The sequence below is a fragment of the Achromobacter sp. MYb9 genome, from assembly GCF_002975275.1.
In the GTDB taxonomy this organism is placed as follows: domain Bacteria; phylum Pseudomonadota; class Gammaproteobacteria; order Burkholderiales; family Burkholderiaceae_B; genus Achromobacter.
Map to the genome: position 1 here is coordinate 110,352 of NZ_PCOQ01000010.1, position 95,176 is coordinate 205,527.

General features: G+C 63.4%; 72 protein-coding genes and 1 pseudogene (1 of these 73 running past the window's edge). 40 read left to right on the forward strand and 33 right to left on the reverse strand.

What is annotated here, in order from left to right:
- Window positions 1-560 carry the 3' end of an amidohydrolase family protein gene (locus tag CQ050_RS16455; protein ID WP_105557896.1) on the forward strand. The gene continues 823 nt to the left of window position 1, outside the view, so 560 of the gene's 1,383 nt are visible here — the last part of the coding sequence; its start codon lies beyond the left edge, outside the window; it ends in the stop codon at window positions 558-560.
- A gap of 39 nt (window positions 561-599) precedes the next feature.
- On the opposite strand, the gene CQ050_RS16460 is transcribed toward CQ050_RS16455, so the two are convergent.
- The 5 genes from CQ050_RS16460 to CQ050_RS16480 all read right to left on the reverse strand — a co-directional run bounded on the left by CQ050_RS16460 (window position 600) and on the right by CQ050_RS16480 (window position 6,226).
- On the reverse strand, window positions 600-1,541 hold the full coding sequence (locus tag CQ050_RS16460; RefSeq protein ID WP_199196845.1) for a tripartite tricarboxylate transporter substrate binding protein: 942 nt from the start codon (window positions 1,539-1,541) through the stop codon (window positions 600-602).
- 128 nt (window positions 1,542-1,669) lie between these two features.
- Window positions 1,670-2,521, reverse strand: coding sequence for an enoyl-CoA hydratase-related protein (locus CQ050_RS16465; protein WP_105557898.1), 852 nt, complete (start codon window positions 2,519-2,521; stop codon window positions 1,670-1,672).
- A gap of 15 nt (window positions 2,522-2,536) precedes the next feature.
- Entirely contained in the window at window positions 2,537-3,754 is a 1,218-nt protein-coding gene (locus tag CQ050_RS16470) for a CaiB/BaiF CoA-transferase family protein (RefSeq protein WP_105557899.1), read from the reverse strand.
- A gap of 148 nt (window positions 3,755-3,902) precedes the next feature.
- On the reverse strand, window positions 3,903-4,787 hold the full coding sequence (locus tag CQ050_RS16475; RefSeq protein ID WP_105557900.1) for a LysR substrate-binding domain-containing protein: 885 nt from the start codon (window positions 4,785-4,787) through the stop codon (window positions 3,903-3,905).
- A gap of 59 nt (window positions 4,788-4,846) precedes the next feature.
- Window positions 4,847-6,226, reverse strand: a complete 1,380-nt coding sequence (locus CQ050_RS16480) for an NAD-dependent succinate-semialdehyde dehydrogenase (protein ID WP_105557901.1) — start codon at window positions 6,224-6,226, stop codon at window positions 4,847-4,849.
- A 253-nt stretch (window positions 6,227-6,479) separates the two neighbouring features.
- Between CQ050_RS16480 and CQ050_RS16485 the strand changes: the two genes are divergently transcribed.
- Together CQ050_RS16485 and CQ050_RS16490 are read left to right on the forward strand one after the other, a co-directional pair.
- Window positions 6,480-7,388 carry an AraC family transcriptional regulator gene (locus CQ050_RS16485; protein ID WP_105557902.1) on the forward strand — a complete coding sequence of 303 codons (909 nt, stop codon included), beginning with the start codon at window positions 6,480-6,482 and terminating at the stop codon, window positions 7,386-7,388.
- A 110-nt stretch (window positions 7,389-7,498) separates the two neighbouring features.
- Window positions 7,499-7,606: pseudogene (locus CQ050_RS16490) on the forward strand (MerR family transcriptional regulator); the annotation flags it as partial.
- 153 nt (window positions 7,607-7,759) lie between these two features.
- On the opposite strand, the gene CQ050_RS16495 reads toward CQ050_RS16490, so the two are convergent.
- The gene (locus tag CQ050_RS16495; protein ID WP_105557903.1) at window positions 7,760-9,007 is read right to left on the reverse strand and encodes an MFS transporter; all 1,248 of its coding nucleotides are present in this window, start codon (window positions 9,005-9,007) and stop codon (window positions 7,760-7,762) included.
- 57 nt (window positions 9,008-9,064) lie between these two features.
- Between CQ050_RS16495 and CQ050_RS16500 the strand changes: the two genes are divergently transcribed.
- Window positions 9,065-10,057, forward strand: a complete 993-nt coding sequence (locus CQ050_RS16500) for an AraC family transcriptional regulator (RefSeq protein ID WP_105557904.1) — start codon at window positions 9,065-9,067, stop codon at window positions 10,055-10,057.
- A 199-nt stretch (window positions 10,058-10,256) separates the two neighbouring features.
- Here CQ050_RS16500 and phnX read toward each other — a convergent pair whose 3' ends face one another.
- Genes phnX through phnD form a run of 5 tightly spaced genes read right to left on the reverse strand, consistent with a single transcriptional unit; the run spans window position 10,257 to window position 14,790 of the window.
- Complete coding sequence (gene phnX / locus CQ050_RS16505; protein WP_105557905.1) at window positions 10,257-11,096, reverse strand: phosphonoacetaldehyde hydrolase; 840 nt, start codon at window positions 11,094-11,096, stop codon at window positions 10,257-10,259.
- A 59-nt stretch (window positions 11,097-11,155) separates the two neighbouring features.
- Window positions 11,156-12,247, reverse strand: a complete 1,092-nt coding sequence (psrA, locus tag CQ050_RS16510; protein WP_105557906.1) for an iron-containing alcohol dehydrogenase PsrA — start codon at window positions 12,245-12,247, stop codon at window positions 11,156-11,158.
- Window positions 12,248-12,273: 26 nt separating this feature from the next.
- Entirely contained in the window at window positions 12,274-13,092 is an 819-nt protein-coding gene (phnE, locus tag CQ050_RS16515) for a phosphonate ABC transporter, permease protein PhnE (RefSeq protein ID WP_105557907.1), read from the reverse strand.
- A 1-nt stretch (window position 13,093) separates the two neighbouring features.
- The gene (phnC, locus tag CQ050_RS16520) at window positions 13,094-13,903 is read right to left on the reverse strand and encodes a phosphonate ABC transporter ATP-binding protein (protein ID WP_105557908.1); all 810 of its coding nucleotides are present in this window, start codon (window positions 13,901-13,903) and stop codon (window positions 13,094-13,096) included.
- Window positions 13,900-14,790, reverse strand: coding sequence for a phosphonate ABC transporter substrate-binding protein (gene phnD, locus CQ050_RS16525; RefSeq protein WP_105557968.1), 891 nt, complete (start codon window positions 14,788-14,790; stop codon window positions 13,900-13,902). Before phnD ends, phnC begins: the two co-directional genes overlap by 4 nt.
- A 113-nt stretch (window positions 14,791-14,903) precedes the next feature.
- Between phnD and CQ050_RS16530 the strand changes: the two genes are divergently transcribed.
- Window positions 14,904-15,785: a LysR substrate-binding domain-containing protein gene (locus tag CQ050_RS16530; RefSeq protein WP_105557909.1), complete on the forward strand. Its 882-nt coding sequence runs from the start codon at window positions 14,904-14,906 to the stop codon at window positions 15,783-15,785.
- Between the two features lie 23 nt (window positions 15,786-15,808).
- Here the strand turns inward: CQ050_RS16530 and CQ050_RS16535 are convergent, their stop codons facing one another.
- The 5 genes from CQ050_RS16535 to CQ050_RS16555 form a co-directional block, all read right to left on the reverse strand.
- Window positions 15,809-16,735 carry an alpha/beta hydrolase gene (locus tag CQ050_RS16535; RefSeq protein WP_105557910.1) on the reverse strand — a complete coding sequence of 309 codons (927 nt, stop codon included), beginning with the start codon at window positions 16,733-16,735 and terminating at the stop codon, window positions 15,809-15,811.
- A gap of 146 nt (window positions 16,736-16,881) precedes the next feature.
- Window positions 16,882-17,736, reverse strand: coding sequence for a YihY/virulence factor BrkB family protein (locus CQ050_RS16540; RefSeq protein ID WP_105557911.1), 855 nt, complete (start codon window positions 17,734-17,736; stop codon window positions 16,882-16,884).
- 178 nt (window positions 17,737-17,914) lie between these two features.
- A complete protein-coding gene (locus CQ050_RS16545) occupies window positions 17,915-18,514 on the reverse strand; it encodes a YSC84-related protein (RefSeq protein WP_105557912.1) in 600 nt (199 codons plus the stop codon).
- A 106-nt stretch (window positions 18,515-18,620) separates the two neighbouring features.
- Window positions 18,621-19,784: a formylglycine-generating enzyme family protein gene (locus CQ050_RS16550; protein ID WP_105557913.1), complete on the reverse strand. Its 1,164-nt coding sequence runs from the start codon at window positions 19,782-19,784 to the stop codon at window positions 18,621-18,623.
- A 124-nt stretch (window positions 19,785-19,908) separates the two neighbouring features.
- Entirely contained in the window at window positions 19,909-21,570 is a 1,662-nt protein-coding gene (locus CQ050_RS16555; protein WP_105557914.1) for an arylsulfatase, read from the reverse strand.
- A gap of 634 nt (window positions 21,571-22,204) precedes the next feature.
- On the opposite strand from CQ050_RS16555, the gene CQ050_RS16560 reads away from it, so the two are divergent.
- Window positions 22,205-22,981, forward strand: coding sequence for a hypothetical protein (locus CQ050_RS16560; RefSeq protein WP_105557915.1), 777 nt, complete (start codon window positions 22,205-22,207; stop codon window positions 22,979-22,981).
- 54 nt (window positions 22,982-23,035) lie between these two features.
- Entirely contained in the window at window positions 23,036-24,457 is a 1,422-nt protein-coding gene (locus CQ050_RS16565; RefSeq protein ID WP_105557916.1) for a DUF1254 domain-containing protein, read from the forward strand.
- 29 nt (window positions 24,458-24,486) lie between these two features.
- Here the strand turns inward: CQ050_RS16565 and cysS are convergent, their stop codons facing one another.
- A complete protein-coding gene (cysS, locus tag CQ050_RS16570; RefSeq protein WP_105557917.1) occupies window positions 24,487-25,884 on the reverse strand; it encodes a cysteine--tRNA ligase in 1,398 nt (465 codons plus the stop codon).
- A 487-nt stretch (window positions 25,885-26,371) separates the two neighbouring features.
- Between cysS and CQ050_RS16575 the strand changes: the two genes are divergently transcribed.
- Window positions 26,372-26,626 (forward strand): hypothetical protein, encoded by a 255-nt coding sequence (locus CQ050_RS16575; protein WP_105557918.1) that lies wholly within the window; start codon window positions 26,372-26,374, stop codon window positions 26,624-26,626.
- Window positions 26,627-26,907: 281 nt separating this feature from the next.
- Here CQ050_RS16575 and CQ050_RS16580 read toward each other — a convergent pair whose 3' ends face one another.
- From CQ050_RS16580 to CQ050_RS16595, 5 genes are all read right to left on the reverse strand, one after another.
- Window positions 26,908-27,795: a DUF2950 family protein gene (locus tag CQ050_RS16580; protein WP_233214107.1), complete on the reverse strand. Its 888-nt coding sequence runs from the start codon at window positions 27,793-27,795 to the stop codon at window positions 26,908-26,910.
- A 5-nt stretch (window positions 27,796-27,800) separates the two neighbouring features.
- The gene (locus tag CQ050_RS16585) at window positions 27,801-29,183 is read right to left on the reverse strand and encodes a DUF3300 domain-containing protein (RefSeq protein ID WP_105557919.1); all 1,383 of its coding nucleotides are present in this window, start codon (window positions 29,181-29,183) and stop codon (window positions 27,801-27,803) included.
- 302 nt (window positions 29,184-29,485) lie between these two features.
- Window positions 29,486-29,818, reverse strand: a complete 333-nt coding sequence (locus CQ050_RS16590; RefSeq protein ID WP_233214108.1) for a hypothetical protein — start codon at window positions 29,816-29,818, stop codon at window positions 29,486-29,488.
- 8 nt (window positions 29,819-29,826) lie between these two features.
- Window positions 29,827-30,126 carry a hypothetical protein gene (locus tag CQ050_RS30730; RefSeq protein ID WP_146121039.1) on the reverse strand — a complete coding sequence of 100 codons (300 nt, stop codon included), beginning with the start codon at window positions 30,124-30,126 and terminating at the stop codon, window positions 29,827-29,829.
- A gap of 165 nt (window positions 30,127-30,291) precedes the next feature.
- Window positions 30,292-31,230, reverse strand: coding sequence for an AraC family transcriptional regulator (locus tag CQ050_RS16595; RefSeq protein WP_233214116.1), 939 nt, complete (start codon window positions 31,228-31,230; stop codon window positions 30,292-30,294).
- Between the two features lie 245 nt (window positions 31,231-31,475).
- Here CQ050_RS16595 and CQ050_RS30845 point away from each other — a divergent pair, with 245 nt between their 5' ends.
- The 3 genes from CQ050_RS30845 (at window position 31,476) to CQ050_RS16605 (ending at window position 35,257) form a co-directional block, all read left to right on the forward strand.
- A complete protein-coding gene (locus tag CQ050_RS30845) occupies window positions 31,476-31,637 on the forward strand; it encodes a hypothetical protein (RefSeq protein ID WP_158266053.1) in 162 nt (53 codons plus the stop codon).
- 265 nt (window positions 31,638-31,902) lie between these two features.
- The gene (locus CQ050_RS16600; protein ID WP_199196839.1) at window positions 31,903-32,886 is read left to right on the forward strand and encodes a formylglycine-generating enzyme family protein; all 984 of its coding nucleotides are present in this window, start codon (window positions 31,903-31,905) and stop codon (window positions 32,884-32,886) included.
- Window positions 32,807-35,257, forward strand: coding sequence for an arylsulfatase (locus CQ050_RS16605; RefSeq protein WP_199196840.1), 2,451 nt, complete (start codon window positions 32,807-32,809; stop codon window positions 35,255-35,257). The genes CQ050_RS16600 and CQ050_RS16605 overlap by 80 nt, the downstream gene beginning before the upstream one ends.
- Window positions 35,258-35,491: 234 nt before the next feature.
- Here the strand turns inward: CQ050_RS16605 and CQ050_RS16610 are convergent, their stop codons facing one another.
- On the reverse strand, window positions 35,492-35,908 hold the full coding sequence (locus CQ050_RS16610; protein ID WP_105557921.1) for a VOC family protein: 417 nt from the start codon (window positions 35,906-35,908) through the stop codon (window positions 35,492-35,494).
- 211 nt (window positions 35,909-36,119) lie between these two features.
- On the reverse strand, window positions 36,120-44,864 hold the full coding sequence (locus tag CQ050_RS16615) for a GH36-type glycosyl hydrolase domain-containing protein (protein WP_105557922.1): 8,745 nt from the start codon (window positions 44,862-44,864) through the stop codon (window positions 36,120-36,122).
- Window positions 44,865-44,996: 132 nt separating this feature from the next.
- On the opposite strand from CQ050_RS16615, the gene pgi reads away from it, so the two are divergent.
- The 4 genes from pgi to CQ050_RS16635 all read left to right on the forward strand — a co-directional run bounded on the left by pgi (window position 44,997) and on the right by CQ050_RS16635 (window position 48,841).
- The gene (pgi, locus tag CQ050_RS16620) at window positions 44,997-46,673 is read left to right on the forward strand and encodes a glucose-6-phosphate isomerase (RefSeq protein ID WP_199196841.1); all 1,677 of its coding nucleotides are present in this window, start codon (window positions 44,997-44,999) and stop codon (window positions 46,671-46,673) included.
- Between the two features lie 83 nt (window positions 46,674-46,756).
- A complete protein-coding gene (locus CQ050_RS16625; RefSeq protein ID WP_105557924.1) occupies window positions 46,757-47,080 on the forward strand; it encodes a hypothetical protein in 324 nt (107 codons plus the stop codon).
- Window positions 47,081-47,375: 295 nt separating this feature from the next.
- Window positions 47,376-48,104: a Crp/Fnr family transcriptional regulator gene (locus tag CQ050_RS16630; protein ID WP_105557973.1), complete on the forward strand. Its 729-nt coding sequence runs from the start codon at window positions 47,376-47,378 to the stop codon at window positions 48,102-48,104.
- A gap of 20 nt (window positions 48,105-48,124) precedes the next feature.
- Window positions 48,125-48,841, forward strand: a complete 717-nt coding sequence (locus CQ050_RS16635; RefSeq protein WP_233214109.1) for a Crp/Fnr family transcriptional regulator — start codon at window positions 48,125-48,127, stop codon at window positions 48,839-48,841.
- Window positions 48,842-48,982: 141 nt separating this feature from the next.
- Here CQ050_RS16635 and CQ050_RS16640 read toward each other — a convergent pair whose 3' ends face one another.
- Window positions 48,983-49,225: a hypothetical protein gene (locus tag CQ050_RS16640; protein WP_105557926.1), complete on the reverse strand. Its 243-nt coding sequence runs from the start codon at window positions 49,223-49,225 to the stop codon at window positions 48,983-48,985.
- A 918-nt stretch (window positions 49,226-50,143) separates the two neighbouring features.
- Here CQ050_RS16640 and CQ050_RS16645 point away from each other — a divergent pair.
- From CQ050_RS16645 to CQ050_RS16665, 5 genes are all read left to right on the forward strand, one after another.
- Window positions 50,144-51,754 (forward strand): bifunctional aspartate transaminase/aspartate 4-decarboxylase, encoded by a 1,611-nt coding sequence (locus CQ050_RS16645; protein ID WP_105557927.1) that lies wholly within the window; start codon window positions 50,144-50,146, stop codon window positions 51,752-51,754.
- A gap of 58 nt (window positions 51,755-51,812) precedes the next feature.
- On the forward strand, window positions 51,813-53,501 hold the full coding sequence (gene aspT, locus CQ050_RS16650) for an aspartate-alanine antiporter (RefSeq protein WP_105557928.1): 1,689 nt from the start codon (window positions 51,813-51,815) through the stop codon (window positions 53,499-53,501).
- 29 nt (window positions 53,502-53,530) lie between these two features.
- Window positions 53,531-56,359 carry a beta-eliminating lyase-related protein gene (locus tag CQ050_RS16655; protein WP_233214110.1) on the forward strand — a complete coding sequence of 943 codons (2,829 nt, stop codon included), beginning with the start codon at window positions 53,531-53,533 and terminating at the stop codon, window positions 56,357-56,359.
- 86 nt (window positions 56,360-56,445) lie between these two features.
- On the forward strand, window positions 56,446-56,913 hold the full coding sequence (locus tag CQ050_RS16660) for a hypothetical protein (RefSeq protein ID WP_199196842.1): 468 nt from the start codon (window positions 56,446-56,448) through the stop codon (window positions 56,911-56,913).
- Between the two features lie 363 nt (window positions 56,914-57,276).
- Complete coding sequence (locus CQ050_RS16665; RefSeq protein ID WP_105557930.1) at window positions 57,277-58,713, forward strand: transporter substrate-binding domain-containing protein; 1,437 nt, start codon at window positions 57,277-57,279, stop codon at window positions 58,711-58,713.
- Window positions 58,714-58,799: 86 nt separating this feature from the next.
- Here CQ050_RS16665 and CQ050_RS16670 read toward each other — a convergent pair whose 3' ends face one another.
- Window positions 58,800-59,069, reverse strand: a complete 270-nt coding sequence (locus CQ050_RS16670) for a hypothetical protein (RefSeq protein ID WP_199196843.1) — start codon at window positions 59,067-59,069, stop codon at window positions 58,800-58,802.
- 368 nt (window positions 59,070-59,437) lie between these two features.
- Here CQ050_RS16670 and CQ050_RS16675 point away from each other — a divergent pair, with 368 nt between their 5' ends.
- The 5 genes from CQ050_RS16675 to CQ050_RS16695 all read left to right on the forward strand — a co-directional run bounded on the left by CQ050_RS16675 (window position 59,438) and on the right by CQ050_RS16695 (window position 62,890).
- Complete coding sequence (locus CQ050_RS16675) at window positions 59,438-60,400, forward strand: tripartite tricarboxylate transporter substrate binding protein (RefSeq protein WP_105557931.1); 963 nt, start codon at window positions 59,438-59,440, stop codon at window positions 60,398-60,400.
- Between the two features lie 4 nt (window positions 60,401-60,404).
- Window positions 60,405-61,046, forward strand: coding sequence for a glutathione S-transferase family protein (locus CQ050_RS16680; RefSeq protein ID WP_105557932.1), 642 nt, complete (start codon window positions 60,405-60,407; stop codon window positions 61,044-61,046).
- A gap of 10 nt (window positions 61,047-61,056) precedes the next feature.
- On the forward strand, window positions 61,057-61,839 hold the full coding sequence (locus tag CQ050_RS16685; RefSeq protein WP_105557933.1) for an aldolase: 783 nt from the start codon (window positions 61,057-61,059) through the stop codon (window positions 61,837-61,839).
- A gap of 86 nt (window positions 61,840-61,925) precedes the next feature.
- Window positions 61,926-62,480: a helix-turn-helix domain-containing protein gene (locus CQ050_RS16690; protein WP_105557934.1), complete on the forward strand. Its 555-nt coding sequence runs from the start codon at window positions 61,926-61,928 to the stop codon at window positions 62,478-62,480.
- 44 nt (window positions 62,481-62,524) lie between these two features.
- A complete protein-coding gene (locus tag CQ050_RS16695) occupies window positions 62,525-62,890 on the forward strand; it encodes a cupin domain-containing protein (protein WP_105557935.1) in 366 nt (121 codons plus the stop codon).
- Between the two features lie 28 nt (window positions 62,891-62,918).
- Here CQ050_RS16695 and CQ050_RS16700 read toward each other — a convergent pair whose 3' ends face one another.
- Window positions 62,919-63,287, reverse strand: coding sequence for a hypothetical protein (locus tag CQ050_RS16700; protein WP_105557936.1), 369 nt, complete (start codon window positions 63,285-63,287; stop codon window positions 62,919-62,921).
- 228 nt (window positions 63,288-63,515) lie between these two features.
- On the opposite strand from CQ050_RS16700, the gene CQ050_RS16705 reads away from it, so the two are divergent.
- The 15 genes from CQ050_RS16705 to pdxK all read left to right on the forward strand — a co-directional run bounded on the left by CQ050_RS16705 (window position 63,516) and on the right by pdxK (window position 89,578).
- Window positions 63,516-64,190, forward strand: a complete 675-nt coding sequence (locus CQ050_RS16705) for an STN domain-containing protein (protein WP_105557937.1) — start codon at window positions 63,516-63,518, stop codon at window positions 64,188-64,190.
- The gene (locus CQ050_RS16710) at window positions 64,180-64,749 is read left to right on the forward strand and encodes an RNA polymerase sigma factor (protein WP_105557938.1); all 570 of its coding nucleotides are present in this window, start codon (window positions 64,180-64,182) and stop codon (window positions 64,747-64,749) included. The genes CQ050_RS16705 and CQ050_RS16710 overlap by 11 nt, the downstream gene beginning before the upstream one ends.
- Window positions 64,740-65,708, forward strand: coding sequence for a FecR domain-containing protein (locus CQ050_RS16715; RefSeq protein WP_105557939.1), 969 nt, complete (start codon window positions 64,740-64,742; stop codon window positions 65,706-65,708). Before CQ050_RS16710 ends, CQ050_RS16715 begins: the two co-directional genes overlap by 10 nt.
- A 111-nt stretch (window positions 65,709-65,819) precedes the next feature.
- Window positions 65,820-78,494: a filamentous haemagglutinin family protein gene (locus CQ050_RS16720; protein ID WP_105557940.1), complete on the forward strand. Its 12,675-nt coding sequence runs from the start codon at window positions 65,820-65,822 to the stop codon at window positions 78,492-78,494.
- A 329-nt stretch (window positions 78,495-78,823) separates the two neighbouring features.
- On the forward strand, window positions 78,824-80,473 hold the full coding sequence (locus CQ050_RS16725) for a ShlB/FhaC/HecB family hemolysin secretion/activation protein (protein ID WP_105557941.1): 1,650 nt from the start codon (window positions 78,824-78,826) through the stop codon (window positions 80,471-80,473).
- Window positions 80,474-80,511: 38 nt separating this feature from the next.
- Window positions 80,512-82,434 carry a DUF2341 domain-containing protein gene (locus tag CQ050_RS16730; RefSeq protein ID WP_105557942.1) on the forward strand — a complete coding sequence of 641 codons (1,923 nt, stop codon included), beginning with the start codon at window positions 80,512-80,514 and terminating at the stop codon, window positions 82,432-82,434.
- Window positions 82,435-82,443: 9 nt separating this feature from the next.
- The gene (locus CQ050_RS16735) at window positions 82,444-82,863 is read left to right on the forward strand and encodes a biopolymer transporter ExbD (protein WP_006222018.1); all 420 of its coding nucleotides are present in this window, start codon (window positions 82,444-82,446) and stop codon (window positions 82,861-82,863) included.
- A gap of 16 nt (window positions 82,864-82,879) precedes the next feature.
- On the forward strand, window positions 82,880-83,593 hold the full coding sequence (locus CQ050_RS16740) for a TonB C-terminal domain-containing protein (protein WP_105557943.1): 714 nt from the start codon (window positions 82,880-82,882) through the stop codon (window positions 83,591-83,593).
- A gap of 36 nt (window positions 83,594-83,629) precedes the next feature.
- Window positions 83,630-85,324, forward strand: coding sequence for a putative porin (locus tag CQ050_RS16745; protein WP_105557944.1), 1,695 nt, complete (start codon window positions 83,630-83,632; stop codon window positions 85,322-85,324).
- Window positions 85,325-85,328: 4 nt separating this feature from the next.
- Complete coding sequence (locus tag CQ050_RS16750; protein WP_105557945.1) at window positions 85,329-86,027, forward strand: DNA repair protein; 699 nt, start codon at window positions 85,329-85,331, stop codon at window positions 86,025-86,027.
- A 42-nt stretch (window positions 86,028-86,069) separates the two neighbouring features.
- Window positions 86,070-86,597 (forward strand): YbjN domain-containing protein, encoded by a 528-nt coding sequence (locus tag CQ050_RS16755; RefSeq protein WP_105557946.1) that lies wholly within the window; start codon window positions 86,070-86,072, stop codon window positions 86,595-86,597.
- Window positions 86,598-86,669: 72 nt separating this feature from the next.
- On the forward strand, window positions 86,670-87,728 hold the full coding sequence (locus CQ050_RS16760; protein WP_105557947.1) for a peptidylprolyl isomerase: 1,059 nt from the start codon (window positions 86,670-86,672) through the stop codon (window positions 87,726-87,728).
- A gap of 37 nt (window positions 87,729-87,765) precedes the next feature.
- On the forward strand, window positions 87,766-88,161 hold the full coding sequence (locus CQ050_RS16765; protein WP_233214112.1) for an MbcA/ParS/Xre antitoxin family protein: 396 nt from the start codon (window positions 87,766-87,768) through the stop codon (window positions 88,159-88,161).
- Window positions 88,158-88,655: an RES family NAD+ phosphorylase gene (locus tag CQ050_RS16770; protein ID WP_105557949.1), complete on the forward strand. Its 498-nt coding sequence runs from the start codon at window positions 88,158-88,160 to the stop codon at window positions 88,653-88,655. The genes CQ050_RS16765 and CQ050_RS16770 overlap by 4 nt, the downstream gene beginning before the upstream one ends.
- Window positions 88,656-88,714: 59 nt before the next feature.
- Window positions 88,715-89,578, forward strand: coding sequence for a pyridoxine/pyridoxal/pyridoxamine kinase (pdxK, locus tag CQ050_RS16775; RefSeq protein WP_105557950.1), 864 nt, complete (start codon window positions 88,715-88,717; stop codon window positions 89,576-89,578).
- A gap of 75 nt (window positions 89,579-89,653) precedes the next feature.
- On the opposite strand, the gene cynS is transcribed toward pdxK, so the two are convergent.
- The 6 genes from cynS to CQ050_RS16805 all read right to left on the reverse strand — a co-directional run bounded on the left by cynS (window position 89,654) and on the right by CQ050_RS16805 (window position 94,994).
- Window positions 89,654-90,097, reverse strand: coding sequence for a cyanase (cynS, locus tag CQ050_RS16780; protein ID WP_105557975.1), 444 nt, complete (start codon window positions 90,095-90,097; stop codon window positions 89,654-89,656).
- Between the two features lie 11 nt (window positions 90,098-90,108).
- A complete protein-coding gene (locus tag CQ050_RS16785; RefSeq protein WP_105557951.1) occupies window positions 90,109-90,903 on the reverse strand; it encodes an ABC transporter ATP-binding protein in 795 nt (264 codons plus the stop codon).
- 4 nt (window positions 90,904-90,907) lie between these two features.
- Window positions 90,908-91,750 carry a nitrate ABC transporter permease gene (ntrB, locus tag CQ050_RS16790; protein WP_105557952.1) on the reverse strand — a complete coding sequence of 281 codons (843 nt, stop codon included), beginning with the start codon at window positions 91,748-91,750 and terminating at the stop codon, window positions 90,908-90,910.
- Window positions 91,750-93,096, reverse strand: a complete 1,347-nt coding sequence (locus CQ050_RS16795; protein WP_105557953.1) for a CmpA/NrtA family ABC transporter substrate-binding protein — start codon at window positions 93,094-93,096, stop codon at window positions 91,750-91,752. The genes ntrB and CQ050_RS16795 overlap by 1 nt, the downstream gene beginning before the upstream one ends.
- A 135-nt stretch (window positions 93,097-93,231) precedes the next feature.
- Window positions 93,232-93,870, reverse strand: a complete 639-nt coding sequence (locus CQ050_RS16800; RefSeq protein ID WP_105557954.1) for a response regulator transcription factor — start codon at window positions 93,868-93,870, stop codon at window positions 93,232-93,234.
- An 8-nt stretch (window positions 93,871-93,878) separates the two neighbouring features.
- On the reverse strand, window positions 93,879-94,994 hold the full coding sequence (locus tag CQ050_RS16805) for a PAS domain-containing sensor histidine kinase (RefSeq protein ID WP_105557955.1): 1,116 nt from the start codon (window positions 94,992-94,994) through the stop codon (window positions 93,879-93,881).
- Between the last annotated feature and the right edge of the window lie 182 nt (window positions 94,995-95,176).

Genomic DNA, 95,176 nt, shown 5'->3' on the forward strand with positions numbered 1-95,176 from the left:
TGGTCAACACCCTTTACAACGCCTCCGAATATGGAGTAACCGAAGCCATCGCGACCAAGATGGGCTACAAGCGCGAACTGGAGGCTGCGGCCGAGACGCTTGCCAAGATGCACAAGCGCGGTATTCGCATCCTGCCCGGGGGCGATTACGGTTTTGCCTGGATGCCGCATGGCACCAACGCACGAGACCTTGAATACTTCGTCAAATATATCGGCATGACACCCAAGGAAGCCCTGCTGGCCGCCACGCGGTTGGGGGGCGAATTGATGATGCGGCCTGACGAACTTGGCCAACTCAAGGAAGGGTTTCTGGCCGACCTGATCATGGTCGACGGCGATCCATTGCAGAACTTGGCGGTGCTGCAGGACCCGGCCAAGATTCTGATGGTGATGAAGGATGGCGAAATCTATAAGAATTCGCGCACGCTGTTGCCACCGCGCGGCGTGATTCGCTCTGTCTATGGCGGCAATCCGCTCGTCGAGGTCGGAGCCCGGCGAGCGCAACCCGTGGATCCGATGAACTCGAAGCAGATCGAAGCCCAAGGCCGGAACACGGCCTGACATTCCCTTCCGCCCAGCGGCCGGCGTCACGTGTGCACGTCATTCGGGTTCGATTCCGGCCGCCTTGATGACACTGCCCCACTTCTGAGTCTCGGCAGCCTGAAACTGATTAAGCTCGGCAGACGTCGTCGTCCACGCCTGGGTTGCCGAATTCCGAAAGAATGCCTGCGCGCCGTCGCTGGCGACCGCCTTGATCAATAACTGTCTCATCTCCGCGACTATTGGCGCGGCCGTGCCGGCCGGTACGTAGGCGGCGAACCAGTAACCCATGTCATAGCCTTTAATGCCGGCCTCGTCGAGGGTAGGTAAATTCGGCAGTTGAATCAGGCGTTCTTGGGTTGACGCGCCAAGTGGGCGCAGTTTGCCTGCTTCGATCTGCGACAAACCCGTCACGGTGTCGATCACCATCATGTCGATGTGACCGCCCAGCAGATCGTTAAGCGCATTGGGATTGCTGTTGTAGCCGACCCAGACGATATCGGTACCGGTCAGTTGCTTGAACATTTCACCTGCCATGCGGCTGGACGAATTTCCGCTGCCGAAGCTCAGTTTTCCCGGCGCTTGCTTGGCCGCGCGAATAAGGTCATCTGCGGTGCGGTAGGGCGAGTCCGCCTTCACCACTAGAATCTGGCCGCCGCGTCCCAATCCCGTCAGTGGCGTGAAATCCGCTACCGGGTCGTAGGGGAGTTTCTTGAAAAGATGCGGATTGGCGGCTTGCGTCGTGTTGGTGGTGATCAAGACCGTGTAGCCGTCGGGGGCGGCTCGGGCAACGTGCTGCGCGGCGATCATGCCGCTCGCGCCAGGCCGGTTCTCGACGACGACGGCTTGCCCCGTTTGCTGTGTGAGCGACGCTGACAATGCGCGTGCCAACAAATCGGTTGCGCTGCCAGCGCCGAACGGCACGACAAACGTCACGGGTTTTGCAGGGTAGCCAGCGGCATGCGCCGATACGGCCCAGGTAAGGCCCACCACGGCCAACATCGACGCCGCCACGCGGATGATATAGGCAGTAATGCGGATTCTCATGTTCGTCTCCTGTTATTAGTCTGTTCCGGCATCAACGGCCAGCAGGCTTCGTGTGCCAGCCCTGGGGGGCGCGGTCAACGCGCTCAAGCGGGCTGCGAGGAAAGATCGCGTCGGGCGCGCTGTGCAAGAAACTCGCGCACGATGGCCTTGTGTTCATCGCCGCAAAGCAAAATCGCTTGCATGGCGGCAGCGTTCTCCAGCGCCATCGGCAAGGTCGACTCGGCGGCATCCAATACCAGGCGCTTTGCCATGCGCAAGGCTTGGGGCGGATTCGACGCAATGCGCCGGGCCAAGGCGGCGCTGGTTTCGTCCAAGGCCTGCGGCGCCACAACGCGGGATACCATGCCCAGTTGCAACGCCGTCGACGCGTCGACGAATTCGCTGGTCAGCGTCAACTCCAACGCCTTTGCCGTCCCCACGATCCGAGTCAGGAACCAGGCGCCGCCTATGCCGGATACCAGGCCTAGCCGCAGGAAGCTCTCGGCAAACGTCGCGCGTTCGCTGGCCACGCGCAGGTCGCACATGAGCGCCAAGTCGCAGCCGGCTCCGACTGCCGACCCATTGACCGCCGCAATGGACGGCATCTGCAATGCTTGCAATGCATGGGTGACTCGATGCAGCGTCGATTTCAGCCGGGCGTGGATTTGGGTGGCGGAGCCTTGCATCAGGTCGGCTCCTTGCTCCATGTCTTTCACATTGCCGCCCGTGCAGAAGTGCTTGCCTGTGGCACGCAGCAAGACGCAATGAACGTTTGACAGCGTATTGGCCTGCTCCAGGGCCTCGGCAAGCGCCTCGGCCATGCGCACCGACATGGCGTTGCCCGTGTCCGGGTCATTGAGGCTCAATGTAAGGACGCCGTGGGTAATGTCTTGCTGGATCAATAACTCGGGCGGGGCGGAGGCGGCCGATCCGGCGATGGATGCATGGGATGTCATCGGTGTTTCCTTGGCTCATGTGGAAAATGGATCGGGCTTGCCCAGTACGCCGCTCGCGAACATGGTGTCGATCTCGGCTGTGTCATAGCCGCATTCATTCAGGATCTGGCGGCTGTGCTGGCCCAGCGTTGGCGCGGCCGTGATGGGGCCGTGCGCGGTAGCGGCGTGAGCAGGCCCCGGCGCAAAGCCCGGCATGCGCACTTTTCCGGCGATTGGATGGTCGACCCAACTGTCGATGCCGCTTTCCGCGTACGCTTGCGATCGGACGACATCGTGGTAGTCCGCTACCGGTGCACACAGGATGTCCAGCTCGGCAAGCCGATTCACCCACACGTCGGTGGCTCGTTGACGAAACAACGGAGTCAGTTCCCGGCGCAGCGCGTCGCGGTGCGCGACACGGCATTCGTTAGTGCAAAAACGCGGATCATGTTCCAGTTCCCCAGCACCCAATACGGCGCACAAGGCTTGCCAGCGCTTGGGGTGGTAGGCAGCCACCATGATCCATCCATCAAGGGTCTGGTAGGCCTCGTTGGGGGCGGCGTAGGGGGCGGCGCTGCCCGCCTTGGCGGGGGCGGTGTCCGAGGCAAAGTACGACGCGTAACCGATCTGCTGCAGCATCAGCGTTGCGTTGTACAGGCTGATGTCAAGGTGTTCGCCCTGGCCGCTGCGTTGCGCCGCGTGGTATGCGGCCAGAATGGCAATCGTAGCCATATAGGCCGTGGCCATGTCGGCGACCGGAGTAGCGACTTTTACCGGCTCGCCGTCCGCGACGCCCAAGGTGCTCATCAAGCCGCTGGCGGCCTGGATGATGCCGTCTACACCGGGCCGGCCACGCAGCGGGCCAGTTTGTCCGTATGCGGAAATTGAGCAAAACACCAATCTGCGGTTGCTGGCGGCCAGCGTGTCGTAGTCCAGACCAAACGCCTGCATCACCCCTGGACGGTAGTTTTCAACCACCACGTCCGCACGGTCGATCAAGCGACGCGCGACTTCGCGGCCGCTGTCGCATTTCAGATCCAGCGCCATGCCGCGCTTGTTGCGATTCACGCTCAAGTACACGGCGCTTTCGCCCGCGATCCAGGGCGGGCCGATCTGCCGCCCAAGTTCCCCGCCGGGAGGTTCGATTTTGATAACGTCCGCGCCCATGTCCGCCAGCATCATGGTGCAGACAGGTCCCGCGAGTACGTGCGAGAAATCCACCACCCGCAGGCCTCGCAAGCTACGTTTGAACATGTCCTGTCTCCTGCACGATACGGCCTGATGGGTGACCGTGATCTCTTGTCATGCAGGCAGAATAGGTAGCGGTGCCAGACCCGGCAAACGACTTTATCGATCGGATGCTTTGACTTTTTGTAAAAGGGTCAGCGCAGGCGCGCGCGGATCAAACGGCGACGAGTGTGGACAGCCAATCGCGGAATAGACGCAACGCCCTGGATTGCGGCTTGCCCGTCGGCCAGGCAAAGTAATACGTGAAATCCTCATGATCCAGTATGCGATCCAGCGGCGCCACCAAGGTTCCGTCCGCCAGTTCTTTCTCGATTAGCGCCTTTTGGCCAATGGCGACGCCATGCCCTTCGATGGCTGCCTGGTAGGCAAGCAACGAGGTTTCGTACTTCATGCCATGCGCGGGGTTGACGTTGCGCAAGCCTGCCGCGCGCAGCCATAGCATCCAATCGTCGGGTCGCGCCATCGAATGCAGCAAGGTTTGCGTCGCCAGTTGTTCCTTGTGCGTCAGCCGCAGCGTGGGAGCCGCCACGGGCACCAACTCGTTGCGCACCAGCTGTAGCGTGCGCATTCCCGGCCAGCGGCCATCGCCCAGCTGTATGCCGGCGTCGATGTCTTCGCGCTGGAAATCCAGCGGCGCGAACGACGTCATGACTTGAACGTCGATGTCTTTATGCTTCTGATGAAAGCTCGCCAGTCGCGGAATGAGCCAGCGCACGGCAAAGGTGGCGGGCGACCTGATGCGCAAGGTGTCGCGGCCCAGGCCGTTGCCGGACACTGCCAGCGTGGCCTCGCGCAGGGCCGCGAACAGCGGTATCAAGTCCGACAGGTAGCGTGCGCCTGCAGGCGTCAACTCCAGACCCCCGCGCACGCGCAAAAATAGCGGCGTGCCCAGATAGTTTTCCAGCGCGCGCACCTGCCTGCTGACCGCCGCAGGTGTCACGCACAATTCATCGGCTGCTTTGGAAATGCTCAGCAGGCGTCCGGTGGCTTCGAACGCGCGGGCGGGATTCAGTGGCGGAAGTAAGTCGCGGCGGGCCATGGCAATGAGAGTCGTACGCTGACGCGACGCCACTATAGCGCCGAACCCGCCTTGCAGGTCTAGTATTCCAGGCCGCCCATCAGCACGTACTTGACCTCGACGTACTCTTCGATGCCGTAGTAGCTGCCCTCGCGACCGTAGCCTGACTGCTTGACGCCACCGAACGGCACGGAGGCGGTACCGACCGACCCGGAGTTCAGGATCACCATGCCTGCCTCGATATCGCGAGACAAGCGGAACGCCCGGCCAACATCGCGCGTGTAGGCGTACGCGACCAGACCATATTCGGTGTTGTTGGCCCTGTTTACGACCTCGCGCTCGTCGGAGAAGCGGTAGAAAGGAAACACGGGCCCGAAGATCTCGGTATGGGCGATTGGCATCTCGTCATTGAGACCAGCCAGTATGGTGGGCTCATAAAACAGTCCGCCCTTGGTGTGTGGATTCCCTCCAAGCAATACCGTGGCGCCACGCCGCTTAGTGTCTTCGATCAGTTGCATGACCTTGTCCAGGCCTGCCCGGTTGATGAGTGGCCCCACGACGAATTCTTCCTGCAGGCCTTGATCCACCCGAATTTTGGATACCTTTTCCACGACGGCGGCGACAAAGCGGTCATAAATGCCGTCTTGTACGTAGATACGGTTGGGCGAAATGCAGACTTGACCGGAATTTCGCAGCTTGGCTGCCACCAGACCCGCGACGGCCTGATCAAGATTCGCGTCATCGAAAACAATGAAGGGGGCGTTGCCGCCCAATTCCAGCGTCATCTTTTTCAGCGAGCGTCCGCTGGCTGCGGCCAGCAGTTTTCCCACGGCGGTCGATCCCGTAAACGAGATCTTGCGAATGCGATCATCGCCGGTGAAGCGCTCACCGATCTGTTGTGGATTGCCCGTCACCATCTCGAATACGCCCTCCGGAATGCCGGCTTTGCGGGCGTACTCCAGCAGCTTGTAGGCCGTCAGCGGCGTCTCTTCGGAGGGCTTGATGATCATGGTGCACCCTGCCGCCAGGGCCGTTGCCACTTTGCGCGTGACCATCATGAACGGGAAGTTCCAGGGGGTGATGGCGGCCGTGGGGCCGGCGGGCTCTTTCACGACCATGATGGCAGCGTTATCCGCGTGAGACGGAATCGTGTCGCCGTACACCCGCTTTGCTTCTTCGGCATACCACTCGATGAAACCCAGACCGTAGTCGATTTCACCCAAGGCTTCGGCCAGGCATTTGCCATTTTCCTTGACCATGATTTCGGCGAAGGCCTGCTTGTCTTCTCTGACGATCTCGAACCATCGGCGGAGTAGGTCGCCGCGGTCTTTGGCCAGTTTGCGCGACCAGGCGGGAAAGGCTGCGCACGTCCTATCTATAGCCGCCTGGACCTGCACGGCATCCATTTCAGGCGCTTGTCCGACGATAGTCCCGTCGGCGGGATTCAATACGTTGATCATGATGTTCGCAGCACTCCAATTGATTTCCACACACCGCGTCGTCTGACACGCGGCTCAAATAAGAGATTGAATAATAGATAAAACAAGATCGGTCTTTCTACGGTAATTCATCTATTATGATTGCCTAATCCTATGATTATCGATAGCTAAGGGCGCGTGGAGTGGTAAGCTGCGCAGCGTTTCTTAAGGAGGTTTCGCCATGGCTCGGCCAAGTGACGATGCGGCACACGACACACGCGCGTTGGTAAGGCGCATGGTGTCAATGCTGGAGCGCTTGGCTCCAAGCGAGGGATACAACCTGACCCGTCTGCCCGACGTCAGATTTCTGCGATCGAACCGCCCGTTAACTGCCGTGCCGGTCCTCTACGACCCCGGCATCGTCATCGTTTGCCAGGGCAGGAAGCGTGGATACTTCGGTGATCAGGTTTACTTGTACGACGATCAGCACTATCTGGCGGTTTCAGTTCCCGTGCCATTCACGATGGAAACAGACGCCAGCGCAGAAAAGCCGCTACTGGCCATATACATGCACCTGGACTTCAAGCTGGCTGCCGATCTCATGCTGCAGATCGACCAGCATGGCGGCATGGAGCCCGCTCAACCGAGGGGCTTGATATCCACGCCGATGGACCGCCGATTGTGCGAGTCTCTGGTTCGTTTCCTGGAAGCCATGAGCCAGCCGCTAGAGGCCGGCACATTGGGGCCGACGCTGGTTCGGGAAATCTATTTCCATGTACTGACGGGAGAACAGGGCGCGTCGATACGGGCGGCGCTAGCCATGCACGGGCAGTTTGGCAAGATCGCGCGCGCGCTGCGTCGCATCCATGCGTCGTTTGACGCAGATTTCAGCGTCGAGCAATTGGCACGCGAAGCGGGGATGAGCGTGCCGACTTTCCATATGCACTTCAAAGCGATAACCGAGACGTCTCCCATGCAGTACGTGAAGTCGATACGCCTGCATCAGGCGCGCTTGCATATGGTGCGCAACGGCATGACGGCCGCGGCCGCCAGCGTGGAAGTGGGCTATGACAGTCCCTCGCAGTTCAGCCGAGAATTCAAACGCCTTTTCGGACGCAGCCCGGTTGAAGAAGTCAGACGGATGAAAGCGGAGTTCGCCATTCCCCCCGCACATACCCCCTCGGTCTTTGTGTCTTCACATTGAATCGTTGAGCCCGAGCATTCAAAGCACCTGCCGGCCTCCTCCTGTCGCCCTACGATTTATCTTCCATCGTCTCTCCTTGTGTCGCTATGTGTTGGGCGGCCGGCATCGCCAAGTTCCGGCAGGCACTGATGACCGAGCCCGAATTGACCGCCGGCACATGGGCGGACGACGCGACGCTGGCGTTCATGCGGCAGGCGATGGGGGCACTGGCGAAGTAGCCAGCCCCGTGCAATGTGAGCAACGCGGCGCGGAAAGTAAGGGTGTTTCCAAGCCGAAGGAGCCAAGCCTAACGTCGCAGCAGTAAGCCATGGGGTCATCCGAAAACGACACGACGTGCATTGGGCAAGGAGGGGCCTTTTCTGGCAACAGGGTCACAGATGAATTGCGGAGGGTGCGGCTGCACCGATCGAAGGCGAGGGTACTTTTACGCGCATCCAGATGAAGAGGCCGGCAAGCAGCATGAGACCCCCTCCTGCAACGAAAACGCCTTCAATGCCTCTCAGGCTGAACATTGCACCGCCTGCTGCTGCGCCTATGGCGATTGAGGACTGCACCGACGCTACGACCATCCCGCCCGCGCTTTCGGCTTGGTCCGGCACGGCGCGCGCGACCCAGTTTGACCATGCAACGGGAACGCCTCCGAACGCAAGGCCCCATGCTGCGATCAGCGTTGCCTGACCCGGTATGGACGCAGGAAAAAGTGCCATCGCCAAAGCACTCCCACCGACGAGGGCCGGCATTAGAGCCAAGGTGACATATAAGCTACGCTGCATCAGCCAACCTGCGAGCATGGTGCCTACGAAATTCGCAATGCCGAAGCCAAGTAGCATCAGCGCCAGGCCGTTCGTTCCAACGCCGACAGTGCTTTCCAGGAACGGCCGGATATAGGTAAAGAGAGCGAAATGGCCTGTATGCGCCAGAATGCAGCCAAACATTCCAAGGGCAATTCCGGGCCGCAAGAGAACGTCCAAAATCGTTCTGAGCCGGGCGGGCCGACGCGGCGCCATGCGCGGTAACGTGAACCATTGGAACGCCAGGGTTAATACACCCACTGCCGCAGCTGCGACAAAGGCGCTGCGCCATCCAAATTGGCCGCCAAGATAGCTTCCTAACGGCACGGCGACCACTGTCCCCACGGCAATGCCGCTAAAGATGATGGATAACGCGCGTGGCAGGAGGGCCGCCGGTACCAATCGCATGGCGACAGCTGCCGCCATGCTCCAGAACCCTCCTAAGGCGATCCCGAGCAGGACGCGCATCAAGAGCAGCACCCACATGTCCGACGACGCCGCGACCAGCAGGTTGGACACAATCATTAAAGTGGAAAAGCCCAGTAGAACCGTACGCCGATCGAGGCTGCGGGTAAGACCGGGCACGAGCAAGCCTGCGAAAAGCGCCACCACCGCAGTGACCGTCACTGCCTGCCCCGCCATTGCTTCTGATACGCGTAGAGCTTCCGCCATGGGCGTCAGGAGACTTGCCGGCAAGTACTCCGCGGTCAATAGGCCGAATACACCCATCGCCAGCGAGAACACTGCTGTCCATGCCGCTGACACCGGCTCAATGTCCACCGGGCTGGCTGAACCTTCGGGGGTGGAAAGATCAACAAAACTACGCATTGCACTCATCCAAGAAAATCAGTGAGTGCAGTCTAGGACTTGTGATCGGGATGATCTATGATGTTTCGTACTGAATCTTTGATAGAAAATCCGATGTCGTTGCCGCACGATTACGCTCTTCCTCCGCACTTGATCAGTGAGTTGCTTACCGGAATGCGTCTGCGCGGGGTGCAGTACCGGCGTGTGCAGACCGGCCCTAGTTTTGGACTGAGCTTTGAAGCGAAGGCTGGCCACGGTTTTTTCTACTACTTGGCTGTGGGCTCGGCCGTCCTACGCACCGTGGAGGGCGGCTTGCACAAATTGAGTGCCGGCAACGCGGTGTTTCTGCCTCATGGGCAAGCCCATCAATGGCTTTCCGCCGAGGACGCAGACTTGCAGGATATCGATACGCTTGAAGCCGCCTTGATCGGCAATTCCGTGACCGAAGTGGATACCTGTCCAAGTACCAGCATCGTACCCAGCGCAATCTTCTTTTACGGTTGCATGGAATTCGACCTTGGCGGCATGCGGGCTCTGGGGCAACTGATGCCGGATGTCATGTGCGTGGATGCCGACAGCGACCGCTTTCCTGGCATGGTCCCAATTCTGGGCGCGATGAAAGGCGAAATCTGTTCCAGACGCGTGGGGTTTGCGGACATTCTGGCCCGCTTAGCTGAAGTGGTCGCCGCGATGATTGTTCGGGGATGGGTCGAGTGCGGTTGCGACAATGCCTCCGGCCTGGCCGCAGCGCTGCGGGATCCACGGCTTGCTCGCGCCATCCTTGCCTTGCACCGCCAACCAGCCCGCGATTGGAAATTGGCTGAGTTGGCGGGCGAGTGCCATATTTCTCGCTCTGTTTTTGCCGAGCGATTTCATGCCACGGTGGGAATGCCACCTTTGCGCTACGCCAACGAGTTGAAGATGCGTCTTGCCAGGCAATGGCTGACGCACGACAGGCTGCCGATCGACACGGTAGCTGAGCGCTTGGGCTATACGTCGCAAGCAGCATTCAGCCGTGCTTTCAAGCGTGTTACCGGCCTTCCCCCAGGCTCTAGCCGAGATGCGCGTTGAGTTTCCACATAGAGGCGACGTATTCTCAAGGGATCGATCCAGTTGAAGGAATTATCGGCCCAGCCTTTGTTGATGCGCGAACCCGACTCCACGACGCAAGGCGCTGGAAGAGGCGCACTGACGCAGGCGAAATGTCGTGGACAAAAAAAGGCGCCGACGGGAAGTCATCCCGCCGGCGCCTTTCGATTCTGGCCGTGACTCAGGGCGTTTCGCCGCGCGCCAGACGTTGCCTGATCTGTTCAATGACGGCGGGCAGGTCCGCCACGCTGTCGATGGCGTAGTGTGCGCCGGCCTGTGTCAGGCGGCGGGCGGCATGCGCCACGCGAGCCTGCACCTGGACGGGGTCTGCGGCGGCAAGGTCGGCTTGCGAGTATCCGACCTCGTTGCCGGACAGCGTCAAGCCCACGCACCACATCCCGGCGTTGCGCCCTTCCTCGATGCCCGGCGTGGTGTCGTCCACCTTGATGCAACGGCGCACGTCTTGCGCGCCCAACGCTAGCACGTTGGCCAGCGCCATGAAGGGGCCGGGCCGGCCACCCGCGGGCAGTTCGTCTCCGGCGACTACCCAGTCCGGCGCGATGCCATCGGCCGCGGCGTGCGGCAGCAGCACGTCCAGCACCTGGCGCGGATAGCCAGAGCATGACCCGATCTTGATGCCTTGTTCGCGCAGGGTCTGCAACGTCAGCACCGCGCCCGGAATCGGCTGCGAGTACGCGGCCACTTTTTCGATCTGCATCGGCATGAAACGCTGATAGATCGCGTCGATGTCTTCGTCCGTTGACGCGCGACCGAACGTCTGGGTCCATTGCGCCTGGATGGACGGGTCGGCAAGCAGCGTGCGGATGTGATCGCGCTTGGACAAGCCCATGGGGCCGCGCGCCTGCTCCAGCGTGATGTGTACGCCGAAGGTCGCAAAGGCGTCGACAAAGATCTGGGTGGGCGCCAGCGAGCCGAAGTCCACCAGCGTGCCGGCCCAGTCAAAAATCACCGCTTCGATCGCGGGCAGCGGTTCGCCCTGGGGCGTGGAAACCTGATTCATGTTCAACAACCTGAGAAGGGAAGAAGTGCCGAAGTCGGCAAAGGGAGAGTCGGCGCGGCTCATTGCGCGCCGACAAAATTGCGGCCGCGCGGTCCCAGCAGTGCATCGGCCACGCGCTTGTCCCACTGGTCCGGCGCGACGCCATAGGCGGCGGGGTCCGTGCTGACGCCCAGGTCTTCAAGGAATGCCGTCAACACCTGGGTGGCATGGTCGGCGTCGCGCGCGTCGAATACGGACAGCAGCAGGGCGTCCAGTTCCGCATCTTTGCCAAATGCCATCCGCATGACACGCGGCAGGCTGAACGAGCAGGCAATGCCATGCGCGATGCCATGATCCAGCGTCAGTCCGTAGGACAACGAATGCGCCAGCGCGGTCTTGGTGTTGGAAAACGCCAGGCCGGCCAGCGTGGCGGCCACGGCAACGCGTGAACGCAGCGCCTTGTTGGACAGATCTTGCATCAGCAGCGGCAAGGCCGCCAGCACCTGCCGCGCGGCCGACACGGCCAGGCTGGCCGAGACGGGATTGCGATGGACGTTCCATAGCGATTCCAGCGCATGCGACAGCGCGTCCAGGCCGCTTGCAAGCGTGGCGCCATACGGCAGGCTGAGCATCAGCGTGGGGTCGATCAAGGCCGCTTCGGGCCAGGTCCAGGGCAGATGCAAGGAGTACTTGCGGTTCTTCTGCTGGTCCCACAGCGTGGCCCACGGGGTGACTTCGCTGCCGGTGCCGGCCGTGGTCGGCAGCGCGATCAAGGCGCGCGCGCGGTCCGGCGGGCGGGTCATCGCCGCGCTGCCGGACAGGCAGGCCAGCAGCTCATCGAAGGTGCCCGACGGCGTGCGCGCCAGCATGGCCTTGGCGCAGTCAATCACGCTGCCCCCGCCCAGCGCGATGATGCATTCCACCTCGGGGTGCTCGCGCCACAGGCGCTCGTACATCGGCGCCAGCCAGGCGACGTCCGGATTGGGGGGCACATCGGTCTCGATCGCCACCAGCTGTTGGCCCAGCATGGCCTGGATCCGGTCGCACAAGCCCAGCGCGCGCGCTTCGGGAAATGCAATCAGGATCGCGCGCCGCGAACCCAGCCGCTGGGGTAGGCGCTCAAGCGCGCCGTCGCCCGCGTCGATGCCGACGGGATTATGAAAGTGCCACATGTCAGTCTCTGAAAAATGATGGGGATTCAGCCACGCCCGTTCTCGCGGATCGCAACCCGCAGGCGATTGGAAATCAGGTCGGCTACGATCACCATGACGGTGATGACAACGATGCAGGTCGCCGTTTCCTGATACTTGAACAGCTTCAGGCTGCTGACCAGTTCAAAGCCCAATCCGCCGGCGCCCACCATGCCAAGCACGGTGGCGGAACGCAGGTTGACTTCAAAGCGGTACAGAATCACCGCGATCCATGCCGTGATCACTTGCGGCAGCACGCCAAACACGATCACCTGCAACGGCCGCGCGCCGGTGGAACGCAGCGCTTGCAGCGGACCTTCGTCGATTTCCTCGATGCTCTCGGCAAAGAACTTGCCCAGCATCCCGACGCCATGCACGGCCAGCGCGAGCACGCCGGGGAAGGGGCCCAGCCCCACCGCCGCGACGAAGACCAGCGCCAATATCAATTCGTTGATACTGCGGATCACGTTCAGCATCTGGCGCGTGGCGCGATACAACCACGGGTTGACGTGCAGGTTGCGCGCGGCCAGGAACGACACGGGCAGGGCGCCCAGCACACCCAGCAAGGTGCCCCAGATGGCGATTTGCACCGTTTCGATGGCCGGCGCCGTCAGTGAATTCAGGATGCGCCAGTCGGGGGGAAAGGTCCGGCTCAGGAAGTCGGCAATTTGCGGAATGCCGGCAGCCAGCTCGGCGGCGCTCAGTTGCGCGCCTTGGGCGCTCCATTGCAGCGCCGCCATCGTCAGCGCCAACGCCGCCATGACCCATGCCCAGCCCTTCACGCTGGTGGGCAAGGGCGCGACCCACAGGTATTTCTTGTCGTCCATCTCAGGCTCCTTTATGCGCGGCTTGCAGCGTTTCGGCGGAAAACGGCGCGTCGCCGCCGGCATGGGGCGCGCCGCCGACGGGCTCGGCACCGGGGTAGATGCGGGCAAGGTCGGCTTCCTGCATGGCGCCGGGCAGGCCGTCGTACACCACGCGACCGTGCGCCAGCCCCACGATGCGGTCGGCAAATTCCCTGGCGTAATCGACCTGGTGCAGGTTGCAGACGACGGTGATGCCAAGCTCACGCGTGGCGCAGTGCAGATAGCGCATGACCAGCCGCGCCGTCTTCGGGTCCAGGCTGGCGACGGGTTCGTCGGCCAGAATCACGCGCGGCCGTTGTGCCAGCGCTCGCGCAATGCCGACGCGCTGGCGCTGGCCGCCCGACAGGGAATCCGTGCGGGCTTGCGCCTTGTGCGCCAGGTCCACGCGCGCCAGGCATTCCTGCGCCAGCGCGACGTCGGCGCGGCTGAACAATTGCAGCACCGAAGTCAGCACCGGCACGGCGCCCAGCCGCCCGGTCAGCACATTGCGCAATACCGACAGGCGCGGCACCACGTCATGGTGCTGGAAGATCATGGCCACCTGGCGCCGCAGCGCACGGGTGTCACGGTCGGCCATGGCGTTGATACCCGCCACGGTCATCTCGCCCGCGTCCGCCTGGACCAGGCGGTTCATGCAGCGCAACAGCGTCGACTTGCCCGCGCCGGACTGCCCCAGAATCACCAGGAATTCGCCGGCGTCCGCTTGCAGATCCACGCCGCGCAGCACGTCGTTGGCGCCGTAGCGCTTGGTCAGGCCGCGCAGCGTGATCATTTCATGCTCCGCAGGTCCAGCTTGAGCACCTTGGCGGTGTCGCGCACCACGTTGTAGGCGGCGTCGGTGGTCGGCTGGAATCCGTTGAGCATGCCTTGGTCGCCCCACGGCACGTCCTTGATGTTGGCAAGCGCGCGCGCCACCTTTTCCTTGACGGCGGGGTCCAGGTCCTTGCGCCAGACCATGGGCGATTCCGGGATGTCGCTGGACGTCCACACGACGCTCAACTCATCCTGGCGCAGCTGGCCCTTCGCGATGGCACTGGCGTAGATGCGGTCGGCGACGGCGGCGGCGTCAACTTTTTTATTGGCCACGGCCAACAGGCTGGCATCATGCGAGCCCGAGAACACCACGCGCGAGAACAGCTTGGCGGGGTCATAACCGGCTTGCTCAAGCCCGGACTTGGGGAGCAGGTGGCCCGATGCCGAGCTGGGGTCGACAAACGCAAAGGTGTGGCCCTTCAGGCCTTCCACGCTATTGATGCCGCTGTCCTTTCGCACCACGATCAGGCTTTTATAGGCGCTTTTGCCGGACTTCTTGGTCACGGCGACCGAGAACGCCTCGACATCGGCGACGGACGCCGCCAGCACGTACGAGAACGGTCCCAGATACGCAACGTCCAGCTTCTTGGCGCGCAGGGCTTCGATGATGCCGTTGTAGTCGGTTGCCACGAACGGCTTCACTTTCATGCCGGTCTGTTGCTGCAACTGCTCGATCACCTGTTTGCTGGATTCGATCATCGCCTGCGAATCCTCGGCGGGGATCAGCCCGATAGTGAGAGTGTCTTGCGCCGCGTGGGCGGCCGTGGCAGTCAAGACGCAAAGGGTGATCGCCGCGGCGGCGGCGGTGAATGAGCGGCGGGCGGTAAAGCGAAGGGGGGCTTTCATGGCAAGCATCCTGGCGTGGTGGAAGGGAATGCCAGGAAGCTTAGGGATGTCACATGTCCTTCATATTATCGATTTAGCATCCGTTTCATCACTCATCCATAGATGGAATCTATATGTCGGTTGCCCGCCTGCGCGCTTTTCTGGCCGTCGCGCGTCACGGAAGTTTCAGCGCGGGGGCCCGCGCGCTGGGCTTGGCGCAACCTACCTTGACCACGCAGATCCAGGCACTGGAAAAGCAGCATGGCGTGGAACTGTTCCATCGCCGTGGACGCGGCGCGCAACTGACGCAGGTCGGGCTGGCGCTGCTGCCGGTGGCCCAGCAATTGGGCGCCTTGGAGTTGGACGCCTTCAACCTGCTGCATGACGCGGGCAAGCTCAATACCGGCAAACTGCGTATTGGCGCGGTGGGCCCGTTTCATGTCATTGAAATGGTGGACGCCTACCACCGTCTTTACCCGGGCGTGGACATGTCGATACGAGTGGGCAATTCCGCCGAGGTTCTCGCGGACCTCACGAACTACGTGACCGACATTGCGGTGCTGGCTGGCGCGCGCGACGAACCTGGCCTGAGTGCCGAGCATTACGCCAGTCATGCCGTCATCTTGTTTGCGCCCGTGTCCCATCCTCTGGCGCGGTTCGACAGCGTGCCGCTGTCAGCCCTGCAGGATGCGCCCTTGTTGCAACGGGAAGCCGGATCGACCACACGCGCCGCCCTGGAGGCTGTCCTGGAGCAAGCCAATGTGCGGCCACGCCCCGTCATGGAAGTCGGCAGCCGCGAAGCGCTGCGCGAGGCCGTGGCGCGGGGGCTGGGCCTGGGCACGGTGTCGGAGGCCGAGTTCATCCCGGATGCGCGGTTTCGCCTGATACGCATTCACGGCGACCCGGTACGCACGGAAACCTATCTCTATTGCCTGAAAGAACGCCGGGATAGCCGCTTGCTTTCGTCTTTTTTTGACCAGGCCCTGGCTCTGCGGGACGCACCGCACCCACGATGAAGGGCCGCCCTTTACGTGATGGATCAGCGCGCCGGCAGCAGATATTTCATCGCCTGCATGAAGCCTCGTGGTGCGACGGTAAGATGATCCTCGTCGTTCAAGACCACTGACTTCAGTTTCAAGCTTGGGTACTTCCTGCTTTGCAGCGCCGCTTCCAACGCCCGGTTGTCGGCAACCATGTCCACCGTCTGGTTATAGCGTCGATCACCCTTGCGCAAGGCTTCATAGGCGCCGACATAAAGATAGACGTTCGCACTCAGATCCTGATGTTGCTTGGCATAGCTCGCTTCGAGCTTCAAGGCATGTCGCTTGTCGTACCAGAGAGACGGACTGCCCAGGATATAGCTGCTGAACAGGCCAGGTTCGGTGAAAAGGATTTGCGCCCCAAGCAATGCGCCGTAGGAGTGCCCCAGAAATATTGTTTTGGCAGGGGCCGTCCGGTAGTGAGCGTTGATGAAGGGCTTTACCTGATCGCGCAGATACTTTTGATAGGCCTGCGCCTGACCATGGATGGCATTGGGTGGTGCAGTACTTGGGCCGTTCGGTGTCGGCGTGTAATCACGCTGGCGGCTGATCCCGCCATTCTCGCCTTTTCCATAGGACAGGCCGACCAGAATGAACTCTTCGACCTGGGGACCTTCAACATTCAGGCGGCGCGCCAGCTGGCGGATGATCGGGAAAGCGTAGTCGGCGTCGGTCGCATACAAAACGGGGTAGCGCCGCTGTGGCTGCGTGCCATAGGAGGGCGGCAATGCGACGAAGACCTGGTAGCCGCGTTTGGAAATGGGATCGGGCACGTCCCATACCTCGCTATCGGGTATCTCGTAGGGGTGTCCGTTTCCAGACTGCATCCTTGGCGGCGTTGGGGCCTGAGCGTACGTCGCAGCGCTAAAAGCGCCGAAGCTGATAATAAGGGCGACCAACAGGGCATTTGGAAAACGTCGATGCATGCGGATTCTTTGGATATACGCCCCGCCTTCAGCACATGGGAATGACGCAGCCCATGATGAGTGGCGTGTTTGCGCAGCAGTAGGGCCGCATATCCTAGCTGATTCGATCTTCGCGCGCCCGCCGACCCGCCTGCGAACTTGAATCTTTAATTGCGTTCTCGGCGGGATCCATGCGCTTCGGCATAAACGCGGGTAAATTCTGCGCCCAGCAGAAACACCTGGGCCGCGTAATAAACCCAGATCAGCACGATCACCAGCGACCCCGCCGCCGCGTACGACGAGGCGACGGACGCCTTGGCCATGTACAGGCCGATCAAGAATTTCCCGATTTCGAACATAACGGCGGTGACGAACGCCCCGGTCCAAACGTCTCGCCACGCGACTGAGACTTGGGGCATAAATCGGTAGATCATCCCAAAAAGCAGGGTGAGTATGCCCAGGGTAATTGCCTCGTTGACCAGTTGCAGAAGTATCCCCCAGCCCGGGATGCCACCGCCCAGCCAACTGCCCAATGCGGCCAGCACCGTGCTGACGACAAGCGAGACGAGCAATAAAAACGCCAATGTCAAAATCAGGCCAAAGGAAAGCAGGCGCGCGCGGATCAGGGCCCAAATGCCAGACTGCTTCTTGGCGTTCACCTTCCAGATGCGGTCCAGCGCGCTTTGTAGTTCCGAAAATACTGTCGTCGCCCCGACCATCAGCACCACGACGCTGATGACCGTGGCTGCGATGCCCTGCGCGGGTTCTTGCGCACCCAATACGACACTTTCCACCGCTTTGCCACCCTCTGCGCCGACCAAGGCGCTGACTTGCTCCAACAACTGCCCCTGCGCGGCTTCGTGGCCCCAAAAGAACCCCGCGATACCGATCACGATAATAAGAAGTGGCGCCAGCGAGAAAACCGTGTAGAACGCGATGGCGGCGCCCATGCTGGGTGCATAGTCGTCCAGCCAGTTCGTCACCGTTTGCTTAACTAACGCATAGAAGCCTTTGATAGCCATTTCCACACTCTCAGAGCATGCAGAGATGTAGCAAGTGGCGTGCCACCCCTGTATCAAGCGCCGCCTGGCGGGAATGCCAGCGCATCTGTGGTGTCAGTCTGACACCATTGTTCCATTCATCGCGTTAAAGAAGAACGCCGCGAGAATCACCCGCAGCGTTCTTCACAACTGGAGCAATTCACGGGGCCAGCTTCGATATCTTTGTGCCCTCCAGCGACACACCCGCCATGAGGCCTCCGTTGTTCATCACAAAGCCGACGATTGGCTTCTGCGCCGTGTCCGTGTCAATGCGCCCATTCGCGCCGACATTGACGACGGCAACGGTGGCGTCCGCGCCGACCGTCCAGCCGCTACTTTTACGGAACTTGCTCAGCGATTCGTCTGTCATGAACAGCAAAACCATTGCTTTCGACTGTGCACCGGCCTGGAAGCCGATGGAGCCTGCCGTGGTGCTGTAATAGCCGGCCTCCGTGCCACCCACACGCAGAACGCCGTTGCCGTGCTCGGCGCCGACAATGAAGCTGCCGCTGAGCACATCGGGAAAGACGAGCACGCCTCTGGCGCGTGCCACCAGCTCCTTGGACTGGGGAGACGCTTGATAAAGCCTGCTAAGTGTTGCGTCGGCAGCGCTATTCAGCGATTGGCGCGTTTCGGAAGTGGTCGATGTGGAAGATTTGGAAGCGGTAGTGGTCGTGCAGCCCGAAAATTGCAAGACTGCGGCACAGCTCAGCGCGGTTGCGATACTGACACGACGCAAGAAAGGCACAGTACTAAACATGGAATTCTCCTATTTGTTGTCTTCTGCAATGACTTAAACGACCATTGCCCTCCCCATATAAGGCAAACGTTGGTAAACATGGCGCCGACTCGGCCGCGAGATGGATTCATCGGCTAGCGACGCCATTCCTGGTTTGCCGGGCAAGCTTCCACTGCTCTGGTGCCATCACCGTGCGAAAGCCCAGATGAGACATGGCGTTCATGGGGTCGTTACCCCGGCGGGCACTGGTGCGATAACTGATGCAGTAGGTGTCACTGCACAGGAATGACCCCCCACGCGTTACGCGCTTAGGTGCGCCGCCGGGTACCTGGCCGTCGTCGGGATCGAAGCTGTCGGCTGGCCCCGCCGGATCTGCCGCAGGCCGGCGGTACTGTTCCTGTATCTTGAAGGCGTCGGCGCGATACCAGTCGGATGTCCACTGCCAGACGTTGCCCGCCATGTCGTACAGCCCGTAGCCGTTGGGCGAGAAGCTGCCCACCGGCATGGTGCCGATCTGCACCATTTCGTCCTTGACGACCGGGAAGGGCTGGTTTTGCCGGGCATCCCAGATGTTGGCCATCGTCTTGCCCTGCGGCAACAATTCCTCGCCCCAGGCATAGGTGGCTTGCTCGAGGCCGCCGCGCGCCGCCATTTCCCATTCCGCTTCGGTGGGCAGGCGTTTGCCGGCCCATTTCGCGTAGGCCTTCGCGTCCTCATACGAGACCTGCACGACGGGATGGTCGTCCTTGCCGGTGAGCGAGCTGTCCGGCCCTTGCGGATGCCGCCAGCTTGCACCCGCCACATAGCGCCACCAGCGTGAGTAATCGCGCAGCGACACCTCGGACTCCGTGCCGACGAACACCATCGCGCCCGGCACCAGCAGGCTGTCGTCAGGGCGCGGCGTGCCGGGCGGCAACTGCACCTTCAGATCTTCCCATTTCGGCTTTTGCTCGGCCGTCGTGACGTAGCCCGTGGCTTCAACGAAGCGGCGGAACTGCGCGTTCGTCACATCGTTCACGTCCATCCAGAAGCCGCTGACGGATACTTTGTGCGCTGGCATTTCATTGGGTTGCGCAAGCTTGTGGCTGCTGCCCATCAGGAATTCGCGCGCCGGTACCCAGGCCATGCCCGCGGGTCCGTTCTTGCCGTCGCCCAGCACCACCTTTACCGGCTGCGGCTGCCCGTCGTCGCTCAGAAGCACGTAGGTGGTGCCTGCGGCGACTCCGAGCGCGATCCCGACCAGCACCAATGCGGTGGCCAGACGTGACTTACGTTGTCCATGTTTTGCCATCGCGGTCACCGATATCAAACAGAAAAAAAAGATCTGACAGACTGGCGTTTGGCAGAGCTGGCTGCTTGCGTGGAAGGATCGGATGGCCTGCGGCCGACCCGGTCCACGCAATGAAAACGCCGCCCTAGTTCCCCGAAGGCATTGGCAGAGCGAAGCCTTCCTTGGCCAAGCCGTCCCGTATGTGCTGGAAGCGTTCGTACTGCGACAAGGTGATCGGCCCGTCATAGACCTCGCTTTGCGCCTTGCGAGGGGGGTACTTCACATACGTCTTCATGAGGTCGGCGGCGGCTGCGTTCATCGACACTATCGTCCAGGTTCGTTCCGTGACGTTGCTCATGAAGATGTCGTAGCGCTCCTGTGGGTCCGCCCACAAGTCAAAGACCTGCGGAACGGCCGCGACATAGGACTCCGCACCCTTCCAGCCCAGGTTGGTGTCGACGGCCAGTCCGCCCGTCTTCACGCCGTTGTCGCCCCTCAGATTGAACACGGCCTTGTAATTGCCCACGCGAATGGCCCCCGGCGACAACTCGTTTTCCGTGAAATAGAACCACGACTTGCGTTCAGATTTGCCAGTGCCGAACAGCACCGGCGACATGTCGTAGCTATCGAACACAATGGGTTTGTCCGCGCGATCATTAACGGGCAGTTTGATGCCCGCCATTGATGCGAAGGTCGCCATCAGGTCAAGCCCACCCAAGATGTTGTGGTCCGTCGAGGCGGGCGCAATCTTGCCCGGCATCCAAGCGATGGCGGGAACGCGATTGCCGCCTTCTCGAACCGTGCCCTTGGTGCCGCGGAAGGGGGTGTAGCCCGCATCGGGGTAGACGTCCTGCCAAGCGCCATTGTCCGTCGTGTAGAAGACCAGCGTGTTCTTGTCCAGCCCTAACTCCCGAACCTTATCCATGATCCGCCCAATTCTCGCATCCAGCTCTACGACCGAATCTGCATACTTGCTCTTGGACATCGACTTACCCTTGTAATCAGGGTCCGGCATATTTGGCTGGTGGACCTTCATGAAGTTAATGTTCATGAAGAACGGCTGCTCGGATTTAGCGTTGCGGTCCAGGTACTCGAGCGAGGCCTTTTCGACGTAGCGGTCGAAGAAGGGGATACCGACCACGCCTTCCTTGCCGTTCACGACGGGCGTATCGACGTACTGACCATTGATCTTGAATTCCTCTCGCGCGGTTTCGCCCGCGTTACCCGACAGGGCACCGCGTGTCACCTTCTGGAACATCGCGCGCAGTTCAGGATCCATATCCGGGAACCAGGTTGGATCCGCATAGGTATAGGCGTTGAGATGGTACAAGCCGGCGTATTTCATCTCGTCGTAGCCTTGGGCATTTGGCAGCGAGTAGTCCGCTTCGCCCAGGTGCCATTTTCCGCTGAAAAAGGTCTTGTAGCCGCCCGTTTTCAGGACTGACGCCAACGTCCATTCTTCCTTGGGCAAGCCACCGCCTTGTCCTTGGAACGCCACCGTCGTCATGCCGCTGCGATTGGGGATGCGGCCGGTTTGCATGGCAGCCCGCCCTGGCGTGCAGCTGGGTTGGGCATAGAACGAGAAGAAGGTCATCCCCTCTTTGGCAAGCCGGTCGATATTGGGAGTGGGCATTCCGCGCCCCACACCGCCGCCGTAGGGGCCGAGGTCTCCGTATCCTGTGTCGTCCGACACGATCAGAATGATGTTTGGCTTGCGCGGTTCCTGCGCTATCGAGGCAGTAGAGAAAACCGCGGCGGCGACAAAAAGGGCCGCTGCGCCCGACGAAAATATTCGTTTGGTCGTCATCTTCAACGCTCCGCTGAAAGATAAATAAATCGACCGCACGAAGCTTTAAACCGCGCGGCGCTCAGGCATACGGGTTCACTTTGGCATACGTACTGGAGTTCAAGGGCAAGCATTTTCTCGCCCTTGAGCGGATGTATTTTCACCTTCTTTAAAGAGCTGTCAATCGGTATATACCGCTGAAGACGCGGACACGGTGAGTCGCCTGAGCAGGCCGGACCGGGATAATCGCACTACCCTTCGGACCATCGGTTGAATTCGATGCTGGCGCAGAAAATTGCCATACGTTTTTACCCGCGCATGAGCGAAAAAAAACTGAAGTGATACCGTTAAATTCGAAGTAATCTAACCGCGAGAATTAGCCGCACTGTCCCGGCAGGCGTCGCCCCAGAACCACTATGTTGGCAGGAAAAAGAAGCGGGCAGGACGCTAATCAGTTTTGGTTGCGCTGTGCCCAACCGTTTCCTATATCCCGTAGCCAGTGGCTGCTTCGAGCCTCGCTGCCGACGAATACGCCGCCGGTCAATGGTCACAATGAGACGGGTATTGGAGCTCTGAACATTTTCACCGCATACCTGATCGATTCCCGAAATCCACCGGTTAGATGACTGGCTCGTGCGCGGGCCGAGGCGGGGCGATGATAAAGCACATAATTGGATGTCTGGCAGGCGGCCTCTTCTACGCCGGACCCGGTTTCGCCGCCGACCAGGTTGCTACGTCTGGGCCCGACGTACGGCATTCAAGCGAATGGGAGTTTTCAGTCACGCCCTATGTCTGGGCGCCGGCGCTTTCTGGAAAGGTGTCTCACCGACGTTTGCCGGTCATCGATGTAGACACGAGCTTTGATCAGATCTTGGATAACCTGGATTTCGCGGCGATGCTGAGCGGCGACGCACGTAAGGGCCGGTACAGCTTTTTCGGCGATCTGATTTATGCAAAGGTCGGCGCCCAGGGCGACACGCCCCGTGAGGTCGTGGCGACCAGTGCGGACGTCCACAGCAAGACATTCACCGGTCTACTGGGCGCGGGGTATTCGGTCCTTGATCAGTCACCTCACAGCCTTGACGTCGTGGCGGGTTTGCGCGTTTGGTCCGTAGACACCGACATCACGCTGAAGGGCGCACGCGTGGATGGCAGGAAAAGCAGCGATGGCGCCACATGGGTGGATGCCGTGGCAGGTGTGCGGGGACGCTACGTTTTCACTACAAAGCTGTATGCGGCGGGATGGGGGCTGGTAGGCGCGGGCGGCGCGAATGCGGACTGGGATGTTGGAATCGGCATTGGATACAACATCAGCAAGAGCTTCTCGGCGACTGTTGGCTACCGAGCCTTGGGCGTGGATTACAGTGCCGGCGGCTTTAAGTTCGATGCTGTGCTTCACGGCCCAATGGCTGGCTTGACTATCCGTTTTTAAAGGTCAGTGCTGAGCCGATCCACCTATTAAATTTAATAAATGGAATAGAGCTTCATGGACACCAAACTACCGAAAGCACTTTGTCACGCGATGCTGGTGATTGCGTCCTTCACATCGTCCTATGCCTGCGCGGAAATCAGCCCCTCCGAAACGCGGACAATCGCAGAGGAAGGGTACATCTACGGTCTTCCTATTGTGATGAACTACGCGATCATGTACGAGTACGCCGTAGACAAGAACTCGAGCCAGTACAAGGCACCGTTCAACCAGATTCGGAGCTTGCACCATGTCGCCAACTACAAGGACACGGCCATCATCTCGCCAAACAGCGACACGCCGTATTCCATGATGTTCATGGACGTGCGCAGCGAGCCGATCGTGTTATCGGTACCCGCGGTGACAAAGCCTCGGTACTACACGGTTCAGCTTATTGACGGCAACACCTACAATTTCGGCTACATCGGAAGCCGTTCCACCGGGGACGACGCTGGCGATTACATGATCGCTGGCCCCAATTGGAAGGGCGCCACTCCACCAGGTGTCAGGAAGGTTTTTCATTCCGCAACGCAGCTTCCGTTCGCGGTTTTTCGGACCCAACTGTTCAACCCGGCCGACATGCCCAACGTCGTCGCTATTCAATCGGGCTATAAAGCACAGCCACTTTCCACCTATCTCAAGCAGCCGGCACCTCCTGCCGCGCCCGCGATCGATTTTCCAAAAATCAACAACGATCTGGCAAAGACCGACTTTTTCACGTACCTGGATTTCGCCTTGCAATTGAGCCCGGCCGCGCCGGACGAAGTGGAAATCCGTGCGAAGCTTGCTCGCCTGGGCATTGGCGCAGACAAGAAGTTCAGCTTCGAGGAGCTGTCCGCTGATCAAAAGAGCGCCGTCGTTCAAGGCATGCAGGATGGGCACGCCAAGGTCGAAAATGCGATCAAGAATCTAGGCACGAAAGTCAACGGCTGGAACATCGTGGGGGCCGGCGGCGACAGTGCCTTCTACCACGGAGACTGGCTCAAGCGGGCCGCAGTGGCGCAGGCGGGCATATATGCCAACGATGCTGAGGAAGCCACGTACCCGCTGACCACGACCTTGCCCGATGGCGAACTGCTTGACGGTAGTAAACACAACTACACCATCACCTTTCGCGACGGACAGCTGCCGCCGGTCAATGCTTTCTGGTCGGTGACCATGTACGACGGCAAGACGCAGTTGCTGATCGAGAATTCGATTGGTCGCTACCTCATTAACTCGCCGATGCTCTCGAACATGACGAGAAACGCGGATGGCTCGCTGACGCTGTACCTTCAGAAAACGTCCCCCGGCGCGGACAAGGAGAATAACTGGCTGCCGGCACCGAACGATCTCATGTACTTGGTAATGCGCCTCTACTGGCCGACGACCGAGGCGCCTTCCATCCTGCCTCCCGGGAAAGGCACTTGGAGTCCCCCGCAGATTGTCAAGGTGATGTAACCCACCAAGAACGATTGCCCCGGGCGGCCTCAAAAGGCTGCGGGGGGCATGGCGATTTCTGTCAGGCGTTGCCCGTCGTTGCCATCCTCGACTCTCCAGCCTCGGGTGTTTAACATCTTTCGTATCTCATCGGCTTTTGCCCAGTTCTTTGCCTCTCGGGCTTGAGCGCGTTCACCGAGCAGCACCCGGATACTTTCCGGAATGTCAGACGCAACTGGGTTCCAATCTCGCAACCCAAGGCCCAGTACAAAATCAAAGCTGTCCACAGTCGCTTTCAAGGTCGCAGGTAGGAGGTCGCTCTTGACGAGTTCCCATAGCACGGCCAATGCCCTCGGCAGATTCAGGTCATCATTCAATTCGGCGTTGAAGCGCGCGGCGAAATCTGGATCGATGCGGCCACCGTCCGGCCAACCGGAATAGAGATGCCGCAGCCGGTTCAAGGCTGTCTGCGCTGCACCTAGAGACGCCCAACTGAAATGCAGCTTGCTCCGGTAATGAGCTGTCATGCACAGGTAACGGTAGGCAAGCGGATCGATGTTCCGACTGCGCAGCGTCTGCAGGCGAACAAAATCCCCACTCGACTTCGACATCTTGCTGTCGGCATTGAGTGTTAGAAAATGTCCGTGTATCCAGAAGTTCGCAAGACGAGTGCCGTGGGCCGCTTGTGTTTGCGCAATTTCGTTGCTGTGATGCACGGCGATATGGTCTTCTCCGCCACAGTGGATGTCGAACCAGATGCCGAGGTGTTTCGCCGACATGGCCGAGCACTCAATATGCCAGCCCGGAAATCCACGCCCCCATGGGCTATCCCATTCCATCTGCCGTACTACGCCCTGCGGACTGAACTTCCATAGCGCAAAATCCGTGATGTTCTGTTTAGCGCCAAGTGCTACGCGCTTGCCCGCCTGCAGGCCGGCACGGTCGAGCCGGGCCAGAAAGCCGTAGTCGTCCTGTTTGCTTGTGTCGAAATAGAGACCGTCGTTGGTCTTATACACGTAGCCGGACCGGTCCAACTCGCCGATAAACGCGATCTGTTCGGCGATGTGATCGGTTGCGCGGCACCATACCGTCGGCTCCAGCAAGTTGAGGGCATGCCAATCCGCGACGAAGGCCTCGGTGTAGCGCTGAGCAATGGCATATGCGGACTGCCCGGTCCGTCTGCTACCTTTTTCCATCTTGTCTTCGCCTTCGTCGGCATCCGAAGTCAGATGACCGACGTCGGTGATATTAACGACGTGACGGACCTCATACCCGTTGCGAATGAGTACCCGGCGCAGAATGTCTTCAAACACATACGTTCTTAGATTGCCAATATGCGCATGGTCGTAGACGGTGGGTCCGCAGCAATACATGCCGACGTGGCCAGCGTGGATTGGCGTGAACGAGCGCACGGTTCGCGACCAGGTGTCGTACAACGCAAGTGGCATCAACTCTCTCCGTGCCGAAGGGCGCAGGTAAAAACAAAAAAGCCGCCGGTTTTGCAACGGGCGGCCAGAGGCGATTGATTCGACGTATAGCTAATGGCTAGACGCAGTTTCCCCTCGGCACGTTCTGACAACATGCACGGACCAGCGAAAAGAGGGATTTGACGCGAGTAGTCATGCCTCCAATCCTAGCGGCTTTTGGTTGCGCAGGTCAATGCTGGCAAATGACCGGTTTCCGCGATGTCTTTCGAAGGACCGTTCGTGGCCGACTGTAGCCGGCTGTCGGGCCATTGAGACGTGCCCGAAGCAGCCGGGCGCTAGATCCAAAAGAGGGCATTCGAGTAAAGTCCTTTTTTTCCCGCCAGCATCAGCGAACTGTCATGCCTAAGACATCGCCCCGAACCAGGTTCCTCGTGACGTTTACCAACGCAGTGAGCACATGACGGGCCGTCCGGATGCCCCGAGCCGCCGACGGCCGTGCATACAGTCGATGGTGGCCCTCGCCGTCGCGGCCTTGATCGGCTGGGGTTGCTTTGTGGGAGCGGCCGAAGTGGTGGAAAGCCTGCACTCCGGGGTGCTCAACAACCGCAAAGGACCTGACATCCTTGCAGCCGAGCAGCCCCTCCTTTACTGGGCCCTGATCGGCTTCTACACGGCGGCAACCCTGACCGCCGCCGGCTTGGCGCTTTTGGTGCTGGCCATTGCCATGCGCGGTCTGATTGGTGCAAGAGGCTCTGATCGATGAATGACCGTCATCAATTGGAAACGCTTCCGCCGAAGTGTGCGATGGTGAGATGGCCAATCACGCGGACGCAATTGGCTAAATTCTCCGGCTTGGCCGACTGACCGCTCCTGCCCGGGAGCCGTCTACTATCAGCGACGGCTATCCGAACCCGTGGATAACCGCAGTGGGACAAATGGTGGACAGGCTCCGCCTGACCACGCGCTTGTCCACAGGGCATGCCCACCGGCTACCCGGGTTTCACCCTCATACCCACCGAGGGCGCGTCCGCAACAATGGGAAAGTCACTGCGCGCCTGCGGATTGCGGGCTAGCGTCAATCCAGTTGTCGAACGACGCATCGGAGCCCTGGAGCTGGGCCGCGCGACTCGCGGTGCCAGTACCCAGGTCCGCCTCGTGCACCGAGCCCTGGGCGCCAATGACGAAGCTAGCGATCCCGCTCTGGCCGTAGCGGGCGGGCCAGGCTACGATCCAGTAGCTACGAGGGGAGGGCAGCACCTTGTAGCGATAGCCGTAATACGCGTCCGCCGCCGGCACGTCCGGGCCCATGGCCAGCGCGTCGGGGCCGAAGGCCTGCAACGGGTAGCCGCGCAATTCGGGCCAGTACAGGCCGTCGGTGGTGCCGGGCTGGCTGACCAGCCGGTCGGCGTAGCGGCCCTGGCCCGCGCCGTTCTGGTAGCGGGTCTGCGCGGCCTGCAGCGCGCGCAGGGTATCAATGGCCTTCAGTTCGTTGCGGCCAATAGCGCGGCGCCGGATTTCCGCCTTGCCTGCCGCTGGGTCGAAGCGCCACCCTTGCGCCACCCGCACGATCGGCACCGGCATGGTCCAGCCTGAATCGCCCACGCCAAGCCACGCGGCCCGGTCACCGTCGGCCACGATCTCGTGCTTCTGGGCCCAGGCGGCCAGGAACAGATAGATCTCTTCCTGCGCGACGCCGCCTGGCACGATCTGCCGGTAATTAGGCCCTAGCACCTTGGCTACGGCTTCGCGGTCGCTCGTGGCCAGGGCTTGGCCGAACGCGTCGGCAGCTGCCTGCTGCGTGGGGTACACCTGCTGCGCCGCTGCTGGCGCCGCCAGGGCTGCCAGCGCCAGCATTGCGGCGGCGCCGGCCAGCTGGACGCAGCGGCTGGAGTATTGTGCGAGTGCATTCATCATGGAGACTCTGTTGTTCATGGGACCTACCTCCGGCCGCCGAAATGGTCGCCGCTAGTGAGATGTCCACCGTCTCCTGTTCGCCCGCCGCGCCCCGTGTGACCACCCTCGCCACCGCGCGGCGCGGACGCCGCACGTTCGCCGCGCTGTGCCTGCTCGCGCATGTGGTCGCCGTTGCCGGCGTCACGCAGCGCGTTGTGGTCGTTGTTGGCGCGCGAGCGGTCGCGCGCCGCCGCTGCATCCGCGTGCTGGCGCTGGGCCGCCGCCTCGCGGTCCGCCGAGGTGGTACGACGGTCCGTCGAAGGGGGCCTGCGGTCTGTCGCAGGGGTGTGGCGGTCGGTTGATGGTTCAGGACGGCCGCTCGGAGTGCGGTTGCCGTCGCCGCCCTGTCCAAGGTGGCTGCCGCCGCGCGGCTCCACATGGCCTGTGAGGGGCTGGCCAGTGCGACCCTGAAACGATTGCGCGGCGCGGTCTCGCGCCGCATCGCGCGAACCGGGCACGAGCGGCGGGCGGCCCTGGCTCCGGTTCTGCAGCCCGGCTTGGCGCTGGCCGTCGAATCTTTGGCGGCTGGCCGAGTCGGCGTAGGGTGCATTGCCGCGATTAGCGGGGTTGTGGTGCCAGGCCGCGTGGTTGCTGTTGACGCTGGCGGCGCTGATGCGCTGGTTCACGTTGATATTGTTGTAACGGTTGACGTTGATGTTCACGTCATGGTGGCCCCAGTTGAAGCCGCCCCATACAGAATCCACCGCCGCCACGCCTAAGCCGAAGCCGATGCCGGCCACCAACGACGTGGCGAAGACGGAACCCGGCGGCGGCGGATAGTAGGCGGGGGGCTGGGCGGGATAGGGCCACGTGCCGTACACCACGGTCGGGTTGTAGCTGGGCACGTAGATCACCTGCGGATCGGCCGGCTCGATCACTACCACGGTCTTGCCGCCGCCCGTATCGCTGGACGTGACCTTCTGCTGCGGGGTGCTCTTCAGGTTGCCGGCCTGGCGCGCCTGCGCCCGCAGCCGCTGCACCGAATCCATGACGGTGTCGGGCTGTGCCAAGAAGGCATCGCCCACGGATTTCACCCAGGCAGGCTGGCGGCCCATCAGGTCCATGACCGACGGGAACGCGACCAGGGACTTGACGCTGGGATCCCAGGATTCGGGTTCAACCGCTTTGACGGCCGCGTCGCCCGATAGGTCGGTATGTGTCGCGGACCACTGGGCCGCCACCGCGATATCGTCAGGGTAGGTGGCCCCCATGAGGACCTGGGACAGGAGGGAATCGGGATAGAGCGCCACCGGCGCTAGCAGCTGGTCTAGCTGCCCTTCGTCGAGCTTCGCCTGCGCTATGGCGGGCAGGCAGACGGTCAACGCCAGACATAGGCAGCCGAAGAACCACACTTGCAGTCGACGCATTTCCCGCTCTCCGTGGTCGTAACGTAACAGCCACAAACGGAGGGGTGAACCACCGGATATTGCGGCGACATAATATTTATTCGCGAAATCACGCACAGACGTGCCGATTTCGGGACAGGTATGTGCAAGAAACTTCTGAGCGTGATGGACGGTGTGGAGGTCCACATGGACTTAAGTGATGCCGTCAGCCAGATTGCCAGGCGCACAACCTTTTCAGAAAATGGCTTTGCCCAACGCATCGACGTGCAGGAAATCGTGGGCGAATTTACACCGTGCCGCCTAGGAAGGAGTTGAAAGAACTTTCATGTGAGACAAGCCAGCGAAAAAATGAGACATTGGGCCTCCAGCGCGGTGACGTCTTCGCTTGCCGATAGCAGCCCCGACACCGCATGGAAGCCGCAGAGGTAGTCTTTGAGCAGGCTCGTCATCGGCTTGCGAGCATCCAGCACCAGGCCGTGAATATCGTGGGCGCCCAGTATCTTGCCGATGCTGGCGCGGGGAATCGCCATGACCAGGCGCTCACCGGCATCCACTTGGCATTGGTAAGGGCGAGCAAGGTCAATGAAGCAGATTTCCCCCGGCCCCGCCACGACATCACGCTTGTCAAAATCACCGTGTATGGAACCTGCGACCACAACATGGACTAGAAAATGATCCAGCCCGCTGCGAGCAATCGTGGCGAGGTCGCGCTTGTAGTGCGGCCGCCAACTGCCGTTAAGAATCTCTTCGTCCGGCTGATAAAGCCTGATGGTGGTGTTTCAACCGGCACGATGGGCATGAAGCTTCCGTCGGCCACGATCCTTGCCGTGTAGAGGTCTGCCTCAGCCCGAACAAAGTTGTCGACGCCGACGATGGTTGGAGTATCCGGGGAGGTCTGCGCGTTTGCCGTTCCAAGAATTGCGATCGTCAGCGCGGCGATGCCTGAGGTCGATGGATATGACATGATCGTCCTTCAACCATATTGATTTGATACCACCACAGGAGGTGTTGCCGAGCTGGAATGTACAAGAACGTCTTGCGGCGGGTTTGCCATTTGATGCCAATAATGCAGGGCAGGAGCACGCCGATACGATGACGGTATTGATCGCCACCGCGGCAACTCAGCGGGTCATGCGCCATTGCGTAGCGTGGCCCGGAAACGCGAGGGAGCCAGCCCCGTCCAGCGTTTGAAGGCACGCGTGAAATGTGCCACATCGCTATAGCCAACCATATATGCGATGTCGGTGGCGGAATATTTGTCTGTCCCAATGAGGCGAAGCGCCTCGCTCCGACGAGTCTCGTCGAGCAGGCCCTGGAAATCGACGCCGGTGCGTATGAGGCGTCTCTGTATGGTACGCGGCGACATTCCTAGTTCTTTCGCGATTAAAACTAGCTTGGCTGTTTTGTGATCGGATATGTGGGCGATGAGCAGGCCGGCCGTGTCAATTGTTGACTGCAATGCCGCTGTGACCGTCGAAATATCGTCCTTCATTGCGCACAATGGACGGTCCAGCAGATCGCGGTCAAATTCAACCATGTCGTACTTTGCTCCCGTCACAATGTTGGGACCCAGAAAGGCCTCGAGCGCGTCGTCTCCCCTTGCGCTCCGTGCGGTCAAATGCACTCGTATGGCTGACGAGTCTTTTGCCATGAGCGGTATTTTTCGGAGTACGGCCAAACTTCCAAGAACGAACTGCAGGGGGTTCTCATCGAGTTGTCCGGAGAAACTATGAACCAGTTTTATGCTCCGGCTTTCCGTGACGAGACGCATCCTGCCGCCCTGGTGAAGCATTTTTGCGTGGGTGACGGCCATCGCGCAGGCCTGCGCGATATTTTCCGAGCGTACGACCAGACTTCCCCACGTGCCGAGCGAACGCAGATCCGTCAAATGTCCTACGTGGGCACCGCCAAACGGGTCTTGCGCGATGGCGGCCATTTCGTTCGCAATGCGAAAGCACGTGGCTCGGGGGAGCCAGATGTCAGGAGTCTGAAATATGTTGGGAGCAATCCCGAACCGTTGGAAGAATTCAAGGACAGACACGCCTCGACTTGCCAGGTAGGGCGCCATGTATAGAAGACTACGAAGCTTGATGCGGGGCCGACGGGGTGATATCGAATCAGACACGGGAATGTCCACGCGATGAACTCCGGTCCGGCCCAGGTATGTGGGAGGTTCTTGAGGCCATGGCTAGGTTAGCGAGTAATCAGTTTTTCGAAAACTCCAGGCCGGGAAATGATGCAGTAAATCGGCCGGAAGCGTGCAGCCGCCGAATCTACCTTGTGGCTTGTGCGAACCAGCTCGGAACTATCGGTATGAGACAACTGGCCGTGGATAATGAGACTTTTCCGGCGGACCATGGACGGCAATTTGTGGATTATTCAAACACCTTTGGGCTGATGTCGCCGTTTTCGAAAGCAATCAAGCGCATTGCATTTGGCATCGAATGGCAAGACACCGTTAACTCATTCTCCTAACCTAGCCTCGCCCTAGCGGCGAAGGGAAGTCACGGAGCAGATTGGGCCTCTCTTATTTTTGGGCTTGGACGCAGAGCGAAGACTGCCCGCATCCAGTCCAATGGTCACGAGTCCCACGGCTGCCGCGTCGGTGTTGAATGACGATGTCGTCGCGCATCAGTTTAATGATGCCCTAATACATCATCGTCGCTAACACTCGCCTCGCGAATAGGATTTATATATAAATTTGCACGCAGAAGTAATGTGCGACGGGGAAATGGTGACTATGCAGATCAATGCGGCGTGTACGGATTTATCATCGGAGCGTATGTCTGCTGAGATGGTGTACGTGCACAGTGGGACATTCTGGATGGGCTCTGACCATCACTATCCAGAAGAAAAACCGGCTCATCGCGTAGGTGTCGAGGGGTTTTTCATCGATAAAGCCCCAGTCAGCAACGCGCAGTTTGCCGAGTTTGTTGCGGCGACCGGTCATCGCACGTTTGCCGAATTGGCGCCTGACCCACGTGACTATCCCGGTGCATTGCCTGAGATGCTATATGCAGGGTCGCTGGTCTTTCGCCAGCCGTCCGGACGGGTCGACCTGAACGATTGGTCGCTGTGGTGGGAGTTCATGCGGAACGCCAACTGGCGCCAGCCCTATGGGCCGCACAGTAGTATTGCGGGATTGGATGATCATCCAGTCGTCCATGTCAGCCTCCATGACGCGCTGGCTTACGCCCGGTGGAAGGGGAAGGATCTCCCCACGGAAGCCGAGTGGGAATTTGCCGCTCGAGGGGGGCTCGAACAGGCTGAATATGCTTGGGGATCTGAATTTACCCCTAGCGGTCGTCATATGGCCAACACTTGGCAAGGATCGTTTCCGACGACCAATCATCATCTCGACGGATATTCCCGCACTTCGCCGGTAACTGCCTTCCCGCCTAACGGATATGGCATCTACGACATGATCGGAAACGTCTGGGAGTGGACATCGGACTGGTTTGCTCCCAGGCATGAGGTGGACACCAGGAAAACTTGCTGCATACCCAGAAACCCTCGTGGGGGCCTTGAGTCTGCCAGCTATGACCCGTGTCTGCCCAATATAAAAATCCCGCGCAAGGTGTTGAAAGGCGGCTCGCATCTGTGTGCTCCGAACTACTGTCGCCGCTATCGACCAGCGGCCCGACATGCCGAAGCAATCGACACCTCAACAAGTCATGTCGGCTTTAGATGTGTTGTTCGAACTGGAAAATTCAATGAAATTTAGCCTAAAAATCAAAAAAACGCGCTGGTTCAGTGTAGGCACGACACTGCTGATGTTGGGGTCGCCTGTGGTAGCTCAGGAATCGCTGCCCTTTGCTCCCACGCCCTCGGGAAGTAAAGCGGGGCCGACCATTGCCGAATCGACCTACAGCCCGCTGCCCGCTAAATCGCATCTGCCAAAGAACGCGCCCAATATCGTTGTGATTATGCTTGACGATGTCGGCCCGGCGCTTCCGAGCACCTTTGGTGGTGTGATTAATACACCCACCTTAAGCCGCGTAGCGGCAGAGGGGATCACCTATAACCGGTTCCATAATGCGGCAATGTGCTCGCCGACACGGGCAGCACTTCTGACGGGGCGCAATCATCATCGGGTCGGCTACGGCCAGATCGCAGAGCTGGCGAATGATTGGGATGGTTATTCAGGTCGAATTCCGCGCACTTCCGCGACAGCCGCTAAAGTGCTTGGCTATTATGGTTACGCAACGAGTGCCTTCGGAAAATGGCACAACACGCCAGCTAATGAAACTACGGCCGTCGGCCCCTACACGAATTGGCCGGCTGGACAGGGCGTCGGTTTCGACTACTTTTACGGCTTCCTTGCCGGTGAATCGTCGCAATGGGAGCCGGCGGTCGTTGAAAACACGGTTCGCGTGGATCCTTCTGAAGGTAAGAAGGAATATCACTTCACCGAAGATATGACGGATAAGACTGTCACATGGATCAAGCAGGTTCATGCCCTGACACCGGATCGGCCATTCTTCGTGTATTGGGCACCTGGAGCGTCGCACGGCCCGCATCATATTTTCAAGGAATGGGCGGACAAATATAAAGGTAAGTTCGACAAAGGTTGGGATGTGATGCGCGAAGATGTTTTTGCTCGTCAAAAAGAACTTGGCTGGATTCCGAAAGACACGGAATTGACGCCTCGGCCTAAGACACTTGCCGCATGGACCGATATTCCAGAGGATGAAAAGCCGTTTCAAAGCCGGCTTATGGAAGTGTTTGCCGGCTATACCGAACACGCTGACGCTCAGGCTGGCCGGTTGATCGATACTTTGGATGAGCTGGGCATCCGTGAAAACACACTCGTCTTTTACATTTGGGGCGATAACGGCTCAAGTGCGGAAGGCCAGAACGGCACGATCAGCGAACTCTTGGCGCAGAATGGCATTCCTTCCGAGGTTAAGGATCACATTCGGACCATGAACGAACTGGGTGGTCTGGATGTGCTCGGATCTCCCAAGGTGGATAACATGTACCATGCCGGGTGGGCTTGGGCTGGTTCTACGCCATATCAATCCACAAAGCTGATCGCAGCGCATTTTGGCGGAACTCGCACGCCGCTTGCGGTTTCGTGGCCAAGCAGGATTAAGGCAGATAACACGCCGCGTTCGCAATTCCATCACGTCAACGATATCGTGCCGACGATCTATGACATTTTGGAAATTGCGCCGCCGAAGCTCGTCGACGGGATCAGCCAAGATCCGATCGACGGCACCAGCATGACCTACTCTTTTGCATCCCCGACGGCGCCGGAACGCAAGGGTGAACAGTATTTCGAGGTCATGGGCAGTCGCGCCTACTATAAGGACGGTTGGATCGCTTCGGTATTTGGGCCGAGAATCCCATGGCAAACAGGCATCGACCCTGCAATCATGCAATGGTCACCGAAAAACGATGTCTGGGAGCTCTATGAGCTCAACAAGGATTTCTCGCAGGCGAAGGATGTCGCTCCCCAAAATCCCGATAAGGTGAATGAGCTGAAGATCGCTTTCGATGCGAGTGCGAAGGATAATAAGGTCAATCCGGTCGGTGGGGGATTATGGTCCATTGTTTTCCATCCTGAAGATGCTCCCTCCAATCCAGCCAAGATTTTCAATTACACACAGGAGGTTGTGGGTGTTCCCGAATTCACTGCACCGCGCCTTGGGTCACGAAGCAACCTTGTCACCATTGACGCGGATTTAAAACCCGACTCGAAGGGCGTGCTCTACGCGCTGGGGGCCGTCTCCGGCGGCCTGGCCGTGTGGGTCGAGAATGGAAAACTCAACTACGAATACAATCTGTTTGAGATCGAGCGGACCCAGTTGGAAACATCCGCTCCGCTTCCCACAGGGAAGGTCAAGATCGAGGTCGAAACGCGCAAGGTTGCTGGCGCCCGCCCGGCGCCTTTGGATATTGTCATCCGCGTGGACGGCAAAGAGGTCAGCAACGGGCGTGTCCCACGTTCCACGGCGCTCACCTTTACCGCCAATGACGCCTTTGACGTTGGTCGAGATAGCTATTCCCCGGTCTCACTTGCATATTTCGATCGTAAGCCTTTTACTTTCAACGGAAATATCCGTCATCTAAAGGTCGAATATTTGGACTGATCGTTGACAACTTCGGCTACGCCGCAGTAGGCGATGCGGCGGTCCCTCTCGACAACTTGATGAAGCATGCAACTGGCTTGAGGCCATCGGCATCCACCGGTCGAGGACAAGTTTGGTCGGTACCAAAGATCTTCTCTGATTTGGTGAGGTGACAACTTGCAAATGCCACAACCCATTGCCGTCCTTGGTGGCGGCTCCTTTGGACAGCGGTTCAGTTGTCGCGCCGATCAGCTTTCACTCTAACCACTGCGGATTCCAGACAATTTCCCAGAGGTGTCCGTCGGGGTCCTGAAAGTATCCCGAATAACCACCCCAGAACGTCTCGTGCGGTGGCTTGACGATCGTTGCCCCTGCCGCACCGGCCTGAGCCATGACAGTGTCAACTTCGACTTTTGACGAGACATTGTGACCAAGCGTCATCTGGGTCGGATTGAACGGCACTGTCGTCAATCCTGTGTCGTGAGAAATGCTCCTCTGCGGCCAGAGCGCCAAACGCAGGCCGGACTGCAAATCTAAAAACACAACGGCGCCGTGCTCGAATTCCGTGCCTACGATGCCATCGGTAGAAAGGCCTAACCCATCCCGGTAGAAGCTCAACGACACGTCAAGATCTTCAACGCCTAGGGTGATAACGGTAACTCGTGGCTTCATGTTCGTGCCTCCGTTTGAATTGCGAGTTTATCTCCGCCGTCTCTCAGTAGCGAGGGAAGTCGTCAACGAGGGATGCCCTTCGACCCATTGCGGCCACTAGCGGCGGAGCACCGGCGGCGCTGAGCCATTGTGGAACCGGTGTTCATGGTAGCGGCCACCTTTCAGAGATTTCTAGCCGACACCTCTACAGTGGAATGTCGCCGCGACGAGATCACGCCTGTAACACGATCATGACCTCACGATCTCTCCCATCGTCCAGCAAGGGAATTTCCCCTGATTTCTGCAGCACTCCATCAAGCGTCACGTAGCCCGCCCCATTTTCGGACTGTCCGCGCAGGGCGGTCACGGAGTACAGCGTAGCCCCGTGCCGATAGTGCAGCTTGAAGGTGTTCCAGTCCGCAGGCAGACAGGGGTGGAAGCTCAAGGAAGCGCCGCGCCGACGCATGCCTAGTACCGATTCCAGGATCAGGCGGTACATCAGGCCTGACGAGCCGGTGTACCAGGTCCAGCCGCCACGGCCTTGCTGCCCAGGCGTAGTGTAGATATCCGCCGCCATGACATAGGGCTCCACCTTGTAGACGGCGGTTTTTGCGGGGGAGTCGGAATGGCTAATGGGGTTGAGCATCGTGAGCAGGTCGCCGATGCGCGCGTTTTCTCCCAGGCCGCAGAACGCCATGGCGGTCCAGATGGCGGCGTGGGTGTACTGGCCGCCGTTTTCGCGCACGCCGGGCACATAGCCTCGGATGTAGCCGGGATTCAGGGCGGAGGAATCGAAAGGCGGGTCAAGCAGCCGTATCAGTCCGCGTGCGTTGTCGATCAGCCGCTCATCCACGGCCTGCATGGCAAGGCGGGCGCGGTCTTCCCGGGCGGCGTCCGACAGCACGGCCCAGCTTTGCGAGATAGCGTCGATCTGGCATTCCGGGTTCTCGGCGGACCCCAAGGGGCTGCCGTCATCGAAATAGGCCCGCCTGTACCACCCGCCGTCCCAGCCGGACTCCTCGAGCCGCGAGCGCAGCCGCGCGGCTTCCGATTCGCAATGCGCAGCGAACGGCAGGTCTTCTCGCGCGCGGGCTAGGGCCGCGAACCGCGTCAGTGTGTTGTAGAGGAAGAAGCCCAGCCAGACGCTTTCCCCGCGACCGTCCTCGCCGACCTTGTCCATGCCGTCGTTCCAGTCGCATGATCCAATCAGCGGCAGGCCATGGGACCCAAAGGCGCTCAAGGCATGCGACAGAGCACGCGTGCAGTGCGCATACAGGCTGGCCGTCTCCCTGGACGGTGTGGGGTTGTCGTAGTTGGACGATTCCCCTGGGTTGAGCTGGCGGCCCTCAATGAATCCCGCCATGTCGTCCAGCACATCCGAGTCCCCAGTCACTTCCACATAGTGGCAGGCGGCGAACGGTAGCCACAGGTAGTCGTCCGAGCAGCGCGTGCGCACCCCGCGATTCGAAGGCGGGTGCCACCAATGCAGCACATCGCCCTGCACGAACTGCTGGGCCGCGCAGCGCAACAGGTGCTCACGCGCCAGGGCGGGGCGAGCGATCACCAGCGCCATGACGTCCTGCAACTGGTCTCGAAAACCGAAGGCGCCGCCCGACTGGTAGTGGCCGCTGCGCGCCCACAGCCGGCATGCAAGCGTCTGGTAGAGCAGCCAGCCATTGGCCAGCGTGTTCACGGCAGGGTCGGGCGTGTCGATGCGCACGACTCCCAGCGTATCGCGCCAGTACCGTCTGACGGCCTGGAGTTCGCTGCCCGCCGCACCCAGTTCGCCGTACCGGCGCACCAGGTGCCTGACGTGCTCGACGCCTTGCGAAGAGGCACCAAGGTGGAACAGGATTCTGACGTCCTGCCCGTCCTCCAGCGTGGCGGGGACCTGGATGGCGGCGCAAGGATCGAGTCCCGCGCCTGTCCTGCCCGATAGCCGGCTGCGCCGCAGCGCTTGCGGGTGGCGCAGGGTGCCGTTTCTGCCGATGAACTCCTTGCGGTCGCCGGTCATGGTCCGCGTCGGGGCGCTGGTGTCGAACCATGCGACGTGCCCGGAGAAATCGGTATTGAAGCTGTTGCGGGCCAGCAACGCCCCGGTCTCGGGATCGGTTTCCGTGACGACGTGCATGGAGGACTTGGCGCGCAGGTCGCCCAGCACCCACTCCACGTAGCCGGTCACCGACAGGCGCCGCCGGCGTCCCGACCGGTTGCGCAGCGTGAGCGCATAGAACTTCACGGGCGCATCCTGGGCAACGTGGATGGACAGTTCGGATTCGATGCCGTCCTCCACGTGCTCGAACACCGTGTAGCCAAAGCCATGGCGCGTGACGTAGGCGGAATCGCCGCCAGCCGGGTAGGGGGCCGGAGACCAGTATTGGCCGCTGCTCTCGTCGCGCAGGTAGAAGGCTTCTCCGCAGGCATCGCTGACCGCGTCGTTGTACCAGGGCGTGAGCCGGTATTCATGGGCGTTGTCGTTCCAGGTGTAGGCCTGCCCGCTTTCGGACACGACCGTGCCGAAGCCGGCGTTCGCGATGACGTTCACCCAGGGCGCCGGCGTGCGCCGGTCCCGAGTCGTGGTGATCACGTATTCCTCTCCATCTGGCGTGAATCCGCCCAGTCCGTTGTCGTGCAGGAGGATAGAGGCGCCCGAGCCGGGATCCGCCTGCGCCCCGGCCGACTGCACGGCGGGGGGCAGCACCGGCGTCGAGACCACCAAGGGTGCAATGCGCGTCTCGGGCAGGCCCAGGCGGTTCACCTGGTTGGACAAGGTGCCCAGCGTGTCACTGAGCGATATGCGCGACACCGCCTGCAGCAGCGTCCGGTCCTCTTCCGATATCTGGTCGCCGGGGCGAACGAAAATGCCGCCGGGGCGGTCGATGATGTGCGCTTCCACGCCCGCGGATATCAGGCCCATCATCCGGTCCTGGAGCGCCTGGCGGTAGCTGCCCATATCCTCGTTCCAGATCACCAGGTCCACCGCCACGCCCTTTTGCCGCCAGTAGGCATGCGCCTGAACCAGCTGGCGTACGAGCTGAAAGTTGGCGGGATCCTTGATGCGGAGCAGCACAATGGGCAGGTCGCCCGAGATGGCGTATCCCCACAGGCCCGACTGTCCGCGGCGATTCTTCAGCAGCGTCGCCGCCTCGGCGCGCATGGCGGGGTTCTGATAGACGATGGCGTTGGCGAGCCGGGCGTAGAGCTGGGCGTCCGCCTCAGCGACGTTCAACTGGCGCAGGGTCACCTGCGCGTGTGTCCACGCAAGTTCCAGCGCCCGGTCAGCCAGGTGGCGATCCCGGTATTTGCTGATCAGGTTCATGCAGGCGCTGCGGCTGTCGCCCACGCCTTGCACCAGATCGATGACCATGGATTCTTCTGCTTCCAGCGTGATCTCGCAACGGATCGCGGATACCGGGTCCAGTACCGAACCCTGGCTGCCCGTCAATGGCCCATCGCCCTCCAACGCCTGAGGGTCGGCCACCGAGCGGCCCCGGCCCAGGAAGATGGACCGGTCCGTTTCGTAGGAGGCGGTGCCGGGATGACCGCCATGGATCGCCAAGAGCTGGAACATCCACGGCGGGTTGTCCGCCGGGCTTCGGCCCCGGCGGGAACAAAGGATGGCGCGTTCGGACGGGACGATCTCGGTCTGCACAAAAAGATTGCTGAATGCCGGATGCAGTTCATCCGCCATGGGCGGCGCGATAACGACCTCGGCATAGCAGGTGATTTCTATCGTCCGCCGCTCGCGGCTGCGATTCGTCAGGTGGCAGCGGCGCAGCTCGATATCGTCTTCCGGCGACACGACGATCTCGGTGTGTGTGTCGATCTGGTGGTCCGTGCGGCGGAATTCGGCGCGGCCTTCGGAGAAAATGACCTCGTAGTGATCTGGCCGCGTCAAGGTAGGCTGGTGCGAGGTGGACCAGATCGCGCCGCTGTCCTTATCCTTCAGATAGCAGAACGTTCCCCAGTTGTCGCAGGTGCCGTCCTCGCGCCAACGGGTCACGGCCAGGTCTTTCCAACGGCTCGAGCCCGCGCCGCTGTTGGTGACCATGACGTGGTAGCGTCCGTTGGACAGAAGCTGCACTTCCGGGATCGCGCTGTCGGCGGTATCCAGCACGCGCACCGGCGTTTCGGGCTGCCCCGTCGCGGTGCTGCGAATGACCGACAATTCGGCTGCCTTTGCGAAGGCGGTCGCAGCGCGCGGGACCCGCTCCTGCAGCAGGAGCATGGTGGCCTGGAACGACGGATCCGCTTCAAAGCGTACCTGCATCGTTCGTCCCAGCAGTACGTTCGCGATAGACAGGAATCCCATGCCCTGGTGGTGCGCCATATAGGCATAGACGATCGCACCGGTCTTGCCCGGCGGCAGGCGGCGCGGCGTATAGTCGATGGCCTCGTAGAATCCGTAGCGCCCCAGCAGGTTTTCCTTGGCCAGGCGCTGCAGATTGTGGCAGGCCTCGTCGGGCAACACCATCAGCGCCAGCATGGACGCATACGGCGCCACCACCACGTCGTCGGCCAGCCCCCGCTTCAAGCCTAGCCCCGGCACGCCGAACGCCCGATACTGGTAATTCATGCCGATGTCGAAAAGGTTGTAGGCGCTTTCGGACATGCCCCAGGGGATGCCGAGCTTGTCGCCGTACTCGATCTGGGCGCGCACGGCCGACACGCAAGTCTGTTCCAGCAGGGTATGTGGGTAGGACGGCATGACGAGGCGTGGCATCAGGTATTCGAACATCGAGCCGCTCCACGACAGCAGCACCGTGCCGCTTGCGGCGCCGCTGAGCTGCCTGCCGAGGGCAAACCACGTTTCCTGCGGCAGTTGGCCCTGCGCAACCGCTACGAAGCTGCTAAGACGGGCCTCGGAGGCCAGCAAATCGTACAGCCCCTCGTCGCGCCGGCGTTCGGTGAGGTTGTAGCCGATGGCCAGCAGCCGGCTGCCCGGGTCGTACAGGAATCGATAATCCGCCACGGCCATTTCGGCCAGCGTGTCGGCCAGCACGGCGATCAAGGCAAGCCGATCGCGGGCGCGTTCACCCGCCGCGATCACTGCAAGCTCGGTTTCCAGCAGCCAGGTCTGCTCGTCGGAAGTGATATCCGGTGATGACAGCCGTTCTCGCAAGGTGGGCAGCACGCGCCTCGCCATGTCCGCGACCTGCTGCAAAGTCGGCATGGCATGCAGTTCGGGAATGTCCCGCCATCCGGCGGCGTTGGCCAGGCCTGGCCACGGCGCAAGCAGCGCCAGCTCGCTGCGTGCGGCTTCGCATTGCTGCAGCAGCGCCTGGCAATGCCAGAGCGCCTGCCCAAGTTCGGGCGCCGCATAGTGTCCTATCTGGGCTGAGGCCAGCGCGCATAGCCGATCCAGGTGCTGCTTCGCCTGGGGCAAGGTCAAGGCGCCGGCCTGGATGACGGAGTCCAGCGCGTCGGCGAAGGGCTCCAGCTCGGCGGAACTCCCTTCGGAGACGCTTTCCCGCAGGACCGCCAATGCATCGGCGCATCCCTGAAATGTGCGGGGATGCAGGAGGGGCGCCTGCGCTAGTTCCAGCAGCCCGGGCCGCAGGGTGAGCAGATGGCCGGCAAGATTGCCGCTGTCCACGGTCGAAATGTAGAGCGGGGCCAGCGGCTTCAGGGTGATGGTGTCGTACCAGTTGTAGAAGTGCCCCAGATAGCGCTCCAGCGTGGCCATGGTGCCCAGCGACGCGTGCGTCTTTTCCAACAGGCGGCTCGCCTGGAGGTAGCCGAAGTCATAGGCGGCCAGGTTGGCCAGCAACGCCAGGCCGAGGTTCGTGGGCGAGGTGCGGTGCGCGATGCTCGGGGACGGCCGGTCCTGGATGTTGTCGGGTATCAGCCAGTTGTCTTGCGCGCCGCCATGGCCGTCGAAAAACGACCAGGTCTTGCGCGCCAGCATCCTCAGGAACTCGGTCTGGTCGGGGGACAAGTCGATCTTGGCAAGTACCGGCGGGCGGCTTAAGCGCCAGGCGATGACTGGCATCGCCGCCCAAAGCGCCAGAACCGGCAGGGCGGCGCCCCAGGCCGATGGGTTCAGCAGCATCACGCCGACTCCGATGGCGGCGGCGAGCAGGGGGGAACTCCAGACGGAAAGCAGGATAGGACCGGACCGCGTTCCGCCGTCGCGGTTGGTGACGCTGGACGGCTTCCATTCCAGCAGCCTCCGGCGCGAGACCGTCAGGCGGTACAGTGTCCGGATGACCGCGTCCAGGCTGTACAAGGCTTCATGCGCCAGGCTGGCCAAGGCAAACGCCGCCCGCGTGAACTGGCGCAGTGTCGGCGCAACCCAGCCGACCAGATGCTGCGCGAGCACGACGTCTTCTTCTTTTCTTACTCCGCTCAACGCCGAGGCAAACAAGGCCGGCAGGAACAGGATCAGCACGCAGGCGACTGTCCACAGGTACGGGGCAGGCAGTCGTGTCCAGCCCAGCGCAAGCAAAAGCACAAGACTGGCCGGGACCAGGCTGCGGCGCAGGTTGTCCAGGATCTTGGCGCGCGCGAGCGCCGGCAGGGGCGATCCGTGCCGCGCGCCTGGTGCCGTGGGCGACCGGCCAATCAGCCAGCCCAGTAGTTGCCAGTCTCCGCGTATCCAGCGATGCCTGCGGCTGACGTCCGCGGCGTAGCGGGCTGGCTGGCCTTCGAAGAGCTGGACGTCGCTCAGCAGGCCGGAGCGGGCATAGCAGCCTTCCAGTAGATCGTGGCTCAGGACCCGGTTCTCGGGGAAGCAGTCCTTCAAGGCCACCTCGAAAGCGTCTACGTCGTAGATCCCCTTGCCGATGAAGGACCCCTCTTTGAAGATGTCCTGATAAACGTCGGACACCGTGTTGGTGTAGGGATCGATGCCCGGATCGCCGCCGTTTAGGCGCGCATAGGCGGACGCTGTCAGGTCGGTCAAGCTCACCGCCACCCGGGGCTGCAGAATGCCATAGCCTCGAGTCACCCGGCGCGTGTCCGGGTCGAACCGCGCCTGATTGAGCGGATGGGCCATGGCGCCGACCAGCTTCCACGCGGTTTCCCGGGGCAGCTCGGTGTCGGTGTCCAGCGTTATGACGTATCTGGTGCCGGCGAGCGCAGCCAGGTCGCCCACGACGCAGGAAAACGCGCCTGCGCCCTGGCCGCGGAGCAGGCCGTTCAGGTCGGCCAGCTTTCCTCGCTTTCTCTCGTAGGCCATCCAGACCCGCTCTTGTTCGTTCCAGCGGCGAGGGCGGTGAAAGAGAAAGAACGGACTGCGCCCTAGGCGCCGGTACTTACGGTTCAGCGCCTGGATCTGCGCCTGGGCGCGTTCCAGCAGCAAGGCGTCCGAGGGCTGATGCTCCGACGCGGCGTCCACGAAGTCCGTCAGCAGGCAGAAGCTCAGGTTCTCGCCGGGATTGGCCAGAAAGCGGATCTCCAGGGCCTCGGCCAGCGTCTCCGCGTCATCGAGGCCAATCAGCATCGTGGGGACGGCGACCAGGCAGCGGCCGCTGTCGGGGATGCGCTTGGCGTAATCCATGCGCGGAAGGCGCTGGGGCCGCACCAGCCACGTCAAGGACCAGTTGACAGTGGCCACGGCGAGATGGCTGGCGGCGATCAAGGACAGCACGGCGAAGCACGCCATGGCCCAGGGGCCGACTTCTGACCCATGGGCCATCGCCAGCAGCAGGGCGCCGACGCCTACCGTAAGCAGGATGATGGCGCCCGCATACAGGCGCAGCGCGGCGCGGGGCGAGATGCGGGCCACCCTCTCCCGCACGCTGAACTGAGCCTTGGCCCGTTTCGCCAGCTCGTCCTGGCCCTCGTCGATCAGGTAGTAGCCCACGTGCGCGCGCCGGAAATCGGCGCCCGGGCTCGGGTCGGCCGCGCCTGCCGTTGCCAGGTCGACTGCCATGGCGGCGATTTCAGTCTCCGCGTGCTCGGATTTCCGCGCCATCCGCTCGACGCGATGGCGGTAGTGGTCTCGGGTTGGAAAATCCATGCCGGCGTAGACGCCGGCGGGATCCTGGCGCAAGGTCCGGTCCACGATGCTGACGGCTTCCACGAAGTCGTTCCAGTTCGTCGTCGACAAGGTGCGCAGGCTGCCGATGCTGTTGCTGATGGATACCTGGTCGGCCGCCTGTTGCTGGTTTTCGGTGATGACCATCTGTTCAATGGTCAGGTTGGACTGGGCAAGGCGCTGCTCGAACCACGTCAACGGCAGGGCCAGCGCCGGACCATGCCCCTGGAGTCGCCTGGCCAGTTCGGCCACGAACGAACCGTCTATGGGTGGATTCGAACGCGCCATGTTGGCGATGACCAGTATCAGGCTGGTGGGATCCTCCTCGGCCGATTTCCGCATCGTGTCGGCCCAGGTGTCCGCCAGGCCGCGGTTCATGTTCGCGTAGGCCAGCCGGATGGCGACGCGGCGCAGGTTTTCGATCAGGCCCAGGCGCATCATGATGGGAATCGCCCACAATTCTCCCAGCTGCAGCGGCGTAACCAATTGATAGGCGGCCACGAATGCCTGGATGCCCGCGGCATCGATCCGCGCGTCGCTATGGGAGATCATCTCCAGCGCAATGTCGTACACCCGCGGCAGTCCCTGCGAGGGGCCCGTGTCCAGCTTCGGCAGGCTGCGGCTGTAGCCCTTGGGCAGATGCCGTTTGGCCAGCCGGATCTGCTCTTCGATCAGGTAGAAATTGTCCAGCAGCCATTCGTCGGCCGGCGTGATCTGGCGATTCTGCCGCACGGACTCCATCAAAAGCGCGCAGGCCTGAGCCAGCAGCGTCTGGTTTTCGGTAAGCCGTGGCAGCAAGGTGTCCGGCGGACGCGATCTGCCCACGTGATGCGCGTGCGCCAGCGCCTGGCCGTGCTGCTCCATTTGCAGCGAGCTGAACAGCTCCGCCCGCAGTGGCGGCTCGCTTTCGGCCGAGCGCAGCGTGGCCGTACCTCGGGCAAACAGGTCTATCCACTCGGGTGCAGCTTCGAGCGAGGGCCAATCAATAGGTTTCATAGCCATAGAGTGACCAAGCTCGGCCGCGGGCTCTGTGCGTTAGCGCACGGACGCCCTTTGTTGCCTATGGCATAACAGATGCGAGTCCCGGATTCTCCGCGGTTCCGCCAAGCGGCTTGGAGGCAGAGGGCAATGGACAGACAAGGAATGGGCGGCCCCGGCGATGTGTCGCGCACCCACGCCTGGCAGACGCTGCTAGCGCATGCGGGCGAAGTGCGGCCGCAGCACGTGCTGAACCTGTTCCAGCTTGATCCGGAGCGCGGGCCGCGCTTGAGCGTGGAGGCCGCGGGCTGGTATCTCGACTATTCCAAGAACAGGATCACCACCAGAACTCTCGATCTGTTGCTGCGCCTGGCCCGCGCGACTCGTCTGCCGGCGAGGATAGACGCCATGTTCAATGGCGATCCGGTCAATGTCAGTGAAGGCCGCGCTGCGTTGCATGTCGCATTGCGCATGCCCGCCGATGGCAGCGTGCAAGTGGATGGCAGGGACGTGGTGCCTGAGGTCCAGCGGGTGCTACGCCGCATGGAACGCTTCGCCGGCAGGGTGCGCAGCGGAGCCTGGCGGGGCGGAACCGGCAAAAGGATCAAAAATGTCGTCAACCTGGGCATAGGCGGCTCTGCGGTCGGCGTGGGCATGGCCTGTGCGGCGCTGCAGCACTACGGACGACCAGACATGCAGTTCCGCTTCGTGTCCAACTTGGACGGCGCGGACTTCTTTCATGCTACGCGCGACCTGGACCCGCGCGAAACGCTGTTCATTGTCTGCTCTAAAACCTTCCAGACGCTCGAAACCCGCCGCAACGCGGCCGCCGCGCGCGCCTGGTGCCAGGAAGACATCCAGGACGAAAGCGCGGTACAGGCGCATTTCGTGGCCGTGACGGGAAATCGCGAGGCCGCTATCCAGGCCGGCTTCGCGTCGGAGCATGTCTTCGACGTCTGGGACTGGGTCAATGGCCGCTATTCATTGTGTTCCGCAATGGGACTGGCCTTGATGGCTGCCATCGGACCTGCCGCCTTTCGCGAGATGCTGGCCGGCTTCCATGACATGGATGCGCATTTTCTTTCCGCACCGCTGGAATGTAATCTTCCCGTCCTGCACGCATTGATGGCGGTGTGGAACAACAATCTCCTGGGTTCGCGATCCGTCGCCGTTCTGCCTTATGAGCATTATTTGAGGTGCTTTCCCTCGTATGTCCAACAATTGATGATGGAAAGCAATGGCAAGTCCGTCACACAGGGCGGGGCTCCGGTGGCCTGCCACACCAGCCCGATTTACTGGGGCGCTTGCGGAACGAACGGCCAGCATTCGTTCCATCAGTTGCTGCACCAGGGCTCGCAGATCGTGCCTTGCGACTTTATCGGGTTTCTTTCGCCGCTGCCGCCATCGGCGCATGGCCACGAGGAACTGTTGGCAAACATGTTCGCCCAAGCCCAGGCACTGGCCTTCGGCCGTCCACTGGGCGAAAGCGATGGGCCCGCGGATGCGCAGGTTCAGGAAGGGCACCGGCGGGTCCAGGGTAACCGTCCCAGCAACACGTTGCTGGCCGCAAGGCTGACGCCTCGCACGCTTGGAGCGCTTGTTGCGCTCTATGAGCACAGCGCCTACACCCAGGGTGTGATCTGGGACATCGATTCCTTCGACCAATGGGGCGTGGAACTGGGAAAGACGCTCGCCGTGCATATTGCGCAAGCGCTTGCGGCCGGGCAGGCAAGTGCGCCCGGTCCCGACAGTTCCACGCGAACAATGATGCAGAAATACCTGGACGACAAGACCGCCGCGGCTATGTGCGCCACCGAACGGACGTGATCCTGGCCTTCCCCTACCGTTGCACGGTCACACTGGCGCTCCCGCGCCAGGTCAACACAGCTCTTCGCGACAGGATCATCGATATGTCATCGCTCATCAAGAAAGGCTATACCCGCTACACGCCTGCCCAGGTCCCGCGCTCCGGCATTTCGGCAATCGACTCGCTGGGCTTCGTTCCATTCGCGACCTACGGCTCCAGAGCGGTCGGCGCCTTGGTGGGCAGCGCACAGCCACATCCCGGCGCACCCATCGGGGACTCGGGCCAAGTCTCACGTGAGGTAAGCAAGTGGGAAGGCGAGGGCGGAAGCATCGTTGGCTATGTCGGCGTGCTGCGCCCGTTCGTGTTTGGTGGCGCCGGATCGCAGGTTCTGTGGCCGGTGCTGGCGTGGCACAGAGAAGAGTCCTGACGCGTTCGGGTCAAGTTTGCGCAATGGGGAAAGACCCATCATCCATGCGACAACTCAAAAAGTATGTATGCGCAGTGTTCGTCGCGCTTTCGCTCACTGCGGTGCATGCAGATCAAATAGCACCCGCTTAGCGGGGCCAATGATCAATAGTGCGGTACTCTGGGCAGGACTCCGTTCGCCACCGTACATAACGCGTGGGGATTGCCCCTGCCGAGTGGGCAAAGTGTGCCGGAGGATTTTCGGATAACGGCCCTGGATCGGGCCGTTGCAACCGGGCTTGTTGGAGGGACTCATCATGCCTGATTCTCACGATCCCACCCAAAATCACCTATTGGCGGCGCTGCCTCCGCAGGAGATGAAGCGAGTGTTTCCTCTGTTGGAGCGGGTCTCCCTGCCGTTGGGCAAGGCGCTGTACGAACCGGGCGGTCGAATGCGGCATGTCTGCTTTCCGGTCGACTGCATCGTTTCCCTGCTGTGCGTCATGGAAGATGGCGCCTCGACCGAAATCGCTGTGGTCGGCAACGAAGGCATCGTCGGCATTTCCTTGTTTATGGGCGGCGAAACCACCCCCAGCCGCGCAATCGTGCAAAGCGCGGGGGTGGGCTACCAGTTGAAGGGGCAGGCGCTGAAAGACGAGTTCGACCGGGGCGGAGCCATGCAGCATCTGCTGCTTCGGTATACGCAGGCGCTATTGACGCAAATGGCCCAGACCGCGGTGTGCAATCGTCATCATTCGCTGGACCAGCAGCTTTGCCGCTGGCTCCTGCTTAGCCTGGACCGTCTGCAATCCGACGAACTGGTCATGACGCAGGAACTCATCGCCAACATGCTGGGCGTGCGCCGGGAAGGGGTCACCGAGGCCGCCGGCCACCTGCAGGAGGATGGCCTGATCCGGTATCGGCGCGGCCACATCACCGTGTTGGACCGCAAGGGGCTGGAGGCTCGCGTCTGCGAATGCTATATGGTGGTCCGGCAGGAATATCAACGGCTGCTGAATGTGACTGGTAGCGCGATCCGCGCCTGAGATGGAACCTGGAGCACAACTTGCCGCACCTCCCGATGGCCGATGTTCCCAACCGCCTGCTCGACGCCTTGCCCAACCGAGAACGGCCTCGATTGCTGGATCGCTTCGAGTCCGTCGACCTGGTCTTCGGACAATGTCTGCTTCAGCCGGGCGACCGCATCAACGACGTCTACTTCCCCAGCGGGGGCTATATCTCCCTGATCCTGCCGCAGACGCGCGGCGCTTCGCTGGAAGTGGGGCTGGTCGGCAATGAAGGGATGTGGAGCGTCGACGTTCCATTGGGCGCCGATACCTCGCAGCTCCGCGCAGTCGTGCAGGGAGCAGGGTCCGCGTTGCGCATGAAAGCGGATTTGTTCCGACGGGAACTGGACGCCAGCGCCGCGCTGCGCGACCTGATCAGCCGATATACCGTCGTCATCCTGCAGCAACTCGCCCAGGCCGCGGCCTGCATGCATTCCCATGTGCTCGAGGGCAGGCTTGCGCGCTGGTTGCTGATGACGCAAGACCGCGCGCACTCAGGCAGCTTTCACCTCACTCATGAATATCTGGCCTATATGCTAGGTGTGCGAAGGGTCGGCGTGACGGTGGCTGCCTCGGCCCTGCAGCATCGCAAGCTGATCGCGTATCGCCGCGGAAATATCGAGATCTTGAACAGGCCAGGCCTGGAGCAGGCGGCGTGCGATTGCTACGCCGCAGACCAGTTCAGCTATGGCCAACTCACGAGGTGGCCCCATTAAGATCCGGAGGGACAAAATTGGTTCATTGATTTTGTTGGCCGACTGCCATCCAAAACGGAAGCGCGACATCCGTTAGTTGCGCCTTGGGGGAACCCCTCGCCACGCTTGAACGGGAGAGTTTTGCGCTTCGGGGCCGTCGTCTCAGTGGGCCGGCTCGCTTGAGTGCGTCTTGAACCATCCCAGCGCGTCTAGCAGTTGTCGGCTCAGATCCGCCGCTTGGTCCCTGTCGAGAACGAAAACGAAGATGTTCGGCGCCGCCGCCGGTGCGTCGACTGTCAAGGGGGTGTGCTGGAGGCGCATGATGATTGCGTTAAGTGTTCCGTCCAATACTCCGATGTCGAAACCGACGGCGCGGCCTATGTTGGTGTCCGGATTTTTCTTCATGAGTGTCTCCGGAGTGGTCCCCGCGAATACTCACGTTAGCACTCCGCACACCGACAAGGAATAGTCATCCTGCGCCGGGCCAGGTAGCCCGAGCAGTGTGGGTTGAGGACCCCGCGCGTCCTGTGCGAAGCGGGTCTTCGCCCTTCAGTTTAAGCGCCCCGGTTCGCCCAGACGGCATTCAATCGCCAGTACTACGGTCCCATCAGGCCTTTCATGCTTACAGGGATGAAACCTGTAATGCTGCTCGATGAGATGGGTGATCCCGCTAGCGCTTACGGCGACGAGTTTCATAGCCGGGTTTGTGTGGATTGTCGCCATGACGCAGCTCCATTGAAAGGATGTTGAGCATCTTTTCTCCTCATTGCCTCATTCGCGCGGTATCGAGGACCGCGTGCAATTCCCTTAAAGCCACCACACACTACGCACCCTCTGGGTGCGGTCGTCTCTTTGATTTTTTTTGGATTTTTAGACATGTGTGAGACACGTGTGGGACATACATGAGACACGAATGAGACAACGTTGAGAAGCAAGCACGATGGCACCCTCGAACCCGGCTTATTTTGCCGTCTTTGGATGGGGCTCAATCAGGTTACGCCGTTGAAATGAGATAGAGAGATATTTGGTTCGTCTAGACCGGCTTAATCGCACTACACCTCGGGTGGCGAGCTTTTTTCCTTCCAATCCGACCCCGGAAAACTATGGTGTTTGTCCGATGCGAACGCAGTATATTCACTTGCACTGCACGGATCACGTGGCTGTTGAGACGCCCGCTCGCGGGTAAATTTCGATGGGGGCAGGCCATCGTCGGATGCCGGCCGGGGCGTTTACGGTGCGTTAATAGCATTTCGTTTGTTTGGCTGGTTCGAGTCACGCAAAACCCTGTTTCATTGACCGTAGTATCCATACTCGGAGACCACAATGAAAACCCGCGATACGTCTCATCTGGCAAGTCTTTCCCCGTTTGAACTGAAAGACGAGCTGATCAAATTGGCAGGAAGCGTCACCAACAGGCTGATGCTGAACGCCGGCAGGGGAAATCCGAACTTCCTCGCCACAATCCCCCGTCACGGTTTTTGGCAGCTTGGACTTTTTGCGATGGTCGAGTCCGAGCGGTCGTTTTCCTATCTTGCCGAAGGCGTGGGCGGGTTCCCGCGGCGGGCGGGCATCGAAGAACGCTTCGACCTGTTTGCGCGCAGCCACGCCGACGTTCCGGGCGTGAAATTCCTCGCGAGCGCCGTGTCATTCGTGCGGGACCAGCTTGGACTGGATGCAGGCGATTTTCTGTACGAAATGTGCGCCGGCATCCTGGCCTGCAGCTATCCCGTGCCGGATCGGATGCTGAAGCTGTCGGAAGAAATCGTGAAGCAGTACATCCGGAAAGAAATGATAGGCAGCCATCCGTTCGGCGGCGATTTCGACCTGTATGCCGTCGAGGGCGGCACGGCGGCCATGACCTACCTGTTCAACTCGATGAAGATCAACCACCTGTTGAAGGCGGGCGACGTCATTGCGTTGGGCAAGCCGATCTTCACGCCTTACATCGAAATCCCGGAGCTGTCGGAGTTCGGCCTGGCTGAGTTGGCCATCGACGCGGACGGCGCAAACGGCTGGCAATACCCGGAAAAGGAACTGGACAAGCTGCGCGACCCGAAGGTCAAGGCGTTTTTCCTGGTGAACCCCAGCAATCCGCCCTCGGTCAAGGTCAGCGACAAGAGTCTTGAATACCTGGCAAGCATCGTCAAGGACCGGCCCGATCTGATCCTGCTGACGGACGACGTGTATGGCACCTTCGCGGACAACTTTGTTTCGCTCTTTGCGATGTGCCCGCGCAACACGCTGCTTGTCTACTCGTACTCGAAGTACTTTGGCGCGACGGGCTGGCGCCTGGGCGTGATCGCCGCGGACAAATCCAATGTGTTTGACGAAAAGATTGCGCAGCTACCACAGGAAGAGCGCGATGGCTTGAACAAACGCTACGCATCGATCACCACCGAGCCGGAAAAGCTTCCCTTCATTGACCGCATCGTGGCGGACAGCCGCACCGTGGCGCTCAACCACACGGCGGGCCTGTCCACCCCCCAGCAGGTGCAGATGGTGCTGTTCTCGCTTTTTTCCCTCATGGATACCGCCGAAAACTACAAGAACGCCATGAAGCGGCTGATTCGCGGACGCAAGGCGGCGCTGTATCGCGGGATGGGTGCCGCGCCGGGTGAGGTGGATGAGAACGTGGTCGATTACTACACGCTGCTGGATGTGGAGCACATGAGCCGGGAGGTCGGCCCCGATTTCGTTAAATGGCTGCTGGCCTCGATCAAGCCGCACGAAATGCTGTTCAGGCTGGCCGAGGAGGCGGGCGTGGTTCTGCTGCCGGGCATGGGATTCGGGACGCAGCACCCGTCTGGCCGCGTGTCGCTTGCCAATCTGAATGAGCAGGACTACGTGAAGATCGGCCAGTGCGTGCGCAGGCTGCGCGATGAGTATCTGGAGCGGTACCGGCAACAGAATGGCGGCGCGGCCACGTCAAGTTGAAAGTGCCGGACCTGCATGACACGGAGCTTTCTATCAGGGCAGCGTCAAGGAGAGAGTCATGAGCTGGTTTGTTACTACGCTGAAAGCCTATCCCGAAATCGCCATCTTTCTGGCCTTGGGTATTGGCTATTGGGTCGGGGGCAAGAGCTACAAGGGATTCAGCCTTGGCGCCGTGACGTCGACCCTGCTGGTCGCGATTGTCATCGGCATTCTCGGGGTCAAGATCTCCCCCAACGTGAAGTCGGTGTTCTTCCTGATGTTCCTGTTTGCCGTCGGCTACGGGGTGGGTCCGCAGTTCGTGCGCGGCATTGCCAAGGATGGACTGCCGCAGGCGATCTTTGCAGTGATCATGGCGCTCCTGTCGTTGGGGGCCGCGGTCATCGCGGCGATGCTCGCGGGATACGACCTGGGGTCCGCGGCCGGGCTCTTCGCGGGCTCGCAAACCATCTCGGCTTCGATGGGCCTGGCAACCGATGCGATCAACCGCCTTGGACGAACGCCAGAGGAAACCCAGGCGCTGCTGGACGCGATGCCGATCGCCTACGCCGTCACGTACATCTTCGGCACGGTGGGCTCGGCGATCATCCTGGCGCAGATTGGCCCCAAAATGCTTGGCATCGACCTGGTGGCGGCATGCAAGGCGTATGAGCAGAAACTTGGGGCGGGGCAGGGCGCGGCGGACGCGACCCATTGGTACGAGTTCGAGGTCCGCGCGTACGCCATCGCGGACAACAGCCCATTCATCGGCAGGACCGTGGGGGAAATCGAGGCCGGCACGCCTGCCGGCGTCCGCGCGTTCGTGGAGCGGATACGGCGGGGCGGCAAGCTCATCGAAGCGGACCAGGCGACCGTCATCGAGGCCGGGGACATCGTCGCGGTGGGCGGCAAGCGCGACCAGATGATCGCGCGGCTGGGCCCCAGCGGCCGCGAAGTCGAAGACGCCGAACTGCTCGACATCAAGACGGAAGGCGTCGACATCTACGTCTCTAACAAGACCGTGGACGGCAAGCCGCTGGAGGAATTGGCGCATTGGCCCGGCGCGCGCGGGGTGTTTCTGAAAAAGATCCGGCGCGGCCCGACCGAGACCGCGATTCCCGTCCTGCCCAAGACCCAACTGTTCCGGGGCGATGTCATCACCGTTGTCGGCCGGACCCAGGACATCAATGCGGCTGCCAAGAACCTGGGTTACATCGACCGCCCCACGACAGTGACGGACGTTGCCTTTGTGTCGCTGGCCATCACCATCGGCGCCCTTCTCGGCGCCATCGTGATCAACGTCAGCGGCATCCCGCTCACGATTTCCACGGCGGGCGGCGCGCTGATCGCCGGCATCGTGTTCGGCTGGTTCCGTGCCATCCATCCCACGTTTGGCCGCATTCCCGAACCCACGTTGTGGTTCATGAATTCGGTGGGGCTGAACGTGTTCATCGCGGTCGTCGGCATTTCGGCGGGGCCGGGCTTTGTGGCCGGATTGCAAAAGCTGGGGATCAGTCTCTTTCTGTGGGGGATCTTCGCGACTACGATCCCGCTGGTGCTTGGCATGTTCATCGCCAAGTATGTCTTCCGCTTCGATCCCGCCTTGATTCTGGGCATATGCGCGGGTTCGCGCACCACCACCGCGGCGCTCGGCATGGTGTGCGAGACTGCCAAGAGCCAGGTGCCGGGGCTGGGATACACGGTGACCTACGCCGTCGGCAATACCTTGCTGACGATCTGGGGGATGGTGGTGATCATGATTCTTGCGTAAACACACTGCGAGCCCCGGCCGCGTGGCCAGTGGGGCTTGCGACAAACCATCCGGGGACTGCCATGGCGACCGAGACATACGAGGGGCAAAACCTTGACCATCTGTTCTCCATCTCGGCCGCAAGGCTGGACCGATGGCGCGAGCTGAACGCCAAGGCCCAGACCTGGGCCGCCGAAATGCGCAGCGGCAAGGGCGCGGGCGGGGCCGGCCCGGTGCAGGAGGCTTTGAACGCCCTGCGACCGATGGAGAGCTACTTTGCGTATCCCGGCGTGCAGTTGCTGCGCACGCTGGACGACCGGATCGCCGACGGCGACGCGATTGGGGCCGCACGACTGGTGCTGCGCATGAGCAATGCGCTGCTGTCGGGCACTTACCGCTATGACGAAGGTGAGTGGGATGCGGCCGAGGATTCCGCGTCGCAGGGGGCCGACCGCACCCCGCCCGGGTTGGCGGGAAGCCTGGAAAGGCGGCCGTACTTCGAGGCGCTGTTCGTCAGCCCGGCACCACTGGCCCGCACTGCGGCGATATCCCGCGAAATACGGGAACTGCGCCGGCACGACGACACGATGGTCTACGAGCCCGTCATGGTGGGCAGCGTCGAGGACGCGCTGCTGGCGACCATCCTCAACGGCAAGCTCGAGGCAGTGGTCATCTATGACGGCATTCCGATTCCATCCAAGCACGATGCGTCGCTGCTGCGCGATTACCTGTCCGTCTACCAGCATCTGGACGCTACGGTGGACTCGCCGCGCGAGATAGGCGTGAAGCTGGCGCGCATGATTGCCAACATCCGTCCGGAGCTGGACATCTATCTGCTCACCGACCGGAAGGTGGAGCAACTTGCGGGCGACCCCAGCGCGTCGGCGATACGCCGTGTCTTCTATGAGGTCGAGGAACCCATGGAGGTGCACCTGAACATCCTGGAAGGCGTGCGGGATCGACAATCCTCGCCGCATTTCGACAATCTCAAGCAATATGCCGCCAAACCGATCAGCACCTTTCATGCGCTGCCCATCGCCCGCGGCAAGTCGATCATCAAGTCGAACTGGATCCGCGACTTCGGCGAATTCTATGGGTTGAACCTGTTCCTGGCGGAAACGTCCGCCACGACCGGGGGCCTGGACAGCATGCTGGAGCCGACTGGCAACATCAAGGTGGCCCAGGAGAAGTTCGCGCGCGCGGTCGGCGCGGACCATGTGTTCTTCGTGACGAACGGCACTTCAACGTCGAACAAGATGGTTTACCAGGCAGTGACCAAACCGGGCGACATCGTGATCGTGGACCGAAACTGCCACAAATCGCACCACTACGGCATGGTGCTGTCCGGCGCGCAACCGCGCTACGTCGAGGCCTTCCCGATGACGGAATACTCGATGTACGGCGCGGTTCCTCTGCGCACCGTCAAGCAGGCGTTGCTGGACCTGAAGGCGGCGGGGCGCCTGGACAAGGTGGCCATGGTCACCCTCACCAACTGCACTTTCGATGGCCATATCTACAATACCCGGCGTGTCATGGCTGAATGCCTGGCCATCAAGCCGGACCTGATCTTCCTGTGGGACGAAGCGTGGTTCGGGTTTGCGCGCTGGTCCCCGTTCCTGCGCATGCGCACCGCGATGGGGGCGGCGGCGGCATTGCAGGCGTGGCGGGACGACCCGAAGGCGCAGGAGGCCTGGGATGCGCAGTGCCGGGAACTCGGGGAAGATCTGGACCCCAATGATCCACGCCTGCTGGACCGGAAGCTGACGCCCAACCCGAAGAAGATGCGGATACGGGTCTACGAAACGGACTCCGTGCACAAGTCGATGTCCAGCCTGCGGCAAGGGTCCATCGTCGCCGTGCGCGACGAAGATTACGAGCACCACGTGTCGGCGTTTCGCGAGGCCGTGTTCATCCATGCGTCGACGTCGCCCAATGCGCAGATCATCGCGTCGCTGGACGTTGCGCGCCGGCAAATGGAGCTGGAGGGATACGAGTTGGTCATGCGCGCCATCGAAGTCGCGCTGGCCATCCGCCGCGAAGTCGCGAATCATCCGCTGATCTCCAAATACTTCAGTGTGCTGGGCGCCGACAAGATGATTCCGGAGGAGTTTCGGGCGTCGGGTTTTAAGGACTTCCTTGCCCCCGGCACGAACTGGCTCACGGCCGCCAAGGCGCTCAAAGACGACGAATTCTGCCTCGACCCCACGCGGCTGACGCTGGTGTGCGGGACGGCCGGCTACGACGGCACTACGTTCAAGAACCTGCTGGCCTCGCGCTACAACATCCAGCTCAACAAGACGTCGCGCAACAGCGTGCTGCTGCAAAGCAATATCAACAACACGCGTAGCGACGTCGCGTCGCTTATCAAAGTGCTGCTGGAGATTTCCCAAGGAATAGAAGCGAGGTTGAAGGAGACAGGTGAAGCCGGTAGGACAGCTTTCGCAGAGAAAGTCGCAAGCCTGATGGACGATGTGCCGAATTTGCCCAACTTCAGCCGGTTTCACGACGGTTATCGCGACGATCCCGGCAGCATCACGCCCGAAGGCAACGTGCGCGCCGCCTTCTTCGCGGCCTACAACGAAGACGACTGCGAATACCTCCCCCTCGCCAGTCCGATACTTGACGAACGCTTGGTGGATGGGCCGGACTTGGTATCTGCAAATTTCGTGATTCCCTACCCTCCCGGGTTTCCCATCATGGTTCCGGGGCAGATCATCGACGCCCATACCATAGCGTTCATGCGTAAGCTCGACGTGAAGGAGATACATGGCTACAACGCGTCGCGGGGGATAAAGCTGATCAAAGCCATCCGTGACCGGAACGTCATCGTGGCCCCGCCCGGACTCATCGTCCCAGGCACGGGGGAATTCCGGGAGTAAACGGGCGCCGCAGCGCGATTTTTCCTTGCCGCGGGCCACAGCGCTACGCTGGAAATCCCGGGGCTCAAGCACCCAAGGAGCTTTTCATGAAAAGGTTCATTAATTCCTCCATGGCCTTCGCGCTCTTAGGCCCTTGCCTGTCCGCCACCGCCCAGAACGTCACGGCACTCAAAGGCCAGTCGCCCGAACTCACTCAGCAGGACATCGCCGCATGCCAAGCCCAATCCGGCAACACGGCGAGCGCGAGCTCCGATACGCCTCAGGCGGGTGGCCGTGCGCGCGGCGCCGCGGCCGGTGCCGCGGCAGGCGCCGCCGTCGCGGGTGCGCGTGGCCATCAGCACGAAGAGGCGTATGACCGCATGGGCGACGACACCAAACAGGCGTACCGGCAGAACCAGGCGAAAGACGCCGCCGCGGCGGGCATGGTGGTGGGCGGGTCGCGGCAGCGGCAGGATCGGCGGCAGGACAGGGCAAACCAGTCGCCGCAGGCCACGAACGCGTCTTCAGCGTATGCCGATTGCATGCAGCAGCGCGGGTATCAAGTGGTGCCCTGAACGGGTGATCAGAAGGACTCGATCGTGCGCTGCTCCATGCGCGCCGCGAAGCGCCGCTCTATCGAGCGAACTTTATGATGTCGTAAAGTCGTTCGCGTCCTCCTTCGTTTGGGACCAAATCTGAATTTAGCTGCTGCCCGCTTCCGAGCCAAAGCAGAAGTACACATTTTTTCCAGATGCACGAGTGCTAAGAGGTCTATTCCATCCGATCAATTGTTACCGCTTTCTCGGCAATTCGACTCTGTTGGTAGGCCGGGTTAGGCAGAATGTGCTCTACATATTGAATTAAGCCACGAGACGCAACTCGGTCGCGAGGGTTCGCATGACGAGAAAGCCACACTGTTGCCTCGCTTCGGAGGTGCTATGCCGTCCCGTCTTCTCGCCTTGGCGCTCTGCGCATTGTTGCCATTCGCAGCCGCAGACATATCCCTAGCCTCGGATGGGCCGTCCAAGGCAGATCCGCTGGCGCTTGCTTATAACGTCAAACCATGGACCGGTGACCTTGACGGGATGATCCAGCGCAGGCAGATTCGAGTGCTGGTGCCCTATAACAAAACGCTCTACTTTCTGGACAAAGGCGGCACCCAGCGCGGCATCATTGCGGACATGATGACGGCATTTGAGAACGACCTGAACGTCCAGCTGAAGAACAAGAGCGTTCGGGTCCATGTAGTCTTTCTGCCTACATCTCGGGAACGTCTGATCCCCGACTTGCTGGCAGGCAAAGGCGACATCATCGCCGCCAACCTGACGGTGACGGAAGAGCGTCAGAAGCAAGTTCATTTCAGCACGCCGCTGGCAACGGGCGTGCCCGAAATTATCGTCGCCGCGCCGGCTGCGCCGGAATTGAAGTCGCTGGACGATCTTGCCGGGCAAGAGCTGTTCCTCAATCCCGCCAGCAGCTATTACGACAGCGTCAAGAAGCTGAACGCTGAGCTGCAAGCCAGGGGACTCAAGTCCGCAATCATCCGCGACGCGCCCGGCGTGTTCGAAACCGACGATATTCTGGAAATGATCAGCGCTGACTTGGTGAATTACACCGTGTCGGACCGCTATTTGGCGAATTTCTGGAAGCAGATCTTTCCTCAGATACGGGTGTATGAAAACCTGGAGGTGGATTCTGGCAGTGACATCGCCTTTGCCTTCCGGAAGGACTCTCCCAAGCTTGCCGCCATGCTTAATCCCTTCATGGAAAAGAACCGCATTGGCACCTCATTTGGCAACCAGAAACTGACAAAGTACTTGAAGTCTGTGAAGTGGGTGATGGGCGCAACCGACCCCAAAGAGATCGATAAATTTCATCGCCTGGCGGAGTTCTTCCGTAAATACAGCGACCGGTACAGCATTGACTGGTTGTTGATGATGGCGCAGGGCTACCAAGAGTCGCGGCTGGATCAGCAGGCCAAGAGTGCGGTGGGTGCTGTGGGCGTGATGCAGATCATGCCTGCCACGGGGAAAGATCTGAAGGTGGGTGACATCCGGCGCGAAGAAGAGAACATCCATGGCGGCGTGAAATACATCCGTTTCATGATTGATCAGTACTACGCGAAGGAACCGATGACGGACCTGAACAAAGGTTTGTTCGCCTTGGCGGCGTACAACGCCGGACCAGGCCGGATCAGTCAGCTGCGCAAGGAGGCCGCTGCAAAAGGGCTGGACGCAAACGTCTGGTTCGATAACGTGGAGCGGGTCGCAGCTCAGCGCATAGGACGGGAAACGGTCCAATACGTCAGCAATATTTATAAGTACTACATTGCATATTCGTTAGTGCGGGCGCAGGGCGCCAGGGCGGAAAACTGAGCGAGAGAAACACAATGATGATGGCACGCCAGCGTGTGCATGGTCATGCCTTGATTGGTCATACGCAGGTCTGGTCGTTGATGTATTTATAAAGGTCGCGCTGCTTTTCCAGATGGGCCACGACGTTCTCGCGGCCAGTGCTGGCTGCCGAACGACACGACGGCGTCCTTGCCCCAGAGGTTGATGGTCTCGCCCAGAGTATGCGCCCACTTTTGCGCGCCACGCACCTTGGCGCCACACAGCGTCAGAATATTGTGCAAGGTGTGGTTCGCGTCTTCGGCCAGGTCGATGGCCTTGAACTGCGGGAAGTAGAACAGCATCTCGGCGGGAGCTTCCGTGCCATCAATGCAAAGCACGGCGCGTCCTGCTCTGACAATTCCCAACTCACAGCCGAGTGCCTCGAGACGTCCATGTCTCTTCCACACCGCCCGTACTGGAACGTCCCAAATCCTCGGGCGATGACTGTTGCGTTGGTCTAATCGCGCTTATCGCGAAGTTCGCCATTCTTCCTTCTGCTGGCCGTCCCTCTGCGCAGAAGAGGCGGAGATGCCCGCGTAATAGCAGGTGTTGCCGGCCAAAGCCAAAAGGCGAACTTCAACAAAAAAGGCGAACTTTACTCCCGCCCCCAGGGATTTCCCCAATCACATTCTTCTTGCGGAAAATCAATGCTCTATAGGACACTTTGTGTCATTAGGGCCGACACGGCGCAATCAAGGGGAATGGCATGAAGGTTTGGGGCAGATTGGCGGCGTTGACGCTGGCGGCAGGAATGGCGAGTAGCGCGTATGCGGCGTTTCCGGAGCGGCCGATCCGGCTGGTGGTGCCGTTCGGGGCGGGCGGTATCACCGATATCGTGGCGCGGCAGGTGGGCAAGGGCATGGGCGACGCGCTCGGGCAGGGGATCGTGATTGAAAACCGGCCGGGCGCGGGCGGCGTGATCGCGGCGCAGATGGCGGCTACGGCGCCCGCCGATGGGTATACGATTTTCATGGGCACGGTAGGCACGCAGGTCGTGAACCCGCTGATCTACAGCAAGTTGAGCTATGACGCGGACAAGTTCGCGCCCGTGGGCATGGTGTCGGGGTCGCCCTATGTGCTGGCGGTGCGGGCCGGTTTGCCGGCTGCGTCGTTCAGCGAATTCGTGGCGTATGCGAAGGCCAATCCGGCACGCTTGAATTTCGGGTCGGCCGGCAATGCCAGTTCGCCGCACCTGGGGCTGGAACTGCTGAAGCTGACGGCGGGCCTGGACATTGTCCATGTGCCGTTCAAAAGCGGCAGCGAAGCGGTCAATGCCGCCATCGGCGAACAGGTGGACGTGGTGATGGACGCAAGCCCGGTCATCATGCCGCATGTGGCGTCGGGCAAGCTGCGCGCGCTGGTGGTGGCGGCGGATAAGCGCCTGCCCTCGGCGCCCGCGGTGCCCGCCAGCCCCGAAGTGGGCGATGCGCAGTTGCAGATCAGTTCGTGGAACGCTTTTTTCGCGCCAGCCGGCACGCCGCCCGAGGTATTGGCTGCCTTGAGCGCGGCATTGCAGAAGACGCTGGCGTCGGCAGCATTGAAAGAGCGGCTGGCGGCTCAGGGCACGCAGCTGTACACCGGGACACCGGACGAGTATCAGCGCTTCATCGCGGCAGAGAAGGCCAAGTGGGCCCAGATCGTGAAGCGCGCCAACATCAAAATGGACTGATCGCATGACGCAGACGACGCATCCGCTGGCGGGCAAGCCGCTGGTCCTGGCCGACACGCTCCGCTCGGGCAATGCCTGGAAGATCCGATTGGCCTGCGGTTTCATGGGCCTGGCGCTTACGCGGCGCACGTTCGACATCGTTCAGGGCGACCTCGAGACCAACGCGTTCGCGCGTATCAATCCGTGGCGACAGGTGCCAGCCTTGTTGACGCCCGAAGGCGAATGGCTGGCCGAATCGCAGGCGATTCTGTGGTACCTGGCGCAGGGCACGCCGTGGCTGCCGCAGGACCGATTGGCGCAGGCGCAGGTCAGCAGCTGGCTTAGTTTTGAACAGACGCAGCATATGCATGCGTTCGCGCAGCCGCGGCTGCTGATTCACCTGCGCCAGACGGCGGCCGTGGATGATCCGGCGATGGTGGCCTGGCGCGCGATCGGCATGAAAGCCGCGGCGTTGATGGATGCGCATCTGGCTGGCCGCACCTATCTTGTGGGCGGCGCGCCGACGATCGCCGACGTGGCGCTGTATCCCTATACCAGCATGGCGGAGCAGGGCGGTTACGACCTGTCCGCCTTTACCCATATCACTGCCTGGCTGGCGCGCGTGCGCGCCTTGCCAGGATTTACGCCGTTGCTTGAAACGGCATGACGGAGACATGATGACCGATACGATGCACCTGGGAAAAGAAGAACTGATCGCGCGTGCGAAAGCCGAAATGCAGCGCCAGTTCGACACGCCGCAATGGAGCCTGCGCGAACGTCTGGCGCTGACCTGCCGCATTCTGTTCGACGGGGGCCATGATTCCGGGTTGGCCGGCCAGATCACGGCGCGCGCGGCTGAGCCGGGCCGGTACTACACGCAGCGGCTGGGCTTGGGGTTCGATGAGATCACCGCCAGCAACCTGCTGGTGGTGGATGAGGATTTGCGCGTGCAGGAAGGCGGCGGCATGCCCAATCCGGCCAACCGTTTTCATTCCTGGATCTACCGCGCGCGGCCGGATGTGAACTGCATCATCCACACGCATCCGTTGCATTCGGCGTCGCTGTCCATGCTGGAAGTGCCGTTGGAAATCTCGCACATGGACAATTGCCCGCTGTATGGCGACGTGGCGTTTCTGAAGGATTGGCCGGGCGTGCCGGTGGGCAACGAGGAAGGCGAGATCATTTCGGCGGCGCTGGGCGACAAGCGCGCCATCCTGTTGTCGCATCACGGCATGCTGATCGCCGCGGGTTCCGTAGAGGAAGCCTGCGTGCTGGCCTTGCAGTTTGAGCGGGCCGCGCGCATGCAGCTGCTGGCGATGGCTGCCGGCCAGATTCAACCCATCCCGCCGGCGCTGGGCCGCGAGGCGCATGATTGGATCCTGACGCCCAAGCGTTCCCAGGTGGGCTTTTCGTATTACGCCCGGCGCGCGCTGCGCACGCACGTCGACGTGCTGGGCTGAAGCGGCAGGGACGGGCCAGGCGGGGCGGCTCGACGGCGGGGCCGGTTTCGGGCATGCTTACCGGTCGGATTTTTGACCCTTTGCCCATGATCGATCTGCCCCACCGCCTGCGTACCCTGCGTCGCCAGCAATCCTTGTCCCTGGAACAGCTGGCGCAACGCACGGGCCTGACCAAAAGCTACCTGTCCAAGCTGGAACGGGGCTTGAGCGAACCGTCTATCTCGACCGTGCTGCGGCTGGCCGAAGCTTACGGTGTCGGGGTGTCCCAATTGGTGGGGACGGATGACACGGCCCAGGATGAGGTGGTCAGCGTGGTGCGCGTGGCGGACCGCGAGGCCCTGCAGCGTGGCGGGCTGGGCAGCGAATATCATTATGAATCGCTGGCCGGGCGCCGCAAGGTCAAGGCAATGGAACCCTTCGTGGTGCATCCGCCGCGCGACTTTCCAGATGCCACGGCGGTGTTTCCGCATCCGGGCGAAGAATTCCTGCTGGTGCTGAAGGGCGCGATCGAAGTCCACGTGGGCGAACGTCAGTTTCGCCTTGAAACCGGGGATTCGGTCTATTTCGACTCCGAACTGCCGCACCGCATGCGCACCGTCAGCCGGGCCATGGCCGAGGTGCTGGTGGTGGCTGCGCATTAAGCGCCGCCGGCCGGCGACCCCATAACGATATTGATAGGTGCCCCATGAAACATGACCAGTCGCGGCTTGTCCGCATCGATGCCGGCCCACTGAAAGATCCGGTGCCCGGCAAACCGCGCCGTCCGATTTCCGGCGACGCGGCGTTCCTGACCGTGACCGCGTTTGAAGGCAATGCGGGCAAGGCCGAGGCCGGTGTATGGGAAAGCACGGCGGGCGTCTTCCAGTCGAACACGACCGGCTACATCGAATTCGGTTACATCGTCGAAGGCTCGGCCCGCCTGGTGGACCCGGACGGCACCGTGCACGAACTGACGGTGGGCGAGGCTTTCGTCATGCCGGAGGGCTATACCGGCCGCTGGGAAGTGGATCAGTTCGTCAAGAAAATCTACTTCATCACGCGCATGGGCTGATGCCCGGATGCGATAACGGCCTGCGGCCCTAGGGCTGCGGCCGCTGCGGATAGGCCGACGTGCCGAAGGTGTTGCCCATGCGGTTGCCGATGGTGGCTGGCGTGGGCAGGCCCATCTGGTTGGGCGGGCGCTGGGTGATTGCCTCCGATTCCAGTCCCGGGGCCGGGCGCTGCGAGGCGTCGGGCGCCATCTTCTGGTTCAGGCAGTCGTAGGACAGCGCCCGATAACCATTCACCTCTGTTTCGATGCACGCGCTGTTGGGCGCGGCGGGTTTTTGCGCGTGAGGCGCGGGGGCCGCGGGCGCCTGCGCTTCGGCGGCCGACAGCGGCGGCCCGGCCAGCGCGGCGGACAGCAACAGCAGGACAATGCGGCCAGTGGACCGGGGCACCATGCGCATGCGCGCTCCTTATGCAATGCCGGCGAATCGTGGCCAGCGTGATCGGTAAAGTATAGGGAGCGCGCGCGCCGCGTAGGTGACCGTTGCGTGTCGGATGCCGGGGCGCGGCGGCGTAGGTGTCACGAATGCGTCATTCAGCCCCTCTAGCATGGCGGCTTTTGTTAGGGCGGGCGCCCAGGCGCCTGGTGCGGCGGCCATGTCAGGCAATTCCCCCTTGCGGTCACGTTCATGAGCGGCGCGTTCAAGGGCTGCGGCATGGCGCTGCGCGCCTGTCTGGCCTTGGGCCTGTTCACGCTGGCCGCGGCGCACGCGGAGCCGCCGACGCAGCCCGTCGCGTTTGCGATCAAGGCCCAGCCCTTGGCGCAGGCGCTGGTCGAGTACAGCCTGGCCAGCGGGCTGACCGTGCTGGTGGACAGCACGTTGACCGCCGGCCGGCAGGCGCCGGCCGTGATTGGCAACTACACGCCAGGCGATGCGCTGCGCAGATTGCTGGCAGGGTCGCCGCTGGCGATCCGCTATGCCAGCGCGCAGTCGTTCACGCTGGTCTCCACCGAGCAAGAGGCCGCTGCCGCGCCGCGATCAGGCAAGCGATTGCGCGACACACCCTATGCTGCCGTGGTGCAGGGGGCGTTAAAACGCGCCCTGTGCAAGGCGGTGGGCACGCAGCCGGGTAGTTATCGAGCCTTGGTGCAATTGTGGTTCGACAAGGGCTGGCGGGTCAGCCGCGTCGGGTGGGTGGCCACGACCGGGGCGCCGGCGCTGGACGGCCGGCTGGAAGCCGCATTGCGTGGGGTGGTGATCGGCCCCTTGCCGGCGGGCATGCCGCAACCGTTGACCGTCCTGCTGACGCCCCGCAGCACGGCAGAGTGCGCGGAATTGCCCGGAGCCGGCCGTGCGGGATAACAAACCGGAAACCTCGCTGCGCTCGCTGTTCCTGGAACGCTATAACGACTTCCGCAATCAGCTCAAGCGGCGGCTGGGGTCGGAAGACCTGGCGCATGACGCCATGCAGGAAGCCTTTTTGAAGGTCAATGATCTGCCTGCCAGTTCGTCGATTCAGCAGCCGGCGGCCTATCTGTTCCGCGTGGCGTTGAACATCGCCGAAGACCAACGGCGCAGGGATTCCCGTTTATTGACGGGGGTGGAGATCAGCGAACTGATCCACATCACCGACGAGGCCGCGGACCCCGCGCGCATCGCGCAGGGCCGCAGCCAGGTCGACGCCTTCCAGCGCGCGCTGCGAAAACTGCCCGAACGCACGCAGCAGATGCTGCTTGCCGCGCGCGTGCACGAGCTGCCCCACGCAGAGATTGCGCGGCGCTACGGTGTGTCGGAACGCATCGTGTCCAAAGAACTCAAACGCGCGCTGGAACATTGCGCGCGGGAACTGCGCGTGGCCAGTGCGGGGGCGGGGGAATTGCCCGGCCGCGCCGCGGGCAAAGATGAAGAACCATGGCACTGACGATGAGCCTGCCCGGAAACAACAAGGACCACGAGGTGGCGGCGCGCGAAGCGCGGACCTGGCTGCTGACGCTGACGTCCGGCCGCGCCACCGAGGCCGATGCCGAGGCATTCCGGGAATGGCTGCGCGCCGACCCGCGGCGCCAGGCGGCCTTTGCCGCCCAGAAGCAGCTATGGCGTGATGTGGGGCCTGCGGTGCAGGCCGTCGTGGCGGAGGACGCCCGCAACCGGGCGCGAAAATCCCTCGTGACCGGCCGGCGGGCGTTCCTGGGAGGCGCCTTGGCGGCGTCCGCGGCCTATCTGGCCTTCAAGCCGCCCTTGGGGTTGTGGCCGGGGCTGGACGTGCTGGGGGCGGACTACCGCACGGCGGCGGGCGAGCAGCGGCGGGTGGCGTTGGGCAACGCGGTGGACGTCCAGATGAATACGCAGACACGCATCAATGTCAGTCGCGACGGCGACGGCGCCGTCATTGAGCTGGCCGACGGCGAGGCCGAGATCCGCAGCGGGCCGGCGGCCGCCGTGGTGGTCGCGGGGAAAGGCCGGATCACGGCGAAGGACGCGCTGTTCAACGTCCGGTACATCGACGGCGAAGCGCGGCTGTGCTGCCTGTCGGGCGTGGTGCGGCTGGCGCATGAGCAAGGGGTATTCGACATCGTGGCCAACCGCGAACTGCGCTACGACGACCGGCGGGTGATGCCGCCGGTTCAGGTCGATCCGGCCATCGTGACCGCGTGGCGGCAGGGGTGGCTGGTGTTCGACCAGCAGCCGCTGGCGCAAGTGGTGGACGAATTGAACCGCTACCGCCGCGGCCGCCTGGTGCTGATGAACGACCAATTGGGCAAGCGGCTGGTGCAGGCGCGCTTTTCGCTGGCACAGGTGGCCGACGCGGAACGCCTGATTCGCGACGCCTACGGCGCCCGCGTGACGCGTCTGCCGGCCGGTGTCGTCGTGCTGTCTTAGGCGGGTTTCCTGCCGGTGGCTTCGTGAATTATTTGTGACAGGGTTCTGGTCGGCATTTTTCAATCCGTCTGTCTTGTTCTAGGTGACGAACACGCGCGATTGGAACAAGGGATGGCGATCATGCAGGCACGGATGTCGGAATTGGGCGATAAGAAGAAAACGGCGCGCGCGCTTGGGCGCGGACGCCCGAACTGGCGTCCGACGCCGCTGTCGCAGGCGGTGACGGCGCTATTGATCGCGGGCAGCGCCAGCGGCGCGGCGCAGGCGCAAACGCGCGCGTTCAGCCCGGGGTGGTTTTCCGACAAGAACGCCGTGCAGTCCACCGCGCAACGCACGGGCCGCATGCCCGACGGCAGCGTGGCGGGCATCGGCGCCAGCGCGCGCCAGCAGCAGCAATCCCGCCAGCAATTACAGCGTTCATTGGACAACCTGAACCGCACGGCTGCCGCCGTCGCGGCCCAGCAGGCCGCCCAGGCCGCGGCGCGGGCGGCGGCGGCTGCCAATGGCGGCGATGTGCCCGATGGCCTGGCTGAAGGCGGCTTGTGGGCTGCCCAGGGAGGCCTGGCGAAATGGGAGGGCGCGAAAGCCGCCAAGCCCAGCGTGGAAAATGGCCGCCAGGTCGTCACCGTCGAGCAAACGCAGTCGCGCGCCATCCTGAACTGGGACACGTTTAACGTCGGCCGCAACACGACCGTGCAATTCAAGCAGGGCGCGGATGACGCGGTGCTGAACCGCGTGGTGGGCGCATCGGCCAAGCCCAGCCAGATCCAGGGCGCCATCAAGGCGGACGGCACGGTGATGGTCGTGAACCAGAACGGCGTGATCTTCACCGGCACCAGCCAGGTGAATGCGCGCAATCTGGTGGCGGCGGCATCGACGATTTCGGACGCACAGTTTCGCGACAAGGGGCTGTACGCCGACAACGGCGCGCAACCGACATTCCAGGACGCGCTGGGCGGCGTCGAGGTGCAGGCGGGCGCACAGATCCGGACGGCGGCGCCGACCACCTCCACGACAGGCGGCGGCTATGTTCTGCTGCTGGGCAAGGAAGCCGTCAACGCAGGCACGATCGATACGCCGGCAGGCCAGGCGTTGCTGGCGGCCGGCGACAGCTTTGTGATCAAGCGCGGCCAGGGCACTTCGGGCAACCTCGTGTCCACCACGAAGGGCAACGAAGTGACACCGGCAGGCACGCCGGGCCGTGTCGTGAACACCGGATTGATCCAGGCGGCGACGGGCGATGTGACGCTGACGGGCGGCGACGTGGTGCAGGGCGGCGTCGTGCTGTCCAGCACGTCGGTGGATACGCGCGGAACGGTGCACCTGACGGCGGCGGGCGAGGGCGGCAAGGTGACCTTGGCGGACAACAGCACCACGGCGATCCTGCTGGACCGCAGCGGCGCGTTGGCGCTGGATAGTCAGCGCGACGGCCTGCGCGTGCCGTTGACCCCGCAGACGGATGCGGCCGTGGTGGCCGCCGGCGGCGACCGCCGCGAGCTGTCGCGGGTGGAAATTGGCAGTTCTGGCACGGTGGACTTCGCATCGGGATCCATCACGCTGGCCACCGGTGGGCAGATCGCCATTCAAGCCGCGCAGCGCAGCCTGGTGCGCGATGGCGCGATCCTGGATGTGGCGGGCGCCGTGGGCGTGCCTGTCGCGATGGAGAACAACAATATCAAGATCAACGTCCAGGGCAATGAGCAGCGCGATGCGCCGATCAACCGGGACGGCGGCAAGCTCAATAGCAACGACGTGTGGGTCGATTTGCGCGACCTGGTCTTCGTGCCGGCAGGCACGAACGGCTACGCGACCGACCGCTGGTACACGGCCGGGGGCCTGTTGGAAGTCAGCGGCTACCTGGGCACGCAGGGCCACGCCGTCAATGAATGGATGGCGCAGGGCGGCAACGTGGAATTCACCGGCGGCGACGTCGTGACGCGCGCCGGTTCGCAGATCAACGTGTCGGGCGGCACGCTGGACGTGCAAGACGGCATGATCCGTCAGACGTGGCTGCGCGGCGTGGACGGCAGACTGTACGACGTGTCGCGCGCCCCGGGGGACCTGGCCTATACGGGGTTGTACAAAGGGTACGAGGCCCACAGCGAGCGATGGGGCCAGACGCGCTATTTCTATAACCCGCTGATCGCGCCGCGCGAACGCTTCGAGACGGGCTACACGGTTGGCCGGGACGCGGGCAGGCTGCTCATCGGCACCAAGAGCGCGGTGCTGGAAGGCGAGTTGGTCGGTCTGACGTATCAGGGCCAGCGCCAGAGCGCCGCGCCGCAGGCCGGCCTGGACGGTTATCAGCAATCGCAGCGGGCGGCGGCGCGAGGCGCGCAACTGGTCGTAGGCACGTATTCGCCTTACTACACGCTGCGCACCGGCGCGTTGCAGTACGCGCTGGGTCGGTCGGACGACACGGTTCAGCACGTGCTCTTGTCCGATCAGGCTGCCGCCATCGCCGCAGGGCTGGACCTGGACACCGCGCTGCCGGAAGACCGCGCCGGCATCCTGCATCTGGACACGGCGAAGCTGAACGGTTTTGGACTGGGCGCCATCAAGATCGCCGCCCAGGACATCACGGTGCAGTCCGATCTGGCCGTGACGGCGGGTGGCGACATCACGCTGTTCGCGAACCAGGTGTCGGTGGACGCCACGCTGACCGCTCGCGCAGGCAGCATCCGCTTGGGTAATGTGCTGAACCAGGCGTCGCCCTCGGGGGCGGTGGATTCGGCCGTCGGCGGCACGGACAAGGCGGCACTCGCCTTGAGCGCGCGCGCCCGGCTGGACGCTTCGGGCCTGTGGACGAACCTGGCCATGTCGCCGGAACGGACGGCCGGCATGCCGTACCTGAACGGCGGCACGGTGGCGTTGCGCGGCGACGGCGATATCCGCCTGGATACCGGCAGCGTGATCGACGTGAGTTCGGGCGCGGCGCTGCGCGCGAAGAACGCATTGACGGGAGGCAAAGGCGGCAACACGACGATTGAAGTCGTCGGCGGCGCTACCGACGCAGGCGGTCAATTGACCCTGAACGCGACGTTGCGCGGGTATGGCGTGGAAGGCGGAGGAACGCTCGCGGTGGCGGCGGGCAAAGTCGTCCTGGGAGGCACGGAGCCCGTGGCGCAAGAGGGGGCATTGGCGCTTGCGCCGCCCTTTTTCCAGCAAGGGTTTTCGCGCTACGAAGTGACGGGCCGTTCCGGTTTGACCGTAGCCGACGATGCCCGCATCGATGTGCTGATGCCGGTGTATCGCCCCGTGTCCGGCGCGGCGGGTCAGCAGACTGGCACGGATCCGTCGGCCGTCCTGGAAGCGTGGTTGCCGCCGACCTACCAGCATGACCCCGTGGCGGGGACCGTGTCGCGGCGGCGCGGCGCCAGCCTGTCGCTGCAAAGCGGCCGTAATCTGGCTGCGGTCGGTGTGGACACCGACGCGGCACTGATCGTGGGCCGCGGCGCCGAGGTGAAGGTGGACCCCGGCCAGACCATTCAGATGCGTGGCGCGGGACAGATCACGGTGTTGGGCGCGCTGACGGCGGCAGGCGGAAAAATCGATATCCGCCAGTTGCGCCTGGGTGAACTGGATGTGGCGGAGTCCTTCGAGATTGCCGACGGCCAGATGCACAACCGGTCGATCTGGATTGGCGAGCAAGCCGTGCTTGACGTTGCCGGCCGCGCGGAGGCCGGCGTGGACGCGCAGGGCCGGCGCTATGGCGTGGCCGACGCCGGCGGTGTGATCGTGATCGGCGGCGAGATCAATCACGACCGCGCAACGGCAACGTCGGCGGATGCGTACGTGATTGTCCGGCCCGGGGCGGTGTTGGACGCGTCCGGCGCGGGCGCGGTGGTGGACGTGACGGGCGTGGGCGCGGTGCAAGTGAACCGGGACGGCGGGCGCATATCGCTCAGCTCGTATAACGGTCTGTATCTGGATGGCACGTTCATCGCCCGTGCGGGCGGGGCGAATGCGTCCGGCGGCACCTTGGATATTGCGCTGGAAACGCCGCTATACCGCACATGGGGCGACGGCGTCGCAGGCATGGAGGTGCAGGTGCCGCGCGAAATGGTGCTGGCGGCCGGCCCCGGCGGCAATGCGCTGGGCGCAGACCTGAAACCGGGAGAGGTCGCCGATGGGCTGCGCTATGGCCAGGCCCGGCTGGACGCCACGCGGTTGCTCGCCGGCGGCGGCTTTGACCACTTGGCGCTGCTGTCCAACGGCTTGATGTCTTTCGACGGTGACGTGGACGTCTCGGTGGCGCAGAGCCTGCGGCTATACGCGGGCGCCTTTTCGCTGGCGCCGGGGGCGGATGCGCAAACCCAGGTGAATCTGGCGGCGTCGTATGTGCGCTTGTCCGGGCTGGGCAAGTACGCCGCCACCAATGGCGTGATACGGCCGCAGGTGTTGTTCGGCGACGCGCAGGATGTGGGCACCGGCGCATTCACGGTGCGCGCAGGGAACTTGCTTGAAGTCGGCAATAGTTTGTCATTCGGCACGCAGGGCAACATCAACCGTAGCGTGGGCGGCCCGCTGCCGGTGTTGCGTTCGGGCTTTGACCAGGTAACGCTGGATAGCGGTGGCGACCTGCGCTTTCTGGCCAACAACGACCACGAACCGCGCACCCGCCTTTGGACACGCGGCGATCTGGACCTGATCGCCGCCCAGATCTACCCCGAGACAGGCGCCGAGGCAGAGGTGCTGGCCGGCTTCATGCGCCTGCCAACCGGTGTGCAGTTCTTCGATCCGGACCGCGCATTGCGGATCGGCCGCCACGCCGGCGCGTCGGACGCATTGCCGGTGATGCCCTATTCGGCCTTCGGCACGCTGCGCCTGTCAGCGGTCACGGTGGAGCAAGGCGGCGTGGTGCGCGCGCCGTTGGGCGCGATCGTGTTGGGGGATCTTGGCACACTGATGGGCACGCAGCGGCTGACGCTGTTGCCGGGCAGCGTCACGTCGGTCAGCGGTGCCGGTCTGCTGATGCCGTATGGCGGTACGACCGATGGCGTCTCGTACAAGTTCAAGGGCGCGGACGTGTCGCTCGTGGGCGTGGGCGGCGCGACAGGCCTGGAGAGCGGTGCCACCCTGCGTACCGGCATCACGATGGCCTTCCGCGATGTGGATGCGCAGCCGGGGTCCGTCCTTGACTTGTCCGGCGGCGGCGAATTGACAGGCGCCGGCTTCGTATCCGGCCGTGGCGGCTCCACCGACGCGCGCTATTCTCCGCTGGTCCGCATGAATCCCAAGGGCGGCTTCTCGTTGCCGGGGCTGGCCAGCAACCCCGTCTACGCGATCGTGCCCGGCATGCAACCCGGCTACGCGCCGGCGGGCGGCGAAGCCGGCGCATCAACGCCCGGCGTCGGCCGGCAGATCACGGTGGGCGCGGGCGTGCCTGGCCTGCCGGCCGGCACCTACACGTTGATGCCGTCCACTTATGCCTTGCTGCCCGGCGCATTTCGCGTCGAGATCAATGGTGCGGCGGCCGCAGGCGCGGCTATCGCGCCAATGCAGATGCGCAACCGGTCGTGGGCGGCCAGCGGCACGCTGTCGACGGCGGGGACCCGCGTGGCAGACAGTCTGGCCAGCTCGGTGATCCTGACGCCAGCCGATGTGTTGCGTACCCTGTCGCAGTACAACGAAACCAGCTACGCCAGTTTCGTGGCGGCGGACGCCGTGACGCGTGGCGTGCCGCGCGCCATGCTGCCGGCCGATGCCCGTACCTTGCGGCTGGCGATCCACTCGGGTTCCTCGGATGGCCAGGCGCTGAATTTCGAGGGGTTGGCGAATTTCAAGGCGGCGCAGGGCGGCTTCGGCGGCGCGGTGGCATTGAACGGCGGAAGCGGCACGATAGAAATCCTGGGGGCGGGCCAGGCGCCCACCGCAGGTTTCGCGGGCACGTCGGTGCAGGCGGACGCGCTGACGGCGCTGGGCGCCAGCCGGCTGGTGATCGGCGCGCTGCCGGTGGTGCAGTACGGGCAGGGTGGGCGTTTCTATACGTTCCAGGCCCCCGCCCATGAGGTCGTGCTGCGGGCCGGCGCGCAGTTGACGGGGCCGGAAGTGCTGGTCTCGTCGCGGACGATCGAACTTGAGGCCGGCGCGGGCATTTCGACGTTGGGCCGTGGCGCCCCGTCGGTGGACTCCACCAGCGGCTACGCCTTCCAACCGGGTACCGCCAGCTTGCTTGCCGTGTCGAATGGCCGGCTTGACGTGCTGGCGCCAGACGCGCTGGCGTCGGGCGCGATCCGCATCGGCACGTGCGCGGCGCAGCCTTGCCAAGGCGCGACGCGTTTGTATTCCGAGGGCACGATTGCCGCCGCCACCAATGGCACGTTCGACCTGGGCGAGCAGGTGCGCTACGGGACCCGCAACCTGTCGCTGGCCGTTGGCGCCGTGAACGCGGGTACGGCTGGCGCCCTGGAACAGGCGGCGGCCAGCGGCATACTGCCCAACGGGCTGACGCTGAACCAGGACATTCTGGGCCGGTTGCTGCGTGGCGATACCAGCATGGGCGCGCCCGCGCTGGAAGTGCTGACGCTGACCGCGCGCGACGCCATGAACTTCTACGGCACCGTTGCGCTGGACACGCGCGATCCGGTCACGGGCAAGTACAGCCTGGCCACGTTGGCCTTGGGCACGCCCGCCATCTACGGCTATGGCGAGGCCGGTGACGAGGCCAGCATCCGCACGCAGAATTTGATCTGGAACGGGGCGACACAGGCGCCGGGCGCGGTGGTCGCGGGCGGCGCCGGCACGGGCAGGGGCGTCTTGCGCATCGATGCCGAACGGATCGAATTCGGCTATGCCCAGGGTGCGCAGCCCAGCGGCGTGGACGACAACGCCAGGCTGGCGCTGGGCTTTTCCACGGTCAACCTGAACGCCAGTGAGCGCATTACGTCGAATCATCGCGGCAGCCTGGCGGTGTATCAATCGCAAGGGGCATTCGACAGCGTGACGGGCCGTTATGTCTACCACGGCGGCAACCTGAATCTGAATACGCCTTTGCTGACCGGCGGGGCAGGCGCCATCAACCGCATGACGGCGGGCGGCGATGTGCGCGTGGCGGCGGTGCCGGGCGCGCAAGCCGTGACCGTGCAGGACCTTGGCGCGGAACTGCTTCTGGCCGGGGCGAACGTGCAGATCGATGGCAGGATCGTGCTCCCCAGCGGCAAGCTTACGGTGCAAGGCAGCGAAAGCGTGTTGCTGACCGGCGCGTCGCAAGTCGATGTATCGGGCCGCGCCATCGCTTTCAATGACGTCCAGCGCTACAGCTGGGGCGGCGACGTGATTCTGGAAAGCAGCCACGGCAGCATCCGGCAGGAAGGCGGCGCGCTGATCGACGTATCCGCGCAGCAGAACGATGCGGGCAGCCTGAGGGCGACCGCGCTGTCGGCCGCCGCTGGCGTGGTGGACCTGCGCGGCCGCATCCTGGGGGCAAGCTCGGGCCACTACGACGCCGGCGGCACGGCCGTGCCCTATCGGGCGGGCAGCGTGGATATCCGCGCGCAGCATCTGGGTGCGCCCGGTGCGCTGAATGCGGATTTCGAGGCGCTCAACCAACGCTTGAACGACGGCGCAGTCACGGGTGCGCGCAGCTTCCAGATCAAGCAAGGCAGCCTGGCGGTCGGCGATGCGCTGCGCGCCAACGACATCAATCTGTCGATAGACGGCGGCAGTCTGACGGTCGCTGGCCGGGTGGACGCCAGTGGCGAACGCGTGGGCCGGATCCGGCTGGCCGCGCGCGACGGCTTGACGCTGTCCTCGACCGCGGTGCTGGACGCACATGGCACCGTGCTGCGCGTCGATAGCTATGGCAAGATCATCGACTCGCCCAACCGCGCCATGGTGGAACTGAATTCTGGCCGTGGGATGCTGACCCTGGCCAACGGGGCGCGCATCGACTTGCGTCATGGCACGTCCGCGGCGCCGGGCGCGGCCGCGGGCCAACACGACGGTGCGCCGCGCGGCACGCTGGATCTGTTGGCGCCGCGCATCGATGCGGCCGGCAATGTGGGAATCAACGGCAGCGCCGTGCCGGGTTCGGCCGCGACCTACGGCGACATCGCCATCGACGCGCGGGGAACTGTCGTCATCGACGGCGCCAGGTCCATCGCGCTGGTCGCCACGCAGCGCTATGACGACGCGCGCCGGGGCGATCCGGCGGACCGCGCGAGCGGCCGCGATTACCAGATCATCGATCAGGCGTATCTGGAAACGCTGCACGGCGACAGCACCACCTTCATCCGCAACGCGCGCAACAACGGCGCACTGCTGGACGGCAAGCTGGCGGGCCTGAACAACGCTACCTACCGCGACGTATTCCATCTGCGGCCCGGCGTGGAGATTGTCAGCAACACCGCCGATGGCGACCTGGTCGTGCAGGGCGATCTGGACCTGTCACGCTATCGCTATGCCAGCCTGAATCCGCATTCGGCGATGACCTCGGCTTACGGGTCGGGCGAGGCCGGCGCGCTGACATTGCGCGCCAAGGGCAACCTGGACGTCTATGGCAGCATCAATGACGGCTTCGCGCCGCCGCAAGCGACGCCGGACGACGAGAATGGCTGGATCCTGACGCCCGGCGCGCAACCGTTCGGCGGCGACGTGGTGTTGCCGCGTGGCGGCGTGGTGCTGGCCGATGGCACCGAATTCCCGGGCGGCAAGACGCTGAACTACCCCTTGCCCCTGCAGGCCACGACGCTGGCGGCGGGCACCCGTCTGCCGGTGGAGGCCGCGCTGGGCCAGGCGCTGTCGCTGGCTGCCGGCACGGTGCTGTCCGGCGATCTGCGCGATGCCGCTGGCCAACTGCTGTACCCCGCCGGCAGCATCCTCAAACAGGCTGTGGACTTGCCCGCCGGCACGCGCCTGGGCGCGGGCACCGTGCTGACCGCCGGCACGTCCATGCAAGCATTCACGTGGCCGGCAAACGTCGCGCTGCCGAATCTGCACACCACGCAAGGTTACGAGCCCAACGTGCTGTTGATGGCGGGCACCATCACGTTGAAGCAAGGCGCGTTCATCCCGTCGCAGACCAAGCTGGTGTTCCCGGAAGGCACTGACTATGTCGAGCTGCGGCCGGGCACGGCGGTGGACCAGCGGCGCAACTGGGCGCTGGCCCAGATGCTGCCCGCAGGCAGCCAGTCGTGGTCCGTGCAATTGGTGGCGGGCGCCGATCTGGACGCAGCGGATCCGCGCCGGGTGCTGCCCGGGCCAAACGCTGGCAAGCTGACGCTGGCCGATACCCACTACAACGCCAGCCTGATCAAGGGCGCGAGCCTGGTGTGGGGGCCGGATGCGGGCCCGTCGGGCTTTGAACCGGGAACGCCTGTGCCGGACGACCTGCTGTGGCTATGCGACGCCGTCGAGGGCTTGTGCATGCCGCCGCCCCGCTGGGTCTGGGGGCCGGATAACTGGTGGGGCTATCCCGCCGGGACGCCGGTGTCGGACGCCGAACTCTCGATCTGCACGGACTACGCGGACCAGTGCATCGAGAACAAACCGACGACGTCAGTGGTGGCCCACACGCAGAACTTCAGCGTATTGCGCACGGGCGCGGGCGATCTGAATCTGGCGGCGGGCGGCGACATCAGTCTGATGTCGGCGTATGGCGTGTACACGGCCGGCACGCAGGCGGCCGACGTGGCCCCGGCCTACCAATTGCCGCGGGGTCGCTTCGGCGGCACGGTGCTGGGCGACGATCATTCCACCACATACGAGCCCTTTGTGACGGCCGGAGCCGGTTATCAGGCCTGGTACCCGGAAGCGGGCGGCAACCTCGGCCTGTACTCGGGCGGCTCGCTTCGCGGCGACGTCTGGGGCAAGACCACGGGGGGCAGCTTTGAAGCGCGTGTGATCGACCCGAGCGTGGGGATCGGAAACTGGCTGTGGCGCCAAGGCACGGGCAGTGCCAACGGCGGCGATACGCCGACCGCATGGTGGATCAACTTCGGCAGCTACACGCAAGCGTCCGCGGACTTCAAGGACAAGACACCTTTGCTGGTGGGCTTTACGGGCTTTGGCGCGCTTGGCGGCGGCAATGTCAGCATGCGCGTGGACGGCGATGCGGGGAATATCGAATCGCGCGGTTCGATCAGCAACCCCCGTGGCCAGGGCCTGATCGTGGCGATAGGCAGTACCGGGCGTATCGCGGCCGACGGCAGCATGATGCTGACCGGCGGCGGCGATATCGACATCCGCGTCGGCGGCGGCGTGAACCCGACGAAGAGCGCGCGTGGGCGGGTATCGTCGACGGTCGGCCCAACGCCGTATTACGGCGAACCCGCGCTGGACCTGCAGGGCGCCTTGATCAATCTGCGCGGCCATGTGCAACTGTCGGGCGGCGCGGTCGGGGGATTGGACCTGCGGTACGGTAATGAATTCAGCCAGCAGGACGTGAAGGAAACCCGGGGCTATGACCCCTACGCGTCCACGCTGGCCAGCGCGACGGGCGGCTTGGTGCTGATTCCCGGCGATGCCGTTATCCGGGTGGATACGCGCGGCGATTTGGTCGTGGGCGGCGCCAGCGATCCGGGGCGTGTCGCCCTGCCGAACAGCACGCCGTTCCGGCTGGCCGACGGTACGTTGCAGAATGGCGGCGGCTACAGCTGGTTTTCGATGTGGACCGAGAACACGGCTATCGAACTGTCCAGCGCAGGCGGCAATCTCACGCCCAGCCGCCAGACCTCGCATAGTGCGCAGGGCATGGCGGTGCAGACGGGACGCAACACGTCGCCGTCGGACGCCCGTTACCTGTATCCCTCCATCCTGCGCGCCACTGCTTACGACGGCAGCATCTACGGGGGCGTATCCGCGGGCTATCTGAACAATGAGAGCACCGGCCTGCCTTATTCGCTGACGCTTGCGCCGGGCGTGCGCGGTCAGTTGGAAATGCTGGCGGGCGATTCGATCTACGCGGGCGGCTACGCCATCAATCGTTCGGGCGCGAACCCGGCCAGCGTGGCCACTGTGCGGGCGCCGGCATTCGCCGGGTACGCCTCGCAAGCCAGTTCGGTGGCCGTCCTGAGCAATCAGGGGACCGACGGCATTGGCGGCGACCGGAATATGCACTTCCCGCTGTTCTATTTCAACGCGCTGACGGCGAGCGACTCGGGTTCCAACCAGGTAACGCGCTTCTACGCCCGCGACGGCGACATCGTCGGCCTGCGCACCGGTGAGGCGTTGGCCTTGCTGAAGGGCAACAGCATGGGCCAGACCTGGTACGAGGCATCCGGGCCGGTCTGGATGATGGCGGGGCGCGACATCGTGGCCTCGGGTACCGACACGGGGACGCTGACGGACGTGCCCACTTCGAACGGCATCAACTTCGGCGGCGGGTCGGGCAGTACCGCGACGTCCACCGGTAATCTGTTCCTGCACCGTGACGCATTGGATGTGTCGCGCGTGTCGGCGGGCCGCGACATCCTGTACAGCTCTTTCCAGATCGCCGGCCCCGGCACCCTGGAGGTGACCGCTGGCCGTCATGTGCTGATGGCCGATCGCGCGTCCATCACGAGCCTGGGCGCCGTGATGCCGGGCGACCGTCGTCCGGGCGCCTCGATCGCCGTGACGGCGGGCGGGGGCGCCAACGGCCCTGACTACGCAGGCTTCCTGGCGCGCTATCTGGACCCGGCCAAGGTGGCGGACCCAAGCCGTCCGTTGGCGGACCAAGGCCTGGCGTTCAAAACCTACGAGGCCGAACTGCTGTTGTGGCTGACGCAGCATTACGGCTTTTCGGGCAGCACGGATGACGCGCGCGCCTACTTCGCCGCGTTGCCGCCCGCCCAGCAGCGCGTGTTCGCCAGGCAGGTGTATTTCGCCGAACTGCGGTCGGGTGGCCGGGAATACAACGACAAGTCCAGCCCGCGTAACGGCAGCTACCTGCGGGGCCGCCAGGCCATCGCGGCGCTGTTCCCCGAGACGGCGCCGGGCACCTATCAAGGCGACATCACGCTGTACGGCGCGTCGGGCATCCGCAGCACCTTCGGCGGCGATATCCAGCTGATGACGCCAGGCGGAAAGCAGGTGTTCGGCGTGGAGGGCGTGGCGCCGCCCGCTTCCGCAGGCATCATCACGCAAGGCGAGGGCAACATCCAGCTGTACGCGCAGGGCAGCATCCTGCTGGGTCAAAGCCGGGTGATGACGACCTTTGGCGGCGGGATCACCGCGTGGTCGGCGCAAGGCGACATCAATGCGGGGCGCGGGTCCAAGACGACGGTGCTGTACACGCCGCCCAAGCGCGTCTACGACGGCGTTGGCAACGTGACGCTGTCGCCCAACGCGCCCAGCACCGGCGCGGGCATCGCGACGCTGGCGCCGCTGCCGGAAGTCGCAGCCGGTGATGTGGATCTGTACGCGCCGCTGGGCACCATCGACGCAGGCGAAGCCGGCATCCGCGTGTCGGGCAACGTGAACATCGCGGCCTTGCAGGTGGTGAATGCCGCCAACATCCAGGCGCAGGGCGATAGCGTGGGCGTGCCGGTGACGGCGTCCGTCAATACCGGGGCGCTGTCATCGGCCAGTGCCGCAGCCACATCGGCGGTGAATGCCGCGCAGGATTCGGCCCAACGAGCGCAAAGCCAGGCACGCCAGGGCCAGCCCTCGGTGATCAACGTGCAGATCCTGGGGTATGGCGACGAGCCCGTGGCGGGGGCGGCGCCCGCGCCGCAGGGCAGCCCGGCGGCGGCTGCGCCGGCCTACGACGCCGCCAGCGCCGTGCAAGTGCTTGGCGCGGGTCGTCTGGACGCGAACGAGACGGGGGCTTTGAGCGCGGAGGAACGACGCAAGCTGACGATGTGAACGGGACGCCGGCGCGCCGCCGGCGGTCATCGGTGTGTCATGAAGCGGCCAGCATCCCTGGCCGCTTTTTTTTCACCTTGCATGCTAGCGCCGTCATCTCGCATGGCCAGAATCGCCGCCGGACAGCCCGGGTTTTCGTTCGCCGATTCTTTTTCATGAAGTTTTTCTTACAACGCGCGGTCTTCGACCTCCCGGCACGTCTAGTAACAAGCAGAAGCTGTGAGCGCGGGAGGGCGGGCAAAAACCGTCACGGGATTGTCGCGAAGCGCACGGCTCGGCAGCGGCCGGTGACCAGGCCGGATTTCACACAAGGAACCGAGTGCATCGCTATGCATGATTTCGAAAGTACGGGCCGCGCGTTGCGCGCCATATTGCGCCGCGCGCCGCAAGCATTCGTCCTGACCGCCGCTATCCACTCGGCGTGGGCGCAAGCCGCGCCGGCGCCCGAAGCCGGCGCCGCGCCCGCCGGCGCAGCGGCCCCCGAGGGCCGCCGCGTCAACATCAACGAGTACATCGTGCGGGGCAATACCGTGCTGGAGGCCCGCGACATCGAGCGCGCCGTCTACCCCTACCTGGGCCCGGACCGCACGCTGGCCGACATCGAGTCCGCGCGTGAAGCCTTGCAGGCCATTTATCAGGAACGCGGCTACCAGTCGGTGTACGTGGACCTGCCCGAACAGCAGGTCGCCGACGGCATTGTGTTCCTGCAAGTGTCCGAGACCAAGGTGGGGCGCGTGCGGGTGGTGGGCGCGCAGCACTATTCCCCGTTGGCGATTCGCGACGAGGTGCCGGCGTTGCAGGAAGGCCAGGTGCCCAACTTCAACCGCGCGCAGGCCGAACTGACGAACCTGAACAAGGGCGCCAGCCGCCAGGTCGTGCCGCTGGTGAAGGAAGGGCGCCTGCCCGGCACGATGGACGTGGACCTGAAGGTCGAAGACAAAAGCCCATGGCATGCCAGCGTGGGGCTGAACAACGACTACAGCGCCGACACCACGCGCCTGCGCAGCACAGCGTCGCTGGGCTACGACAACCTTTGGCAGCTGGGTCATTCCGTCAGCCTGACCTTTTTCACCGCGCCGCAGGAAACCGACAACGCCAAGGTGTGGTCGGGTTCGTATTCCATGCCGCTCTCCAGCCGCTGGAGCTTGCAATTCTCGGGCTACAAGAGCGACAGCAACGTGGCCACGATCGGCGGCACCAATGTGCTGGGCAAGGGTTACTCCTTCGGCCTGTCCGCCATCTACACGATGGAACCGCAAGGCGATTGGAGCAATTCGCTGTCCGTGGGCCTGGACTACAAGAAGTTCGATGAGTCCACGCGTTTCGGCGCCAACGAAGACCAGATCCCCATCAAGTACCTGCCGTTCACGCTTGCCTACAACGGCTACCGCTATTCCGAATCGTCGCAAAGCAGCCTGGGCCTGTCGGTCGTGGGCGCAAGCGGCTCCTTCTTCAATCAAGGTAGCGACTGGAAGGAGTTCGACGACAAGCGCTATCGGGCCAACCCCAGCTTCGCGCTGTTGCGCGGCGATGGCACGCATACGCAAAACCTGTTCGGCGATTGGCAGCTGGGCCTGCGCGGCTCGTTCCAGTTGGCCTCGGGCGCCCTGGTGTCCAACGAGCAGTTCTCGGCGGGCGGCGCCACCAGCGTGCGCGGCTATCTGGCCGCGGAGCGCACGGGCGACGACGGTGTGTTGGGTTCGGTGGAATGGCGCACGCCGTCGCTGGCCCGCTGGCTGGGCGCGAACGTCAACGAATGGCGCTTCTATGCCTTTGCCGACGCCGCCACTTTGCGCTTGCGCGACCCGCTGCCCGAACAGGACGCCAGCTACTCGCTCGCCAGCGTCGGCCTGGGCACCCGCCTGCAAGTCATGGATTGGCTGTCCGGTTCGCTGGATTGGGGCTATCCGCTGAAAGACGGCCCCAACACCCGCAAGCACGATCCCCGACTGAACTTCAGCGTGCGCGCCAGCTTCTGAGCGCACGCGACCTCCTCATTCATCCCGGAGTCCTGAACATGCAACGCCTATTGATACTCCTACTGACCGTGCTGGCCGGCGTATTGCCGTCCGCCGCCCACGCCTGGTGGCAGCCTGACTGGCAGTACCGCAAGCAAATCACCGTCGACAGCACCGCGCAAGGCATGCCGCTGGGCGGCCCGGCCGGCCGCACGCCGCTGCTGGTGCGCCTGCACACCGGCAACTTCACTTTCGACGGCATCAACGAGAAGGGCGCCGACATCCGTTTTGTGGGCGCGGACGACCAGACGGTGCTGAACCACCAGGTGGAAGCCTTCGACCCCTTGCTGGGCATGGCGCTGGTATGGGTGGACGTGCCTGAAGTGGCCGACGGTCAGCGCCAGGACATCTGGATGTACTACGGCAACCAGAAGGCGCCGGTCTCGGCCAATGGCCAACTGACGTTCGACCCGAACTACACGCTGGTCTATCACTTCGACGGCGCCGCTGGCGCGCCGCCGCGCGACACCACCGCTTACAGCAACCACGGCCAGACCCCGACGGGCGCCGCGGTGGATGGCGTCATCGGCCGGGCCGCGCAGTTCACGGGCGCCGCGCCGCTGATGCTTCCCGCCAGCCCCTCTCTGGCCATCCCGGCCGCAGGCGCTTTCACGTTCAGCGCCTGGGTCCGCGCCGACCAGCCGGCCGGCGAACAACTGGTCTACGCCCGCCGCGACGCCGGCAACGCCTTGCTGATTGGTATCAACCAGGGCGTGCCGTTCGTGGAAGTGAATGGCCAGCGCAGCCAGCCCGGCCAGCCGCTGACGCCCGCCGCCTGGCAACACCTGGCGGTGACGGCCGACGGCAGCCAGGTCCATCTGTACGTGAACGGCCGCGCCACCGCGTCGCTGGCCGCCAGCCTGCCGCCGCTTGGCGCCATCGCCGCCCTGGGGGGCGACGTGCCCGCGCCGGCCGCGCCCGTGGCGCCCGCTGCCGTCCCCGCCGCGGATGGCACGGTACCGGCCGACGCCGCGCCGGCGCCCGCCGCGCGCCCCGTCTACGCGCCGTTCGTGGGCGCCATCGACGAAGTTCGTTTGTCCAAGGTGGCGCGTCCCGCCGCCTTGATCTACGCCGATGCCAGCTCGCAGGGCGCGGAGTCGCGTCTGGTCGCCTACGGCGCGGACGAAGAGCAGTCGGGTTTCGGTTTCGGCGGCATGGGCTTCTTGCTCAAGGCGGTGCCGATCGACGCGTGGATCATCATCGGCGTGCTGGTGCTGATGATGGTGCAGTCCTGGATCATCATGATCAAGAAGAGCCGCAACGTGGCCCGCCTGGCGCGCGCCAATGAAGCGTTCCGGGAGTCTTTCGCCAACGTCGGCAAGCGCCTGGAAATGCTGGCCGATGACGCCGGTCTGGCCCAACGGCTGGAACACGCCTCGCTGTGGCGCCTGTACCGCGTGGCGGTCAACGAGATCCGCACCCGCCGCGCCCAGGGCGCCGACACCACGTCGATCTCGGCCGCCACGATCGAGGCCATCCGCGCATCGATGGACGCCGTGCGCACCAAGGAAAACCAGGTGCTGGGCGCCAAGCTGGGCGTGCTGTCCAACGCCATCGCGGGCGGCCCCTACATCGGCCTGCTGGGCACCGTGCTGGGCATCATGGTGGTGTTCCTGGGCACGGCAATGGCCGGCGATGTGAACATCAACGCCATTGCTCCGGGCATGGCCGCGGCCCTGCTGGCCACCGCGATGGGTCTGTTCGTCGCGATCCCCGCGCTGTTTGGCTACAACCGCCTGGTGTCGCGCAACAAGGAAGTCAGCGCCGACATGCGCGTGTTCGTCGACGAATTCGTCACGCGCCTGGCCGAAGTGCACGGCGAAACGCAAGCGCAGGAAGCCGCCCACCATCCCGCAACGCGTGCGCCGGCGGCTAGCCGCCCGGCCGCCCGCGACGCGCAACCCGTCGCCGCCGAGGCATAAGGAGCATTCATGGCTTCCGTATCCGCATCCCAGGACGATGACGATGACGCGCCCGTGGACGGCATCAACATCACGCCGCTGGTCGACGTGCTGATGGTCGTGCTGGTCATGTTCATCCTGACCGCCACCGCGCAGATCGCCGGCATCAAGGTCAACCTGCCCAAGGCCAGTTCCACCATGGCCTTGTCGCAGCCGAAGACCAAGGCGATTTCCGTCAATGACGCGGGCCAGGTTTTCCTGGACGCCTATCCGGTCACCTTGCCCGAGCTGGAAGACCGGCTGCGCACGGAGAAAGCGCTGAATCCGGATTTTCCGGTGATTGTGCGCGGCGACGCCGCCGTGCAGTACCAGAAGGTAGTGGAAGTACTGGATCTGCTGCGCCGCCTGGAGCTTGCCCAGGTCGGTCTCGTGACCGGCAAGCCGCAATAAGGGCCAGGACAACGTCATGCCGCAACACGCATCCGATTCCTCGCGCGTCCCGCATCCGGCGCGCCGCTGGCTGAAGCTGGCGGCCGTCGCGGTGGCCGCGGCGGTGGCGGCCTACGCGCTATGGCGCTGGGCCAACGATATGTCCGGCGTTCGGCGCGATGCGCCCAAGGTCACGGCCATCATCCCGTTGCCGCCGCCCCCGCCGCCGCCGCCCGAACCCGAAAAGCCGCCGGAGCAGGAACAGCCCAAGGAAGAACCCGTGGCCACGCCCGAACCCGAGCCGCAGCCCACGCCCGAACCGCCCAAGCCGCAGGACGAAGCGCCCCCGCGCCCGGCCGACGATCTGGCCAACCCGATGCAGATCGACGGCGATGCGCAGGCCGGCAACGACGCGTTCAACATCGGCGCGGGCCAAGGCAAGGGCATGGCGGGCGGTGGAGGCGGCCGCGCGGGCAACGCCACCTACAGCCAATACCTGGCCTATGCGCTGCAAAAAATCCTGCGCGAAGACGAGCGCACCCGCAACCTGACCTTCCGCCTGAAAGCCAACATCTGGCTAACGGCGTCTGGCCAGATCACCCGGGTGGAACTGACCCGCGGCAGCGGCGACGCCGATGTCGACGCGCGCGTGGTTGCCGCGTTGCGCGCCGTGCCGGGCCTGGATGAGCGCCCGCCTGCCACCGCCAACATGCCTATCCGCGCGTCGCTGACCGGCCGCCGGCCTTCCTGAAATCCCGAACAGACCTGATCCCGGAGTGACTAGAGAATGAAGTTCGAACTAAACCGGCTGGCGGCATTGCTGGCGCTGGTCGCGGCGAGTGCCGCCGCGCTGCCGGCGCACAGCGCGCCCGCGCCGTCCGAAAACGCCACCATCAACCTGATCCGCCTGCTGGTGCAGCAGGGCGTGCTTAAACCCGATCAGGCCGACGCGCTGGTCGCGCAGGCGGAAGCCGAAGCCCGCGCCGCGCGCCAGGCCACGCCGGATCGCGGCGCGGCCGTGGCGCAGGCGGGCGACGTGCGCGTGCCCTACATCCCGCAGACCGTGCGCGACCAGATCCGCGACGAGGTCAAGGCCGAAGTCATGGTGCAGGCCAAGGAAGAAAACTGGGCACAACCCAACACGTTCCCGGACTGGGTGTCACGCATCACGGTGGAAGGCGACGTGCGGGTACGCGACGAATCGCGCTTCTACAACGGCGGCAACAGCAACGAAATCACCGATTTCGCCAAGCTCAACGCCAAGGGACCGTACGACGTCAATCCCAACACCAACGGCGGCTACCCGCCGATGCTGAACACGCGTGAAGACCGCCGCAACCAGCTGCGCATCCGCGCCCGCCTGGGTGTGCGCGCCGAGATCTCGGAAGCCTGGACTGCCGGCATCCGCCTGGCCACCGGCAGCGATGACAGCCCGGTATCCACGTCCCAGACCCTGGGCGGCGGCATGGGCAAGAAGGACATCTGGCTGGACCAGGCCTACCTGACGTATCGCCCCGCCAAGTGGGCCACCGTCACGGGCGGCCGTGTCGCCAATCCGTTCGAATCCACCGATACGCTGTTTTCCAATGACCTGAACTTTGACGGTATCGCCGCGATCTTCAAGCACCCCTTGCAGGGCCGCGACGTCACGCTCTTCGGCACACTGGGCGCGTTTGCGACGGAATACGCGAACAACGGCTGGAGTTCGTCGTCGATGAGCGAGGGCAGCACCGAAAATAAATGGCTGCTGGGCGCGCAGGTCGGCGCCGACTGGAAGATCAACAATCAGAACAGCCTGCGCGGCGCGCTGGCCTACTACCATTTCGACAACATCGCGGGCAAGCGCTCCAGCTCCTGCTCGCCGTGGGCGGGCGCCGAGAACTGCGACACCGACTGGTCGCGCCCGGCCTTCATGCAGAAGGGCAACACGCTGTTCCTGCTGCGCAACATCGCGCCCAATCCGCTCAATCCGGCCGACACGCCGCAACCGCAGTACGTGGGCCTGGCGTCCAAGTTCGACCTGCTGGACGTGAACCTGCGCTGGGATACCCGCGTGTTCGACGGCCTGGGTCTGCGCTTGAACGGCAACTACATCCGCAACCTGGCCTACAGCAAGAGCAAGATGGCGAGCCGCTCGCAGGGCTACATCGTCAACAACTTCGGCGACAACGGCGACATCGAAAGCGGTCCGAATGCCTGGATGCTGCAAGCCACGCTCGGCCGTTCGTACGACCTGAAGGAAAAGGGCGATTGGCTGGCCTTCGTTGGCTACAAGTACATCCAACCCGATGCGCTGCCTGATGCGTTCAACGATTCGTCGTTCCACCAGGGCGGCACCAACGCGCGCGGCTACTACATCGGCGGGGGCTATGCCTTCGAGAAGAACGTCTACGGCGTCTTCCGCTGGATGAGCACCAAGGAGATCTACGGTCCGCCCTTGGCCATCGACACGATGCAGTTTGAAATCAACGCCAGGTTCTGAGGCCATGGACATGCACATCGTATGGGATGAATCCCGCCATCCGGCCGCGGCGGGCCGCGGTCGGCGGTTCGCCGCCGCCGTGGCCCTATGCGCGGCCGGGCTCAGCTTGAGCGGCGGCGCGCAAGCCGAAAGCATGGAAGAGCGCCTGCGCGCCCAGTTGCGCAGCACGACGCAGCAGCTGCAGCAATTGCAAAGCGAGCAGGCGCAGGTGAACGCGGCCAAGGCGGCCGCCGAAGCCCAGCGCGACGCGGCGCAAAAAGAGCTGGAGTCGTTGCGCGCGCAATTGGCCAAGAGCCGTGGGCAGGCCGAGAAGCTGGCAGAGCAGCAGGGCGCGGTGATGGAAAGCGCCCAGGCACAAGTCGCCGCCAGCCACGCGCAACTGGGAAAGTTCAAGGGGGCCTACGACGAGCTCTTGACGCTGACCCGGGCCAAGGAGGCGGAACGCCAGACACTGGCCCGCAACCTGGCGCAACGCGACGACGAGGTCAAGGTCTGCCTGGCCAAGAATCGCGACATGTACGAGGCCGGCAAGGAAATCCTGAACGCCTACGAGCGCATCAGCACCGGCGACATCCTGGCGCTCAAGCAGCCCTTTGCCGGCCGCGCGCGCGTCAAGTTCGAAGAGCAGGCGCAGGCGTATGGCGACAAGCTGTACGACGCGCAGGCGCCGCGCAGTCAAGCGGCTGCAACGTCCAACCCGTAGTCTGTCCCTGATTGCAATTGTCTTTATCCAGGAAATACCGAAATGACCGAAACCAGCCTGATTCTTGACGTGAACGCTGAACGCCTGCAAACGCTGCTGCAATCCGCGGGCTACCGCGTGACCTTGTCCGAGCAGAATGGCATGGTCCAGTTGCTGAGCGCCAGCCAGGGCGTCGGCTTTGCCGCCCGCATGGGCAACCCGGCCCAGCAGGAAGGGCATTATCTGGACTACACGCTGAGCTGCGCGTTGCGCGTGCAGGGCGAACTGCCGGCCGGCCTGGCCGACCGCTGGAACGTGGAAAAGCGTTTTGCCCGCCTGTCGGTGCAAGGCGTGTTCCTGGTGCTGGAACTGGACGTGATCGTGGCCGGGGGCGTGTCGGAGACCTATCTGCGCGCCACCACCGAGCTGTGGGATCGCCTGTTGCAGGAATTCCTGCTGTTCCTGCGCGCCAATGCGTCGGACCAAGACACTCCTGCCGACGCCCCGGCGGAGGGCGCCGCCGAAGCGCCGCAGCGCCTCGACACCGAACCCGTCAACGCCGAAACCACCGACGCGACGGCTGCCGCATAGCGCGGCCCCGCAGCGCGCCGCCGGATGCAGGCCTGTCCGGCGGTGCACTGAAGTTCCATAGAGGTTCCCATCATGACCAAGATCCTGAATTCGTCCCATCGGCTGCGCGTGACCGCGGCGGTCCTGTTGATCGCCGCATTGGCCGGCGCGGTTGCGCTGATGCGCGGCAACGATGCTCAAAGCAGCGAAAGCGCGCCCACCAAAGTGCTGGCATCCGCCGCGCCCGCCGTGGCACCCGCGCTTGCGCCTGCCGCGGTGCAGGCCAACCGGCCGCCTGCGATCGCGACGCTGGGCGCCGTGCAGGTGGACCGCGATGAACTGCTGCGCCAACTGCAGGCCATGCCGCCGCAGGCGCGCGGGCAATTGAAGGAAAATCGTGCCGGTCTGGACCAATGGCTGCGTGCGCGCCTGGCCGAAAAGGCGTTGATCGAACAAGCCCGCGCGCAGGGCTGGCAGGACAAACCGGAAATCAAGCGCGCGTTCCAGGCGGCGCAAGAAAGGATCGTGCTGCAAAGCTATCTGGAGTCGGTCAGCCGGGCGCCGGACGACTATCCGGCCCAGGCGGACCTACAAGCCGCCTACGAGCGCGCCAAGCCGCAACTGGCGGTGCCGGCCCAGTACCGCGTCAGCCAGATCTTCCTGCCGGCCGCCCTGGGCGATGGCGACGCGGTGGCATCGGCACGCAAACAGGCCCAGGACCTGGTCAAGCGCGCGCAGGCGCCCAAGGCGGATTTCGCGGCCTTGGCGCAGAACTTCTCGCGCGACGACACCACGCGCGCGCAGGGCGGCGATATCGGCTTCCTGCCGCTGGCGCAGTTGACGCCCGAGATGCGTCCGGTGATCGAGCAGATGAAAGAGGGCGAGGTATCTGCCCCGGTGCAGTCGGCGGCGGGGTTTCACATCCTGAAGCTGTCCGCATTCCGCGCGGCCAGCGTCACGCCGTTCGATCAAGTAAAGGAAGAGCTGCGCGCCGCGCTTCGCTCGCAACGCCAGGAACTGGCCGCGCGCGCCTATCTGGAGGGCTTGTTGAATGCCGGTACCGTCAGCATCGATGGCGCGGCCCTCAATGCCGCGTTCGAACAAACCGCGACCCTCTCGACGGCCAGCCCGGCCGTCGCCCGCGCACAGTGAGAAGACGGCGCCGCACACGGCGGGAGCCGTCGGGCAAGTGTTGGACACCCGTCTGACGCTGGCGCTGGGCGATGCCAGTGCGCCGGCCAGCCTCCAATGCGCAGGGGCGTTGCTTCAGGCGTTGCGCCAGACCTATCCCGACGGGCTGGGCCGTTGGTTCCCGCTGGTGCCCGACCAGGGGCCGGGCCACGCCCGTGAGGGGGCGCGCGAGTCGGGGCTGGATCTGTCCGACTTGCGCGTGCTGTACCGGGCGTTGCGGGTCAGCTGGCTGGCCGAACTGGTGTTCGGCAGCCGCGAGCGGGCGCACCAGTGGCTGAGCAGCCCCAAAAGGCGTTTGCTGGGGCGGGTGCCCTTATTGCTGTGCCAGCACGGCAAACACGCCGTGGCAATCGAAGAATGGCTCATCGATATCGATGAAGGAAATGGTCCATGATTGCGCTTTGGCGCTTGAGCAACAGCCAGGACCTGCAACCGCGGGCCCGACCGCCGGGCCGCTGGCATGGCGCGGGCGCGCCGGTGGTGGTGCTGGACGCGAACCCGGCTGCCGCCGTCTTCGCGCGGCTGGCCTTGTCGGAGGTGGCGCATCCGCAGGCCTTGCCCAGCCACTACTTCCTGCTGGAAGTGATGGCGCCGGACCATGCCGTCAGCGACGCGACCGTGCCCCCGCATTGGGAAACGGATCTGCCTGCGACCCGGGCGGTTGGCGATGCCTGGCTGGCGCGCGGCGACACCCTGCTGCTTCGGGTGCCGTCGGCGGCGGGCGGCGTGCAATACCTGCTTAACGCTGCCCACCCGCATCTGGCGCGATGCCAGATCGTGTCGTCGGTGGCGTATCCCTACGCGCCGCACCTGGCGGGAATTGCCGACGCGGTGCTGGAAGGAGCCGGGTGGCTGGTGGCGGCGGGCGGGGGCGGCGCGCGGGACTAGAATGGGGCTCCGTCGGCTCTGGTGCCGGCGTGCAACCGTTCCCGTCAGGAGCCCGCCGTATGACCGCACTCTCCGCTGCCCCCACGCCGGGCGCAGCGTTGCCCGCCTACACCGCGCAGGTGGACATCGTTTCCATCCAGTCCCAAGTCGTCTATGGCTATGTCGGCAACAACGCCGCCATGCCGGTCTTCCGCCGCGCGGGACTGCGCGCCATCGCGGTACCCACCGTTATCTTGAGCAACACGCCGCATTACCCGACGCTGCACGGCGGCGCGGTACCGCTGGATTGGTTCGAAGGCCTGCTGAAGGGGCTGGACGAGCGCGGTGTCACCAAGGTGGCGCGTGCCGTCGTCTGCGGCTACCTGGGACAACCCGGCCAGGCGGACCTGCTGGCGCGCTGGCTACCGGCGTTGCGCGCCGCGCGTCCGGACCTGCGCGTGCACATCGATCCCGTGATGGGCGACCGCAACGATGGCCTGTACGTGGACGCGGGCCTGGTCGCGCAGTACCGCGGCCTGCTGGTGCCGCTTGCCGACGGCATGACCCCGAACCACTTCGAGCTGGAATTACTGGTCGGCCGGGCCCTGGCGTCCATCGACGACGTGGTGGCGGCCGCGCGCGAGCTGATCGCGAAGGGCCCCGAATGGATCGTCGTGACCAGCGCGGCCCCGATGGCGGCCACGCCCGGCACGTTGCAGCTGGCGGTGGTGACGCGTGATAAGGCCAGCATCGTCACCCATCCCGAAATCGCCATCCCGCCGTCGGTGCACGGCACGGGCGACGTGTTCATGGCCAGCCTGACGGCCAGGCTGCTGACCGGGCAAGACCTGCCCGACGCCGCGCGCGAGGCCGCGGGCCAGGTCACGGCGACGCTGGAACGCACGCGCGAGCTGGCGTGGGAAGAGCTGGCCGTGGAAGACTAGGACCGGCGCACGGCCCCATTCAGCGCGACCCGGTCCGGGGCGGACAGGCGCCGTTCCCGGAAGGGGGCCTTCGCGTCAGTACGTCTTGTACGGCAGGAACTTGCCGCTCATCACGATCTGTACGCGGTCGCCCTTGGGATCGGCTTCGCGCGACAAATCCATCTTGAAGTCGATGGCGCTCATGATGCCGTCGCCGAACTCCTCGTTGATCAGCGCCTTGAACGTGGTGCCATACACGTTGATCAGTTCATAGAAGCGGTAGATCAGCGGATCGGTGGGCACCGACGTGGGCAGCGACCCCTTGTAGGGCACCACCTGCAGTTGCACGACCGCGTCGGCGGGCAGGTCCAGCACGCGCGCGGCGGCCAGGGCCTGTTCCTCGGTCAGCGTCATCTGGCCCAACAACGCGGCCGTGGTCCATTCCTTGCTTTGGCCGACGGCTTCAGCGATGGCGGCCCAGCTCAGCTTCTTTTCCAGTTTGCGGGTGACGATCAGTTCGGTGACTTCAGCGCGGGACATCATGATGGGATTCACTCCTTGTGGGATGCCTTGTCGACCAGGAAGTCGACGAGATGGTTGCGGATTTCGTAGTAGCGGGGTTCGTGGTGCAGGCTGGCCCGGGTGCGGTTACGCGGCAGATCCACGTTGACGGACTCGGCAATACGGGCATAGGGGCCCGCGCTCATCAGCAAGACGCGGTCCGACAGCAGGATCGCCTCGTCCACATCATGCGTGATCATGAATACGGTCTGGCGCGTTTCCTGGACGATGGCGCGCAGTTCGTCCTGGATGGTGCCGCGCGTCAGCGCGTCCAGCGCGCCGAACGGCTCGTCCAGCAACAGCATCTTGGGCTGGATCGCGAAGGCGCGGGCAATGCCCACGCGTTGCTTCATGCCGCCCGACAGTTCGCAGGGCTTCTTGCCGGCCGCTTGCGCCAGGCCAACCATGTCCAGATAGCGCAGGCTGTGCGCGCGCACCTGCTCGCGGTCATAGGCGGGCCAGCGCGACCGCACGCCGAATTCCACGTTCTGCAGCGCGGTCAGCCACGGCAGCAGGGCGTGCGCCTGGAATACGACGCCGCGTTCCAGCGACGGCCCGGCGATCTGGCGGCCGTCCATGATGACGACGCCCTCATGCGTGTCGTCGATGCCGGCCAGTACGTTCAGGATGGTTGTCTTGCCGCAGCCGGAATGGCCGATCACGCATACGAACTGGCCTTGTTCGATGGTGAAATCGATGTTCTCGAAGACGGGCGGCTGAGGCTGCCCGTTGCGGCTCGGGTAGCGTTTTCCCAGCCCTTCGACTTGCAGGAAAGATTGGCTCATGGCGTCATTCCCGGTAGCTGACCAGCCGGGCGGCGCGCGCCAGCAGGGTATCCAGCAGCATGCCGATCAGGCCAATGAAGAAAATGGCGCAGATGATGTTCGCGATGGACAGGTTGTTCCATTCATTCCAGACGAAGTAGCCGATGCCCGTGCCGCCGATCAGCATTTCGGCGGCCACGATCACCAGCCAAGCAATGCCCACCGATATTCGCATGCCGGTCATGATGGTGGGCGCCGCCGCGGGCAGCACCACCTGCAGCGCGGTGCGCAGGCGCGACACTTCCAGCGTGCGCGCGACGTTCAGCCAGTCCTGCCGCACCGCGCCCACGCCAAAGGCGGTATTCACCAGCATCGGCCACAACGAGCAGATGAAGATGACGAAGATGGCGGACGTGTCCGCATCCTTGATGGTGTAGAGCGCAAGCGGCATCCAGGCCAACGGCGAGATGGGCTTGAGCACCTGGATAAACGGGTCGAAGGCGCGATAGACGGTCTTGGACATGCCGATCAGGAATCCCAGCGGAACCGCCACCAGCGCCGCCAGACCGAAACCCGTCAGCACGCGGGCCACCGAATAGGCCAACTGCACGCCGATGCCCTTGTCGTTGGGGCCGCGGTCGTAGAACGGGTCTTGCAGGTGCCGCCACAGCTGCGCGCCGACGTCGGCGGGCCCGGGGAACGGCGTTTTCGAGCCGCTGGCCGCGGCGTTGCCGACCAGGGCGGCATAGGCCGGGTCCACCGTCGCGCCGCCCGTCTCGGGGCGGGTGGCAACGTGCCACAGCAGCAGGAAGGCCAGGAACAGCGCGATGGACAGGAATGCCGCCCGCCAATGTTGCACGGACCGCATCAAGTCCTCCGGATCTTGAAACCGGCCAGGTAGGCCTCGGGCTGGCTGGGGTCGAATGGCTTTCCCATGATGCTGAATGTCCTCGCCGTTTCGGCGGGCGGGGTCAGCCCGGCTTCGCGCATCAGGCGCACGGCGTCGGTGGCCAGGAAGACCTCGCTTGCCACCTTCTGGTAGTCCACGTCGCCCTTGACCTGGCCCCAACGCTTCATTTGCGTCAGGATCCAGACGGCGAACGACTGCCAGGGCATGGGGTCGAAATCGATGCGGTTGGGGTCGCTCAGTACCTTGCCCAGGCCATCGGCGTAGGTGCCGGTCAGCACCTGCTCCACCACCGTGACGGGCTGGTTCAGATAATTGGGCGCGGCAATGGCGGCGGCGATTTCCTTGCGGTGCGCCGGTGCGCGGGCGTAGGCCGTGGCTTCGATGATGGCCTTCAACAGCGCCTGGTACGTGTTGGGCATCGTCGTCACGAATTCCTTGCTGGCCGAGAACGCGCAGCAGGGGTGGCCGTCCCAGATCGCTTTGGACAGGGTGTGGATGAAGCCCACGCCATCGTAGACGGCGCGCTGGTTCACCGGGTCGGGCGCCAGGAAGCCGTCGATGTTGTCGGCGCGCAGGTTGGCCACCATTTCGGGCGGCGGCACGGAACGGATCTGTACGTCGGTGTCGGGGTCCAGGCCGTGCTCGGCCAGGTAGTAGCGCAACAGATAGTTGTGCATGGAATAGTCGAACGGTACGGCAAACTTGAAGCCTTTCCAGTCCTTGGGATCGCGACGGTCCTTGTGCTTCATGGACAAGGTGATGGCCTGGCCGTTGATGTTCTCCACGGCGGGCATCGTCCACGGCACCGCGCGGCTGGCGCCGACGCCCATCGAGATCGCCAGCGGCATCGGCGACAGCATGTGCGCCGCGTCGTATTCGCCCGACATGGCCTTGTCGCGGATCAGCGCCCAGCCGGCCGTTTTCACCACTTCCACGTCCAGGCCCTGTTTGGCGTAGAAACCCATGGGATGCGCCATGATGATGGGCGTGGCGCAGGTGATGGGAATGAAGCCGACTTTCAGCTTCTGCTTTTCCAGCGGGCCGGTGGATTGCGCGAAGGCGTCACGGGCGGCGGCCAGCGGGAAGATTGACGCGATGGCGGCCATGGCGGTACCGCTGCCCACCGCGCGCAGGAAGCGCCGGCGCAGCGCGTCTTGGGGAAAGAGGGCGCGCATCACCGCTTGTTCGACGGCGCTGTCCGCCGCGGATTGGCTGGCGCGCTCGTGTTCGGCTTTCGAGGCGTGGCGGCCGCAACCGCAGGCAAGACGGGTATCGGCGTCGAACGGATTGCTGAATAGGGACATGGGATGGCTCCGGCCAGACTGGGTTGGAGCCATCATGGGGCCGGCCGCGCCGCGCCGGTATCCCGGGTTCGACGATATGCGTGTAGTGCCTTTACTACGCGGTGCGCGCCGTGCGCTGCGCTGGTGCGCAGGTGGCTACGGTGCACCCAGCTGGTGCGTGTTGGCGTAGGCCACCAGTTCCACCAGCGTGCGCACGCCCAGTTTTTCGAATATGCGGCTGCGATATGTCGAGATCGTGTTGACCGACAACGCCAGCTGTTCGCCGATGGCCGAGACCGAGCGGCCGGCTACCAGTAGCTGCAATACCTGGAATTCGCGGTTCGACAGCAGTTCGTGCGGCAGGCGCGAGCTGTCCTGGCGCACGGTCTGCGCCAGCAGTTCGGCCACGGCGGGCGTCACGTACATTTTTCCGGCGGCGGCGTTCACCAGCGCGGACAGCAATTCGTCGGGGTCGCAGCCTTTGTTCAGATAGGCATGGGCGCCGGTGCGCAGCGCGCGCACGGCAAACTGCGTTTCGGGGTAGACGGACAGCATGACGACGCCCAGCGAGGGGTAGTCGGCGCGCACGGTCTTCAGTACGTCGAGGCCGTCGCGTTCGCCCAGCGCTACGTCCAGCACCATGGCGTCGTAGCGGGCCTGGCGCAGGGCGCGCAAGGCGGACGGCGCGTCGGCGGCTTCATGGACAAGGGCGACGCGCGCGTCTTCTTCCAGGATGCGGGCCAGGCCGCGGCGGATGATGAGGTGGTCATCGACGATAAGCAGGTTCAGGGCCATGTCGCGGGTCAGGTGGGAGGAAGGCGCAGGCGGGCGCGCATGCCGGCGCCGGGGGCGCTGTCCAGCGCAAGGTCGCCGCCGATGCCGCGGGCGCGTTCGCGCATGCCAAGGATGCCGAAGGTGCGGGGCGCTTCGGGCAGCAGCATGCCGATGCCGTCGTCTTCCACGGTCAGTAGCAGGCCGTCGTCGCTCCAGGCCGCGCTGACGCTGACGCTGCGGGCGCGGGCGTGGCGCTGCACGTTGGTCAGCAGTTCCTGGACGATGCGGTAGACGGCGATTTCGGCGTTGCGATCCAGCCGGCGGCGTTCGGTGTCTGGGGGGCACAGGTAGCGGCATTGCAGGCCGGTGCGGGCCTGCAGGTCTTGCAGCAGCGTTTCCAGCGCCGCCCACAGGCCCAGGTGGTCCAGCACGACGGGCCGCAGGTCAGTCAGGATGCGGCGCGTGGCGCCCATGGCCGTCTGGGTGACGTCCAACATGCGGTCGACGTGGGTTTGCAAGGCCGGCGTGGCGCCCAGCTGGCGGCGCAGCCAATTCAAGTCCAGCTGGAGGGCGGTGAACGAAGCGCCAAGTTCGTCGTGGATGTTGCGGGCGATGTGGGCGCGTTCTTCTTCGCGCAGGCTGGACAGGTGCGAGGACAGGCGGCGCAGCGAGTCGTGGGCGTCGCTGAGTTCGGCGGTGCGTTCGCCGACGCGGCGTTCCAGTTCGCGTTCGGTGCGTTTGCGGTCGGTGATGTCGGAAAAGGTGACGACGGCGCCGACGACTTCGTGGTCGTCGAGGATGGGATAGGAGGCGTATTGGGCGTCGAAACACGAGCCGTCACGGCGCCAGAGCACTTCATCGTCGACTCGTTCGCCACGGCCTTCGCGGAAGGCGCGGAAGATGCGGCAGTCATGCACGTGCATAAGGGCGCGGTTGGCGTGGGAGTGATGGATCAGGTAGTGCATGTTGCGGCCGACGACTTCGTCGGGGGTGTAGCCGAGCATGGTGGCGCCGGGGCCGTTGATGAAGATGCACCGGCCGCGCAGGTCGATGCCGTAGATGCCTTCGCCGGCGGATTCCAGAAGCATTTCCAACTGCCGGCGCCAGGCGGCGTGGTGCGAGAGGTGGTTCAGGTCGGCGAACATGGTTTTGCTTTTTCCCGGGGGCTTCCCCGGCCCTTGCGCGTTTTTTTTGCCGGTGGTTTTTTGGGGGATTTTCCGGGAGGCTTGGGGTGGGGCGCGGGGGGGGGGCGTGTGGCGCCAGCGGCGGGACGTGGGCGCGGGCGGCGCCGCCCGCGGCGTGCTGCAGCCACTGGCGGAAGCCGGCT

Excerpts from the sequence above, each read along its gene's own strand:
- CQ050_RS16680 (WP_105557932.1), top strand. The coding sequence starts at position 60,405 with ATGACGCAGACGACGCATCCGCTGGCGGGCAAGCCGCTGGTCCTGGCC.
- CQ050_RS16745 (WP_105557944.1), top strand. The coding sequence starts at position 83,630 with ATGAAGTTCGAACTAAACCGGCTGGCGGCATTGCTGGCGCTGGTCGCG.
- CQ050_RS16740 (WP_105557943.1), top strand. The coding sequence starts at position 82,880 with ATGCCGCAACACGCATCCGATTCCTCGCGCGTCCCGCATCCGGCGCGC.
- CQ050_RS16750 (WP_105557945.1), top strand. The coding sequence starts at position 85,329 with ATGGACATGCACATCGTATGGGATGAATCCCGCCATCCGGCCGCGGCG.
- CQ050_RS16605 (WP_199196840.1), top strand. The coding sequence starts at position 32,807 with ATGCCGAAGCAATCGACACCTCAACAAGTCATGTCGGCTTTAGATGTG.
- CQ050_RS16755 (WP_105557946.1), top strand. The coding sequence starts at position 86,070 with ATGACCGAAACCAGCCTGATTCTTGACGTGAACGCTGAACGCCTGCAA.
- phnC (WP_105557908.1), bottom strand. The coding sequence starts at position 13,903 with ATGATCACGCTGCGCGGCCTGACCAAGCGCTACGGCGCCAACGACGTG.
- CQ050_RS16785 (WP_105557951.1), bottom strand. The coding sequence starts at position 90,903 with ATGAGCCAATCTTTCCTGCAAGTCGAAGGGCTGGGAAAACGCTACCCG.
- phnD (WP_105557968.1), bottom strand. The coding sequence starts at position 14,790 with ATGAAAGCCCCCCTTCGCTTTACCGCCCGCCGCTCATTCACCGCCGCC.
- cysS (WP_105557917.1), bottom strand. The coding sequence starts at position 25,884 with ATGCCACTTGCGTTGTACGACACCTGGTCGCGAACCGTGCGCTCGTTC.
- CQ050_RS16610 (WP_105557921.1), bottom strand. The coding sequence starts at position 35,908 with ATGAAGCCACGAGTTACCGTTATCACCCTAGGCGTTGAAGATCTTGAC.
- phnE (WP_105557907.1), bottom strand. The coding sequence starts at position 13,092 with ATGGACGACAAGAAATACCTGTGGGTCGCGCCCTTGCCCACCAGCGTG.
- CQ050_RS16540 (WP_105557911.1), bottom strand. The coding sequence starts at position 17,736 with ATGGCTATCAAAGGCTTCTATGCGTTAGTTAAGCAAACGGTGACGAAC.
- CQ050_RS16700 (WP_105557936.1), bottom strand. The coding sequence starts at position 63,287 with ATGCGCATGGTGCCCCGGTCCACTGGCCGCATTGTCCTGCTGTTGCTG.
- cynS (WP_105557975.1), bottom strand. The coding sequence starts at position 90,097 with ATGTCCCGCGCTGAAGTCACCGAACTGATCGTCACCCGCAAACTGGAA.
- CQ050_RS16485 (WP_105557902.1), top strand. The coding sequence starts at position 6,480 with ATGGTGTCAATGCTGGAGCGCTTGGCTCCAAGCGAGGGATACAACCTG.
- CQ050_RS16565 (WP_105557916.1), top strand. The coding sequence starts at position 23,036 with ATGGACACCAAACTACCGAAAGCACTTTGTCACGCGATGCTGGTGATT.
- CQ050_RS16560 (WP_105557915.1), top strand. The coding sequence starts at position 22,205 with ATGATAAAGCACATAATTGGATGTCTGGCAGGCGGCCTCTTCTACGCC.
- pdxK (WP_105557950.1), top strand. The coding sequence starts at position 88,715 with ATGACCGCACTCTCCGCTGCCCCCACGCCGGGCGCAGCGTTGCCCGCC.
- CQ050_RS16690 (WP_105557934.1), top strand. The coding sequence starts at position 61,926 with ATGATCGATCTGCCCCACCGCCTGCGTACCCTGCGTCGCCAGCAATCC.
- CQ050_RS16735 (WP_006222018.1), top strand. The coding sequence starts at position 82,444 with ATGGCTTCCGTATCCGCATCCCAGGACGATGACGATGACGCGCCCGTG.
- CQ050_RS16660 (WP_199196842.1), top strand. The coding sequence starts at position 56,446 with ATGAAAAGGTTCATTAATTCCTCCATGGCCTTCGCGCTCTTAGGCCCT.
- CQ050_RS16685 (WP_105557933.1), top strand. The coding sequence starts at position 61,057 with ATGACCGATACGATGCACCTGGGAAAAGAAGAACTGATCGCGCGTGCG.
- CQ050_RS16585 (WP_105557919.1), bottom strand. The coding sequence starts at position 29,183 with ATGCGTCGACTGCAAGTGTGGTTCTTCGGCTGCCTATGTCTGGCGTTG.
- CQ050_RS16675 (WP_105557931.1), top strand. The coding sequence starts at position 59,438 with ATGAAGGTTTGGGGCAGATTGGCGGCGTTGACGCTGGCGGCAGGAATG.
- CQ050_RS16595 (WP_233214116.1), bottom strand. The coding sequence starts at position 31,230 with ATGGCGCCCTACCTGGCAAGTCGAGGCGTGTCTGTCCTTGAATTCTTC.
- ntrB (WP_105557952.1), bottom strand. The coding sequence starts at position 91,750 with ATGCGGTCCGTGCAACATTGGCGGGCGGCATTCCTGTCCATCGCGCTG.
- CQ050_RS16575 (WP_105557918.1), top strand. The coding sequence starts at position 26,372 with ATGGTGGCCCTCGCCGTCGCGGCCTTGATCGGCTGGGGTTGCTTTGTG.
- CQ050_RS16695 (WP_105557935.1), top strand. The coding sequence starts at position 62,525 with ATGAAACATGACCAGTCGCGGCTTGTCCGCATCGATGCCGGCCCACTG.
- CQ050_RS16770 (WP_105557949.1), top strand. The coding sequence starts at position 88,158 with ATGATTGCGCTTTGGCGCTTGAGCAACAGCCAGGACCTGCAACCGCGG.
- CQ050_RS16805 (WP_105557955.1), bottom strand. The coding sequence starts at position 94,994 with ATGTTCGCCGACCTGAACCACCTCTCGCACCACGCCGCCTGGCGCCGG.
- CQ050_RS16465 (WP_105557898.1), bottom strand. The coding sequence starts at position 2,521 with ATGACATCCCATGCATCCATCGCCGGATCGGCCGCCTCCGCCCCGCCC.
- CQ050_RS16550 (WP_105557913.1), bottom strand. The coding sequence starts at position 19,784 with ATGGCAAAACATGGACAACGTAAGTCACGTCTGGCCACCGCATTGGTG.
- CQ050_RS16705 (WP_105557937.1), top strand. The coding sequence starts at position 63,516 with ATGAGCGGCGCGTTCAAGGGCTGCGGCATGGCGCTGCGCGCCTGTCTG.
- CQ050_RS30730 (WP_146121039.1), bottom strand. The coding sequence starts at position 30,126 with ATGTCATATCCATCGACCTCAGGCATCGCCGCGCTGACGATCGCAATT.
- CQ050_RS16645 (WP_105557927.1), top strand. The coding sequence starts at position 50,144 with ATGAAAACCCGCGATACGTCTCATCTGGCAAGTCTTTCCCCGTTTGAA.
- CQ050_RS16720 (WP_105557940.1), top strand. The coding sequence starts at position 65,820 with ATGGCGATCATGCAGGCACGGATGTCGGAATTGGGCGATAAGAAGAAA.
- psrA (WP_105557906.1), bottom strand. The coding sequence starts at position 12,247 with ATGTGGCACTTTCATAATCCCGTCGGCATCGACGCGGGCGACGGCGCG.
- CQ050_RS16760 (WP_105557947.1), top strand. The coding sequence starts at position 86,670 with ATGACCAAGATCCTGAATTCGTCCCATCGGCTGCGCGTGACCGCGGCG.
- pgi (WP_199196841.1), top strand. The coding sequence starts at position 44,997 with ATGGACAGACAAGGAATGGGCGGCCCCGGCGATGTGTCGCGCACCCAC.
- CQ050_RS16615 (WP_105557922.1), bottom strand. The coding sequence starts at position 44,864 with ATGAAACCTATTGATTGGCCCTCGCTCGAAGCTGCACCCGAGTGGATA.
- CQ050_RS16500 (WP_105557904.1), top strand. The coding sequence starts at position 9,065 with ATGATGTTTCGTACTGAATCTTTGATAGAAAATCCGATGTCGTTGCCG.
- CQ050_RS16535 (WP_105557910.1), bottom strand. The coding sequence starts at position 16,735 with ATGCATCGACGTTTTCCAAATGCCCTGTTGGTCGCCCTTATTATCAGC.
- CQ050_RS16665 (WP_105557930.1), top strand. The coding sequence starts at position 57,277 with ATGCCGTCCCGTCTTCTCGCCTTGGCGCTCTGCGCATTGTTGCCATTC.
- CQ050_RS16495 (WP_105557903.1), bottom strand. The coding sequence starts at position 9,007 with ATGCGTAGTTTTGTTGATCTTTCCACCCCCGAAGGTTCAGCCAGCCCG.
- CQ050_RS16800 (WP_105557954.1), bottom strand. The coding sequence starts at position 93,870 with ATGGCCCTGAACCTGCTTATCGTCGATGACCACCTCATCATCCGCCGC.
- CQ050_RS16730 (WP_105557942.1), top strand. The coding sequence starts at position 80,512 with ATGCAACGCCTATTGATACTCCTACTGACCGTGCTGGCCGGCGTATTG.
- CQ050_RS16795 (WP_105557953.1), bottom strand. The coding sequence starts at position 93,096 with ATGTCCCTATTCAGCAATCCGTTCGACGCCGATACCCGTCTTGCCTGC.
- CQ050_RS16480 (WP_105557901.1), bottom strand. The coding sequence starts at position 6,226 with ATGATCAACGTATTGAATCCCGCCGACGGGACTATCGTCGGACAAGCG.
- CQ050_RS16460 (WP_199196845.1), bottom strand. The coding sequence starts at position 1,541 with ATGTTGGCCGTGGTGGGCCTTACCTGGGCCGTATCGGCGCATGCCGCT.
- CQ050_RS16470 (WP_105557899.1), bottom strand. The coding sequence starts at position 3,754 with ATGTTCAAACGTAGCTTGCGAGGCCTGCGGGTGGTGGATTTCTCGCAC.
- CQ050_RS16600 (WP_199196839.1), top strand. The coding sequence starts at position 31,903 with ATGCAGATCAATGCGGCGTGTACGGATTTATCATCGGAGCGTATGTCT.
- aspT (WP_105557928.1), top strand. The coding sequence starts at position 51,813 with ATGAGCTGGTTTGTTACTACGCTGAAAGCCTATCCCGAAATCGCCATC.
- CQ050_RS16475 (WP_105557900.1), bottom strand. The coding sequence starts at position 4,787 with ATGGCCCGCCGCGACTTACTTCCGCCACTGAATCCCGCCCGCGCGTTC.
- CQ050_RS16555 (WP_105557914.1), bottom strand. The coding sequence starts at position 21,570 with ATGACGACCAAACGAATATTTTCGTCGGGCGCAGCGGCCCTTTTTGTC.
- CQ050_RS16580 (WP_233214107.1), bottom strand. The coding sequence starts at position 27,795 with ATGAACAACAGAGTCTCCATGATGAATGCACTCGCACAATACTCCAGC.
- CQ050_RS16630 (WP_105557973.1), top strand. The coding sequence starts at position 47,376 with ATGCCTGATTCTCACGATCCCACCCAAAATCACCTATTGGCGGCGCTG.
- phnX (WP_105557905.1), bottom strand. The coding sequence starts at position 11,096 with ATGAATCAGGTTTCCACGCCCCAGGGCGAACCGCTGCCCGCGATCGAA.
- CQ050_RS30845 (WP_158266053.1), top strand. The coding sequence starts at position 31,476 with ATGAGACAACTGGCCGTGGATAATGAGACTTTTCCGGCGGACCATGGA.
- CQ050_RS16640 (WP_105557926.1), bottom strand. The coding sequence starts at position 49,225 with ATGAAGAAAAATCCGGACACCAACATAGGCCGCGCCGTCGGTTTCGAC.
- CQ050_RS16545 (WP_105557912.1), bottom strand. The coding sequence starts at position 18,514 with ATGTTTAGTACTGTGCCTTTCTTGCGTCGTGTCAGTATCGCAACCGCG.
- CQ050_RS16530 (WP_105557909.1), top strand. The coding sequence starts at position 14,904 with ATGTCGGTTGCCCGCCTGCGCGCTTTTCTGGCCGTCGCGCGTCACGGA.
- CQ050_RS16725 (WP_105557941.1), top strand. The coding sequence starts at position 78,824 with ATGCATGATTTCGAAAGTACGGGCCGCGCGTTGCGCGCCATATTGCGC.
- CQ050_RS16625 (WP_105557924.1), top strand. The coding sequence starts at position 46,757 with ATGTCATCGCTCATCAAGAAAGGCTATACCCGCTACACGCCTGCCCAG.
- CQ050_RS16715 (WP_105557939.1), top strand. The coding sequence starts at position 64,740 with ATGGCACTGACGATGAGCCTGCCCGGAAACAACAAGGACCACGAGGTG.